This is a genomic window from Bacteroidota bacterium (assembly GCA_016711505.1).
In the GTDB taxonomy this organism is placed as follows: domain Bacteria; phylum Bacteroidota; class Bacteroidia; order AKYH767-A; family 2013-40CM-41-45; genus JADKIH01.
Genome location: JADJSV010000004.1, coordinates 173,015 through 282,557, shown reverse-complemented (window position 1 = coordinate 282,557; position 109,543 = coordinate 173,015). Strand labels below are relative to the sequence as shown.

Annotated in this window: 87 protein-coding genes, 3 tRNA genes and 4 pseudogenes (1 of these 94 only partly in view); 40 read left to right on the top strand and 54 right to left on the bottom strand. The window is 36.8% G+C overall.

The features are described 5' to 3' along the window. Positions 1-31: 31 nt before the first annotated feature. The 6 genes and pseudogenes from IPL24_09200 to IPL24_09175 all read right to left on the bottom strand — a co-directional run bounded on the left by IPL24_09200 (position 32) and on the right by IPL24_09175 (position 5,270). Positions 32-442, bottom strand: coding sequence for a hypothetical protein (locus IPL24_09200; GenBank protein MBK8363843.1), 411 nt, complete (start codon positions 440-442; stop codon positions 32-34). 736 nt (positions 443-1,178) lie between these two features. After that, positions 1,179-1,696 (bottom strand): annotated as a pseudogene (locus tag IPL24_09195) (ABC transporter ATP-binding protein). Positions 1,697-1,823: 127 nt separating this feature from the next. After that, positions 1,824-2,654: pseudogene (locus tag IPL24_09190) on the bottom strand (ABC transporter permease). Positions 2,655-2,726: 72 nt separating this feature from the next. Next, a pseudogene (gene rny, locus IPL24_09185) lies at positions 2,727-4,237 on the bottom strand (ribonuclease Y). Between the two features lie 471 nt (positions 4,238-4,708). Beyond that, on the bottom strand, positions 4,709-5,023 hold the full coding sequence (locus IPL24_09180) for a cell division protein ZapA (protein MBK8363842.1): 315 nt from the start codon (positions 5,021-5,023) through the stop codon (positions 4,709-4,711). Positions 5,024-5,033: 10 nt separating this feature from the next. Continuing rightward, positions 5,034-5,270, bottom strand: a complete 237-nt coding sequence (locus tag IPL24_09175; protein MBK8363841.1) for a hypothetical protein — start codon at positions 5,268-5,270, stop codon at positions 5,034-5,036. Between the two features lie 398 nt (positions 5,271-5,668). Between IPL24_09175 and IPL24_09170 the strand changes: the two genes are divergently transcribed. Next, positions 5,669-6,319 carry an ABC transporter ATP-binding protein gene (locus IPL24_09170; protein MBK8363840.1) on the top strand — a complete coding sequence of 217 codons (651 nt, stop codon included), beginning with the start codon at positions 5,669-5,671 and terminating at the stop codon, positions 6,317-6,319. A 130-nt stretch (positions 6,320-6,449) separates the two neighbouring features. Here the strand turns inward: IPL24_09170 and IPL24_09165 are convergent, their stop codons facing one another. The 6 genes from IPL24_09165 to mnmH form a co-directional block, all read right to left on the bottom strand. Next, positions 6,450-7,511 (bottom strand): T9SS type A sorting domain-containing protein, encoded by a 1,062-nt coding sequence (locus tag IPL24_09165; GenBank protein ID MBK8363839.1) that lies wholly within the window; start codon positions 7,509-7,511, stop codon positions 6,450-6,452. Next, the gene (locus tag IPL24_09160; GenBank protein ID MBK8363838.1) at positions 7,499-7,921 is read right to left on the bottom strand and encodes a hypothetical protein; all 423 of its coding nucleotides are present in this window, start codon (positions 7,919-7,921) and stop codon (positions 7,499-7,501) included. The genes IPL24_09165 and IPL24_09160 overlap by 13 nt, the downstream gene beginning before the upstream one ends. 236 nt (positions 7,922-8,157) lie before the next feature. Then, the gene (locus IPL24_09155; GenBank protein ID MBK8363837.1) at positions 8,158-8,643 is read right to left on the bottom strand and encodes a hypothetical protein; all 486 of its coding nucleotides are present in this window, start codon (positions 8,641-8,643) and stop codon (positions 8,158-8,160) included. Between the two features lie 83 nt (positions 8,644-8,726). Then, positions 8,727-9,074, bottom strand: coding sequence for a hypothetical protein (locus IPL24_09150; GenBank protein MBK8363836.1), 348 nt, complete (start codon positions 9,072-9,074; stop codon positions 8,727-8,729). Continuing rightward, the gene (gene selD, locus IPL24_09145; GenBank protein ID MBK8363835.1) at positions 9,067-10,122 is read right to left on the bottom strand and encodes a selenide, water dikinase SelD; all 1,056 of its coding nucleotides are present in this window, start codon (positions 10,120-10,122) and stop codon (positions 9,067-9,069) included. The genes IPL24_09150 and selD overlap by 8 nt, the downstream gene beginning before the upstream one ends. Further along, positions 10,119-11,156 (bottom strand): tRNA 2-selenouridine(34) synthase MnmH, encoded by a 1,038-nt coding sequence (gene mnmH / locus IPL24_09140; GenBank protein MBK8363834.1) that lies wholly within the window; start codon positions 11,154-11,156, stop codon positions 10,119-10,121. Before mnmH ends, selD begins: the two co-directional genes overlap by 4 nt. Positions 11,157-11,366: 210 nt before the next feature. On the opposite strand from mnmH, the gene IPL24_09135 reads away from it, so the two are divergent. After that, the gene (locus tag IPL24_09135; GenBank protein MBK8363833.1) at positions 11,367-13,301 is read left to right on the top strand and encodes a T9SS type A sorting domain-containing protein; all 1,935 of its coding nucleotides are present in this window, start codon (positions 11,367-11,369) and stop codon (positions 13,299-13,301) included. Positions 13,302-13,339: 38 nt separating this feature from the next. Next, the gene (locus IPL24_09130) at positions 13,340-16,168 is read left to right on the top strand and encodes a VCBS repeat-containing protein (protein MBK8363832.1); all 2,829 of its coding nucleotides are present in this window, start codon (positions 13,340-13,342) and stop codon (positions 16,166-16,168) included. A 288-nt stretch (positions 16,169-16,456) separates the two neighbouring features. Here IPL24_09130 and IPL24_09125 read toward each other — a convergent pair whose 3' ends face one another. Then, positions 16,457-16,870 (bottom strand): hypothetical protein, encoded by a 414-nt coding sequence (locus tag IPL24_09125; GenBank protein MBK8363831.1) that lies wholly within the window; start codon positions 16,868-16,870, stop codon positions 16,457-16,459. Between the two features lie 96 nt (positions 16,871-16,966). On the opposite strand from IPL24_09125, the gene IPL24_09120 reads away from it, so the two are divergent. Then, the gene (locus IPL24_09120; protein ID MBK8363830.1) at positions 16,967-17,944 is read left to right on the top strand and encodes a hypothetical protein; all 978 of its coding nucleotides are present in this window, start codon (positions 16,967-16,969) and stop codon (positions 17,942-17,944) included. Positions 17,945-18,161: 217 nt separating this feature from the next. Beyond that, on the top strand, positions 18,162-19,106 hold the full coding sequence (gene trxB, locus IPL24_09115; GenBank protein MBK8363829.1) for a thioredoxin-disulfide reductase: 945 nt from the start codon (positions 18,162-18,164) through the stop codon (positions 19,104-19,106). Between the two features lie 69 nt (positions 19,107-19,175). On the opposite strand, the gene IPL24_09110 is transcribed toward trxB, so the two are convergent. The 3 genes from IPL24_09110 to IPL24_09100 are packed head-to-tail and all read right to left on the bottom strand — an operon-like array spanning position 19,176 to position 22,577. Next, entirely contained in the window at positions 19,176-20,882 is a 1,707-nt protein-coding gene (locus tag IPL24_09110; GenBank protein MBK8363828.1) for a S8 family serine peptidase, read from the bottom strand. After that, positions 20,821-21,525: a hypothetical protein gene (locus IPL24_09105; GenBank protein MBK8363827.1), complete on the bottom strand. Its 705-nt coding sequence runs from the start codon at positions 21,523-21,525 to the stop codon at positions 20,821-20,823. Before IPL24_09105 ends, IPL24_09110 begins: the two co-directional genes overlap by 62 nt. Before the next feature lie 23 nt (positions 21,526-21,548). Then, positions 21,549-22,577, bottom strand: a complete 1,029-nt coding sequence (locus IPL24_09100) for an alkane 1-monooxygenase (protein MBK8363826.1) — start codon at positions 22,575-22,577, stop codon at positions 21,549-21,551. A gap of 138 nt (positions 22,578-22,715) precedes the next feature. On the opposite strand from IPL24_09100, the gene IPL24_09095 reads away from it, so the two are divergent. The 3 genes from IPL24_09095 to IPL24_09085 are packed head-to-tail and all read left to right on the top strand — an operon-like array spanning position 22,716 to position 26,297. After that, the gene (locus IPL24_09095; protein MBK8363825.1) at positions 22,716-23,363 is read left to right on the top strand and encodes a carboxypeptidase-like regulatory domain-containing protein; all 648 of its coding nucleotides are present in this window, start codon (positions 22,716-22,718) and stop codon (positions 23,361-23,363) included. Positions 23,364-23,391: 28 nt separating this feature from the next. Then, positions 23,392-25,905 (top strand): carboxypeptidase-like regulatory domain-containing protein, encoded by a 2,514-nt coding sequence (locus IPL24_09090; protein ID MBK8363824.1) that lies wholly within the window; start codon positions 23,392-23,394, stop codon positions 25,903-25,905. Continuing rightward, complete coding sequence (locus IPL24_09085; protein ID MBK8363823.1) at positions 25,905-26,297, top strand: hypothetical protein; 393 nt, start codon at positions 25,905-25,907, stop codon at positions 26,295-26,297. Before IPL24_09090 ends, IPL24_09085 begins: the two co-directional genes overlap by 1 nt. A 172-nt stretch (positions 26,298-26,469) precedes the next feature. Here the strand turns inward: IPL24_09085 and IPL24_09080 are convergent, their stop codons facing one another. The 3 genes from IPL24_09080 to IPL24_09070 form a co-directional block, all read right to left on the bottom strand. Next, positions 26,470-27,276 (bottom strand): SDR family oxidoreductase, encoded by an 807-nt coding sequence (locus tag IPL24_09080; protein ID MBK8363822.1) that lies wholly within the window; start codon positions 27,274-27,276, stop codon positions 26,470-26,472. 202 nt (positions 27,277-27,478) lie between these two features. Further along, positions 27,479-28,969, bottom strand: coding sequence for an FAD-binding protein (locus IPL24_09075; protein MBK8363821.1), 1,491 nt, complete (start codon positions 28,967-28,969; stop codon positions 27,479-27,481). Continuing rightward, complete coding sequence (locus tag IPL24_09070; GenBank protein ID MBK8363820.1) at positions 28,857-30,236, bottom strand: SBBP repeat-containing protein; 1,380 nt, start codon at positions 30,234-30,236, stop codon at positions 28,857-28,859. Before IPL24_09070 ends, IPL24_09075 begins: the two co-directional genes overlap by 113 nt. Positions 30,237-30,431: 195 nt before the next feature. Here IPL24_09070 and IPL24_09065 point away from each other — a divergent pair, with 195 nt between their 5' ends. Then, positions 30,432-30,797 carry a DUF3127 domain-containing protein gene (locus IPL24_09065; GenBank protein MBK8363819.1) on the top strand — a complete coding sequence of 122 codons (366 nt, stop codon included), beginning with the start codon at positions 30,432-30,434 and terminating at the stop codon, positions 30,795-30,797. A gap of 107 nt (positions 30,798-30,904) precedes the next feature. On the opposite strand, the gene IPL24_09060 is transcribed toward IPL24_09065, so the two are convergent. Beyond that, a complete protein-coding gene (locus tag IPL24_09060) occupies positions 30,905-31,417 on the bottom strand; it encodes a peptidylprolyl isomerase (GenBank protein ID MBK8363818.1) in 513 nt (170 codons plus the stop codon). Between the two features lie 82 nt (positions 31,418-31,499). Here IPL24_09060 and IPL24_09055 point away from each other — a divergent pair, with 82 nt between their 5' ends. Further along, complete coding sequence (locus tag IPL24_09055) at positions 31,500-32,510, top strand: metal-dependent hydrolase (protein ID MBK8363817.1); 1,011 nt, start codon at positions 31,500-31,502, stop codon at positions 32,508-32,510. 96 nt (positions 32,511-32,606) lie between these two features. Here the strand turns inward: IPL24_09055 and IPL24_09050 are convergent, their stop codons facing one another. The 5 genes and pseudogenes from IPL24_09050 to IPL24_09030 form a co-directional block, all read right to left on the bottom strand. Continuing rightward, entirely contained in the window at positions 32,607-39,425 is a 6,819-nt protein-coding gene (locus IPL24_09050; GenBank protein MBK8363816.1) for a PKD domain-containing protein, read from the bottom strand. 298 nt (positions 39,426-39,723) lie between these two features. Next, positions 39,724-40,488, bottom strand: a complete 765-nt coding sequence (locus IPL24_09045) for a (Fe-S)-binding protein (protein MBK8363815.1) — start codon at positions 40,486-40,488, stop codon at positions 39,724-39,726. A gap of 110 nt (positions 40,489-40,598) precedes the next feature. After that, a pseudogene (locus tag IPL24_09040) lies at positions 40,599-41,903 on the bottom strand ((Fe-S)-binding protein). An 88-nt stretch (positions 41,904-41,991) separates the two neighbouring features. Continuing rightward, entirely contained in the window at positions 41,992-42,942 is a 951-nt protein-coding gene (locus tag IPL24_09035; protein ID MBK8363814.1) for an MCE family protein, read from the bottom strand. Between the two features lie 167 nt (positions 42,943-43,109). After that, positions 43,110-44,321 carry an N-acetylmuramoyl-L-alanine amidase gene (locus tag IPL24_09030; GenBank protein ID MBK8363813.1) on the bottom strand — a complete coding sequence of 404 codons (1,212 nt, stop codon included), beginning with the start codon at positions 44,319-44,321 and terminating at the stop codon, positions 43,110-43,112. Positions 44,322-44,334: 13 nt separating this feature from the next. Between IPL24_09030 and IPL24_09025 the strand changes: the two genes are divergently transcribed. Beyond that, positions 44,335-46,878, top strand: coding sequence for an LPS-assembly protein LptD (locus IPL24_09025; GenBank protein ID MBK8363812.1), 2,544 nt, complete (start codon positions 44,335-44,337; stop codon positions 46,876-46,878). Positions 46,879-46,911: 33 nt separating this feature from the next. On the opposite strand, the gene IPL24_09020 is transcribed toward IPL24_09025, so the two are convergent. Then, the gene (locus IPL24_09020) at positions 46,912-47,430 is read right to left on the bottom strand and encodes a GNAT family N-acetyltransferase (protein ID MBK8363811.1); all 519 of its coding nucleotides are present in this window, start codon (positions 47,428-47,430) and stop codon (positions 46,912-46,914) included. 113 nt (positions 47,431-47,543) lie between these two features. On the opposite strand from IPL24_09020, the gene IPL24_09015 reads away from it, so the two are divergent. Continuing rightward, positions 47,544-48,302 carry a toxin-antitoxin system YwqK family antitoxin gene (locus IPL24_09015; GenBank protein ID MBK8363810.1) on the top strand — a complete coding sequence of 253 codons (759 nt, stop codon included), beginning with the start codon at positions 47,544-47,546 and terminating at the stop codon, positions 48,300-48,302. Positions 48,303-48,370: 68 nt separating this feature from the next. Next, the gene (locus IPL24_09010; GenBank protein ID MBK8363809.1) at positions 48,371-48,778 is read left to right on the top strand and encodes an ABC transporter ATPase; all 408 of its coding nucleotides are present in this window, start codon (positions 48,371-48,373) and stop codon (positions 48,776-48,778) included. Between the two features lie 113 nt (positions 48,779-48,891). Here IPL24_09010 and xth read toward each other — a convergent pair whose 3' ends face one another. Then, the gene (xth, locus tag IPL24_09005; protein ID MBK8363808.1) at positions 48,892-49,671 is read right to left on the bottom strand and encodes an exodeoxyribonuclease III; all 780 of its coding nucleotides are present in this window, start codon (positions 49,669-49,671) and stop codon (positions 48,892-48,894) included. A gap of 155 nt (positions 49,672-49,826) precedes the next feature. Here xth and IPL24_09000 point away from each other — a divergent pair, with 155 nt between their 5' ends. From IPL24_09000 to IPL24_08985, 4 genes are read left to right on the top strand one after another with little or no spacing between them, the layout of a single operon-like run. Next, positions 49,827-50,192, top strand: a complete 366-nt coding sequence (locus IPL24_09000; protein ID MBK8363807.1) for a hypothetical protein — start codon at positions 49,827-49,829, stop codon at positions 50,190-50,192. Between the two features lie 28 nt (positions 50,193-50,220). Continuing rightward, a complete protein-coding gene (locus tag IPL24_08995; GenBank protein MBK8363806.1) occupies positions 50,221-51,345 on the top strand; it encodes a hypothetical protein in 1,125 nt (374 codons plus the stop codon). Then, positions 51,332-51,835, top strand: a complete 504-nt coding sequence (locus tag IPL24_08990; protein MBK8363805.1) for a hypothetical protein — start codon at positions 51,332-51,334, stop codon at positions 51,833-51,835. Before IPL24_08995 ends, IPL24_08990 begins: the two co-directional genes overlap by 14 nt. Next, positions 51,832-52,716, top strand: a complete 885-nt coding sequence (locus tag IPL24_08985; GenBank protein MBK8363804.1) for a hypothetical protein — start codon at positions 51,832-51,834, stop codon at positions 52,714-52,716. The genes IPL24_08990 and IPL24_08985 overlap by 4 nt, the downstream gene beginning before the upstream one ends. Positions 52,717-52,747: 31 nt before the next feature. Here the strand turns inward: IPL24_08985 and IPL24_08980 are convergent, their stop codons facing one another. The 7 genes from IPL24_08980 to IPL24_08950 form a co-directional block, all read right to left on the bottom strand. Beyond that, entirely contained in the window at positions 52,748-54,016 is a 1,269-nt protein-coding gene (locus IPL24_08980; GenBank protein MBK8363803.1) for an MFS transporter, read from the bottom strand. A 96-nt stretch (positions 54,017-54,112) separates the two neighbouring features. Beyond that, positions 54,113-54,526 carry an SRPBCC domain-containing protein gene (locus tag IPL24_08975; protein ID MBK8363802.1) on the bottom strand — a complete coding sequence of 138 codons (414 nt, stop codon included), beginning with the start codon at positions 54,524-54,526 and terminating at the stop codon, positions 54,113-54,115. A gap of 15 nt (positions 54,527-54,541) precedes the next feature. Beyond that, positions 54,542-55,051, bottom strand: coding sequence for an SRPBCC domain-containing protein (locus IPL24_08970; GenBank protein ID MBK8363801.1), 510 nt, complete (start codon positions 55,049-55,051; stop codon positions 54,542-54,544). After that, positions 55,048-55,371 (bottom strand): winged helix-turn-helix transcriptional regulator, encoded by a 324-nt coding sequence (locus IPL24_08965; protein ID MBK8363800.1) that lies wholly within the window; start codon positions 55,369-55,371, stop codon positions 55,048-55,050. Before IPL24_08965 ends, IPL24_08970 begins: the two co-directional genes overlap by 4 nt. A 131-nt stretch (positions 55,372-55,502) precedes the next feature. Beyond that, positions 55,503-56,963 (bottom strand): ABC-F family ATP-binding cassette domain-containing protein, encoded by a 1,461-nt coding sequence (locus tag IPL24_08960; GenBank protein MBK8363799.1) that lies wholly within the window; start codon positions 56,961-56,963, stop codon positions 55,503-55,505. Next, a complete protein-coding gene (locus IPL24_08955) occupies positions 56,960-57,397 on the bottom strand; it encodes an ABC-F family ATP-binding cassette domain-containing protein (protein ID MBK8363798.1) in 438 nt (145 codons plus the stop codon). Before IPL24_08955 ends, IPL24_08960 begins: the two co-directional genes overlap by 4 nt. Before the next feature lie 100 nt (positions 57,398-57,497). Next, complete coding sequence (locus tag IPL24_08950) at positions 57,498-58,034, bottom strand: hypothetical protein (protein ID MBK8363797.1); 537 nt, start codon at positions 58,032-58,034, stop codon at positions 57,498-57,500. A gap of 109 nt (positions 58,035-58,143) precedes the next feature. On the opposite strand from IPL24_08950, the gene IPL24_08945 reads away from it, so the two are divergent. From IPL24_08945 to IPL24_08900, 10 genes are all read left to right on the top strand, one after another. Then, the gene (locus IPL24_08945) at positions 58,144-58,398 is read left to right on the top strand and encodes a SemiSWEET transporter (protein MBK8363796.1); all 255 of its coding nucleotides are present in this window, start codon (positions 58,144-58,146) and stop codon (positions 58,396-58,398) included. Positions 58,399-58,685: 287 nt separating this feature from the next. Beyond that, positions 58,686-58,979: a hypothetical protein gene (locus tag IPL24_08940; GenBank protein MBK8363795.1), complete on the top strand. Its 294-nt coding sequence runs from the start codon at positions 58,686-58,688 to the stop codon at positions 58,977-58,979. After that, on the top strand, positions 58,949-59,458 hold the full coding sequence (locus IPL24_08935; protein ID MBK8363794.1) for a M23 family metallopeptidase: 510 nt from the start codon (positions 58,949-58,951) through the stop codon (positions 59,456-59,458). The genes IPL24_08940 and IPL24_08935 overlap by 31 nt, the downstream gene beginning before the upstream one ends. Continuing rightward, a complete protein-coding gene (locus tag IPL24_08930) occupies positions 59,400-59,813 on the top strand; it encodes a hypothetical protein (GenBank protein MBK8363793.1) in 414 nt (137 codons plus the stop codon). The genes IPL24_08935 and IPL24_08930 overlap by 59 nt, the downstream gene beginning before the upstream one ends. A 55-nt stretch (positions 59,814-59,868) precedes the next feature. After that, positions 59,869-60,192, top strand: a complete 324-nt coding sequence (locus IPL24_08925; GenBank protein ID MBK8363792.1) for a hypothetical protein — start codon at positions 59,869-59,871, stop codon at positions 60,190-60,192. A 691-nt stretch (positions 60,193-60,883) separates the two neighbouring features. Beyond that, a tRNA-Ser gene (locus IPL24_08920) sits at positions 60,884-60,971 on the top strand. Between the two features lie 38 nt (positions 60,972-61,009). Next, positions 61,010-61,084 (top strand) — tRNA-Pro (locus IPL24_08915). 102 nt (positions 61,085-61,186) lie between these two features. Next, a tRNA-Arg gene (locus tag IPL24_08910) sits at positions 61,187-61,260 on the top strand. Between the two features lie 141 nt (positions 61,261-61,401). After that, positions 61,402-61,806, top strand: coding sequence for a hypothetical protein (locus IPL24_08905; GenBank protein ID MBK8363791.1), 405 nt, complete (start codon positions 61,402-61,404; stop codon positions 61,804-61,806). Beyond that, positions 61,803-62,138, top strand: a complete 336-nt coding sequence (locus IPL24_08900) for a hypothetical protein (protein MBK8363790.1) — start codon at positions 61,803-61,805, stop codon at positions 62,136-62,138. The genes IPL24_08905 and IPL24_08900 overlap by 4 nt, the downstream gene beginning before the upstream one ends. Before the next feature lie 163 nt (positions 62,139-62,301). Here IPL24_08900 and IPL24_08895 read toward each other — a convergent pair whose 3' ends face one another. The 8 genes from IPL24_08895 to IPL24_08860 form a co-directional block, all read right to left on the bottom strand. Further along, positions 62,302-62,748, bottom strand: coding sequence for a hypothetical protein (locus tag IPL24_08895; protein MBK8363789.1), 447 nt, complete (start codon positions 62,746-62,748; stop codon positions 62,302-62,304). A 1,704-nt stretch (positions 62,749-64,452) separates the two neighbouring features. After that, positions 64,453-64,725, bottom strand: a complete 273-nt coding sequence (locus IPL24_08890; GenBank protein ID MBK8363788.1) for a hypothetical protein — start codon at positions 64,723-64,725, stop codon at positions 64,453-64,455. Positions 64,726-65,048: 323 nt separating this feature from the next. Continuing rightward, positions 65,049-65,852 (bottom strand): hypothetical protein, encoded by an 804-nt coding sequence (locus IPL24_08885; GenBank protein MBK8363787.1) that lies wholly within the window; start codon positions 65,850-65,852, stop codon positions 65,049-65,051. A 1-nt stretch (position 65,853) separates the two neighbouring features. Continuing rightward, complete coding sequence (locus IPL24_08880; protein MBK8363786.1) at positions 65,854-68,106, bottom strand: TonB-dependent receptor plug domain-containing protein; 2,253 nt, start codon at positions 68,104-68,106, stop codon at positions 65,854-65,856. A 429-nt stretch (positions 68,107-68,535) separates the two neighbouring features. Further along, a complete protein-coding gene (locus IPL24_08875) occupies positions 68,536-68,865 on the bottom strand; it encodes a hypothetical protein (protein MBK8363785.1) in 330 nt (109 codons plus the stop codon). A 218-nt stretch (positions 68,866-69,083) separates the two neighbouring features. Next, positions 69,084-69,797 (bottom strand): response regulator transcription factor, encoded by a 714-nt coding sequence (locus IPL24_08870; protein MBK8363784.1) that lies wholly within the window; start codon positions 69,795-69,797, stop codon positions 69,084-69,086. A gap of 217 nt (positions 69,798-70,014) precedes the next feature. Beyond that, positions 70,015-70,836 carry a histidine kinase gene (locus IPL24_08865; GenBank protein MBK8363783.1) on the bottom strand — a complete coding sequence of 274 codons (822 nt, stop codon included), beginning with the start codon at positions 70,834-70,836 and terminating at the stop codon, positions 70,015-70,017. Positions 70,837-70,993: 157 nt separating this feature from the next. Beyond that, a complete protein-coding gene (locus IPL24_08860; GenBank protein MBK8363782.1) occupies positions 70,994-72,370 on the bottom strand; it encodes a T9SS type A sorting domain-containing protein in 1,377 nt (458 codons plus the stop codon). A gap of 174 nt (positions 72,371-72,544) precedes the next feature. On the opposite strand from IPL24_08860, the gene IPL24_08855 reads away from it, so the two are divergent. Both IPL24_08855 and IPL24_08850 read left to right on the top strand, forming a co-directional pair. Beyond that, positions 72,545-73,495, top strand: coding sequence for a hypothetical protein (locus IPL24_08855; GenBank protein MBK8363781.1), 951 nt, complete (start codon positions 72,545-72,547; stop codon positions 73,493-73,495). 173 nt (positions 73,496-73,668) lie between these two features. Further along, positions 73,669-74,139, top strand: a complete 471-nt coding sequence (locus IPL24_08850; protein MBK8363780.1) for a hypothetical protein — start codon at positions 73,669-73,671, stop codon at positions 74,137-74,139. Between the two features lie 99 nt (positions 74,140-74,238). Here IPL24_08850 and IPL24_08845 read toward each other — a convergent pair whose 3' ends face one another. From IPL24_08845 to IPL24_08790, 12 genes are all read right to left on the bottom strand, one after another. Then, a complete protein-coding gene (locus tag IPL24_08845; protein MBK8363779.1) occupies positions 74,239-78,270 on the bottom strand; it encodes a hypothetical protein in 4,032 nt (1,343 codons plus the stop codon). 372 nt (positions 78,271-78,642) lie between these two features. Continuing rightward, the gene (locus IPL24_08840; GenBank protein ID MBK8363778.1) at positions 78,643-81,051 is read right to left on the bottom strand and encodes an outer membrane beta-barrel protein; all 2,409 of its coding nucleotides are present in this window, start codon (positions 81,049-81,051) and stop codon (positions 78,643-78,645) included. 26 nt (positions 81,052-81,077) lie between these two features. After that, positions 81,078-81,512 carry a MarR family transcriptional regulator gene (locus tag IPL24_08835; GenBank protein ID MBK8363777.1) on the bottom strand — a complete coding sequence of 145 codons (435 nt, stop codon included), beginning with the start codon at positions 81,510-81,512 and terminating at the stop codon, positions 81,078-81,080. 149 nt (positions 81,513-81,661) lie between these two features. Beyond that, complete coding sequence (locus IPL24_08830) at positions 81,662-83,593, bottom strand: hypothetical protein (protein ID MBK8363776.1); 1,932 nt, start codon at positions 83,591-83,593, stop codon at positions 81,662-81,664. 30 nt (positions 83,594-83,623) lie between these two features. Next, on the bottom strand, positions 83,624-84,721 hold the full coding sequence (locus IPL24_08825) for an AI-2E family transporter (protein MBK8363775.1): 1,098 nt from the start codon (positions 84,719-84,721) through the stop codon (positions 83,624-83,626). Position 84,722: 1 nt separating this feature from the next. Then, a complete protein-coding gene (locus IPL24_08820) occupies positions 84,723-84,890 on the bottom strand; it encodes a DUF1328 domain-containing protein (protein MBK8363774.1) in 168 nt (55 codons plus the stop codon). A gap of 153 nt (positions 84,891-85,043) precedes the next feature. Then, entirely contained in the window at positions 85,044-90,710 is a 5,667-nt protein-coding gene (locus tag IPL24_08815) for a T9SS type A sorting domain-containing protein (GenBank protein MBK8363773.1), read from the bottom strand. Positions 90,711-90,979: 269 nt separating this feature from the next. Beyond that, complete coding sequence (locus IPL24_08810) at positions 90,980-91,672, bottom strand: response regulator transcription factor (protein ID MBK8363772.1); 693 nt, start codon at positions 91,670-91,672, stop codon at positions 90,980-90,982. Further along, entirely contained in the window at positions 91,669-92,502 is an 834-nt protein-coding gene (locus tag IPL24_08805; GenBank protein ID MBK8363771.1) for a sensor histidine kinase, read from the bottom strand. Before IPL24_08805 ends, IPL24_08810 begins: the two co-directional genes overlap by 4 nt. 595 nt (positions 92,503-93,097) lie before the next feature. After that, a complete protein-coding gene (locus IPL24_08800) occupies positions 93,098-94,471 on the bottom strand; it encodes a c-type cytochrome (GenBank protein MBK8363770.1) in 1,374 nt (457 codons plus the stop codon). 18 nt (positions 94,472-94,489) lie between these two features. Next, the gene (locus tag IPL24_08795) at positions 94,490-95,560 is read right to left on the bottom strand and encodes a hypothetical protein (protein MBK8363769.1); all 1,071 of its coding nucleotides are present in this window, start codon (positions 95,558-95,560) and stop codon (positions 94,490-94,492) included. Between the two features lie 32 nt (positions 95,561-95,592). After that, positions 95,593-96,807: a hypothetical protein gene (locus IPL24_08790; protein MBK8363768.1), complete on the bottom strand. Its 1,215-nt coding sequence runs from the start codon at positions 96,805-96,807 to the stop codon at positions 95,593-95,595. A 186-nt stretch (positions 96,808-96,993) separates the two neighbouring features. Between IPL24_08790 and IPL24_08785 the strand changes: the two genes are divergently transcribed. From IPL24_08785 to IPL24_08735, 11 genes are all read left to right on the top strand, one after another. Beyond that, positions 96,994-98,841: a hypothetical protein gene (locus IPL24_08785; protein MBK8363767.1), complete on the top strand. Its 1,848-nt coding sequence runs from the start codon at positions 96,994-96,996 to the stop codon at positions 98,839-98,841. Between the two features lie 41 nt (positions 98,842-98,882). Further along, positions 98,883-99,980 carry an ABC transporter permease gene (locus IPL24_08780; protein ID MBK8363766.1) on the top strand — a complete coding sequence of 366 codons (1,098 nt, stop codon included), beginning with the start codon at positions 98,883-98,885 and terminating at the stop codon, positions 99,978-99,980. Next, positions 99,977-101,242: an ABC transporter permease gene (locus tag IPL24_08775; GenBank protein ID MBK8363765.1), complete on the top strand. Its 1,266-nt coding sequence runs from the start codon at positions 99,977-99,979 to the stop codon at positions 101,240-101,242. Before IPL24_08780 ends, IPL24_08775 begins: the two co-directional genes overlap by 4 nt. Positions 101,243-101,462: 220 nt before the next feature. Further along, positions 101,463-102,446 carry an AAA family ATPase gene (locus IPL24_08770; protein ID MBK8363764.1) on the top strand — a complete coding sequence of 328 codons (984 nt, stop codon included), beginning with the start codon at positions 101,463-101,465 and terminating at the stop codon, positions 102,444-102,446. Positions 102,447-102,599: 153 nt separating this feature from the next. Further along, on the top strand, positions 102,600-103,478 hold the full coding sequence (locus tag IPL24_08765; GenBank protein MBK8363763.1) for a DUF58 domain-containing protein: 879 nt from the start codon (positions 102,600-102,602) through the stop codon (positions 103,476-103,478). 11 nt (positions 103,479-103,489) lie between these two features. After that, on the top strand, positions 103,490-104,473 hold the full coding sequence (locus IPL24_08760) for a hypothetical protein (protein MBK8363762.1): 984 nt from the start codon (positions 103,490-103,492) through the stop codon (positions 104,471-104,473). A gap of 8 nt (positions 104,474-104,481) precedes the next feature. After that, the gene (locus IPL24_08755; GenBank protein MBK8363761.1) at positions 104,482-105,465 is read left to right on the top strand and encodes a VWA domain-containing protein; all 984 of its coding nucleotides are present in this window, start codon (positions 104,482-104,484) and stop codon (positions 105,463-105,465) included. Between the two features lies 1 nt (position 105,466). Continuing rightward, on the top strand, positions 105,467-106,504 hold the full coding sequence (locus tag IPL24_08750) for a VWA domain-containing protein (protein MBK8363760.1): 1,038 nt from the start codon (positions 105,467-105,469) through the stop codon (positions 106,502-106,504). Positions 106,505-106,508: 4 nt separating this feature from the next. Further along, entirely contained in the window at positions 106,509-107,264 is a 756-nt protein-coding gene (locus IPL24_08745; GenBank protein ID MBK8363759.1) for a tetratricopeptide repeat protein, read from the top strand. A 3-nt stretch (positions 107,265-107,267) separates the two neighbouring features. Then, complete coding sequence (locus IPL24_08740) at positions 107,268-109,172, top strand: protein BatD (GenBank protein MBK8363758.1); 1,905 nt, start codon at positions 107,268-107,270, stop codon at positions 109,170-109,172. Between the two features lie 20 nt (positions 109,173-109,192). Next, positions 109,193-109,543, top strand: the start of a protein-coding gene (locus tag IPL24_08735) for a tetratricopeptide repeat protein (protein ID MBK8363757.1). Its footprint extends 384 nt past the window's final position; 351 of the gene's 735 nt are visible here — the first part of the coding sequence; it begins with the start codon at positions 109,193-109,195; its stop codon lies beyond the right edge, outside the window.

Genomic DNA, 109,543 nt, shown 5'->3' with positions numbered 1-109,543 from the left:
GTGATGAATACAAGAAGAACGCGACCGGCCATCAACTGAAACCGATCAAAGGTTCCGTCAGAAAACGATCGATATGAGTGACGTATTTTTTGTAATTGAAACCGAATGATGCTTTATCGCCGGAAGAATAATGTCCGGGATTTGATTTATCGACCGGTGAAAACAGATCGCCTTTTTCTCCGGAGATTAGATTTCCTTTCCAGTTATTAATTGCCTTTTTATTCATGACGTCAGACAAAATCGTAAACCATTCGGGATTGTGCTCCACTGTTTCAACTCTGGATGCACGTTTAACAAAAAACAATGTAGATCCACCGCCGCCATACTCAAATATGACTGATGCGTTATTGAGATTCTTTGATAAAAAATCTATTGCCTTAAAAGTGATCCATGGTTGTTCATCTTTTACAGAATTAGCATCAGGGGTGTAGAAGCTTGCCACCTGAAAACTCTATTTCAATGCAGGCAATCCAGCGCCAGACCTTATCATTTGCTTTACATAAAACTCGAACTTCATTTTCTATTTAAGATCAAATTTATTTAATAAGAACATTGCCTTGTCCTTCAGGAGGCAATTTACCGGTATGATAAAAGTCTCCGGATTCCACATGAAAAGAACCTGCATTTTGTATCCAGTCAGAAACTTCATTATTAACAGTAGAATAAATAACGAATGAATACAGACCGTGTTTTAAAGGAAGCTCATCAACAACTAAGTCGAATGAATTTGAACAGAACGTTATTGAAGATCAGATTTGTCACTTCTTTATTCTGTTATCAGTGTCAATCCATTGATGCACGGATCCTTGATCGAATATTTCCAATTGCAACATGAATATTATTTAAGCGATGTTCTTTCCTTTTCAAATTTATCAGAGAAATCGACCATGCTTTGCAGGTGCCTTTCCACTTTTATTCCAAGACACAAATATGGATTTTCAATTTTCCAGCGAATTAAGTTCAACCTTCAAAACGGATGCTTTGCAAGACCATTTTCACTGCTGTGCCTTTTCTTTCGGAAGAATGATTTATCTGATACTTTTCAGCTTAGGCTTTAGATAAGTTGAGATAACTTCTTCTGCTCCGCCCGAAATGGATTCGGCACTTCCATTTCCATTTTTGATACGACCTTGTCACGCAGATGATCTGCAGGAGCATTGATGGCCCCCATGTTATGACTAACAAAATAACTGTCCGGCCATGGATTTACTTACATCATTCATTTTTCCAAGGCATTTTTTCTGAAATTCGAATCACCGACTGCAAGAACTTCATCGACTATGAGGATTTCGGGTTCAAGATGAGCTGCGACAGCAAAAGCTAACCGGACATACATTCCTGAAGAATATCTTTTGACAGGAGTGTCCAGGAATCTTTCTACTTCTGCAAAGTCTACTATCTCGTCGAACTTCCTGCGAATTTCATGTTTTCTCATTCCGAGGATAGAACCATTTAGAAAAATATTTTCCCGTCCGGTAAGTTCAGGGTTGAAACCTGTTCCGACTTCAAGTAAACTGGCAACACGTCCTTTAAGTGAGACCGTCCCGAAAGTTGGTTCTGTAATCCTGCTAAGTACTTTCAGCAAAGTAGATTTACTGGCACCATTTCTTCCTATGATACCAACTCTTTCTCCTTTTTGTAATTCAAATGATACATTATTCAAAGCGTAAAATTCTTCTTTTGAAAGAAGTGTCATATCTCCTTTGATTGCTTTTTTACAGAACCTGTAAGTACATCACGCAAAGCAACATACTAATGACTTCCTTCATGGCGAAGGATATATTTCTTAGCAAGATTTTCTACGCGAATGACTACAGCCATGATCAGATGATATCAGCAAAGTTTCTTTCCATTTTACGGAAGTAAGTAAAACCGATTATAAATATGATTACGGAAATGAGAAATGAGATCGGGAAAGTACTTTTATCAAGACTAAAATTTCCTCCGAGTAGTCACCAACGAAAACCGTCGATAACTCCTACCATTGGATTCAAAGAATACCAGAAGCGGATTTGTTCGGGTAACAACACTTGTCTTGAATCCGACGGGAGAGATATAAAGTCCAAATTGAACAATGAAAGGTACGATGTATCTGAAGTCACGATACTTACATTCAACGCACTGACTAAAAATCCAAGTCCCATGCTTACAAAAGTTGCTTGTAAAATAAATAAAGGCAAAAAAATCATCTGCCACCCGGAACAAATTGATACCAGATCATCAATCCGATCATGATTGCAAATGAGATCAGAAAGTCGATGAATGAAACAATTACAGCACTGACAGGGATGATTATGCGTGGAAAATAAACTTTGCTCAGCATGGACGAATTTCTGATCAGAGAATTGCTGGCTTCACTAAAAGAGTTTGCAAAAACTGCCACGGAATCATTCCTGCAGAAACGAGTAAGCAGGTAAGGAACTCCATCTGATGGAAGTTTAGCAAGCCTTCCAAAGATAAATGTAAACACCAAGATGGTCATCAGAGGTCGGATAACAGTCCACAAAACTCCTACTACAGTTTGCTTATAACGTACAAGAATATCGCGCCATGACAAAAAAATAAAACAGTCCCCGGTAATTCCAAAGATCTTTTCTGAAATTGGACCTTCTCCTGTTCGGATCAATTATTATATCGAATTCGTCTGCTGACATTCTGTTTTTTAAAAAATGCTGATGCAATAAACTTACATCAGCATTTATAATTTAAAGAACTTATAAAATTAATTACTTAGCGTAATTCACCGATCTTGTTTCACGGATCACAGTGATCTTCACCTGACCCGGATAAGTCATCTCCGTCTGAATTCTGTTAGCAATGTCGAAAGAAAGTACTTCAGCTTGTTTGTCAGTCAGTTTTTCACTTTGAACAACTACACGCAATTCGCGGCCGGCCTGAATTGCAAAAGTTTTCTCAACACCAGGGTAGGAAAGCGCAAGAGCTTCCATGTCTTTCAGACGTTTGATGTATGATTCAACAACTTCACGACGGGCACCCGGACGTGCGCCTGAGATGGCATCACAAACCTGAACGATCGGTGAGATCATACTGTTCATTTCGATCTCATCGTGATGGGCACCGATAGCATTACATACTTCAGGATTCTCTTTGAATTTCTCAGCGAGTTTCATACCCAGGATAGCATGCGGTAATTCCGGTTCATCATCAGGAACTTTTCCGATATCGTGTAATAGTCCGGCACGTTTAGCTAGTTTTACATTCAGTCCAAGTTCAGCAGCCATGGTAGCACATAAGTTTGCCACTTCGCGCGAGTGCTGAAGTAAATTTTGTCCGTAAGAAGAACGGTATTTCATACGACCGACCATTCGGATCAGTTCAGGAGCAAGTCCGTGAATTCCTAAGTCGATAGTTGTACGTTTTCCAATTTCAACGATCTCATCATCGAGCTGACGTTTCACTTTTGCAACGACCTCTTCGATACGTGCTGGGTGAATCCGGCCATCGCTTACAAGTTGATGTAAAGCAAGACGAGCCATTTCACGGCGAACCGGATCGAATCCGGAAAGGATGATCGTTTCAGGAGTATCATCAACGATGATCTCTACTCCTGTTGCAGCTTCAAGGGCGCGGATATTACGGCCTTCACGACCGATGATCCGGCCTTTTACTTCATCGTTTTCGATATTGAAAATCGTTACGGCATTTTCAACAGCATGCTCAGTAGCGACACGTTGAATCGTCTGAATGATGATCTTTTCGCTTCTTTATTGGCAGTAAGTTTAGCTTCTTCCATGATGTCTTTGATATACGACATGGCATCTGTTTTCGCTTCTGCTTTCAATGCTTCAACAAGCTGACTCTTTGCCTGATCAACACTAAGTCCGCTGATCTTTTCCAACTGTTCAACCTGACGTTGATGTTGTTTTCCGAGTTCCTCTTTTTTCCCTTCAATTATATCCAACTGATTTTTCAGATTGGCCTGAAGAGTTTCGTATTCTTTTTCTTTTTTCTGAGTTTGTTCGATCTTCTGAGCTAAAGCAGTTTCTTTTTGTTTGATTCTGTTTTCAGCAGCATTGATATTCTTATCTTTTTCAGAGATCACTTTTTCGTGTTCTGATTTCAGTTGCAAGAATTTTTCTTTTGCTTCAAGAATTTTATTTTTCTTAAGCACTTCTGCCTCTGATTCCGCTTCTTTGATAATGATCTTTGCTTTGTCACCTGCGACCTGTTCTTTTTTGAAGAGCAGCCTTTTTAGCAAGTGAGTTCGCAAGGACATATCCGACGATCAGGGCAACTATTACTCCGATGAGTAGATATAATAATGATATTTCAGGCATAATTGGGGTATGGTATATTTGGGTTGTTCGTATTTGTTGTTGGTTGTTTTTTTTCTTTTTGTTTAGGTTTTAGGTTCAAGGTTTTTAGTCTTTAGCCTAAAAGCAAAAAGCAAAAAAAAACCCGCATTAATTCCGGGACTTGTTAAACCCCTAAGTCATGGGTGGAGCGGTCTGACCGTTCTGGTTTCTGCTGTCTTTTGAGGGAATCTTACCGAAGTAAGAGTGCAGCCTGCCATAGTAGTCATTGAACGAGTAGCTCCAATTGTATTGAAATGTTGAGTTTATGTAAGTGATCCGGAAGTAATGCGGGAATGCATTAAGTCAATGTGAAAGAGCAGACACAAACCGATTCAAGAAACCGAACCGGATCATCTGCAAATGCACAAAACTATATTTTCAAAGAACGGGCCTTATTTAGAAGAATTTTCCTGCGCAAGATATTCGTCGACAAGAAGCGTAAGGTATTCGATTTGTTCTATTGCTTCCTGATCTGAACTGGCTTTTTTTTCCTGCTTTGAGGCTCCCATTGCTTCACTTGCAAACTGAAGGGCGCTCATGGCTAAGAGATCCTGCTTGTCTTTGACAGCATAATTATCTTCGAAGTCCTTGATACGCTTATTGATATTTTCAGCGGCCTGCAATACTTTCTCCTGCTCTTCGTGAGTTATACGGAGCGGATAAGTGCGGTTCGCAATGGAAACTTTTATGGACAGTAATTCTCCCATTCGGGTGGATTCACTTATGGTTATCATCTATCATCGACATACTACGATCTATCTCGCCGATGATATCATTAATTTTTCTTTTCATGTTACTAATACTTTGTTTGGTTGAAGTGGATTCGATCTCTTTTAAATTTCGATAACCTTCTTCAAGACGTTGAACCTTTGCATGTTCGTCCGTCAACTCCGTCTTTAGTTTTTGGATCTCAGAAAGTAATTGTTGATTACGTTTCTTAGCATCCTCATGCAAATGTATCAATTTTTGAATGCGTAATTCGAGCGCAGAAAATTACTTTTCATGTCTTTTGCTCATTCATGATACACTTTTTTTTGTGGTGATTTTCTGGTGGTGAATAAATGCACCTGCAATTAACGAAAAAATTTAATACAAACACATTGGGGGTAAATCTCTTGAGAAGGGTTACTTGAGGTGATTGTGTAATGTAGGGTCACTTCAGCCTTTTCAGGTTAAAGGTCAGAGGTCAGAGGTCACTAAGCCGTACCATACTTTTATACTTTGAAAATCAGACATTTAATTAGAAAAGTGCATTGTGACCTATGACCTTTGACCTCTGACCTAAAAATAAATAACGCAATTTTCCCAAAAAACTACCTTTGAACTTTACCCTCTATAATTAACTTCGCACCATGATCCACGCCCAAGGCCTTTTTAAGAAATACGACTCACTTCAGGTACTTAAGGGTATTGATTTGGAAATCAAGCAAGGAGAGATTGTTTCCATCGTCGGGGCTTCAGGTGCCGGAAAGAGTACACTACTTCATATTCTCGGAACATTAGATAATGCCGATAGCGGAATTTTGACAATCGATGGAATCGAAGTCACACAACTGCGTGACAAAAAAATCGCTCAGTTCAGGAATCAGAAGATCGGTTTTGTTTTTCAGGCGCATCATTTATTACCAGAATTTACTGCTTTGGAAAATATCATGATGCCGGCTCTGATCGGCGGAAGTTCCAAATCAGATGCTACACAAAAAGCGAAAGCACTTTTAAATCAACTAGGGTTAAGTGACCGTGAAGAACATCGACCGTCTGAATTAAGTGGTGGCGAACAACAACGTGTTGCTGTTGCAAGGGCATTGATCAACTCCCCTGCTGTTGTCTTTGCTGATGAACCAAGTGGTAATCTGGATTCAGCTTCCGCAAAATCATTGCATCAACTTTTCTTTGATCTCCGTAAATCGATGAACCAGACTTTTGTGATCGTTACTCATAATAATGAGTTGGCGGATATGGCGGATAGGAAGTTGACTATTAAGGATGGGGTTTGTGTGTAATTCAAAGTTTAAAGTCAATGTATTCTCAGTTATTAGTTTCATTTTTTTTTCTGCAAAATAAATTTACAAAAAATTAAAGAGGTTCAATAATTATATTAAAAGCAGGAAAAGACTTGATGCATTAAACTATTTATTTCATCTTAATCATTTTTCGTCTAACTACAGTCTTTTCATAGATAAATTCCAGATAATATGTACCGGCAGAAAATTCGGAAAGATTAAGTTCGTTTTTTTCATTTAACCTTTTATCAAGAATAATTTGACCAAAACCGTTATAAACACTTACTTTTTTGAACTTTTCCGGGGAATTAAAATAAATTATATCAGAGAATGGATTCGGATAAATAATTAATTCATTCTCCAAAATTTTATCAATGTCATTCGTCAAAGAATCGCATGCACTACCCCATAAGGGTGCCATCTCATAGTCAGGATTATTTGGTAATCCCCAATAAGTTCTCTTCCCGCCAAGGTAAAAGCTAAATAGATTAAGATTACAACCGGCTCCAACAACATCTGGATTTTCAATTACACTCAAATTCATATTATACTGACTGTACATATGTGATTGATAAGGATAAGGAAAAGTTCCACCCGGATCCCATTCAATAGACCAGTAAATTTTATTATCCGGTGCTAGCCGTAAATTACCTCCGCCATATCGAGAAGTGGTAATAACAGCAAGAGTATCCCGGTTTAAAAAGGGATTTGATGAACTTAGATCAAGCTGAAAGAGTCGAGACACTTCCATTTCATCTGCAATGTAGAGCAGATTCGAATTAGGAGAAAAGCAAGCTCCAAAGAATTGTAAACTATTATTTTGAAATTGACGACGAATGATCCTTGAATTTGAAAACACTCCGGTGCAACGATCAAAATCAAATGTTTCTATCAGACCTGCAAAACTGACAAAAGCAATTTTATTTCCCTCTTTATTAAAACAAAGATTACCCAAACCTGCCCAAGAATTGCCACCTATATTTATAACTTTTTGAATCATTGTATCAGGTGTAATCAGATATTCATAAAAGGTTGAATCACCTAATGCAGAATATCCCTTAATAATTAACCACCAATCTCTTCCATTGCCATGCCTAACAGTTGTCATCCCTCCACATAATGAATCAATATCTACTGAATTGTTTTTACTAATAACCTCACCCAATCCACCATCGCCTGTCATATCGACCACTGAATAGAATGTTCCTGATGGACTGAAAGGCGTGATATGGACGGAAAAAGATAGTAAATCGAAGAGTTTCCAGGTTTTGGAATAATTATCATTTCATCATACATTCCAGCCCCATTTATAGAATCTCCATTCAACATAATCTGATGATTGGCATTATAGACTTTTCCATTGGGAGGCCATGTTCCATCGGGCGCAGCATACGCATAAAACAATAAACTCCCTAGTGAATCACTTATAGAAGCACACGTGCCTCGACTGTCCATCCCTGTCGAAATAGGAACAGGCATTGAAATATTTCTAAAATCAATGCCTGCGCTATCGCCAAAGCACCAGATGCTATTGCGATTCTGGGCTTCGGCAGAAAATGTGATCAAAATGATACCAAAGATTGTATTTAATAATTTGATCATTTAACTATAAGAGTTTTTTAACACTTATGAGCGCTTCAGAAGAATAAACTTGAACCAAATAGCTACCACTCTCAAATTCGGAACTATTCACATCTAAATTCTTTGCATTCTTAGGTATCATATTCAAATATACTACTCATCCGGGTAGATCTAAAATCTTTATTAACATCTTTCCAATTACCCAATACTAATCCTTGGTTCAGTGCCTTCTTTTTAAGCAATAAAACATTCACTTTTCATTCCTTTATTTTCACCGGCAATGAAGAAAGCTCTCCGATTAACATTGAAAGCTTTTTTCCTTCTTCACTGAATGGCCAGGAATAAAGTGTTCTGATATCAAAATCTTTCCGCATTGAAGTAATTGCTTCGAGGGTTATCTTTTTTGCAATCCCTTTTTTTCTGAATTCAGGAAGTACAATTGCAGAACACAAATAAATAGAATCAAAACCTCTGCCTTCCTTTTTTGCTGACATAGATTCTTTTAAAATATCAGATTCGGAAATTTTACCGGAAAGAAATTTTTCCATTGTTTCCTGAGTTGATGGAATAAGTAAGATCCAGCAAACAGGTCCATCGCCTATGACTTCTTCCGATAATGTTGCAATATGGAGTTCATTCAATTGTTCCATAACAATTGGCGTAACGTCTAATTGAGATGGATCATTCTTTACGGCAAAAAACTCGTCTACGAGTTGGAGCATTTGTTGGAGATGGGTGGGCATTTTTTTTAAGGTAATTTAAATTCAAAGTTTCTCGTTTTATTGTCAAATTTTTAGTTTGTCAGAGTCTACAAGCACTTTTTTTTTTATTCAATACATTTTTCAATTTCCCCCACCAATAAATCCGAATCAAGAATCTGAACAACCTTAATTCCGGAATCTAATTTAACATCATAGTGGTATGGCCCGGACTGAACAAACGAAATACTTTTTCTGAAAACAACTAACTTAAGAGTGTCGCCAGTTATAAACTCTTCGACTTTGCTGATGTATTGAGCTGATTCTCTTGAATCAAGAGTCAACTTTTGGTCAAGTTTGCAGATATTGATTTGATCAATGGAGGAAATCGGTTTAGCTCTTGTAACATATAAATAAGTCAATACTAAAATAAGAAGTGTGGAAAAACGGATTATTATTTGAAAAACTTTATTCATTGATTTGAGTATTTACAACAACTACTTTCTCGCCTGCTTCAGAAATCTCACCAATCGGGTCAGTAAATTCGCTAAACCTACTTTCTACTAAAAGTTGCTTTACCAAACTCACACTCCCACTCTCAACACTGATCAATAGTCCGCCGCTGGTTTGCGGATCACAAAGCGGAATAAACTCAGGACCATTTACACCTGAAACTTTTTTTTCATATGCATTCCAGTTTCTATAGGTATTATCAGGAAAAATAAATTTATCCATATACTCCTTTACACCGGGAAGCAATTTCAGATTCTGATAATTTACGTTTGCAGAAACATTACTTGCTTCACACATTTCAATCAGATGTCCGACCAGACCGAATCCTGTAACATCAGTCATTGCATTTACGCCATTTATCTTGGCCAACTCTGCTCCTATTTTATTCAACTTGCACATGCTTTCAACTGCTCCATTAACATGCTCTTTGCTTGCAACACCGCGTTTCAAAGCAGAAGCAATTACTCCACTGCCTATAGCTTTTGTGAGAAAAAGCTGATCCCCGATTTTTGCTCCTTTATTTTTTTTCAAATGTTCGGGCTTCACAAGTCCATTGACAACCAACCCAAAGACCGGCTCAGGAATATCAATGGAATGTCCGCCGGCAATCGGGATTCCAGCTTCTGTGCAAACCTCATTTGCTCCGCGCATGATCTCACCAACTACTTCAATCGGTAATTTGTCGATAGGAAATCCAAGAATAGCCAAAGCAAAGACGGGCTTTCCACCCATTGCATAAATATCACTTAGCGAATTTGCTGCAGCAATTTTTCCGAAGTAAAACGGATCATCAACAATCGGTGTAAAAAAATCTGTCGTCGATAAAAGATACTGTTCCTCAGAAATTTTCCAGACAGCGGCATCTTCATTGTTCTCATGGCCGGCAATAAGATCTGTAAATCCGCCAGGCGATTTCACATTCTTTAAAATCGTTTCCAGTACAGCAGGAGCAATTTTACAACCGCAACCACTGCCTTTAGAATATTGCGTAAGTTTTATTTCTGAATTCACTGAGTTATATTTTTAGAAAGGGAAAGCACTTTATTCATTACAGACTCAAAATCATTTTTGTCTTTCATTTCAATTTCAAATCTCGTATTTGTAGTTCTGCTTTCCAGACTGTGCGAATATGTTTTGTCATAATAGTCGAGTAAAATACTGATCCAGTCGCCTGTTCTGTTTTCTTCTAAAGCTTTCAGCGCTTCTTTCAAACCTAATCCACCTAAACGCTTACTTAGCTTTTTCATACATTCAGACAATTCTTCATTTGTAAAATGAGAATAGTCTTTTTTTATTCTTTCAACCCTTTCTTCACGCGATAAATTTACTTCGAAAAGAGGTGCGGCGATAAATTGAAAATAAAATTCATCGGGAAGTTTGATTCTACCTATGGATCTACTCTCTGCTTCCAACCAGATAACTTCATCACCATTCATATGATATAACTGGAGCGCCAGTTCATTCTCAAAGTATTCATTCCTTGGTTGCGGTTTCATTCCTAAAGAACCGAAAGCCGATCCGCGATGATTTGCAAGTCCTTCGAGATCGATGACCTGATGACCTGCTTCTTTCATAAGCATCAATAGATCAGTTTTGCCCGAACCTGTATGACCGCCAACGACTCTGAATTTTCTTTCGACTATAAATTGATCCAACACAAAACGACGGAAAGCTTTGTAACCACCCTTTAATGTATGAGTTCTATACCCGACCATGTTCAATACCCATGACATAATTCCGGAACGCATTCCACCACGCCAGCAATAAACTAAGATCTCTTTACCCTTTCCTAATTCATCAACTTTTTTCACGAATGAACTAAAAAGTGGTCCTACCAGTTCAAAGCCCAGTCGGACTGCTGCATCCCGGCCTTCTTTTTTAAAACATGTTCCGACTAAAATGCGGTGCTCATTATTAAGTAAAGGAATATTAATTGCCCCGGGAAAATGAGCGTGTTCGAACTCACCTTCACTCCTGGCATCTATCAGAAGATGATTATTATCATTAACATTTGAAATAAAATCGTGGACAGATAAAAGTGACATACGGCAAAGGTAAAACAATGAATGGCCTTTTCTATCATTTTTTGCGAATTCTATAGAAAAACAAAGAAAATACCTAACAGTTTGTTTAATCGGTTGTTCACTCAAAAGTTTAAAAAATTGAGGTAGAACAGGCATTCTGTCCTTTCAAAATACAATGATTTTAACTAATATTGTAAAAAGTATTCCCATACAAATTTATACAAATCAACAATGAAGAAGATATTCTTCGCAACCGCAGTTATTACATCTGTAATACTTCTGCTTAGCTTTGTTTCCGGCGAAAATCCTACTCCATATCAGCATACTTCAGAAGAACTAGCCTACTTTGCATCGCAACGTGTACAGACTCCATTGGTACCGGGTGAATGGTATTTAACGTCTGCAAGTTGCAGAGGGTGTCATGGTATCGATTCTTTAGGTCAATCGAATATTGATGAAGACGGACACGATGTAAATCTGGTTTCACACTGGGAAAGCACCATGATGGCGCTGAGTGCAAAAGATCCACTTTGGAAAGCAAAAGTTTCGCATGAAATATTGACTAATCCCGGACATGCAGGACCATTACAGGATAAATGTACTTCGTGTCATGCTCCTACTGGAAGATATAATCATTTCTTCCGTGGACTTGGAGATTACACATTAGCAAATCTTGCTACTGATTCACTTGGACAAGACGGAGTAAATTGCGCAAGCTGTCATACAATTTCACCAAGTGTTGGAAGTACATTCTCCGGAAATATTCCTTACGATACAACAAGAACTATTTACGGACCATTTCAAGGACCAATGTTCGGACCAATGCAATTGTATGAAGGTTACACACCTGTTTACAGTGCGCATATGGATGAATCACGTTTATGTTCTTCATGTCATACATTGATCACTGAAACAGTTGACTTAAGTGGTAATCCAACAGGACAACAGTTTGTTGAACAGGCAACGTATCATGAATACTTAAATTCATCTTTCCCGGCAAACAGTATAAAATGTCAGACATGCCATATGCCACAACTTGCTTCACCGATTGTGATTGCAAATGGATTTATTGCATTGACACCACGCACGCCTTTTAATCAGCATGAATTTGCCGGAGCGAATTATTTTATGCTTGATCTGATCAAGAACAATAAGTCAAGCCTGAATATTAATGTTGACGATGCACGATTTGATACCACTCTTGCAGCCACAGCGAATAATCTTCGTATGAATTCTATCAATCTGAATTTATTATTTGATAGTGCTCAGAGTGACACTGGATATTTCAGAGTGAGTATAGAAAATAAAGTCGGACATAAATTTCCATCAGGTTATCCATCGCGACGAGCAGTTTTGCAGTTTGTAGTGACTGATGTCGCAGGAGATACCTTGTTTGAATCCGGGCTCTTTGATGAAGACTATCGTATCATAGGAGAAACTCCTGCATTTGAACCTCATCATGCAATGATCAATCAATCTAACGTTCCACAGATCTACGAAATTGTAATGGGCGATGTAAATGGTGATTTCACTTCATTGCTTGAGCGTGCTGCACTTATACTTAAGGACAATCGTCTTCCACCAAACGGATTTACGAGTTCTCATTCAACATATGACACTTGCGTTATTTCACCGGATGCAATGGCAGATGCTGACTTTAATAAAAACAATTCAATCGAAGGATCGGCAACTGACTATGTACATTTTCATGTTCCGCTTGGTTCGTTCAGCGGTGACTTGAAAGTTACTACGAGAGTATTTTATCAGTCAGTTCCCCCGAAGTGGCTTGATGAGATGTTTGTTCTGAACAGTCCCGAAATAGATACCTTCAGAACGATGTATGCCAGTGCAGATAAGACACCATTTCTTGTTGCGACTGACAGTTTAAATCTGACGATTACCGGAATCAAGCAACAGAATCTTGAAAGTTCAATAAGCCTTTACCCTTCTATTTCCAGATCGGGAGAATTTACATTGATGACGAATTCAGAAATTAAGATTGAAAAAGTCGAAATTTTTGATGCAAACGGCAAAATTGTTCAATCACAAATTTTAAATGAAGATACGGTTAAGGCAAATTTTGTCATTTCCGGCAGAAGTGGAAATTATTACATTCGTATCGTTACCAATAAAGGTGTGACGATTAAAAAGGTATTGAAATTATAATTACCTTTCTTCTAAGCATATTCAACCTAAATCATAAAATGAAAACAACTACAAAGTTCAAAGCTATTGTACTTGCATTGGCCGGATTATCGTTTGGTTCAACTGCGAGTGCACAATTAGCTTTCACAAATGCTAACGCGAAGTTTGGCGGTAATTTTCACAGTGGCTGTGCAACAACAGTTACTGATGTGAATTTCGACGGACTTGATGACGTTTTCCACATGGATAACGGCTCAGATCTTTATCTTGAATTACAAAACAAAGATGGAAGTTTCACAACACAATTCATTATGAACCATGGTGGCGGAAGTTCATGGGCAATGACTTGTGCCGATGTAGATCACAATGGCTGGAAAGATGTTGCTTTTGATGGCGGCGCAGGAATTATGCTGATCAAAATATTCGGTGGTAGCGGAGGTGTTACGTTCACTTCAACTACACTTTTTAACTCAGGCTTCTTTCTTCAGAATGCAACATTTGCAGATATGAATAATGATGGATGGATCGATCTATTTTGTTGTGATGATAATGATGTCAGCAAACTTTATCTGAATGATGGAACTGGTAATCTTGACATTTCAACATTTGTAAACTTTGCAATCAATCCGGGAATTAATTACAGTGGTGATCCTGCAGATTCAGGAAACTACGGTAGTACATGGATCGATTTTGACAATGATGGAGATTTGGATCTTTATGTTGCTCATTGTCGTCAGAGTACAACTAGTCCAACTGATCTTCGTCGAATCAATCGTTTATTTGTAAACGATGGTTCTAACAATTATACAGAGATGGCAGATACATTTGGAATCGCTATCGGCTGGCAGACATGGACAGCAAGTTTCGGTGATCTGAATAATGATGGCGATCTTGATCTGGTACTTTTTAATCATGACCATACAAGTCAGATATTTGAAAATGATGGTACAGGACATTACACTGAATTAATGTCAACCGGATTCAATACAGACGCAATTACTCCTATCGAATCTGTTGTAGAAGATTTCGACAATGATGGTTATGCTGATATCCTTGTTACAGGATCTGATTGGATGTACTGGAAAAATAACGGTGACATGACTTTTACTCAAGTGAATGGTTTATTTGCTTCTAATGGAATGTTATCATTTGCATCAGGAGATCTTAACCACGATGGATTTATAGATATCTACTCATCATATGGAAATATTTACACTACTCCATCTTCTGTAGCAGATGTACTTTATCTGAATAATGGAAATACAAATAACTTTATAACTTTTGATATCAAAGGAACAACATCAAACATCAATGCAATCGGTGGACGTGCAACAATCTACGGTCCATGGGGTGTTCAGGTTCGTGAAGTTCGTGCCGGTGAAAGTTATGGTACTTGCAATTCTTCGCAATTACATTTTGGTTTAGGTTCAAATACAATTGTAGATTCAGCTGTTGTTCGTTTCCCTTCAGGTACAGAGCAACGTTTTTACGACCTTGAATCAAATCAATTTGTGTCTGTGGTAGAAAATACCTGTTCTGTAACAGGGAATATTGTTTCAGGTCCAACTGCAATTTGTTCTGGTCAGACTGCAACACTTACTGCATCAGCAGGATTTCTTACTTATGATTGGTCAAATGGCGGAGCAGCACAATCAATTACAGTTTCAGCAGCAGGCCAATACAATGTTACAGTTTCTGACAATGGATGTACGAATGTATCACCATCGATCATACTTCAGATGAATCCTGACGAAACTCCTACTGTAAGTGCAAACGGACAGCTGGTATTTTGTGAAGGTGGTTCTGTAACTTTAGAAAGTTCACAAGCTTCAGCTTACACATGGTCAAATGGCGGAACATCACAAACAGTTGACATCACTGCATCGGGACTTTATTCAGTAACTATTCAGGGTGTGTGTGGAAGCTTTACTTCAACTCCAATTTTAGTGGATGTGTTGAATGCACCAAATCCGGTTGCTAATGGAGTTAACATAGCGGTACCACAATCTGTTACTTTAAATGCAACAGGCGATTTAATAAAATGGTATGATTCACAGATTGGCGGAACATTACTTGCAACAGGACCTTCATATATAACACCAGTTATTAACGTATCCACTACTTTCTGGGCAGAGAATACAAAAACATATGCAGGTGCAACTGATTTTACAGGAATGCAATATCATGAAGGCACACCATATTCTGCAGGAACTACAAATGGTACAAACGACTTTACTGTATTATCTGCTTGTACTTTGCATTCAGTAAAAGTTTACACTGATACACCGGGATTAAGAGAGATCCAGTTACTTGATGCCTCTAACAATGTAATCAATAGTGTTCAGGTAAATGTTCCAATGGATTCTTCAAGAGTTACATTGAACTTTGCTTTGACACCGGGAAATTACCACCTTACTACAAATGCAACAGTAAACATGGCAACATTGGGAACAAATGCACCACGTTTGCAACGTTCAAGCTTGAATGTTCTTTATCCATATACGATCAACGATCTTATTAGCGTTACAGGCTCTAATCAAGGTGCATTCTACTACTATTATTTCTACGAATGGGAAGTACAGGCTGCTTCTTATGATTGCGTGAGTGAAAGAATTCCGGTATTAGTTGATGTTGCAACAGGAATCAAAGACATAGCATTTGCCGGAGTTTCTGTTTATCCGAATCCTGCAAACAATTATGTTTCGATTGACACAGATGGTCCGATAGCAGTAAGTGTATTTGATGCTTCAGCTCGTTTGGTAAAATCAGAACGCTTCACGAATGCTTCTAACAAACTGCACATCTCTGATCTTGCATCCGGAGTTTATCGGATTCAATTAACAAAAGATGGTAAAGTTGCTAATTACAAATTGGTAGTGAACAACTGATCAAATTAAAAGCATAGATTAAAAAATCCCGCTATATGGCGGGATTTTTTTTTGTGCAATTTGACCTGGATTTAATGGATTAATGGATTACAGGGAATAATGATTCAGATTTAATTACTTAAGGGATTACCTAGAAAAAATAACTGAGATTTAAAATAAACTGGATTACGAGGAATAAGGATTGAGATTTAATTAGTCGGATTATTAACGAAAATTGCTTTTCCTAAAATTTTGACAATACAAGTGACTCTCTTTTGAATTTTGAATTTACAACACATAGACAAATAATCACTCACTGACCGGAACAATCACCGTCTTCTCCCCGCTCGTCTCACTGAAATCAATTGGTAGTCCGCCGACAACTCTTGTATTCCAGACTGCGCTGGTATCGAATCCAACAACAAACACAAAGTACTGTCCGCATTTCAGACCATTTACTTTTACAAAATTTTCATTTGGATTACCGGCAACGATCAGATCGTAATTTGATGGTGATGGTCCGGGAAAATCTGTCTGATTGAATTTTATATAGACTGTATCAACATAAGATGAACTTCCATAGATAGGAATTGAATGATGTTCGGGTTTGAAGGTAATGCTAACTTCACCACCGCTTCCGGCCATACATGCTTTCTTACAGTTGGTAGCAGTCAGCAGGACAGCACATGAAATTAAAATCAGTAATCCGGAAATTTTCCGCATAGGGTCAGGAATTTCTGTAAAGTTAAGGTAAAAAAAGAGCTATATTTGATTTGCTTATTCGTATTTTTAACAGATAAATTTCAAAAAAGAGCCCGGTTGAAAAGTCCACTATTTTTAGCATCATTATTTCTGCTGCTGAGTTCCTTTTTATCTACCAAAATTACTGCTCAGGAATTATTTCCGCACAATGAAATTGCCAGTAGTGTTCCAAAGAATGTATTAGGCGTTCGATTATTTGGTGAATCATACGATGAATTTGGTACACAAAGAAATATGGCTGCAATGAGATTCATGTATGGAGTTACTTCCAGGTTGTCGGTATCAGCTACACCTACTCTTTCAAATCATCATTCCGGAAATCTTCCTCTAGGACTAGTAACACATACTCATAATAATAACGACACCATCTATCAAACCGGAACATTTGCGAGAGGGATTCATTATGATTATAGATTTAATGGTGTACACTTCCTGGCAAAATACAGAGTCATAACAAAAGATGGTGATCATGAACATTTCAGGGTAGCTGTATATGGTGAAGGGTCGCTTAACAATTCTGCGCATGATGAAAGCGAACCGAATTTAATGGACGATACTAAAGGTTATGGCGGGGGCCTATTAGTTACCTATCTGAAAAACCATTTTGCAGTTTCATTCAATTCAGGATTTGTTATTCCCGGAACTTATACAGAGACCACACCTGATTTTTATGGCGGCGAACAAACTACTTCACTGACTTATGGAAAGGCTTTGAATTATAATTTATCACTTGGATACTTAATCTATCCGTTTCATTACAAGAAATATTCTGATACGAATATCAATGTGTATTTGGAATTCATGGGCAAGAGTTATGATCAGGCCAGAGTCGTACAGAACAACACTGAAATAGAACCAAAGACAGATCTTTTACTTTCCGGAAATTATGTTGAAATGCATCCCGGTATTCAATTCATTATCGATTCAAATTTGCGAATTGATTTTACTGTAGGATTTCCTGTAATCAATAAATCGTTCGCAAGATTTTATCCGATTTACATGCTGGGAGTTCAGCGGTATTTTTATTTTAAGTGAAGTGAAGTGAAGTGAAGTGAAGTGAAGTGAAGTGAAGTGAAGTGAAGTGAAGTGAAGTGAAGTGAAGTGAAGTGAAGTGAAGTGAAGTGAAGTGAAGTGAAGTGAAGTGAAGCTTTAAAGAAAAAATTTAAACTTTTTATCCCGTTAAATCAATTAAAATTCTTCGTTATTAGATGTTAGTTAATTATGTACTTTTGCGTACAATTTCAAAACCACTATGAGTAACGAGACAGAACACATAAAATGTTTAATAATTGGTTCAGGACCAGCAGGATATACGGCAGCTATTTATGCAGCAAGAGCAGATCTGAAACCTGTTATGTACCAGGGGTTACAGCCGGGTGGACAGCTAACGATAACAACAGAAGTTGAAAATTATCCGGGTTATCCAAAAGGAACACAAGGTCCTGAAATGATGGAAGATTTCAAGGCACAGGCAGAACGTTTTGGTACTGATGTTCGATATGGGTATGCAACGTCTGTTGACTTCTCAGGATCAATTCATAAAGTTGTTATTGACGAAACAAAAACAATCACTGCAGACACTGTTATCATAGCCACTGGAGCTTCGGCAAAATGGCTTGGTCTGGAATCAGAACAACGCCTGAATGGTTTTGGTGTATCTGCATGTGCTGTTTGCGACGGTTATTTTTTCCGTCAGCAGGACGTTGCAATCATCGGTGCAGGCGATACGGCAGCGGAAGAAGCGACTTATCTGGCAAAGCTTTGTAAAAAAGTTTATATGATCGTCAGACGAGGTGAAATGCGTGCCAGTAAAGCCATGCAACACCGTGTTGAAAACACACCTAATATTGAAGTGCTTTGGAATACAGACACAGTTGAGATACTTGGAACAAAAACTGTAGAGGGAGTTCTGGTACAAAATAATAAGACAGGAGAAAAACGTACTCTGGATGTTACAGGATTTTTTGTCGCAATTGGTCACAAACCAAATTCAGATATTTTTAAAGACTTTATCAAAACAGATGATGTCGGATATATTCTGACCATTCCCGGTACCACAAAAACAAATATTGAAGGTGTATTTGCTGCCGGAGACATCTCAGATAAAACTTATCGTCAGGCTGTGACTGCTGCAGGTTCAGGATGCATGGCTGCTATTGACGCAGAGCGGTATCTTGCCGAAAAAGGCATTCACTAATTAATGAAAAATGGCATTCTGAAAGCATTAACTTTCCGGATGCCATTTTTCACTTTTCACTTTTCACTTTTAATTCTTTATAACTCTTCGTGTGTACTCAAATGATTCACTTTTTATATTGATCAGATAAATACCTTGCGAAAGATCTGAAGGAAGAGGGAAATCAATAATATTATATCCAACCATGAAAGTATTGAATTCGGATTTAGCGACAACTTTTCCCAATAGATCGATCATCTGAATCTTTACCGCTTCGTTAGAATATGTAAATATCTGCAAGTATAGATTTTCTAAAATCGGATTCGGATAAATTATTAATGGAATTATATTTTCTCTGTCTTCTATTCCACTCAAAATAAAATGCGCATTTCCAAAATTCGGGATTCCGTACCCCAGTGTATCCGTTGGTGTATTGAAATAATTCGCACTTCTTTCAATTGCATTTTTTACTTCCAGAACTGATTTCCCAGGATGCGCCTGCAATAAACATGTAGCAGCTCCGGCAAGGATAGGACAAGAAAACGAAGTTCCATTTGCACCACCGATCGTACCAAATGGATCTGCAACTGTAGCATTGGCTCCTTTAGCAGCAACATTCGGTTTGATATCGCCATCGCTTGAAGGTCCGTATGAACTGAATGAAACATAGTTTCCATCAGAATCAACTGCACCAACTGCAAGAACGCTGTCACCATCAGCAGGTGCACTGATATAATGCCAGAAATTATTTCCTGAATTGCCCGCACTTGTGACAACTAAAATACCTTTTGAAAAAGCAATATCAGCTGCTATGGAAGATGGACAAGTGTTTCCATCCATATCTGCATAAGTATGTGATGCTGTTGAGTCATCAAAATCAGAGTAGCCAAGCGATGATGAAATCACATCTGCACCTACACTATCAGCAAACTCTGCTCCTGCTGCCCAATTATACTCTTCAATAATATTTTCAGAAAAAACATCTTCAGTTCTCAGCAGCCAGAAATTTGCATCAGGTGCCGTTCCTACTAATTCACCGGGAACATTTCCCGCAATTGTTGAAAGCACTTCCATTCCATGTGTATCGTCTTCATAGACCGAAGAATTATTATCTACAAAATCCCAAGTACCTAAAATTCCATTTCTGTTTCTAAGACTATCAAAAGCTGATAAATTATCGACGCTGTAAAAACCGGCATCCAAAACTGCTATGACCATACCGGTACCGGTATATCCATTGTTATGTAAATACTCACCATTCATCAAATTGATCTGATTAAAGGAGGTACCATAATTTAATGGCGGTGTCATCAATTCAGATTTTCTTGCGAAAGGTATTCCCGTATCAAATTTTGAATCGCTTCGATTCTGAATGGGATGTATAACCTTAGTAATATTCACAACATATGGTAATGTTAGAATATTTGCTAAAACCGAAGAGTCACAAACAACAGTGATTCCATTAAACCATTTGCTTCTCGAAATTAATCCGGCACCTTGTGCTAAGACACCATCAATGTAATTCTGATTTACAGGCAGATCCTGTTCTGTTACCGGAATGGAATGTGCGGCTCTCCTTGCGATTGCTCTTGCAGAAAGAAAAGCGGCTGGATCTGATGTAGAATAAACTGAGTTCGCTTTATCTGTGAAACGAATAAAGAATTTTTGTGCAGACGTTTGATCTGCAAATAATGATGCGATAAGTATCAACATCAATCTGATCTGTGATTTCATCTTACTGTTTATAATCTGTAACGGTTTGCTCATACTCCAGTCCGCTAAGAATGACAATTCCATTCTGTGTATTTGCAACTCCAACACTATCTATCTGTTTATACAATAACCCAACGTGATTACCGTAAATTTCTTTTTTTATTATCCGGTTTATATTTGAAATAAATTCATTTTGATTTATGGTAACAGTTGAATCAAAATTCAATCCTGAAAATGTTGATGAAGAAAAAAGATCTTCATAAGTATAATCTTCCTGAGTCAGATTATTATATGCATTTCCATTCCATATGTAATCTGATTTAAAAGGAAAAGTCATGCGGATATATCTGCGATTATCCTCCACTCTTTCCAAGGAATTCTTTGTAAGCTTTGAAGTCCAGATAGCAGTGAATTCCCAAGGCAAAGTATCAGCAGTCCGCTTGTATCTGCTAATTACATAGGCTGTATCCCCCTCACCATCGATCATCGCACTGTCTATTTCCTCTCTGATATAAAAATGATATGCCACAATACTTGTATCCACAAGGTTAATGTCATCATTGCTCAGATGAATAATTGAATCTGCCTGATATTCGATCCAATATCCTATTTCCACAGGATAATAACTATTGTAATTGTTTGAAGAAACTTCAAGATATACATCTTTTTTACAAGCGTTCAGAAGCATCACCAGTGATACCAGTGAAATGAAAAAATATCCGGACAAAAAATTGTTTTTATAAATCATGATCAAGTGACACTCAAATTTACAACTGAAGTATTTTTATAATTATCAAGACATCGATTGACAACTTTGAACCAAAGGGGCGGAATTAATGCCAGATAAATTGCCGATGCATATCCTCCGGGCAATTTGGGACTTTGCTCATAGCTTTTCAATGTATGAAAAGGTTTTGAAGCATAATAATGATGGTCACTATGTCTGCTTAGATCGATCAGAAAAAATCTGCTTATAACTTTATCGGTTTGCCAGCTTAAATCTTCTTTCACTCTTTCATTTTCTTTTCTTGAAAGTCCGTAGTGTTCGATATAATTAGTGTATTCGAGTAGAAAGTTTGCAATTAGAATATGCAAGAGATAAACAGCAACGCCCATGAATCCAAAACCTAAGTATAGACCCGAAAGAAGAGTTATAAGTAAAAGTGAATTTTTCAGGACAGCATTGCCCAGAGGGTTTTTATTTTCAATTGTCAAACGTTCTTTTTCAAGTCTCCACGCATTTGTAATCTGACCAAACATCGACCGAACAAAAAATGCATAAAGAGACTCATTCCTTTTTGCCGTTGCCGGATCTTTGTCTGTTCCAACCCATTTATGATGAACTCGAAGATGCTCAATATAGAAGTAAATATTTCCAACAGTGAAAAGCAAAAACTTTCCCATGAACCGAAATATCCTACTTTTTCTGTGGATCAATTCATGCGCAACTACAATTGCAGAAGAGCCTGAGTGTATACCTGTTGAAAGCGTTGCACCGATCAAGGCTATTCCATTGAGTTGGCCAAGATGGACGGAATAAAACAAAGAAGACAGGCATAAGATCTGAAATGCAACATGCAAAATGAGGATCAGATCCGGAACAATTACATTTTCCGAATAGCTATTTGACTTATTCTCAGGCATGAACCATTCAATAATGCTGAGAAACCCAAGTGTAAAAATCAGATTTGCAAATGCCCAATAACCTCCATATAAGTTACCGTAAACAGTGACAATTCCCGGTAATAGGCTCCACAAATAACTCAGATTTCGTAACATTTTTAATTCAGAAGTTGACCAAATTTAACTAATTTCATCTAACCAATCATCATTGAAAAGTAACAATTTTTAACCTTATTTTATCGTTCATGGGTTGAAAATAAGTGAGTACTTTAGCCCATTATAAATCCTAAAGCAATGAAGAAATTAGTACTGTTAGCATTCGTATGTGTTCTTTCGGCAGTAAGTCAGGCCCAAAAGATAGATCATGAAGGCCTGGTTCAGTTTTCCGGCGTTATCGTGACCGCTGATAGTCTGGCACCTATACCTTTTACGAGTGTGATGATTAAGAATTCCAACCGCGGAACGATCAGTGATTACTTCGGTTTTTTCTCTTTCGTTGCCAAAATGCGAGATACAATTGAATTTGGTGCTATTGGATTTAAGAAAGCTATATTCGTAATTCCTGATACTTTAAGCGACATGCGTTGTTCTATGATTCAGATCCTAAAGCCTGATACAATTTTACTTCGTGAAGTGGTGATTTTTCCCTGGCCGACCAAAGAACAGTTTAAAGAAGCTTTTATTCAGTTGAGAATTCCTGATGACGATCTTGCACGTGCGGAGAAAAATCTGAGTGAAGGTAAACTTGCATTTCTTGCAAGCGGTATGGCTATGGATGGAAGTATGAATTTCAAATATGCCATGGAACAAAATTCGACACGTTTGTATTATGCCGGCCAACTTCCGCCAAACAATTTACTGAATCCAATTGCCTGGTCAAAGTTTATTCAAATGTGGCAGAATGGTGCATTCAAAAAGAAAGAAACACCATCTAAGGACTAACTTCATCAGACTAAACCCCTTCTCGCTTATGGCAAGCAAGCGCCTGCTTCTCTCCTTTTTCGCTTTCGTTTTTTTATCACTAACGATAAATGCTCAACAAGTTGGTACAATTTCCGGAAAAGTTAAGGACCCAGATGGGAAACCACTTTTTGGCGCCAGCATTGGTGTAATTGGCAAAGCAATTGGTGTATATTCAAAAGATGATGGATCATTTACTTTTCAGGTTCCTGCAAATGAAAATTTGCAAGTGATCATTTCATATACAGGTCTCAAACAAGATACTTTTAATATTCGTCTGATTCCGGGAGAGAAAAAAGAGATCATTTCAAAAATGACAGGTAAGATCTATCAGATAACTGAGTTTACTGTTTATGATAAATCGTTGAAGAGTGAAAATGCGACACCGATAGACCCGAAAATTGTCAAAATGATTCCGACACCAAATCAGTCTGTGGAAGATATTTTAAAAACGTTACCAGGTGTTTCTTCCGCAAATGAATTAAGTTCAACCTACAATGTTCGGGGCGGAAATTATGATGAGAATCTGGTTTACATTAATGACTTTGAAGTTTACCGACCAATGCTCGTGCGATCGGGACAACAGGAAGGATTAAGTGTTATTAATCCTGATATGGTTGACGGTATAAAATTTTCTGCCGGTGGCTTTGATGCAAAGTACGGAGATAAATTAAGTTCTGTTCTTGATATCCGTTATCGTCGTCCTAAAAAATTCGGCGGATCTGTCAGTGCATCTTTATTGGGAGCTTCGCTTGAACTTGAAAACCAAAGCAAGACGGGGAAATTTTATTACATGCTTGGTGGAAGACAAAAATCAAATCAATATTTACTAAACACATTTGAAACCGAAGGTGAATACAAACCATCATTCACAGATGTTCAGATATTGACCGGTGTCGACATTTCTAAAAAGTTAAATGTTGAAGTTTTCGGAAACTATGCACGCAACAGATATAATCTCGTACCACAATCAAGAGAAACGAATTTCGGAACGATAAACGATGCAAAACGGTTCACTGTTTACTTTGAAGGTCAGGAGCTTGACAAATACGAAACCTTTACAGGTTCTTTTTCCGCAACATTCAAACCTAAGCCAAAATTGTCACTGAAACTGATCGGATCTTATTATAAATCGCATGAAGAAGAAAACTTTGATATCCTCGGACAATATTTTTTAGATCAGTTAGAAAACGATCTTGGGAAAGATGATTTTGGGAACGTTGCTTTCAATCTCGGTGTCGGCTCCTTTTTGAATCATGCAAGAAATACACTTGATGGAGAAATTTTTTCTCTTGAACAAAAAGGTGAAATCATTAATGAAAGCAGCATATGGCAATGGGGAGTAAAAGTTCAGCAAGAGACTTTTTCCGATAAATTACATGAATGGTATTATAATGACTCTGCAGGATTTTCTATAAATTCATACAGAGATTCGATGAATCCGCAGATCATATTAAACGATGTTGTTATTGGAAAGAATAATCTGACTACACACCGGATAAATGGATACATCCAGAATACATGGCAAATCACAGATACCACGCGATTAGTACTGACAACAGGTATCAGAGCTAATTACTCCGATCTGAATGAAGAGCTGATCATCTCGCCACGTGTTTCCGTTACTTATAAACCTCGTGGTAAAAAAAATCTGAGTTTGCGTGCAGCCGGCGGTTTTTATTATCAGCCACCTTTCTATCGTGAACTCCGGGGTTCTGACGGAAAACTTTATCCGGATGTAAAGGCTCAAAAGTCTATACATGCAGTAATTGGTGGAGACATGACCTTTCTTGCATTAGGTCGCGAATTTAAATTGACAGCAGAAGTTTTTTATAAGTCGCTTGAAAATCTGATTCCATACAAAGTAGATAATCTACGGTTGCGGTACTTACCGCAATTTACATCCAAAGGTTATTCACAAGGAATCGATCTGCGGCTCTTTGGAGATTTTGTACCTGGAGCAGAATCGTGGTTAAGTGTTTCTTATTTGCAGACGGAAGAAGACCTCCGTGGCGATTTCTATTACAGATATTTCGACGAAGAAGGCAAAGAGATTTTTCCCGGTACATCAAATTCCAAACCGGTTGATTCAACAAAAGTGGAACCCGGTTATATCCCGCGTCCTGCTGATCAACGGTTGACATTTGGAGTATTTTTCCAGGATTACCTTCCAAAATTTCCAACATACAAAATGCAGTTAAGTCTGATCTTCGGAACAGCATTGCCATTTGGACCTCCTGGAAACAACAGGTATACTGATTTGTTAAGAACACCAACTTATCGTCGTGTAGATATCGGATTTTCGAAACAACTTATCGGCGACGAAGTAAAAAAGAAACCACAGGGAAAATTCATGAAGAATTTTGAATCAATGTGGGTTGGACTGGAAGTCTTCAATTTATTACAAGTGAGTAATGTTGCTTCATATACATGGATCACAGATGTTACAAATGCAAGAAAATATGCTGTTCCAAATTATCTGACAGGTCGTCAATTGAACATTCGATTAACTGCACAATTTTGATGAACATCCGTAAACTGCTTCTATTGTTTTTCTTCCTGTTGGCAGGAATTTCTCTCCACGCACAGGATGTTATCTTCTGTGAAAGAGTTGCAAAAGACGGATCGCCCGTTAATCCCAGTGGTTATTTTTCAATCAGCAAAAAAGGTGGATTCTTTAATGTGCTTGTGAAACATAAAAATCCAATAGCGTCTTCAGAAGTTACTTTTGATATTTATCTGATGATAGACAAGAAAGAAACCTTCATCAACTCAGTTAAGATGAAAGTAGATCCCGAAAGTAATTGGTTTTACAAAGAAATTACTTTCTACAAACAGGGAGTTTACAAAGTGTATGTTTACAATGAAAAGGATCGGTTTCTGGGAGTTAGGAAGATGCAGACGACGATCAAGTGATTCATTAATTGCCGGGAAATATCTGAAACAGAAAAAAATTAGCACTAAGATCACTTAGTTTTTATTACAAGAACACATAATTGAAAATTCACTTGTGCTCTTGTGCCAAAAACTTAGTGAACTTAGTGTTCAAGATATTTATTTAAATGATATTTGTTCGATGCAAGTTTACTTACTTAAATGGCGAATCCGGTTCTTTCGCCATATGATTATAAACCATTTTATCCATGAAGGCGGGGAAAAATTTATTCAGCCACACGGTTAGCTTTCCATTACCTGTAAGGATGAGGTCGCGTTTGCGTTTTACAACGGCATTATAAATATGTTTTGCAACTTCATCGGATGACATCATTGAGCTTTCATCACGTGGCGATTCGCCTTGTTGACTTCCATCTTTTGCCAAAGCAGACTGACGAATATTTGAAGCAGTAAATCCGGGACAAGCAACAAGAACATGCAGATCTTTTTTCAGATTTTCTGTACGAATGGTTTCCAGAAATCCTTCGAGGGCAAATTTTGAAGCTGAATATCCGGTTCGTCCGGGCAAACCTTTTTTTCCTGCAATAGACGAAATTCCTACGATACTTCCTTTTGATTTGAGCAAGTATGGAAAAGCAGATTTCGTGCAATATACTGCTCCCCAGAAATTCACATCCATAACTTTCCGGATCACATCAACATCCAGATCACTAAAGAGTGCACGCATAGAGATTCCTGCATTATTAATAAGTACATCGATGCGGCCATACATTCTGATGGTTTCATCGATAAGTAATTTACAATGCGCTTCATTACTTACATCACACGCCACTGCATGAACCTTTCCTCCGGAATTTTCGAGTGCTGTCTTCAACTGATTTAATTTTTCAAGTTGACGCGCAGCAATAACAACAACAGAACCTTCAGCAGAAAATTTCTTTGCCAACGACTCTCCTATTCCGCCGGATGCACCGGTTATTATGATGACTTTGTTTTTCACTTTTGTTGATGAGTGGTGAGTGGTAAGTGGTGAGTAGCACCAGTTACTTCAGGATATTGATTTCTTTACTGATAATTTATTATTGATTTTCTGCTTTAATTAATTAAGTGCAATTATCTGGCAATTGATATTATTTGGCGAATTATTTATCTTTGTGCACAAAAGAAAGCAGTGCTACTTACCACTTGCTACTCACTACTTACTACAAGAAAATTTTCCCCGGATTCAATATACCGTTCGGATCAAACAAATTTTTGATCCCTTTCATAAGATCCATTTGTGTTTTGTTAAAAGCAATATCCATGTATCCTTTTTGAACATATCCGATTCCATGTTCTCCGGAAATTGTTCCGCCTAATGAAACGCAAAGTTCAAAGATCTCTCTGATTCCAAGTGGAACTTTTGTATTCCAGTCTTCATCAGAAATTTCTTCCTTGATTATATTTACGTGTAAGTTTCCATCACCGGCATGACCATAACACACACTTCGGAAACCATACTTCGCTCCTATTGCTTTTACACCTTTCAAAAGTATTGGAAGTTCAGCACGGGGAACAACAGTATCTTCTTCCTTGTAAATTGAATGCGATTTTACTGCTTCGCCTGCAGATCGTCGGGCGCGCCAGAGATCAGCTTTTTGCTGCGCAGTATCTGCGAATAAAACTTCATCACATTCATATTGGTAAAGAATTTCCGAGATCCGTTCACATTCTTTGAATAAGACATCACGATCCGTACCATCGACTTCAATCAATAAGTGAGCATTGATTTCATCCTTCAGCGGAATTTTTACATCTACATATTTCATTACATAAAGCAAACAATCTCTTTCCATGAATTCCAATGCAGATGGTGTTAATCCTGCTCTGAAAATTGCAGAAACTGCTTCACATGCTTTTTCACTGCTGAAAAATGGTACTAACATCAGTAAATTTTCAGTCGGCAGCGGAAGTAATTTGAAAACGATCTTTGTAATTATTCCAAGTGTCCCTTCACTTCCAACCAACAACTGAGTCAGATTATAACCTGTAGAATTTTTTAAAACATTTGCACCTGTCCAGATGATCTCTCCTGTAGGAAGTACGACTTCACAATTTAGAACATAATCTTTAGTGACACCATACTTTACTGCCTTTGGTCCACCGGCGCTTTCGGCCAGATTTCCACCGAGAAAACAAGAACCTCTGCTGGCCGGATCAGGAGGATAAAACAAACCTTTCTCCATGACAGCATTTTGAAAAACCTGATTGATAACTCCCGGCTCTACTAAAGCCTGCAAATTTCTTTCATCAATTTTAATGATCTTATTAAACCGATCCATTGCAATGACTAATCCACCGAATACAGGAAGTGCACCACCACTCAGACCGGTGCCGGCTCCGCGAGGAGTAACGGGCACGCGAGCTTCATTGCATATCTTTAACAATAAAGAAATTTCTTCTGCATTGGAAGGACGAGCTACAACCTCGGGATAAAATCTCAGGTCTTCAGTATAGTCCCGTGAATTTTGTTCGAGAACTTCACGATTAGTATAAACGAATTCATCACCAACAATTGCTTTGAATTCAGCCAGCAATTGTTCACTTATTTTTTGGAATTCCACTCTTATTGGATTTATATATTGCGGGCTTTCTTTTTTGTTCAGCCTCGGTGTTAATTTTATATTTAAGTAAATTGATCGTACCGGTAGCATCACCGGCATCATCGCCAAGAAAATAAATATTGTCTTTATCAACTTCAACATCTACGAAATGCGAGATACCGTAAACTGTAGAATCAGAAAAAGTCCATTTGAATTGAGGCAATGTATCGATCTCAGCTATAAATGGAATCAATGTACTTTCGGGATGAGTAAGTTTTGTTCCGAATACAATTTCCCTGTTACCGAACCGATGTGTTGCATCGAAAAAAACATCCGTTGGAGTTTTCAGAAATAATTTCTCACTACCGGCTTTATTATATTTTAATAATACGCCGGAAGTTGTAGCAGTATTGTATTCGATCTTTTTGCCTGTAACAAATGCAAACTCATCCTCTATCCGGATTGATGTTGCCTGACAATCTGCAGAAACACCATTGTATAATGATTCTTTTAACAGAACACCTTGAGGACTGAATTTCAGAAGAGGCAGATCTGACCGATCATTCGTATGATTCACAAATCCGGAAACATAAACATTAAGAGAATCATCAATGCGAATAATGTTAGCTGCATCTCTTTCGCTGAAAATGCCATCATACACCTGAGACCATTGTTGATTTCCTGCGGAATCATATTTCATTACAATTATATCAGAACTTCTCTGAGAATTATTTGTGTTTCCACATACATAAACATTGCAGGAGTCATCAACTACGAGTGATGTTGCATTGTCAAGACTTAATGTCGCATATTTTTTCTTCCACGCTAAAGAACCATCAGCATAGAATCGCATCAAAAGCAGATCAAGTCCACTGTCACTGGAAGTAGTATATCCACCGACATAAACATTCCCCAGTTTATCTGCTGCTATACAATTTGCTTCATCATACATTTGATCGGGACCATCATATACATATTCAAATTGCGGTACGCCTTCATTAGAAAACTTGGTGACTAAAAAATCACATTTGTCAGGCGACAGTTTAGCAATTCCACAAACCCAGACATCGCCATAAAGATCGAGTGTCATGGCTCTGGGAAAATCATCGCCATTCGATTTATTATTGAAAAGCCGGTGCCATAATTCCGATCCATCCGTAGTATATTTCACAACAAGAATGTCTTTTGTGCTATCGGCCAAAGACGTTGTACCAAGCACATAACAGTTGCCAAAGCGATCCGACTTAACTGAAGTAGCTTTGTTAATTGAATTTAGTCCGTTTTTAAAGTCTTTTTTCCACAGAGGGACAATGTGATTCTGCGCAGAAACGAGAATAGAAGAAAAAGTAAGGATAAAAAAGAAGATAGATCGCGTCATAATAAGCTTGAGATTCCTGATTTTTTGTTTGAAAATGGATATAAACATACGGAAAGTTGCCCGAAGTGAAAATCGAAAATGAACAAAATCAAAAATCTCGTTTTCTCCGCAAATAATGAGATTGTTGATGATTTTTTGGATATTTTTAAAAATCACAGGCTATAAAGGCTTACTTTTACCGCAAAATTACTAAACATGCAAATCACAGGAATACTTAAAGTAAAAAAAGAAGAACAGGTTGTTAACGACCGTTTTAAGAAGAAAGAATTCGTATTGACTGATAATTCATCGCAATACCCACAACATATCAGCTTTCAGTTGACACAAGACCGTTGTGGATTGTTAGATGGAGTTCAGAATGGCGAAACGATCACTGTACATTTTAATCTACGTGGAAGAGAATGGACAAGTCCTCAAGGTGAAATAAAATATTTCAACACACTTGAAGCCTGGAAGATCGACCGTAATGGTGCATCTACAACAAGCGGCGGAAGTATGGATCAATCAGTTCCAGAATATTTTGATCAGGCTCCTTCAGGGAAGGATGATCTGCCGTTTTAAGTTTTAAGTTCAAAGTTCAAAGTTCAAAGTTCAAAGTTCAAAGTTTGCTTCGTAGTCACCTACGGAGCCAACTTTGAACTTTGAACTTTGAACATTAAACGTATTTATTAATGTCCATGCTCATCTCCATGATGCACATGTCCATGAGAGACTTCTTCTTCAGTAGCTTCGCGCACTTCGATAATTTCTCCTGTGAAATGTAGTTCATGTCCGGCAAGAGGATGATTGAAATCCATCTTTACAGCTTTGTCATCATAAGAAATAACTTTTCCATTCAGAACATTTCCGGAATTATCACTCATCGGTAAAACATTTCCGATCTTCAGTAAATTCAAATCAATCACATTATCCACTTTGAAGATATCAATTGGGAGATCAATGATTGCCGATGCATCATTTTCTCCATAACCGTCTTCCGGATTAATTGTGAAACCGAAAGAATCTCCGGTTGATTTACCTGAGAGGCCTTTTTCAAAACCCGGTATCATCATTCCTGCGCCATAAATAAAGCGTAGCGGATTGCTTTTATCAGCAGTTTCCACATGAGCTTTTTCAGTTGTTGGCAAATTCGAGTGAAGCTGATATGTCACAGTCACTACTTTGTTGTTTCCTACCTCCATTTGATAAATTTTCGGCGAAGTTACGTTTTAATGCTTTTCAAAACTCTACTTTTGCCAACAAATTAACACAGAAGGCAGAACAATGGATTCATTGACACACACGGTTATTGGGGCTTGTATCGGAGATGCAATTGCAGGTAAAAAAATCGGTAAAAAAGCAATGCTTTGGGGAGCAATTGCAAATAATATCCCTGATATTGATGTGATTACATCTCTTTACATGAACCAGGCCGACTCACTTTTAGCCCATAGAGGATTCACCCATTCCATATTGTTCGCCCTGCTTTTGAGTCCTCTGCTTGCCTTCCTGTTTTCAAGATACAACCGGAGTGCTACAATGCTTTTCAAAGACTGGCTATTGATTTTCGGATCAGGAAATTTCATACATATCATAATTGACTCCTTTACGTGCTACGGTACCGGCTGGCTTGAACCTTTCGATCATTTACGAGTAAGTTTCAATTTACTTTTCGTTGCTGATCCTTTCTTTACAATTGCATTACTGGTCTCTTCAATAGCTTTGTTGATCCTGAAAAATGATAATCCCGCCAGAGATAAATGGACGAAAGGAGCATTTATCATTTGTGGTATGTATCTGATAATGGCAGTATGTGATAAAATATATATTCATTCAAATACAGAAAAACAACTTGCAAAGCAGGGATTGAATACATCAGATTATTTCACTACACCTACTCCACTGAATAATTTTCTCTGGTATCTCGTTGCAAAAACAGACAGTGGATTTTACACAGGTTATAAATCTGTTTTTGATAAAACAGGTGATGTAAAATTTATTTTTCACGCACAGAATGAAGGTATATTAAAAAATCTTCCTGAAGATGAAAGTATAGAGAAATTAAAACGTTTTGCGAAAGGTTACTACGTTATCGATTCAATCAAGGGTGAGGTTTATTTCAGCGACATTCGTTTTGGTCAGACCTCCGGCTGGGACAATTACGAATCCAATTTTGTTTTCCGCTTCATGCTTGGTGAAGATGCTAACAATGATATGGTAATTCAACGTGGACGGATTGAAGGGTCCGGGAAGAAGGCTTTGAAGGCGCTTTGGGAAAGGATGTGGGGGGAATAGGTTTATTTAAGTGAAAAGTGAAAAGTGAAAAGTGAAAAATCGCTTCGTAGTCACCTACGAAGCAATTTTTCACTTTTCACTTTTCGTTTTTCACTTTTAATTTCCGGCTACCTTAACAACTTTCCTGGTAACCAAATCCTCTCCTATTAAAAGATGAACGAGGTAAACGCCTTCTGCATTTCCTTTGAAGGTATATTTATGAACTCCGGCAGTTTGGATTTCGTCGAGTACGAGATTACGAATTAATTTTCCGGTAATGTCTGTGATCTGAAGAGTAACTTTTTTTCCTCCGATGACTGAATAGTTAATCGATACTTCGTCACTGAAAGGATTCGGCGAAATGACAAGATTTTCTTCCGAAAGTAATTCTTCAACACCAATCACTCCAATTTCCAGAGTATCATACTTTGTAACAGTACATGAACCGTTTTGAACTGTCAATGCCACAATGTAAATTCCATTTGAAGCATATGCATGTGTTGGATTTTGCAATCCTGCAAAATAACCATCACCAAAGTCCCAGTTGAATGAAGTTGCACCTGCTGAAATACCATTGAATTGCAACATCTGGTTTGGCATTCTTGTTCCGGTGATGCTGATCGCAACAGGTGTTACCTGAACAGTTACACTTGAAACATAAGAATCAGTTCCATAAGGATTTGTTACAGTTAATGTGACGTTATAAGTTCCCGATGCTGAATAATAATGAACAGCATTTTGTGCTGTAGAAGTGTTGCCATCACCGAAGTCCCATGACCATGCTGTCGGATAATTCAACGAACTATCTGAAAAATGCACTTCACCTGAGCAAGATCCTATAACTGAGGCCACATAGTCTGCAATTGGCGGAACTGTATTCGGCAATAAAGTAATTGTGTAATCTTCGGTTTGTCCGTATTGTATATTTGTACATGGCACAGGTGTGGCATTTGTATAATAGTCAGACATAATTCGCATTCTTAATGGTGAATTAATTACAGCATTTGATGGTACGGTTACGAAACCAAAATGGTTTGTCAATACATTCAGAGATTCGAAGACTTTCTCTGTTGTCTGATTAAACGAACCGTCATTATTATAATCAATGAATGCAACCACATTTTCATTGTACGTTAATCCTGTTGTGATATAAATAGGATATGTACCTGACACATTCAAAGTCGTACCAATTGTACATGAGTAATCAACGTATCCATCAATAGCATCATTGGTTGAATTATTTATCGTATAGAATTCAAAATTTGTAATTCCCATATTGCAACAATAAGCAGTTGTTGCCGGCAAGCATACAGCGGGAAGAGGCCCCCCAACATTTGAGATCAGAACAGATATCGTTATTGAATCACAGCCATAAGAATTACAACTCACCAATTTTACATTATACATACCATTCGCAGTATACACATGTGAAGGATTCTGTAAAGAAGAATTGCCACCATCTCCGAAAGTCCAGCTCCATGAAGTTGGATTATTGAAAGACTCATCCGTGAAATTGACAACACCGGTACACGTACTTACATCGGTGTGTTCAAAATTAGCACAAGGATTAAATCCAACGTTTAAAATTACAGGTACTGAATCCAAAGGATGTAATGGATCATTTGAAGTAACATAGATATAATCTGAATAAGTCCCTCCTGCTAATGAAGAAGAATTCAACGTTACATAGATCAGAATAGAATCAGATGGTGTTACAGTTCCGTCGGCAAGATCGATAGAAAGCCAATCCGGCAGACCGTTTGTATTTGCGAATCTTATTGCATTAGAAATTATATAAGATGTTGCGCTGCTGGTATCATAAAAATCATAACCGACATACATAACTCTTCCACTTCCATAATCGCGATAAGAAACTACATCATATCCATTATAAGATACTAATTCCACTTTATCAGAATTAGTGATATCTAGAAAGAATGTTGAATTTGATACAGGGAAGGTCGCAGGTACATTATCCATATAACTATCTGAAGTATCATTAACGATGCAATTTCCTCCTGAGTTTACATTCCCGACATAAGTTCCGGAGAATAATCCCATGTCAAATACTCTTGTTTGAATACCCGTACCGATAGAACCACAAACAATTACAACCCCACCATTATCAGCAAAATCCTGAACAACTGTTGCAATGGATGAATAGTAACCTGCATTAGTTTCATGCTCCGGGAATAACAACACATCAAAATTTGTCAACAGACTTTGAAGTATTACCGGATCAGAAGTGAAAGTTGAATCAAAAGTATGTCCTGAAAAATGTGATTTGATTGCATTTATTGTATTTGGATATTCTCTTGTCACATCTACACCATACATCATTGACAATATTCTCTTTGAACCGGAACTGCTTCCTCCACCGATCTCGAAATCAAGATCACTTCCTCCGCGATTGATTACCCATAAAGGAATTGTGATCGAGCCACTGCATGCATTTAAATTTGAAGTTATGGTAGCAGGATAAAAATCAATAACAGGAGCTGCACCTGCTGCGCCTGTAAGGCAAATATTCTGAACACCGTCATTAGTATTTAACGTAAGGTTGCCGGAATAACTTCCAATTGATTGCGGATTAAATGTAACGATCAAAGGCGCTGAACCGCCATTTGGAATTGCGAAAGTAGATGGTGAAAATGTAAATGCCGGCTCTGAACTTGAGATCGAAGAAACATTAAGTGTATCACATCCTGTATTGAGAATAATAATTGTATCCCGATCCGTTCCGAATTGCATGATCGTACTGAAAAGTGCACATGAATCAGAAAAAATAACATTAGCAGTTCCCGAAACTGTGAATTGTACCGGATAACTTATTGTTGGATTTGCCGGATCATTTGAAATAATTGAGAACTGTGTATTGTATGTTCCTGCAGGCATTCCTGCTGTGTTAATTGTTACATAAACGATTGTTGATCCACCGACATTTACTGTTCCGGATGTAGGTGAAACGGAAAGGTAATCAGGAAGTCCGGAACTGGTGGTTGCATTTCTCACAGCATTTGACATGATCCTGTCTGCAACAGTATTTGATGAATAGAAATCAAATCCTACATAAATTACTTTTCCCGAGCCAACATTTCTATATGAAACAACATCGTAGCTGTTATAACTGATTAATTCAACCTTATCTGAATTAGTAAAATCATAATAATTCGCAAGATTAGGAGAAGTAAAACTTAATGGAACCTGATCGGTAATGGCATCAGTTGTATCATTCGTTATCAGATTTCCTGAAGTTGTAGATGAAATGTAAAGTCCGGTGAACAGATTCATATCTGATAATCTCAGGTACGAAGTATTCGATGATGATCCACATAAGATCACTGTATTTCCTGCGATTAGAAAATCGTTTACAACATTGGATAAGGCCGGATAGAAGTTGATCGATCCAGTTTCCTGTTCAGGAAATAAGAGTACATTTTTTCCAGTTAGTGCGGACCGTAAGCCTGCAGAATCTGTACCGGTAAATTGTGTAAGTGTATAATTGGAAAATGAACTTCCTATTGCTGCAATCGTATTCGGATATTCTGTTGACATATCAACACCATTGATAAATGCAAGTATGTTGACTGTATCTGTTGGTGAACCTAATCCATCAATTTCAAATTCCATTTGTCCACTACCGGAATTAGAGATCGTGACAGGAATAACGATAGAATCACCACAGGAAAGAGAAGTATTGATTGATCCGGGAGAAACATTTATGGCAGGCGGTAATTGTACATTGATAGTGCCGAACGTTGTATCAATTGTAGAACAGTTAGAAGCAATCAACCTTACCTGATAAGCACCTGAAGCAGTATAAGCATGAGATGGATTTTGTAAAATAGATGTTCCACCATCACCAAAATCCCATTGCCAGTTTGACGGGCCATTTGTTGAATTATCTGTGAATGTAACTGAAGAATTTAACGGTGGTGTAGTTGTGCTGGCCGAATATGATGCCACTACCTGAGCAGAGCTAACAATATTTGAAGCCCAGGAAGCAGAGAAACCCGGTTCAGTTACTGACCCATCTGAATCCCATACAATGTACATTTGTCCTGAAGTTGCAGTCACTGCCGGTGGCGAACTACTTCCACTCAAATTCATCAGCAAAGTACCTGATGTTGAAGAGCCATCATATACACGCAGATAATCATACCCACCTTCAGTAACAAAAGAAGAGAATGTAAGCGTTATACTTATTGCACAGCCCGGATCAATAAGCAATGTACAGAATTCATTATCCTGATACTCTGCTGTCGGACCGCCCGAATCATAAAGTTGTCCGTTGGGCGCGACAGTAGTAGTTATTCCACTGCATAAATTTATCTGACTTACGACATCAATATATGTAAGTTTGGTAATACTGTCATTTCCGAATCCATTTGCAACAACCAATGTTGCCTGATAAGTACCAACAGTACTATAAGTGACTACAGGATTTCTTAGCGTAGAGGAAGACGGCGTACCACCCGGAAAATACCATTGCCAGGAAGTTGGCGCATGAATGCTCATATCAAAAAATGTTGTTGAAGAGCCGGGATTGATCAGAGTATCCTGCGCATAAAAATCTACAACAGGTGCAAGTGTGTTTGGAACGAATGTTACAGTGTAATCTTCCGCTTGACCGTTTTGCAAAGTTGTACACGCTGTGTATGTAGTATTCGTAGAAATATCATCACTCACACGCATTCTTAGCGGTGTATTCAGTACAGCTGTAGTTGGCGTAGAAACAACACCATTATGGTTTCTTACTCTTGACAGAGAAGAAAACGCAAGTTCATTAGTTGCAAAAACACCATCATTATTATAATCGATCCAGGCTTTTACATTTTCAGATGTTGTAGTCGAAGTCAGAACACTTATTGGAACAGCATCACCGGCTGTTAAAGTTGTGTTGTAAGTACATGTAAAATCTTTGTAACCTTCAGTGGCATCATTTGAAGTTGAATTGATCGTACCGAAATGAAATTCGTTGATCCCAATATTACAACAATTAGTAGTGTTACCGGGAGTACAATTTGCAGTGATTGGTCCGCCCCCATTAGAAACATCAATATATGCAGTACGAATAAGTGTATCACTCGTTGAACAGGCAGTTGTGCCCGATGCATAAAGTGTGACCGTAAAACTACCGGCAGTTGTGTAAGTATGAGAAGGGTTAGCAGAAGTGGAAGTTCCACCATCGCCGAAATTCCATAGGTAAGTTGTAGAATTCAAACTTGTATTTACGAAATTCACGGTCGCCGGCATAACACAAAAATCAAGTTGCGGTGCAGAAAATTGAGCGATAACAGCATTTGAAAATACACCACCTACTCCAACTGCATGCCATGCATTTGTAACTTCAATGACTTGAGGAGAACAATTTCCGAAAAGGTCAATCGCAGATTGAATTGCATAAAATCTCGCGTCTGCAAAAGTTGAAGATGGAGTCAGATAAACAGTCAGATTTCTGTAAGCAACAGCACTTGCATCTGTCATACCAATACTGTTTACCGTATAAGCATCAGTATTATCATTCACTCCTGTTCCGCCATTACAAAGTAAGTAATACCAGAAATTCTGCACGCCGCTATCATAATGCACAACGTCTCCAAAATTCCAATAAAGTCCGCCATAAGTATCCGCACACTCATACTGATTCGGATCTCCCATATTCCTGAATGGTGTCAGCGTTACGCTGCATTGTTCACCTTCTAAAAAGTTAGCTGTTGTTGGATTCAAAGCGTGATCAATAGTAACACCCATAACATCACTGAAAGATTCATTCAATGCCCCAGACTCGCCTGAATAAATAAGTCCGGCTGTGAATTCCGTGAGACCGTGAGTGATCTCATGTCCGACAATATCCGTTGTTGTTAAAGGGTTGTAATCAATTCCATCTCCATCACCGTATGTCATCTGAGTTCCATCCCAGAAAGCATTGACAAAACTTGAACCGTAATGAACATAACTCCTGATCTGAAAACCTGCATTGTCAATTGAGTTTCTTCCGAACCTCGATAAATAAAAATCATACGTTGCTTCTGCGCCTGCATGTGCATCATAAGCATATTGATCAATGGTTACTGATTGCCAGTTATTATCTGTATCAGTAAAATCTGTAGCGCCCGGATAATTACTTCCATTATTAAGATTCAAAGTCTGAATACCATTTCCACGACCACTTTCCCTGAGTCTGTACAAATTTGCACTCTGTTGATCTGCTGTGATTGACTGAACTCCGCAGTAAGCCGTATTTGCTGTACCTACAACATCAGCTGTATGGATTCGGTTAACTTGTGAAAGTTCTTCGCCCGTATGTGCATCGATGTAGACCCAGGCACGTTTGTATTCCGGTTCGTAAGCATAGATGTCGAATTTGTAAGCAAGCCGAAAAGTATTTTTGTACGGATAGATCACAAGTTCTCCGCCTCTTTCCATCTCGCCTAGTCCATCATTCTGTTCATCCTTATATAAACTTGCAGGAAAAAAATCCAGAGCAAGATCAAAGGCATGAGACTTTGTTATTCCCGGACTTACATTTAAATTTTTTACGTCATATACTTCTCCATTTCCGGATTGTACCAGGCCGCCTTTAACATGAATATAAAATATTCCGTATTCAACAGGAACTGAATTGTAATATTGTTTGAAACGATTATGTTTCATCTGAATATTATCGTATTCAGATTTCAAAAGTGAAAAAGAATTTCCGGGAGATAATTTCAATACCTTCTCTTCCAGCCAGAATTGTTGTTCCGATTCAGAGAACCGGTCATTGACATTTAACCTTACAAATGAAATTGTTTTTCGATTCTCATCCAGCCGGACAAGATCAGCGCCATGAATTAATTCGGCAGCTTTTGTGTTTTCGAAGATCTGTGCTTTAACATTTAAAACAAAGCAAGTAAAAATAAAAACGAATAATCCTAAGGGAGACTTCTTCATTGAAAATTAGGTTAGTGTTAGTGAGTATTCAAATGTAAAACTATTTCCAAAAACTCAAAGAGATTAGGGTCAGGGTTTTGTAAAAAGGGGGAAATGAGGGTGAATATGGGTTTAATGAGTGTTGAAAATGGAGAATGAATGAAAAATATAACTGAAATTACCTGATCATGGAAATAGAAAGTGTTCAATAAGCATTTTTCGCATTGTTGGACAAACCGCATTGAAAAAATGACATGGAAGCTAATGAATGCAATGTAAGTCTAGAGTAAGAGTAAGTTTAAGAGTAAGCCAATAGCAACTACAAATCCCCCGCCTGCGCAATCAACTCCGCTATATCTAATACCTTAACAGAATCTTCTTTGTTAAAATTCTTCACCCCATCCGTCATCATCGTCATACAAAACGGACAACCAACTGCAATCACATCGGGATTCAAAGCAAGTGCTTCTTCTGTACGGTCGATGTTTACGTCTTTATTTCCTTTTTCAGGTTCTTTAAACATTTGTGCACCACCGGCACCGCAACAAAATCCTTTTGCGCGTGAACGTTTCATTTCAGAAAATGCACCGTCGAGTTTTTCTATTACATTTCGTGGAGCTTCGTAAACATCATTTCCTCTTCCTAAATAACAAGGATCGTGGAATGTAATTTTTTTACCAGCGAATGGTCCGCCACTTACTTTTAATTTCCCTTCGTCGAATAGCGCTTGTATAAGTTGCGAATGATGGACTACTTCATAATTTCCACCGAGATCAGGATATTCATTCTTCAATGTATTAAAACAATGCGGACAAGCAGTAACGATCTTTTTTATTCCATATCCATCGAGCACCTGAATGTTCATCATTGCCTGCATCTGAAAAAGGAATTCATTCCCTGCACGCTTAGCCGGATCACCCGTACAACTTTCTTCCGTTCCCAAAACAGCAAACTTCACTCCGCAATGATGCAATATCTTCGCAACAGCACGAGTGATCTTCTGTGCTCTCTCATCAAAACTGCCGGCACACCCCACCCAGAAAAGTATTTCAGGGCTTTCGTTTCGTGCGGCGTAATCGGCCATTGTTTGTATCTGCATTTTTCTTTCGTAAATAAAATTTGTATTTCAGCCGTACCTCTTTTTCACTTCACTTCACTTCATTTAACTTCATTTCACTTCATTCATTTCATTTTTCAGTTCCCTTCCGTCCACTTCGCCCTATCCGCCTGCGCAAACTGCCACGGCGCGCCATTATTCTCAACTCTTGTAAACATTCCCGCTAATTCAGATGGAACTTTACTTTCTTCCATCACTAAGTAGCGACGCATATCGATGATAATACTTAACGGATCGATGTTCACCGGACAAGCCTGTACGCATGCATTACAACTTGTACATGCCCACAATTCTTCTTCTGTAATGTAACTGAACAATGATTTTTCATCTTTGTGATCAGCGCCATTTTTATCAATTCCTTTTCCAACTTCTTCCAGACGATCACGGGTATCCATCATGATCTTTCGTGGTGATAATAATTTTCCTGTTTGATTCGCAGGACATTCAGCAGTGCATCGCCCGCATTCTGTACACGAATACGCATCCATCAGTTGTTTCCAGCTAAGATCATTAACATCCTTGGCACCAAATTTTTGTGGCATCGACGGAGATGGGTCAGGCAAAACAACAGCTGGATCCATCATTAGCTTCACTTCTCTGGAAACATTTTCCATATCCGTAAACTTGCCTTTCTTTTCCAAGTTACTGTAATACGTATTTGGAAAAGCAAGTAGTATGTGTAAGTGTTTTGAGTATGGCAGATAATTCAGGAATGCTAAAATTCCGATGATATGAAACCACCAGCAAATTCTTTCTATCAGTTCAAGTTAATGATCAGAAAATCCGGCGAAATATCCTGACAAAAAATAACTCACAGGAAATGCTCCTGCCTGAACATAATGTCCTATTCCCCTACCCTGCAAAGCATAATCAGTTGCATTCATAGTAAGAAAAGCAGACATCAATAATATTTCGGTGATAAGGATCAGATTTGCATCCGTGCGCGGCCATGAAGTCAGTTCACGCATTGTAAATCTTTTTATTCTGATAATATTTCTTCTGATCAGAAAAACAACACAAGCAAGTAATACTAACAATGCAAGTATTTCAAAACTGCCTATGAGAAAATCATACAACGGTCCGACGAAACTTAAGATCCTGTGTGTACCGAATAATCCGTCAATAAGAATTTCAAGAACTTCAATATTTATAATTACAAATCCGGCGTAAACAATGATATGTAAAAATCCGGCAATAGGTTTAGTCACCATTTTCGATTGACCCAATGCCACACGGATCATTGTCATCCATCTTTCCCCACTCCGATCAGAGCGATCTATATTCCGCCCCAATCTGATATTGCGGATCAACTTCCTGATATTTTTCGTGAACAGGTAGACTGCTGCAGCGAGGATGAGGGTGAAGAGGAGTTGTGAGAGCATGATTTTGATGTTTGAACGTTCAAGGTTCAAAGTTCAAAGTTGATGCTTCGTAGGATGCCACTTTGAACCTTGAACTTTGAACTTTGAACTACTTTCCAAATGAAATAACCGACACCTTCAAATACTTCCTCGGATTCGCCTGGAAATCTTTAAGCAATGCATCGAGATTGTGGGCTGATGAATTGAGATTATTGTAGAGACTATCGTTGTTTGCAAGCATACCGAGCGAACCTTCGCCTTTGTTTACTTTTTCCAGTAATGCAGAAGTTTGTTCCAGTGTTCTTGAAGTATGATCAACTGCTTCAGCTAATTTTGATTTTGCAAGTGTATCGGAAATAGAACTGAAGTTCGTGATGATCTTTGTAAGACTCTCATTATTGTTTTTCAGATTTGTTGTGATCGACTCAATGTTATCGAAGATAACACGCAGTCGACCTTGCTTGGCAAGAACTGTGTCCATGCTTCCGGCAACATGTTCGATAGAGATCAGAGAGTTGCTGATACTTTCGAACGATCGTCTCAAATTATTTTTTGTATTCTCATTAAAGACAGCCCGAACTGTAAGTAAGATTGAATCGATAGACGAAAGAAGACTTTCTGCTTTTGCTTTTATGGGTGCTACCTGTGCATTTACCTGATCAGAGAGACTAAGTTGAACACCGGCAGATAATGTATCGCCATCTACCATGTCTTCTTTGCTGTCGCCAAATACAAGTCTGACTCCTTTCGAACCTAACAGATCAGTACTGAAAATTTCTGCCTTTGAATTTCTCGGAACGAATACTTTGTTGGTCACATGCATACTAACAATGATCTGACCGTTTGGTTGCAGATCGAGCTGATAGATCATGCCCACTTTCATTCCATTTACCATTACGGGATTTGTGGAAGTAAGTCCTTCAACCTGGTTGTAAACAGCAAAGACTGAACGCTGACGTGTAAAGAAATCAATACCTTTCAGATAATTGACTCCCCAAAACAGGACAGCAATTCCTACAGTCATAATCAATCCTATTCTTACTTCTCTTGAAAACTTCATAAATTTTACCGGCTCTCTATTTATTTTTGATGGCTAAAACAGTGTCTAAAAGTAACTAAAATCCTTTAGTCACGCTCCATTGATGGCATTTACTTCTTTTTGAAATCTCGAATGCTTCTTTGTAACTGATTTTTTTACCATTATAAAAACCAATTACAAAGGCATCTTTAAAGCCTTTTTCTGACGTTCTCTTGTAGTGTAACCGCATCATCAAGTTCCTGAACTTCTCCTGTCGTATATTTGTACGTCTTTCCTTCTTTGGTTTCCCGTATCTCTTTGAGTCCTTTGAATTTAGAACTTGTCTTTGAAATTTTCACAGGGGAAGCATAAAACTGAACTGCCCAGAAAAAATCATTTTCCATTTCAGGGTTTTTAACCTCTATCGGGTCCTGATGAAGAACTGTCTTATCTATTTCTTTCTCAGGCAAAACTTCTGCAGTATCATCAGGAGCTTTAACACTTCCTTCATTTCCTGTTCGGCCTTGTTCTACAGAATTTTTATATGCTTTAAAAGCTTTAAAAATTGCTGTTGCTGTTTCCTCCTGGCCTTTTGCTGAAGCCAGATATTTTTCCTCTTCAGCATTTGACAAGAAACCTGTCTCGATCAAAACGCTGGGCATGGTTGTCTTATACAAAACTAGAAATCCGGCTTGCTTTACTCCGCGACTGGTCCGACCTTTCGCTTTCATTTCCTGCTGAACATGTGATGCCATTTTCAGACTCTGGTCAAGAAATGTATTTTGATATAGTGAAAAAATAATATTTGCTTCCGGGCTATTCGGATCGAAGCCATCGTACTTTTTTGTGTAATCTTTTTCCAGGAGAACAACCTCGTTCTCACGTTTTGCCACTTCCAGGTTCGCTTCCGTCATATGCAATCCCATTACCCATGTTTCAACACCTGAAGTTGCCTGATTACATTCTTCCTTTTTCTTCTTTTTATTGTAGTAACATGCTGAATTGCAATGGATACAAATAAACAGATCTGCTTTTGCGTTGTTGGCGATTGCAGAACGTTCATTTAATTCGATGAAAACATCTGTTTTCCGGGTATAGATGACCTTAACATCCGGAAATTTCTCGGAAATATATTCTCCTAACTTCAAAGCAACCTTTAAGGCTATGTCCTTCTCTTTCGACTTTTTACCCAAACAGCCTGAATCATGTCCACCATGACCGGCATCTATCACGACTTTTGTAATTCCGAAAGGCTTTGTTTTAGGCGGATTGAAGGAACTCAATAGCAGAACCGCAGAAGATAAAACGACGATTCGTAAAAGATAAAAAGGCAGTAGTTTTTTTTTGTTTAGTTTTGGCACCGAAACGCGAGAAAATTGACAGGATTTGTTTTCACAAGTATCTAAAATATCACTCTTCATATTGCTTATTTTAATGCTTCTTTTTCAACAACTTGTTGTTGGTTCAGAGACAGATAATTTAGGTACATCAATTGTGCCCGATAGTACGGTTCAAACCGATACACTTAAGCTCAATGTCAACGATTCAACGGTGATTGCTGTTGATTCATTGCAAACGGATACGACTGCAGAATCTGATGAGGTTATTAAGTCTAAAATCAAATACCATGCGAAAGATTCCATTAGAGTAAACCTTGAAAATGAGATCGTTTACTTGTATGGAGAGGCAACTGTGGATTATGAGGACTTACATCTTGAAGCTGATTATATCGTTATCGATATGCAGAATAAGGAACTATTTGCTGAAGGAACAAAAGACAGTTCCGGAGTTTTAAAGGGCTCTCCAAATTTCTCTCAGGCGGAACAAAAGTTCAGGTCAAATTCCATTCGATATAACTTTCAGACCAAGAAAGGACGGATCAATTATGTAATTACACAGGAAGGCGATGGCTTTATTCATGGAGAAGTTGTGAAAAAAGATCCGGAAAATAATTTTTACATCAAGAATGGTCAGTATACAACTTGTAATCTCGACACACCGCATTTTGCCATTACATCCCGGCGACTGAAGGTGATCAGCAAAAACAAAATCGTAACCGGTCCGGCTTACCTTACAATTGAACAGATCCCTACTCCAATACTTATTCCTTTCGGTTTTTTTCCTAATAAAGTTGGACGAAGTTCAGGAATAATTTTTCCTGCATTCGGTGAATCTGCGCAGCGTGGATTTTATTTTCAGCATCTTGGATATTATTTCGGATTCAGTGATCATTTTGATCTTGCATTGACAAGTGATATTTATACAAAAGGAAGTTACACTCTTGAGGCCACTTCGTCATATAAAAAAAGATACAGATATTCCGGACGGCTGCAATTAACATATGCTTATACAGTTAACAGTGAAGAAGAATTACCTGATTATTCATTGACGAAAGATTATCATGTTAACTGGACTCATATCAAGGATAACAAATCGAGTCCAAACAGTACGTTTTCTGCATCAGTGAATGCCGGAACTTCAAATTATTATAAGAATACGATCAGTAGTGTAAATAATTATTTGTCGAATACACTTCAGTCATCAATTTCCTATTCATATAATTTTCCTGACAAGCCAATGAACCTGAGTGCAGGAATTCAACATTCACAAAATACAATTACAAGAGATATCCGCATCTCTGCTCCTGATTTCAGTTTTAATATTTCCAGAATTTCTCCTTTCAAAAGGAAGAATGCATTCGGTGTTCAGCGCTGGTATGAAAAGATCGGAACGAGTTTATCTTTGAATACGATCAATTACATAGAAACAAAGGACACCTTACTTTTTGCTGAAAATTCATTGACGAATCTGAAGAACGGATTGAGAGCAAGTATTCCACTTTCAACTTCATTCAATGTATTAAAATATATCAACTTCTCACCATCAGTGAATTTTACTGAACGATTATACCTAAAGACAACTCAGTACCGATGGAATACTGAAACAAATTCAGTTGATACTTTCACAGTTGAAAAACCGCAGCATGCTTACGAATACAATGTAAGTGCAGGAATCTCGACGCGGATCTATGGAATGTATCAACTTAGTAAGGGACCGATCACAGCCATCAGACATGTTATGACACCTGCTGCTTCAATAACATATCGCCCTGATTTTGGAGAAGAAAGATATGGTTACTATAAAACAATTCAGACTGATACGGATGGAAATACCAGAACGTATAGTATTTTCCAGAATTCTGTTTATGGCGGTCCTTCGAATGGAAAATTTGCCAACCTCGGATTTTCTCTCGACAATAATCTTGAGATGAAAGTGAAAACGAATTCAGATACCGGTGCAGTAACAAAAAAAGTAAAACTACTTGAAAGTCTACGTTTAGCAGGTGGCTATAATCTTATTGCCGATTCAATGAAACTAAGTGTTTTCAATTTATCAGCCCGTACTACTCTCTTTGACAAAGTTGGAATTAATTTTAACAGCACACTTGATCCATATGCCTACGATTCTGAAAGCAATGACTATGATAAATTTCAATATGAAGTGGATGGTCGTTTGGTGCGATTAACAAGTTCAACCGTGTCAATGAATTTTTCACTTAACAGATCGAAGAAAAAAGAAAACTCAGGAAAATATTCACAGGAAGAAATTGATTACATCAATCAGCATCCTGATGAATTTGTAGATTTCGATATCCCATATAATCTGAGTGTAAGTTACAGTATGAATTATTCTAAACGTGGCGGACTAAATAAAACACTCACACAAAGTGCAAGTTTTAATGGTGACCTCAGTATAACAAGTCAGTGGAAAGTTGGCTTCAATTCCTGGTACGATTTATCTGATGGGCGTTTCACAAACATGAGTCTGAATATCTACCGCGACCTTCACTGCTGGGAAATGCGTATGAACTGGATCCCATTCGGCGGACAAGAGAGTTACAACTTTCAGATCAATGTGAAATCTTCTATTCTTCAGGATTTGAAGTTGCTGAAGAAGAAGGATTTTTATGACAGGTGAGTTAACCAGAACTCTGTCCTGGTTGACGAAATATTAACCAATTTTCTTCTTCATCAAATAGTCCGTATCCACCGCATCTCCCAACTGAAACCCCTTTTCTCCAAAAATAACAAATTCATATTTTTTATAAAAGTTGATTGCTTTGTGGTTATCAATATTTACTCCGAGCCAAAGCCAGGTAAAATTTTCTTCGTTTGAGATTCGCAGACATTCATCCATCAATAATTGTCCGGCTTTCTGTCGTTGATATTTATTGAAAACGTAGATCCGTTCAATTTCAATTGCCGGTTCTCCTTTGAACTCATCATAGGTTCTGTCGCGGCGAATTTTTGCATAACCTATAACTTCATTGCCTATACTTGCAATGAGAAAAGTATTTGCCGGATTTTCAAGATCTGATAAAATAACTTTTGGGTCAAAAGCTTTTTTCAGATACACTGCCATATCCGCAGGAGTATTGACATCCTTCCAGGTTTCGTAGAACGTATCATGTCCAACTTTAGTAATTAGTTTATAGTCTGCGGGCAATGCAATTCTGATGTCAACTTTCATGTTCCAAAGATAGAAATAGTATAAAATCACACCACATTTTTCATATAAACATCATTTTTACACTTGTATTTTTTGCGTCAATAAACCTTATCTTTACACTTCAAAATAATATGATGAAAAGCTATAAAATAGTTTTATTGCTGCTGTTTCCTTTCACAGCATTCGCCCAGATTCCAAAGAGTGATCAGGTAAAGCCATTCAAGGTTGAAGACAACTTTTTGAATGATACTACTTTCGAAAAAGACAATAACGATCCGCAACTAGTTCATATGACGATTAAAAATCCTAAGGGTACTATTGTATCACAAGGCAGTATGAAATCCAACGTTAAAGAAGGTGTCTGGCGGAATTACAGTTCAACCGGATTGATCACTTCTCTCGAAGAATTCAAAAACGGAAAAAAGAATGGTTCGTTATTAAAATTTGGTCCCGGAACAATGATCTCTGTTGATGCAACTTATAAGGATGATTCTCTCCATGGACAAAAAACGACTTATGGTACTAACAATAAAATAAAGTCAGTTGAGAATTACGTGAATGGAATCCTACATGGTAACAGAAAAGCCTATTATGATGATGGAAAACTTCAGGAAGAAGCAACATTTAAGAATGGAAAAAAGGATGGTAAAGCAATCTGGTATTTACAAAACGGACAACCATCAGTTGAATACACTTATTCCGATGGCGTTCTGAACGGTTCAGCAAAAGAATATAATCCGAAAGGTGCAATACTTCGCGAAGGAAAATTTGTCAATGATTCAGAAGAAGGTGAATGGATCCTTCATGAAGACTCAAACGTTACAAAAAAAGTAATTTATAAAAACGGCGAGATCACCAAATCCACCATCATCGCAACACCTAAAATTAAATAAAAAAAACAGTCCATCTTAAGAATGGGCAGTAGTTATCGATTATTAGTTAATAGTTATTAGTTAAAAAAATGTATTTACCCTCAACAGCACTCTCCGAAAATTCAAGAATCTGGATCTATCAATCAGATCGTGAATTAACAACAGAGGAGCAAAGTAATTTAAGATCAGAATTAGAGAAATTTGTTTCCGAGTGGACAGCACATAATGTTGCATTGTCAGGAAGCTTTGAAGTCTTACACGATCGCTTTATTGTAATTATGATCGATGAAAGTAAAACATCAGCATCTGGATGTTCTATAGACAAATGTTTCAACTTTTTGAAAAAAATGGAAAGTCAAATGAATGTGAATTTCATGAACAGACTCTTGCTGGCATATAAAGATCAGGATGCAATAAAATTGTTGCCTAAAAATAAATTCGAAGAATTGTTAAAAGCCGGACAATTACGGAAGAGACAATTGTTTTTAATAATCTGATCGAGAAAAAATCAGAATTAAAAACAAAGTGGCAAATACCTGTAAAAGAAAGCTGGCATAAAATAATGCTATCATAAAAATAGAAAAGCCGGTTTATCGACCGGCTTTTTTATTTATAACTTAATTTCAAGTTCAATCGGACAATGATCACTTCCCATAACTAATGGATGAATGGTTGCATTCACAGCCATTTTTTTCATTTCTTCAGAGATCATAAAATAATCTATTCGCCAGCCTGTATTTCTTTCTCGTGCACGCGTGATCACATCCCAGTAGGTATATTGTCCGGGTTCGCTATTGAATTCTCTGAAAATATCAACATAACCCATTTCAATAATTTTATCGACCCAAGCCCTTTCCTCGGGAAGAAAACCGCTTGTTTTCATATTCGGTCCCGGACGAGCTAGATCAATTTCTTTATGCGCAGTATTATAATCTCCGACTACAACAATGTTCTTTTTCTTTTTACGCATCTCTTCTGCTCTTTTGAAAAGTTGCTCATAAAAATCGAGTTTATACTTTACTCTTTCCGGACCGCGGCCACCGTTTGGAAAGTAAACATTATACAAAACAAAGTTTTCAAATTCTACCTCCAAAACTCTTCCTTCACTATCAAATTCAGGACTGTTGAATCCGGATCTCACAGCAATTGGTTCAACTTTTGAATAAACTGCTACTCCACTATATCCTTTTTTTTCTGCAGAAAAGAAAAATGATTTGTAATTATTGACGCTACGGATCTCCTCACCTAACTGATCTATCTGAGCTTTAGTTTCCTGAAGACACAAAACATCCGGATCGTCTTTTTGAAGCCATTCCAAAAAACCTTTTTTCCAGACGGCACGAATACCATTTACATTCCAGCTTAATATTCTAAAATTTTTCTTTGGCATAATTCCGATTTTCCGGCAAGATAAGAATTCGTCAGTAATTAAAAAAAGCAGGGTCTTTAATCATCCTTATTTTATGCGGTTGTAATCTGCTTCACTATACCCGAGATTTGTTCCATCAAAATTAATTAATCACATAATTCAAAAAAATCAAAACTATGACAAAAAAATTCTTAATGATTTTTGCGCTAGTCGCATCGATGATCTCGTCAGCATCAGCTTACACGATCGTCATTCAAGGTGGAGGAGCTAACCACATGTACAATTATGTAATGGTAAATAACCGCCGTTGTGAATGCAAAGGAAACGGACACAACAAATGTCCTGTAAGCTTCGGTGTAACTGCGGGCTTTAAAACTATTATCATGCAAGATGTAGTTAATGAAGTTCAGGCGCGTTATGCTAAAGGCGAGCGGGAAGGTTCAATCAAATTTCAGGATGTATTGCCTGTTTCATGGAAAACAACAGACAAAGACGAATTAGTAATTACAACTGTGGAAGATGAAGTACTTTTGGAGAAGTAATAAATTTGTTAAAAACAGCAGGGTCTATATGACCCTCTGTTTCTTTTTCATTACAACCCTGTTTTGCAGGGCGAATGAGAAAAATGATACGATCATATTCACGGGAGAATTATCCATTGACCCTCTTTGCCGGACTTCCATTTCAACAAATCTATTCTCATTCGTGACTTCCCGGTCGTGGAATCTTGAAAAGCGGCAATTAACGATTCATACGTTAGACTTGAAAACAAACAAGCGTGCAGACATAATTGTAATGGCGCCTACAATCATGAAGGTCCTTCAATGTCCGGCAATTGCACTAAATGATTCCTTCCTGTTAATGCAGGATGATTACGATTTAAAATGGTTCCTCTTTAAACCGGTCCAAGGTGAATTTAAATTTGTAGAAGAAGTCCAATTCCCTCAAAGGATGATGGCCTTTAACGCAAAAGTTATTAATTCTAACTTGTTTTTATTCAAGGATAGTGTTCACAATACCAGTCTGGCAATTTATAATGCACGCCAAAGAAAATTTCTTACAGTTATCCATCCGGAAGTACCTTGTATTGGATTAAGTCATTTTCCTCAAAACTGGATCACCAATAATAGAAGGAGAATTGCAGTGGCGGAGCCGTGTGGAAACCGAATTCACATTTATGACCTGAACTTGAATCTAATACATACAATTGAATTGCCACAAACAGATGATTGGATCAATCTTCCCAATAATAAGATTCCCGTCGAAACTTCACCGGCTATTATAAATCCCAAAGAATTTATAGCAAACTTTGAACCCGGTCTGATCACGTTTTCAAGAATTCAAAGCATTCATTTTGCCGATGATTCGCTACTTCTGATTTCCGTAAGTATGCCCGGTTCAAAGGTTTCTTCAACTAAAAATTTTGTCTACAACGTAAATAATAACATATACCTGGATCCGGAAAGAATTTTGATTCCAAAATCAGGCTACCATTTAGATTGTAAAGATGAACTTACATTTCACATAGATCCATATCTATTATTCACTGATGGATATTCAATTTCACTTGAAGAAGACAATTATTTACCTGATCCAAAACTTACCGATGAAGAAAATGAAAACAGAAAAAATATTTTCTATGAAAATAACGATCCGGAATTTATTATCAGGATCTCAAAGATTGAAATTCATTAGTTTTCTTTTCTTCATTATTTTCTTCAATTCAGGAATTACGATATCAAAAAACATTGATGATGGTTATGTAACAGGCTGGAAATTCTATTCAAAACAAAATACATCTCAATTTTTTTCAAATGACAGTATTTATTTTCTCATTGTGAAAAATAATAAGAGTTGCCAAAATTGTTTTCAGACTCTAACTGATTACCTCTTGGTATTACAAAAAGAATATCCATTCCAATTACATGCTGTTTCACATTCTGATTCAACATCACTTGAAAGAAAAAGAAACATTTACGAATTGACCATTCTTTTTCCCGGTTTTCAGGCATACAGTGTTACCTATTCTGAAAAATGGAATGACAATACACCTACACCGGAATTAGTGATCATTAAGAAAAATCAATTCTATCTGTTTTCCTATCAGGACTTATTTTCGGAAGGATTTGGTTTCATTTCTACTACAGTTCAAACAAAGATCAATGCTATACTAAATTCCGAATGAACAAAATTGCCCGCCTGCTGTTCTTAATTTTGTTACACTTAGCAACATATTCAGCATTTGGCCAGGGTGATTCAATTTCGATCAGTAAGATAGATTCTTGTAAAATTTCAAAGAGTGGTCAATTCTATTTTGCATCAAATTTTCAGCAACTTGTCAATTTCCACAACGATAATAATTTCAATCTTGATATTACTACCAGGGCAAGTCTGGTAAGAAATAAATCAACCCGGAGCTACCGTTCAAAACAGGAAACAAACATTGAATTGTCTTTTACCAAATATATCGACAGCATAATAGATGTCAGAGATGATGAAATTGAATTAAAAGGTAATTGGGAGTTTCAGTTCATCAATGTTGTCAATTCTATCAACATCAATATTAAAACGCAAATGACGAATGCGTATGAATACACATTTTTAAAGGATGAATTCATAAAAGTACTATCCAAACAACCTCTTCTTCCGATAATTTTCAACATTGGAACCGGATTTAATTTCGATTTCAGGAAAGGCAATCTGGTAAATTTTTCACCTGTTGATTTAAAAACAACATTTCTGTCTGATAAAATTTCCTCTTTTTACCCTCAACATAAAAATATAAGCTCAAACTTTTCTTATATGACAGAAATTGGTTCAAGCATAACAGTATCGATCAACAAGTCGTGGGCAAAAGATCTTTTCAATTGGCGCAACAGTTCCCGGATATTTATAAAAGGTCTGACGAAAGAAGATGCAACATTATACACAAAAAACAGAATTATGTATGAACTCTTTAAATCGATAAATATTAGTTTCGAAAACCAGATGGTTTACGATCCGCCTTACAATTACAAACTTCAGGTAAAAAATGAAATTGTTTTGGGGGTTTGTTTTAAAAAATAATGAATGAAAAATGATTTTTTTAGAAAATAATTTAATTTTTATCCATCATATCCTGCAGATCCAACCTTCTTAATTTAGGAAGCCAGGCGAATGCGCCACCGACTGACAGGATCGCTACGCTTCCACCGATCACTACGGATGGAACAAGGCCTAAAAGTTTTGCAGCAAAGCCGGATTCAAAGGCACCGATCTCATTAGATGAACTGATAAACATTGTGCTTACCGATGAAACGCGGCCACGCATTTCATCGGGCGTGAAAAATTGGACGATCATGGAACGGATCACAACACTGACATTATCGAATGCTCCGCTGAGAACAAGAATCGCAAAAGACAAATAGAAATTTTTGCTTAGCGCAAAGAATATCATGCAGAGTGAAAATCCTGCCACACAGGCCAACAACTTTTTACCCGAATTTTTCAAAGGCGGATGCTTTGTCATGTATAAAGCCATCGCTACTGATCCGACAAAGGGTGCTGCACGAAGGATTCCAAAACCGGTTTCACCAACATGTAAAACTTCACTGGCGAAGACCGGCAACATCGCTGTTGCGCCTCCAAACAAAACTGCGATGAGATCCAGTAGCATTGCACCGAAGATCATCTGATTATTAAAAACAAAACTCAAACCTTGCTTGATGCTGTCTTTCACACTCTCACCCTGCTTAACTGCTTGTGGTGGTTGCGGCGGAATTCTGTAGATCTGAATCACACCTAAAAGCAAACACAAAACAACAATTATATAGACAACATTTGCTCCAAAGAAAGCCAGCAGCAATCCTCCAATTGAAGATCCAACTACAACTGCTATATGCCAGAAAGTAGAATTCCATGCAGACGAATTTGCATAAGCTTCACGTGGAACAAGCTGTGTCATCAAGGGAAACTGTGCAGGACTGTAAAAACCGCGCAGCAATCCGACAAAAAACATGATTACATAGTATGGAAATACTGTTACAACTTCATTCGGATTACTTGTATAATGGTAGGAAATAAAAACCAATGCTACACTGCAAAGCATTTGCATCATCATTACAATGAAAACAATTTTTTGCCTGTCGTTTCGGTCGGAAATGTATCCGCCGAAAAGTGCCAGAGTAACAGCAGGAATTGCTTCAAACAAACCTAACAGTCCAAGTGCAAGAAAATCATGTGTCAGTTGATAAACCTGCCAGCTGATAACTACAAACTGTATTTGCAGTGCAAGCGTTAACATGAACTTGGAAAAGATAAATCTCCGGTAATCAATGTAGCGAAAGGCTAAAAATGACTCTTTGTCTTTAATAAACCGGTTTATCATTGGTGCAAAATACGGTAAAACAATTGGATTGAACCGCTATCTTAAAACAAATTAAAGTGGTGAGATTCTAAGTAATTAAAATCACACCACAATAATTTAATTTTTCTCAGCATACTTTTTATAATTATCCAGAATTGTTTGCCACCCACCTTTTTGAAGCTCCAGAGAATTAACCGATTCCGCATCAAATAACACTTTAACATTGGTGCTATTACCGTTCTTTTCGAATTCAACATTTACCAATCTGCCATCCGGCATTGTATATTGAAATTTCTCTCCAGGAACGATTTGATCATATACAGCTTCGAAATCAAATCCAAAACTTCCGTCCTTCGCTTCCATCCGTGCACTATACTTTCCCCCAACACGCATATCATTTGTTGCGCGGGGACATTGCCAGTCGTCGGATGCAAAATTCCATTTCACGATGTGTTCGGGTTTTGTATAAAAATCCCATGCTTTTTGTTTGTCGGCTGCCGTTTGCCTGAACCTGAATTTTGTTGCTTCCATTTTCAGTGATTTTTTTTAGGTTTTTTTTTTTAGTGTTAATAACAGTTCATCCAGACTTTCAAATGTCGATGTGATACCTTCCTTCATACCCATCTTAATAATTGTTTCAAGATCTGAAAGTGATTCATATTGAATAAGCGTTTCTACAATTGTGTTCTCAGAATGTTCTTTGAAATATACATTCCACTTTGCACGAGGAAGATCAGGATTTCGGTTACCGTTTTCATCGCAAAAGGCATCCAGACCTGAATAGAATTCTATCGGCTTGATCTTTTCGTAATCCATACGACCCCAATATTCTTTTCCCTTAGGTTCTACCATTGCATAGACCCAACTCCCACCTTCTTTGAAATCCATTACCTTGGTTTTCGTTGTTAATGGTTTTGGCGCAAACCACTGATTAAGCAGTTCACTTTTAGTATGTGCATCCCAGACGAGCTGACGATTTGCAAGAAACTCTCTTCTCATCGTCAACGTATTTTTTTCTTTATCAACTATAAAGTCGAACAGCAAATTGTTTTTCATTTTTTAGTTTTGTTTTTTATGTTGAGTAATAGATCATCGAGTTGACTGTACCGGTCTTCCCAGATCTTTCTGAATTGTTCCAGCCACTTATCAATTTCTTTCATTTGTTTAATATCAAGTTGATAATAAATTTCTCTGCCCTGTTGTTCTTTTTTCAAGAGTTGACATTCTGTTAAAATCCGCAAATGCTTTGAAACTGATTGTCTGGTAATATCAAAACGCTCCGATATTGCATTTGGTGTCATAGCATGAATTGCAATCAATGCAATGATTGCCCGACGCGTTGGATCTGCTATTGCCTGAAATATATCTCTTCTCATTTTCTTTTTATAATTACGAAGCCAATCGGTTGCAAATATATGTGCAACTAATCGGCTTCGCAAATAAAATATTAAAAATTTCCGTATTTAATTGAATTGCAATAGATTAAATGAAAAACTGTAGCTTTCTTTTAACCGGCTATTTCTGAAAGTTCAAGCCAACGAAGTGATTTCTCGTCAATTTCCTTAAGTATAACTTCCATCCTGTTGGCCCATTCCACCAATTCAGTATGACTTCCTCCACCACTACTTAGTTTTTTTGTCAACTCATCCTTTTCTGTTTCGAGATGTGACAATTGCTTTTCAATAGTTTCAAGTTCAAATTTCTCTTTGAACGTCATCTTCTTCTTATTTGAAACTTCAGTTTTCTTAGTTTCATCAAATGATGGTTCCTGATTTTTCGGTTTAGGTTTTAGCGAGATTTTTTCTTTCTCATCTTCAGCCATTCTGTATTCTGAATAGCAGCCATTGTAATCACGGATCTTTCCTTCGCCTTCAAAAATAAAAAGATGGTCAACAAGCTTATCCATAAAATACCGGTCATGGGAAACAACTAATAAACATCCGGTGTAATTCATCAGAAACTCTTCAAGAATTCCCAATGTTAAAAGATCAAGATCATTTGTAGGTTCATCAAGAATTAAAAAGTTAGGATTCTTGATCAACACAGTAAGCAAATGCAAACGTCTTCTTTCGCCACCACTGAGTTTACTGACATATGTGTATTGAACTTCAGGTGGAAACTGAAACAACTGCAAAAATTGTCCGGCAGAAACTTTTGATCCGTCACTCAACTGAATGACTTCTGCATGTTCCTTTACAACTTCAATCACACGCTTATCTTCTTTCACTTCCAGGCCTTGCTGCGAATAATATCCGAACACGATCGTTTCCCCGACATTGATCTTTCCTGAATCAGGTTGTTCAAGTCCGACGAGCAAATTCAAAAAAGTTGACTTCCCTGCACCATTCTTTCCGACTATCCCAATTCGTTCTCCGGTTTTAAAAGTATAATCGAAACCTTGTAAGATCGGAAGATTATCAAATCCTTTATAAACTTTTTTCAGTTCAATAACTTTACCTCCGATGCGATTCATTTTCACATCGAGTTCCATTTTACCTTCTGCTTTTTTTCCTGCTGCTTTATTCTTCAATTCATAAAATGAATCGATACGTGCTTTTGATTTTGTGCCTCTTGCCTTTGGCATTCTGCGCATCCATTCCAATTCTGTGCGCATAATGTTGCGTGCCTTATCACGTTCACGAGTCTCATTGAATTCACGTTCTTCTTTCTTTTCTAAGAAATAAGAATAATTTCCTTCGTATGAATAAATGTTTCCATTCTCCATCTCAATGATCTTATCCGTAATGTTCTCAAGAAAATATCTGTCGTGAGTTACAAGTATAAGCGACAACTGCGAACGCGTCAGAAAATCTTCAAGCCATTCCACCATTTCAACGTCCAGGTGATTCGTTGGCTCATCCATGATGAGTATATCAGCCGGATCGATCAATGCCTTTGCAAGAGCAATTCTTTTTTTCTGTCCACCCGACAACTGTCGGATCGGTTGATCGAGGTTATGAATATTCAATCGCGACAATACCTGTCGCACACGCACTCATAATCCCATGCATTTGCATCACTGATCAATCCCGACAATCTTTCAAGTTCACGTGCAGTTTCTGGAGTATGATTCAACTGATCTTTTTCAAGCATCAGTTCATAATCACGCATCAGTTGCACCGATGGATTATCAACATCAAAAATAACTTCAAGAACAGTTTTTGTATTATCCATATATGGTTCCTGCTCGAGGAATTCCACATTGATGTCTTTTCTAAAAGTAACAAGTCCGCTATCCGGAGTTTCTTTTCCTGCAATAATTTTTAGCAACGTACTTTTTCCCGCGCCGTTTCTTGCAATCAAAGCAACCTTTTCGCCCTTCGATATTCCAAAACTAATATTATCAAACAGTATTTTATCTCCATATGACTTTGAGAGATTCTCGATTGAGAGGAGATTCATGATTTTCTTGAATGAAAGGAATGAAGGGTATGAAAGGAATGAAGTAAAATGAAGTGGAATGAAGTGAAATGAAGTATAATTAGCGTTTTTTTTTACTTACTTATTTACTTGCTTCTCCGGTGAAATGATCAGTTTGGAAACGGAACAATACATTGAAAGTTGTCAATGAACCATAACAACGGGTGATATATTGCTGCATATTGACTTTATCTTCGTCGGTAAGTTTTTCGTGACTGTTCACTCTTTGTTCTAATACTCTGAGTCGGTCACGAAGCATGACTATCTTACTGAAGAAGGTTTCGATCGGAACTTCTTTGGATTTCAGTGATGAATCTCCCGGTTTAAGGATCATCGTTCCGCCGGTCCATTTCTGTCCCATTTCTACTCTTTCCTGGAGGTCTGAGTACTTTCGAAGAGTGTTTACAAGCAACACTTCTATATCGGCCAGACTTACCAGATCATTATCGGCATCATTTGCATCGATAATTTCAAACTGATCAAATGTCCGGTCAATTTCACGCATACCATGTTGCATGAAAGTAACCATATACTCTTCCGGTTTGATCTGAATAATTACACCTTCACCAAATTGTGGATGGCGTACTCTGGACCCGATCCCTAATGAAATTGTTGACATAGTTTTTTATTGTTGCGCGAAGGTAGAAATTTTCGTTGGATTGTTGAATTCCTGTTACAATCCGTCTCTTCTATTCACCTAAAAGGAATGATATTTTATTGAGCAGAGCATGCAAAACACAATAGGTCTGCTTGCAGGTATTCTAACTGCAATCGCTTCCTTGCCTCAATTGATCAAAATCATAAAAGAAAAGAAACCCACAGATCTTTCTGCATTCATGCTGATCATATTGATAGCAGGATTTTGCTTCTGGATCTGGTATGGAATACTCAAAGACGACCTCCCTATTCTGATAACCAATAGCTTCTCGCTCATCGTAAATTCATCTATTCTGGGTCTGAAGTTCTACTACGGTAAAAGATAAAAAAATCTAAATGTGCCTTTAAGAATCGAAAACAGTAGTAAAACAGAATATTGAAATTCCATATGTAAGAGCTTTTGTTAATCACTGTTAAACTTTGTCAAACCAAAGTAATTCTCCAATTAAAAGAAAGAATATACCTGAACTTAAAATCGTTCATTTATATAGTTTTTGTGTTCATGTTTTTCGTGTGGTGGGCCGTCGGGGTAAAAGCCGGCGGTCCTTTCTTTTTGGGGTTTAATTAGCCTCTTCACGGGAATTTATTTTCTTTGCATGTAAATCCACGAAAAATGAGAAAAAGTCAGTTATTGCCCGTTTTCCTGTTATTGTTCTTTTTTGCCACTTCACAAGCGCAGAATTACCCGCAAAATTATTTCCACTGGCCAATTGATACCCCGGTCACTATTGTGGGAACTTTTGGAGAGATCCGTGATAATCACTTTCACTCCGGACTGGATCTGGGAACTGAAGAAATGGAAGGCCGTCCGGTTTCGGCATCGGCTGCAGGATATATTTCACGAATCAAAATTTCGGCTGACGGATATGGAAAGCATTGTACATCACACATCCGAATGGATATGTAACGGTATATGGTCATTTGCAAAAATTCACTCAACCTGTTAATGAATACATCCGGAAAATTCAATATGAGAAACAAGTTTTCGAACTGGATGTAAATCTAAAACCTAAAGACTTTGTTGTAAAACAGGACGAAGTGATTGCATATAGTGGTGCATCAGGAAGTGCTGAAGGTCCGCATTTACATTTTGAAATTCGTGATGAGCAGACTGAAGAGCCGATTAATCCGTTTTTATTTGGCTTACATGTTTTCGATGGACTGGCACCTGAATTAAAATGTATCCGCATCTATCCGACGATGGAAGCAGGAATTGTAAATAAGACAGACAGTTCAGTTGTATATGAAACACAAAATGTAGATGGAATTTTAATGTTGAATACTACTGATATTGTTCAGGCATTTGGTTACGTTAGTTTCGGAGTTGGTGCAACAGACCGTATCGATAATTCACAGGCTGTATTGGGAATTTATTCATGGCAATAAATCGCAGATAGAATTTCCTGTAGTCGTTTATCCGACATTGAATCAATATCAGTACCAGGCACACCCTGCTGATGCAATGTTAGTGACCAATGCCAAAGGAGTTGCCATTCACAAATCGAAACTCGATGTTGCTATTCCGGCGAATGCAGTATATCAGGATTTGTATTATACAGACATGGAAATTAAAAGTCCGCAGTACTTGTCGAATACATATCGTGTCGGTAACTGGTATGAAGCATTGAATGTTCCGATCACTGTAGGAATAAAACCGGAAACAGTTTTAGCAGATTCACTGATGTCGAAAGCAGTTGTCGCAGAGATCCAGAGAGACGGAACATTAAAAGGTCGGCGGTAACTGGAATAATAAATTTGTTTCCACTCAGGTTTCAGTTTTCGGAGACTATACAACTGTGCTTGACACTACTCCACCTGTAGTTGTAAAAGATTATGTTCCTGCAGATATGAATTCCTATCGCGGCGCAGTAATTCAATTCATAGCGAAAGACAATTTATCAAAGATCAAATCCTATTCAGGAAAAGTTGATGGCAAATGGATGTTGTTTGAGTTCGACAGAAAGACAGGAATGTTGCAGTGCGATGTTTCACCGTTTATGGAAAACAAAGAACATCAGGTTGAACTGACAGTGACTGATGAGCGAAATAATGTGACGAATTATAAGATCGGGTTTTATTTTAATTATCAGTCCACCTGGCAGATTAGCGGAACAATGTGACGAAATATAAGATCGGGTTTTATTTTTAATTATCAGTCCACGTGGCAGATGATCGGAACAAAGCGCGATTATAAATTTTTAAAATTGCCATGTGGCACAATAATGTGAATTATAAGATTTTATTATCAGTCCACGTTGTATGCAAGCGCCTTTACCTTTGTAAACATGAAAACCAGCGCCTGAAAATTTAACAGCTAATCGAGAAACCAAAGCAGTCTAAAATTTCCCGGACTGCCGACCCTGAAGGGGTCGCACATTTGTAGAAAACAATATCCCCCACGGCACCCGACCTCGAAGAGGTCGCACATGATTACGTAATATCATTAGTTCATTTGTAATTCGAGATTCTAGTTGATTTAGAGGTTGAAAGTATTGCAACGGGATTTTATTTCCCGCAGAGTTGCGCAGAATACGCAGAATAGCCGCAGAATTTTTTTTATGAAGTCGTTCCGATATCTATTTTCGATCTCGCAGAGATCTCTGCGGATTTTCTGCGCAATCTGCGCAATCTGCGGGAATATTAATCCATAAACTTTCCCTCAAGTAAAAAGACAAAAACGGCGTTTTAGGAGGCCCATACTAAAAGGAAACAAATTAAAATATTCGTATATAACTGAAACAAACGCACTTAAATAAGTTCTTTTTATTTGCAGAAAAAGGACAATATTCTATCTTTGCCGCCCTTGCATTACGGTGAGGTGCCTGAGTGGCCGAAAGGAACAGTTTGCTAAACTGTCGTACTGGAAACGGTACTGAGGGTTCGAATCCCTCCTCACCGCGCTTCAGTTCAAATGTTGCAAGCAGTAAAAATTAGTTTCGGGGTGTAGCGTAGTCCGGTTATCGCGCATGGTTTGGGACTATGAGGTCGCAGGTTCGAATCCTGCCACCCCGACTTATTCAGAGTGACCAGAGTGAGAGTCTGTATATGTTTTAGCATTTCGTTGAAAGCTCGCCAACACACTCCAACTCCACACTCACACTTTCAACTTCTTCTGATTCCGTAGCTCAATTGGATAGAGCAACTGCCTTCTAAGCAGTAGGTTATGAGTTCGATCCTCGTCGGGATCACTTAATTTTCAATAAGTTATACTATTTTCAGAACATGCCAATTTTTAACGTGCATACAATGTGCATACATACCCCAATCCAAATCAAACTTAATTTAAGCATAAAGTTATAGTTGATATATTTGAAATTAAGTAAAATTTTATGAAAGCAGGATTACAAATATGTTTTAAAAGTGGTAGCTTAAATGGAAGCGATTTCATTAAATTTTATAATGATTTCGTCGAATTCGACCCGCTTTTTTTTATTAAATCTTCAAAATGTTTAAATTGGAATGAAACTAAGCATAAAAAACAAATTGAAAAGGCGTCTTCAAATGATGATATAATTTTAAGCAATAAGAATTTTGATTTGTGTAGCATTATGAATACAGGTGGAGTTCAGATTTCTCACAGATCAATACAAATTGTAGAAAACTATGATTTATTAGAAAATGATATTAACAAGATAGAAAGTTTTATTTTTCACCCATCTTTGTATCTGCGTTTTATTTTGATGAGGACTACAGATATTCTCAATCAGAACAATTTGAAAGCATACTTCAAATGAGAGGTTTGTTTAACGCTGAACCAAGACATTTTATAATAGATAAATACGGACAAAGGAAAATCGATATTTCGAATAATCCGGGTAGATCGTCTTTAGTGAACTCTACTTGGGTTATGCCAGCATTTAAAATGTGGTTTGGCCCTTCATTTTATAAAATAATTAGTAAAGATAAAATTTTATCATTTAAGGAGGCATTCCTTGTAAAAGAGTTATCAGAAGAAGTTATTTTTATTCAACTATTTGAAAAAATTGAGGAGTCTGGTAGTCCAAAGAATCGGGAGATTCAAAAAAAAATCAGAGATTGGCTAGGATTTGATCAATTAAGTTGGTAGTAATTATATTTCTTTTGTCAGCTCTTAAAAGTTTCCATCAAACTATTTTGTCTCATTTCATTTTTCTTTTTAAGGGTCATTACTTTCTTTTTTTCTTTATATAGAAGTATTCAGGGATAATTGACTATTCAAATGTTTGAATTATGATTTGTTTGAAAAAGAGTTATTCCATTTTAATAATAAAATCATAACTAGATAGCCATTTTATGGCTTTTCCAGAAGCTAATAAATTATCGTGGTCATTATAGCAATAAAGAAATTCAGCTTCTATATTTGAAATATAAAATGTAAATCGATAAGAATTATTTATTAATTTAATTAAATCAACTGCATTGTCTATTAAAATAAAGTTTTTGTCGTCTTCCGGTTCAAAAAACAATATTAAATCATTAGTTTCAATAATTTGATTGAACCATTCCCAAGAATATCGATAATCAACGCCGCACCAATTAGACAGGTTTTCCCATAAAGGATATTTATAAACCTCTTTCCTAGCATACTCATTTATTATCGTATTAAAAAATAAAAGTGACTCATCATTCTCTAAAATTTTAAATGGAATAGAAAAAGTTTTCAATACTGAAACTATCTCCTTAATATGTTGATTCATTTGTTTGTGCTTTAATATTGATATAGATCTTCTTTATCCGTCTCCCTCCTTTTTCTTATTCAGGTAATTGAAAGAATGAACGGATAGTTTAAAAGTTGTACTGGCAAACAAAATAACGATTATTTTAAAAAGGATAAGTTAGATTACTGTATTTATATATCTCTTCAACTTCTTTAGCAAATTTATATCCTATATTTAGTCTATAAAAAACATTCTTATTGATTTTAAGTATTGTGTCTTGAATTTGAAATTTGTCCGCAGTAGCGCCTAAATAAATTTCAGACGTACTTTGAAATGGAACTTGTTAATATCAGCTTTTGTCTCATTTAAAAATAAGCTATCCAAATATTGGATTTTGTAAGAAAATAAGATTCCATCTAAAAAGTAATAATTTTCTTCGTAATGTAGAACTTGATTTTGAATCTTGACATTCCTGCATTTTCATAAATTTTATAGTTAAGACACCTGATTGGAATTGATTCCTCTTCAGAGCAAAACTTACAAACATGTAAAAGATCTGATATCGACATTCCGAGTTTAGCGCTTCCATCATGAATCTGAAACCTTATTTCAGGGTAAGTTTGGATACTCTCTGATATCTTACATTCGTTTTTGCATGATATCAGAAGTAAAACTAAAATACAACTAAATACTAGTTTCTTTTTCATAACAATTTATAGATTCTTTCTTTATCAAAAATTACAAGTTATTCCCTGAACTTTATTTTCAGGTATTACTTAATTTTCTTCTGTACATAAAGGTATTTGCTGATAGTAAAGTAGAAACTAATATTCCACATATCGACACTCCCATAGAATTAGTTTTCAAAAAATATCAAAATCGTCCATGGTACACTCCATGTAAATTAGCATAAACAAAGGCAATACCAGTGGAAAGACAAGTGATTGACCATAAAAGACACAGTAATTTATATCTTAAAATTAATCTATTAAATTTTTTGTCAATAAACTTTATTTTATTTGAATATCCCATGATATCTCTTTGTGCTAATGTATCGAAATATCAATACTCATCGTTTATTCCAGCTTTATAAAACTTATTCCAGTTATTTTATTCGTTTCAAATTTATTTTTTAATTCTTCATTAATCACAATAATTACATTAAACCCTTTTACCCTGAATAGTTCCTTCCCTATAACAGAGGCTCTGTTTATCACAAGTTTCGAAATAAATTTGAATTGACCTTCTTTGTCAGGACGGATTGAACTTCCAATTTGCCATTTATCAAAAACAGATTTTTCTTCGTCAACACAGTCTAAAGCATCTTTATAACCAAAATATAGTATTGTAAATTGTTTTCCTTTCCTTCAATTCTAACAGGAATAGACATAACTTCATCCTTTTTAAATAATTGCAAAGTTTTCTCATCAACTATCAATAGTTCGAAGTCAGCCATTGTAAAAATTAAGTGGAATCCCTTTTTCACGAATGTTTATAATTAACCCTTTTTGGAATTTCGACATCTCCGGTAGACACATATTTCCTAAAAATCAAATTCTTTGTCAAAATTTACAGAACCTAAAACCATCCTCGTGATGGTATATAAAGTTCATCAATTAATCGATAGTAATTCATTAATTGCGCTTTAATATGTAATTTATTGGAGACAGGAACTTGATTTAACTTTTTTGAATAATTCTTGTGAAGTTTGAATTGTCCTAATCCCACTTAACCCGGAATTTCCTAACTATCAAATATTTCTTTCAAAATTTTTTTTCCTTCTTCGGTTTTACCAGAGATTCTGTTACCATAATTGTCATTAATCAAAAACAATGTAGCATTAGAGTATATGAACTCCCACATTTTGCTCCACGGACTTTCTGACCTACCCATGCTTTTAACCCTGTATCTCTTAATTAGTATTTCAATAATTTTTTCAAAGTCTTCCTCACTTTCCAGTCTACAAAAGTCCAGAATTAGGGTGTGATCAGATTCGAAGAGTATAATATTTTTCATGTTTTGGAAGTTTGGAAAGTTAAATATTATTCCAACAAAATATCAATTTTATTTGCCAAAATATTGACCAATTCCGGCGGAGGCGAATATCCTGTTAAAGTCAATTCGCCTTCTACTTCCACCCAATCCGTAAAAGTGGAGGAATAAAACCACTCTTTAAATTCGACGATCACCTATAAATTTCTTTGCAGCATTTACCTTCTAGTTAGGTTGAAGCCGCATCTTTCAGAAGAAGTTTTCTTGAAAAACATAATATGGTATTAAAAATGAATAGCATGCTTGAAGAATTTTAGAATTTTTTTCAGAATACATTTAAACATCCTCTACTGCTCATTCACATCCAACCACAAAGTATCCGAATTCAGCCCTGTAAATATCCCATATCCATTTTGAATACTCGTCGATGGATTAGTCAGATTCTGTGAGCTCGTACTACTCTGATCATAGAGCGATGCGTAATCAGGCAGTACATGATAGATGATGATTCGATGCCGGCCGAAGTATTGGAATTCCATTGTGCGGATTTCGTCAGATGATGAATTGGTGGGTTGCTTGCGGAAAATGTTTGAAGGAGGTGTTACATCGCCAAAGTCACGGATGGGATCAAGGGTTGATTCCACATTTTCTACAAGGATCAAATAGTATGATGCATCGGGATTATCCCAGGTGATCTCTACCGGATCGGGCATGCTTCCGAAAGATGGGAACGATGTTGAATCGGTTCTTTCCAGATAAATAGCTGTTACAGATTGTGACGCATTTGCAGGCTTGGATGGAACATAGGTAAATGCTGAAACATCTTTTGCATTGTACACAAACGACAGATTGTAATTGTCACCTTCGGTAACGAGATAAGAACTGTCTACGTATTCGCCATTACCGACAGGCAGGAGAAAGTGATCGGTGTTATTAAATGTGATTTTCATAGACAAATTATTTAAATCATCGGATGAATATTCTACATCAGATGAAAAAGGAATCTGTCTGGAAATTTTTACACTCAGATAATTTCCCGGTTGCAAATATGTTTCGATGATCGGTGTATCTGTAAATTCAGCAACCTCATCTTTCTTACATGAAAAGAACGCAAATAAAATAATAAGCAATAATAATTTTCTATAAAGCATTTTACCTGAGTTTTAATGATAATGTTATGTTCGGTGTAAGGCCGGAATAATTCACATTTGTTTCGATGACTGACCCTTCCTCAATTGAATATGTTTTGTACCAAACGTTTGTTCTGTTGTACAAATTGAAAATGGAAAATCCAATGTATCCGAATTCTCTTCTCTTCTTATCAGCTTTAGATCCCTTCAGCAATTTATAGTTGGCAGATATATCTGCTCGATGGTAATCAGGAAGCCTTAAACCGTTTTTAGTTGTTACCGTAAAATAGTCCTGAGTATTTCCATCCAGCAAAGTCACGCTATACGCACCTGATGGAGCGGTATACGGACGACCTGTTGCAAAGACCCATGTCGCTGAAAAATCCCAACGCTTCCAGTTGTAGAGAAAAACCGATTTGAATTCGTGAGTTACATCCTGGTTGGCGGAATAATATCCATCAGAATAAATATCAAAATGATTTTTCGCTTCACCCAGAGTATAGCTGACCCATCCATTGAACTTTCCTGTTTTCTTCTGTAAAAGAAATTCAACACCTTTTGCATAACCGTTACCCGTGAAAAAATTCTCGTTAAATGTAGTCCCGGTTGGACTGGGATTAAAACGAAGGGAGTATTCTGTGAGGTTGCTTATACGTTTATAATAACCTTCCACACTTAACAGATAATCTGTAGTCTCATAGGATAAGCCAACGATATTGTGAATCGAAGAACTCACCGTAAAAGAGTTTCCATCAGCCAGAAGCCAGAATTCTTTACTTCCTGATAAAATATCTTCCCGCGTTACTCTATTAGCAAATTGATAGAATTTACCTGCACTTCCTTTTACTGATAACCTATCTGACAAATTGTAAGTTGCAGAAACTCTTGGTTCATAGTACTGTTGTTGTGTAGTCTCAAAATTGTTAATTCTTATTCCCGGAAGAATTACAAATTTGTTTTTAAAAAACCTGAATTTGCTTTGCAGATAGGCACCGGATAAAAGTGCTTTATTCCTTTTATCCAAAAGCGTTGCTGTATCGCTCTGAGCATACGTATATTTTATATCAAAACTGGTCCCAAATACGCCGAATTGAAGTTGACTGAAATCGAACAAATCCCATTGGTAGTCAGATTTGAAACTATAGTCCTTTAAATTATTATTTTCAAATACTCCGCTTTTAGTTGTTGACTCATTTCCGCTTGCATCTGTTGATGTTCTTTCCATAGAACGATCTCTATCGCTATAAAAATTCGAATAACTTATCAAAGTATTACCATAAAACTTGTCTGTCCATTTACGCGACCATTTCAAGCTACTTCCAACATTGCCGTATTTCGTAAGATCGGTCGAGCTAAAATTAAAGCCACCTATAGCCCCACCACCCGGTAGAGATGATGACGAATTATCAATACTGTTATCAAGTTTGTCATTTCCATTAAAGATACTTAGTGTGACAATGTCCTTTAAAGAAGGTCGGTAAGTGAATTTTCCATTCAGATCATGAAAGTATGAAGTAGCTTCTGTATCCTGCATATACCTTCCGCCACCGGGACCGGTTTGTTGCGTTGTCTGTGTACTTGAGCTCTTACTGTATTTATCAAAAAGTGCATTATAGATCGGACCTTTGTATGATCTCCGATAAGCAATGATTGAAGAAAATTTATCACCAACCGGTATTTCAGCCCAGGCATTTATACTAAGCAAACTAATATCTCCACCAATATTAAATTTTTTCTGATTCCCGTCCTTTCCTGTTATTTCGGTTACACTTGAAAGTCTTCCACCAAAACGAGATTCAAAACCGCCTTTGTAAAGTTGAATGTCCTTCACAACGTTCGAATTAAATGCACTGAAATAGCCATACAAATGATCCACATGATAAACTGTAAATCCATCATACAAAACTAAATTCTGATCAGGTGTGCCTCCCCTTACATAAAGTCCGGAAGAAGATTCTTGCGATGCACTTACGCCGGGCATCAGCTGAAAAGATCTCATAACATCCTTCTCGCCTACATTAGGAAGTTTTTCAATTTGCCGGGGAGTCAATTTAATTACACTTACATCTTCTTTTTTTTGCAGCATGGCATCTTCTCTAACTGAAGTAACAGTAATCGTTTTAAGAAGGTTAGAAGAAGGAGTAAGTTCAATAATGAAATTTGATTTCGGTAAAGCCGGAGTCAGATAAACTTCACTTTTGTTATAACCGATATACGATACAACAAGCACACAAGTATCAGACGGAACTTTTGATAATGTGAAATATCCATCCACGTTAGAAGAGGACCTGACAAGAGATCTGGTAACCTGTACGCTGGCAAAAGGAAGACCTTCGCCTGTTGATTTATCTTTTATGATTCCGGAGAGTGTATAGTTGGTAGATTGTGGCGGACCAAAATATGTTTTCTTCGATAGATAAGGTACTGCACCATCCTTCTCATCTTCCTTTTTTTCTTCTTCATAATAAAATGTACCCAGATTTTCATTTCCATCTGCATCGTCATTTTCATATGCCGTTTCTTTAAACCCTTCTGTTGCATTGGTTAGATTCAGAATTTCCGGTTTTATGAATTGTATGGATCCAAAAGTGTTTTTAACACCAGCATTAATAATATCAGCTTCTGTTAATGTAGTATCATATACAGAAAGGAAAATGTTCTTGTTCCCATAACTGATATTCCAGCTTAATAAGAAACCAGTCCATTAACACAAAAGTAATTTATTACCGGCCGAACCACCTTTGTTCAGCATGTATACAAACAAGTAATTACTAAACTCAGGTAATGAATTTAGTTTATCACTCTTGTATGCTTCTAAGGAAGTTTGCCCTGGTTTACCAAGTACAAATACAAAAGGTCTTTTCAGATTTGTATGATCGCTAGTTTGTGAATAACAACTATAAACAAAGTGACATGCACTACCGGGTGTACTGAAAGTATATTCTTTATACTTAAAATCCTGTGCTGAAACAGTTTTTTCGAATCCTAAAGCAATCATTAAAAAGATAAAAACATATACGCACCTGTTCTTCATATATTCCATTAATGATTAATACTTGATTTGAAAGAAATCCGGACGAAGTCCTGATTCAGTCTTACGGATAATGAAAACCGAAGGCGTAGTATATCCTATACTCCATCCTTCGATTTAGCACTTACCTTGCAAATTTGACTTTATAAAAAGGATAAAAAAAATTAAATATACTTTTAGGGTTTATGTATCGACGAAACGGGCTATTGATTCTATGTAAATTATGAAAGAATAATTTTAGGGCCAACTAACTTGAAAAAATGTTCTTTATAGTGATCACTTAAAGGAACCTCTATAGTATCGAGTTTGATCCTGCTATTGCGGAGTGACTGAATTCTGTCAATAGCAACTACAAAAGACTTATGTGTTCGTACAAATTTATTGGATGGCAGTTTTTCCTCCATTGTTTTGATGCTAAGACGGGTAATTATAGGTTTATCAGAATTACTGAGATATATTTTTATGTAATCCTTCATGCCTTCAATATATTTAATTTCACTGACAAAAATTTTAACAAGATTATATTCAGAGTAAACAAATAAATATTCACTTGTAAAATTGGCCAATTGACTATTCTTCAAATTAGAATATTCTACGGCCTTGTTGACTGCTTTCATAAACCGTTCAAATGAGATCGGTTTAAGCAGGTAATCTATAACGCCAAGTTCAAAACCTTCCAAAGCATAGTTTTTGTATGCCGTTATAAAAATTATCATTGGCGAAGAAGGCAATGTCTTTAAAAACTGCAAACCTGTAAGGCCCGGCATTTGAATATCCAAAAAAATCAAATCAACACTTTCATTTTGCAATACCTCAGCGGCTTCAAATGCATTTTTACATCTTTTCACCAAATGCAAAAATGGTATCTGTCTGATATTATCTTCAAGCAAATCGAGAGCAAGGGGCTCATCTTCCACAGCAATACATGTAAGCATTAAATTATTATTGTTAGGTTAACATTATGCCAGTCTTCTTCCCGGCTTATTTCAAGTCTTGATTCCGGGTAGAGTAAGTTTAATCTTCTTATCACGTTGGTCAGACCAATTCCGGAATTATAGTTCTTTTCTTCAGTTAACGGATTGAATTTGTTCCTTGCGTTAAATGTTAATAAGTCACAAATTAATACAATACGAATACTAATTGATGGGTTATTCAAAAACCTGTTCCATGTTTAAATGCATTTTCAATAAAAGGAATCAAGATCATTGGTACAATTTCTTTTGTTGAATCAGCCGGAGCATCTTTAAAAAAATATAATGTAACATCATCACCAAAACGAAGTTTTTGTAAATCAATATAGTTACTCAGATATTCAATCTCTTTATTAATATTTATCTTTTCATGATCTGATTCGTAAAGCATATAATGAAGAAGTCCTGAAAGCTTAAGCAGAACAGGTTCGAGCAAGTCTGATTTTTTCCTCGCAAGCGAAACAAGATTGTTTAAAGTATTAAATAAAAAATGAGGACTAACCTGCGAACGAAGAAAGGAAAGTTCCGTTTTCAGATTGACGGCCTCTTTCTCTTTTCTGATCTTTTCATTTTTGAAATTTTGTCTTATAAAACTGAAAGCTGTACTTGCCAGGAGCATAAATATTGCAACAGGAATTACTATACGAATTGGAAAGGGAATCGATGGTCCAATAAATAAATATCTGAATAAAATATTAAGTCCAATGATAACAATGACCGTAAGAATAGCAAGTAAAAGATAAACGAGCCAATTCTTTTTATTGAAAAATTTCGGAACAAAGAAAAATGCATTCAAATAAAATAAAGGAATAAAAGACAGATTCAGTATTGATGTGAGAAGTCTGAAGTTTTCGTAATTAGGAAGTTTGCCCGGACGCGAATTCATCATCGGTGGCGGGAAATTGCTTTCAAGGTAAAGAGGCAATATGAAAATGATTGCCCATACACAAATATGCAAAATCACAACAAACAGTCTGGAACGGAAAATATTCTCGAAATTCATAAGTTTCAAAGGTAGAACTTATCATCAGTAATTGATCGTAGAATATACCAAACGCTATTATGTGTAGATGAAAGTTGGATATTTCACCAATTAAGTGCTGAGCAAAGATCAATTAAGGCACATAATTCCTGATTATCTGATTCTTTGGCAGATCAGATCAGACGATTATTAATTTTACTCTCCCGAAATATTTCCCATCCGAAACTTCAAATATATAAACCCCCGGACTTAAATCACCGATATCAACTTTTGAAAAATTGCTGACATGAAAACTCTGTATCATTTTTCCATCCAATGAAAACAATCTACAAGATTTAATTTGATCAAAGTCAGTAGAAATACTGAACACGCCATTAGAAGGATTGGGATATACTGATAAGTTCGTGAAGGAAGAAATTCCTGAAATTCCAGTTACTAATTCATTCCTGAAAATATTCGAATTACTGATCCCAAAAAAAGACAACATAAAAATATCAGCATCACCATCCAAATCGTAATCCATGAACATTGCCGGTATTGCATAGTAGTTATGAGGAGCCCAGGGAGATATGTCATTGAATAACCCATTGCCATCGTTACGGAATAAATATTCTGACAACAGAACATCCAGATCGCCATCGTTGTCGATATCTGCCCAGTCAACTGAGCCTGGTTCGCCGGTACCGGGAAGATTTGTCGATTGTTCGATAAAATTTCCAGAACCATCATTCAGATAGATCAATGTGTAAGCTGAATTATCGATGAGTATGCCATCGTAAAGCAGATCCATATCGCCATCATTTTCTGCATCGCCCCACTTTACAGCGCCGGCAAAGATCTGCATGAACGATGTTGTGTCCATCGTGAAATTTCCATTACCATTATTTGTAAACAATGCAGATACCGGCATTCCTCCGGGAGCTGTGGCTACAATAAAAATATCGGGCAGACTGTCATTGTTACAATCTGCTATTTCCATTCCTGTTGTTGTTAGAGGTGGCAGATTCGAAGGGAAATAAGAAAAAGTCGAATTCCCATTATTGCGATAGATGATTGTGGTATCGACCCACAATGAATCCATTACTCCGGAAAAAACAACATCCTGAAAACCGTCATTGTCGACATCAAGCCATTTCTGAATCCCAAGAACTCTTACAAAGCCGGGATTCATAGCAACAAACGTCTGATTGTCGTTTCGATATAACTCACAAAGTAACGACCCGTTATTTTGCCCATTCAAAATCAGATCCTGATCACCATCATTATCGAAATCTGCCCAGTTAACTGAACCATTTGCAACTTTAATAATTGAAGAATCAACAGCAGTCATAATACCATTGTCATTACGATAAATGAATGAACGTTCTGCAACCAGACTACTGAACCCTGTAAACGCCAGATCCAGATCACCGTCGTTGTCATAATCAGCCCAGGCAGCACTTCCGCTTTCCAGTCCGGGAAGCTGTGCATTCATGTCCGTGAAGGTTTGAGCAAAAGTATATTTGCCGAATAAAGAAAATGCAATACATAAAATTGCCCGAAAAGTAAATCTCATTTGTGTGTTTTTGAGTGATTGTGAATACATATTGCAAATCAAATATAAAAGAATAAATCACTTCTAAAAAACTTTCTGAAAAGGAATAAATTGATGCTGAACAAGCCAAAATCCATATGAAATTATGTCGAAATTGTGATTACTTTTGGCAATGCACCCATCACAGTTCCATTTATGATCCTGCCATTACCAAAGAGAAAATCAATTTCTGTCAAATTATTTATTTTCGTATTCTATTCATTGATTACAACGACCGTTTCAGCGCAGGAAGATTTCTACTGGTGGGGAGTAAAACATAACTGGGATGGTATTACACCCTGGAATCAATACATGACCATCTCATCCGCTTTTCTTGGTCCGAATGCTTTACCTGTTCCGGAAATAAAAAATGGATTGGTCGATAGTGCAGCATCTGTAAACATTTCCTTTGATCATTTTATTCATAAAGGCGACAAGACTCAGGACTTTTTTGTCAAAGGTACCCTCCCACTTTTCAATAATAAGATTTCGATTGACCTTGCAGCAGTACCATTGGAATGGTATGAAATGGATACGATCACCAGAGACATTCGCGCAGTAAGAACGAAAAGTGGAAAAGGTTCTGCCGGAGGTGATATTTATTTTTCAACTTGCGTGCAGATCATAAAAAACAAAACCAGTCTGCCGGATCTGCTTCTAAGAGTAAGTCTAAGAACTGCATCAGGAACTCACTTAAGAGATGCACGCTATACAGATGCACCCGGATATTTTATTGATTTGAGTTTTGGAAAAAGTATTTACAACGATAATAAGTTTATCAAAGAAATAAGATTTTTTGCTGATGCCGGGCTCTATACTTATCAGACCTATGATATACAGAATTTGCAGAATGATTGTTTACTCTTTGGCGGCGGTATCACTCTGAACACAAACAAATTTTCGTGGACAAATGTAATTGGAGGATATTCGGGTTATCTGAATAATGGTGACAAACCTTTAGTTGACAGAAGTGAATTCAGAATTCTAAATAAAACGAATGACTTTGCAATTGCTTATGAGAATGGGTTGCAGGATTATGGGTATCAGAAAATCAGGGTTTCGTATATTTTTCATATTGGATCAGAGAAAATTTTTAGAAGAAAATAATTTAAACACTAAGATCACTAAGATTTATCACAAGAACACATGATGAAGCTTAGTTTCACTTGTGCTCTTGTGATAAATTTTAGTGATCTTAGTGTTAAACTAATTTATAGACATTTGTCCTTCCTCAAAAAAAAGAAAATTTCTATCATTGCATTTTCAAAAAGATAAACAAAATGCTAACCAAGATCCTCTCATTCACAACAATTATCGCTTTCAGCTTTATTGTAAGCCAGTCACTGATGTATATTCTTGCATTGAAGAACGTACAATCCAATTTAGACTTCAATTCTTATACTGAATTCAGGAAACTGATCGATACCAGTATGAGAGCAAATTTCAAATACGCAATTTACATCGCATTGCTTTGCAATCTAGCCCTGGTAATTTCAACTGCTAAAAATCCGGGAAGTCTGATTTTTATTACGTCGGCCATTGCATTGGTCGGATTGATCATTGATATTCTGATAACAGTAAAAGGCAATTTGCCAATCAACGACATCATCAATAGTTGGTCGCCACAAAATAAACCCGCGAACTGGACTGAGTATCGGTCAAAGTGGTTTGAGCTTTTTCAATACAGGCAGATTGCAAATATTATTGCTTATCTGAGTCTGTTGGTTGGGGGGATCTTTGGAGGGAAATAATTTTTTAACACAAGATCACAAGATCACAAGATCACAAAAAGATCACGGAATTTTTCCGTGTTCTTATTGTGATCTTGTGTTCTCAGTGTTTATTTTTTTTTACTTCTGCAGATACAGTTTCCCTCTCACCTCTTCCCCCTCACAAATCACCTTATAAAAATATATCCCGCCTGCAAAATCACTTGCATCAAATTCAGCAGTATACTTTATTCCCGCATCGATATAATCATCAAAGATAGTTTGAATCTTTTCTCCAAAGAGCGAATAAATTTCAATATAAACTCTTCCGGAAAGATCTACACGACCGAAATCTATATTTGTTTTGGAATTAAATGGGTTCGGATATGCATTTACCAATAAAGTTGAACCATTTTCGAGTTCATCAAAACCTGCTAATCTTAACGGACTACATATGTCAGGAGTTGAACACGGAATTCGAGTCACAATAGAAGTGTATGTTCCAACAAAATCTGGTGCGCCGATGCTTAAAGCTCCCGGAATACAAAACGGTTTATAATTTTCAGGAGTACCGGCAAGATCACTGCTTCCATAAGGCGATGCAGACGCATCATCTACCGGTTGGACGTTAATCGATGAATTCAAAGTAGTGAAATTTGAATAAGTTGCTGCAGACCATTTCCATCGTACACTTGTAACACAACTTGAAGATGAAGTCCAGATACCACGCCACTTAACAGAACTAAGACTTGGTGCTATAGCTGTTGGAGTCTGATATGCAAATCCGCTGACAAAATAATTCCCCGATAAATCAGGTGGCGCTGTTGTCACCCATTCTCCACCTGTAAAAACGGTTGATGCTTGCGAAACAGCATTCGTTATGATCAATTTTGCATTCGCAGGAACCAGATTTAATCCGACAGTATTTATGTTTTGGTTAATGAATGTAATCGTCACCGGATAATTTCCTGTATGCGTAATGTTCGCCACAGCGCTAAACCAGATGTATGAATTTTGTGAAATCGGAGTGCTATTGAAATTTTTTGTGCTATAAGAATAATCATTCGTCGTTTTATTCGAATTAATCGTGATAGCAGAAGTTAGTCCACAACCACCGGCATCAGTAACTCTGACAGAATAATTACCACCCGGCAAACCTGTTGCAGAAGCTGTCGTATTTCCATTATTCCATAAATACGTATAAGGAAGAATACCTGCACTCGCAGAAACATTCGCTGAACCTTTGAATTCATTGGAACATTTTGCATCGGTCTTTGTAGATGTTACACGCATTGGACTATTTACGGTATATGAACAAGTGCTGGCACAGCCATCAGTATTTTTTATAGTAACAGTATAAGTTCCTGCACTTCTTACTCCTGCAGTTGACGTTCTGATTCCATTGCTCCACAAATATGAAGAATAACCAAGAGGTGCTCTTAAGACAAGTACTGAATTCAGGCACAATGCTCCACCTGTGATTGAACAAACCGGAGGTACACTATTTCGTGTGACAACACTTTTTATACCTGAACAACCATTGGTATCAGTTACTGTAACATAAATTGAATCTGCATCAGTAGTTGTTATACATTGAGTATTTTCTCCTGTACTCCATTGGTAAGTAGCAAAGCCTGCAGTTGCACATAATGTAACAGATCCACCCGGACAAATTCCTGTTGAGCCGGTAATATTAACCTGAATCGGATTTGAGTTTCCTACAATTGCGGTTCTGAAAACTGAACAGCCACGGCTATCAGTAACATTTACAGTATAGATGCCTGTAGGAAGTCCGTTTATTGAAGCAGTCGTTCTCACAGGAATTGTATTCCACTCATAAGTGTAAGGTGTGCTTCCACCGGATGCCGTAACAGTTGCAACGCCACTTGATGCACCACATGGTGTATTCAATACTGTTGTTGCAGCGTTTAATACAGAAGGAGCTGTATTGATAACAGCTGAAGCATATGCATTACAACCGTTGTCATCAGTTACCTGATAATTATATGTTCCTGCAGTAAGCAATGTGACCGGTGTACTATTCAAAGTATATCCGGGTGTCCCTCCGGAAGGAACTAAATCGACACTGCCTGTTCCACCATTACATGCAATTTGTGTAGGAGTAGCAGTCAATAATAATTGAGCTGGTTGAGGATCTATTGTTATTGCTGAACTATCTGTACAGCTATTCGCGTCTGTCACTGAAAAAGTATAAGTGCCTGCAATCAGATTTGAAGTCTGTTGAGGACCGTATGTATAAGGTGCTGTTCCGGAATTTGCATCAAGTGTTACACTTCCTCTTCCACCATAGCAATCGATCTGAACAGGTGTTACTGAAATAACAGGAACAGGATAGAAAAGCAAGGTTGTTGTTATAAGACTATCACAACCTGTTGCATTATCTATCGTTGAGAAATAAATTCCCTGTGAACTTTGCGTTGAACCATCAGGAAGAACATAAGTTGTACCCTGACAAAAATAAACAGTTTCGCTTCTGGTTAAATTTGGCACAACTGTCAGATTAGTTATGATCGTACTATCACATCCTGATGTGGATGGAATTGTTGAACTATAAGTTCCATCAGTATTTTCAAATGAGCCATCCGGCAATTGATATGATTCGCCCTGACAAATTGAAATGTTTTGAGAACTCGTACTGTTGATATCTAAGATTATTGGAGCTGAAGAACCTGTTCCGGGAATGAAGACAGAAATTTCATAGACACCGGCAGTCGCAATATCTGAAGCTGTGATTGTAGCGCTAAGCACACTGGAAGAACTAAATATTGTAGTCCTGTTTACACCGTTGAATCTGACGACTGAAGTAGGTGTAAAATTTGTTCCTAAAACAGTAAGAGTAAATTGCGGATCTCCGGGGGTTACGCAAGCAGGAATGAGTCCTGTTAAAGAAGCTCCCGGATAATTTACCTGAAATGAATTACTGCTACCGGTTTCAGTGCTGCCGGTTTTAGTAGCAGATATAGTAAATGTACCGCCATTAGAAATCGACATTGTTCTTGATGAAAGAACACCTGCAGTAAATGCCGGAGTTGTTCCACTTCCTGAAGTCAGAGTTCCTGTCGAAGAAATATCAGCTGTTCCTGTAAATGCATTCAATCCTGAATTACATGGATTGTTATTAGCATCAGTTGCTGTTATCCTGATATTAAAATTATTGCCTGTAGTCTGAGTCCCTATATTTCCACCTGTTGCAGCTTCAACTACAAATTTAGTATGAATACCTGAACCAACAGTCAATGGAGATGATGCCGGACCGGAATAGATTCCATCAGAAACAGATATGGTTGTCGTTTCTGCTCTCTTTAATGTAGTTGCAAGAACAGTTGAAGAAACACCACTTGCAAAACTGACACTTGTTGTATAAGTTGGTGCTGTAACACCATTTGAAGGGCCGCTAAACGTTAGATTTTTGACACCGAAATAATTTGTTACAACATTGAAGAACTGATCACATGCCCGTATCTTCATTGTAGAAAATGCAATACCTGCAGTTTGATTTGTAGGAGTTCCTGAATTTCCACTTGTTACAAATAAACCGGCATCAGAAAATGATTGTCCCGGTAAAGTGATTACGAGCTTCTCAATTGATCCTGCAGTGGAAGATAAATTTCCCAACACCGCTCCTGCTCCACAACCTGAAATTATTGCTGAACCTCCTCTTACTATATTAGCTGAACATGGAATATTTCCGCCCTCATTTGCACGAACCTGAATCCCTGATATAACTAATCCGTCTGAGTTGCTTACTCCTGCAATAGTTGTCTGAATGGTGATCAGTGTTGAAGTAACTGATGTTATACTTGCCGCGCTTATGTCACCTCCCGGAGAAGGATTAACTGAAACCATTCCGGCCGGATTAAATTTCCAACCACTGGGAGCAATTAAAGTAATTGTGACATTCGTACCTAATGAGAAATCTGTTATTGCACCTTCGGTGATAACAACATTACCCAAGGAAGTATACATTGGTGTAATTGAGTTCTCTGCCCTGTCTGCCGATATCAAAGTTCCACCGGTTGCCTTGGTAATAGTAACAACGGCGTTGGATTCGCTATAAATAAAAAGGCAAAGAGTAAGTAAGATCAATTGTCTTACTGAATGCTGAACAAAAGTAAAAGCATTCCCGATACGGAAAGATTGTGTGTGTGTCATAATCAGGTGGTACTAATGATGAAATAATAATATGTGTACTCATTTCAACCTGAAAATGCTTTGATAAGATTAACAAAAACAAAGGAAATAATACAATACTCGAATTAAAAGTCTCTTGAAATTCTTGATAAAATTGAATAATTCTGTAAAAAGGTTTGTTAGAATATGCGGATATGAAGTATTCCTTACAATATACAAGATTAAACAGTATTCACAATTTAGTTCTAAATCTTACAAAATAAGGATTATAAAAATAAAACACTAAGGTCAAAAGGTTAAGTATGCTCACATAAGTTTCCATAGCAATCAGGATTGCAACAAATTTTAGTGAACTTAGTGTTTTATTTTTCAAACATATGAGATCACTATGTTTTAAATTCTCTGTTTCTCTTCATCTGCTCCGGTATTTCTTCGCATTCTGCCGGTTTTTCCTTTACCGAAGTTGTATGTAATTCCGAGATTGACTACACGCGTATCCCTGATAGAAGTCCAGTCTTCCGTTACATCACCAAATTGAGTCAGACCGCTTGGATATGATTTCCAGAAAGCATCAGTTACATTCAGTGTTATTGAACCACGCTTTTGAAATACAAATTGCTTAACACCGGCAGATAAATTCCAGCTATTACGCATCAATGTAACACCATACAAATTTTTATAATTGAACCTGATTCCTAATTCAGCAGAAGTATTTTGTGTAATGGTCAGAGAATTATCACAATTAAAAGCGAAGGTTGGTTCACCCTGGTCAATCGTAAAATTATTCACTGTTCCCGCAAAATTAAAATCAAAGCCCTGGAAATTAATATTTGTTTTCCATAATTTTGAAATTCGTTTTGAATATGTCAAATCAATTCCAAAATAATTGACCTCATATAAGTTAACAACAGATTGTATTGTTGTTCTGCTGGCTGCATCCTGTATGAGGACATCAGTAATATTATCCGTTGTACGGTTGTAATTAAAAACTACAAAATAAGTATTATCATATGAGTAAGACAATTCACTTACATACGTCAGTTCAGGTGATAAGTAAGGATTCCCTTCAGAATAGGTAGTGAAATCTATAAGTCGTTTGAAAGGATTCATTTGTTCATATGCCGGTCGGTTAATTCTTCTGCCTAAATTCATATTAATGTTATGCTTACCTGTTGTATAATCTAGATATACAGTTGGGAAAATCTGAAAGTAATCTCTGTCAAAAGAAACATTGTTCAATTTTTGAATTCCTGTTGCCAGAGTTTGTTCTGCTCTTAAACCAACTTGCACGATCAATGATTTGAATTTTCGTTTAATACTTAAATAAGCAGCATTAATATTTTCATCATAAATAAAATGACTACTCCTCGATGAATCAAATAATTCAGAATTATTTCCCTGATTAAAGAATTTCATATCCTTGTCAGATTTAACAAGACTGCTTTTTATCCCGGCTTCCAGATTAAAATCATTTTTCAAAGGTTTCGAATAATCGACTTTTGCAGAATACAATTCCAGTTCTCCTTTCTGATCACTGTATAATCTGATTATTTCACTCGTATTACTTGTAAAATCTGTTCTTAAAGTTGAGAAGTTCTGAATAGAATTATTATTGTAAGATCCAAAATCCAGATTAATAATTAAATTCTGGCCAAGTGTATCTATGTTATGATTTATCTGACTATTAATTTCATAGTTCTTACTTTCAAATTCAGATTGCTGTGAGAATTGAAGATTACTAACGATAGTATTGGCAGAATCAAAAATATTGGTATGATTGTCTGTTTCCGATTTAAAAATATTATTGAGTCCACTAACAAGAAATGAAACCGTTGTCTTTTTCGAAATGGAATAATCTAGTCCGATCCTCGGATTATGAGTTGAAAACTTCATCAGGATATAGTTATTTGTCAAAAAGGTTTCATTAAGCATTCCGTCAGTATAAAATTTTCGGTTAATCAACAGATTATTGAATCCTTTTCTGTCAGAATAACTATAATTAAAAAACAGATTCAGTTTATCTTTTTTATAATTCAGGGAAAGCGAAGGTGTTATTTTAGGGTATCTGCCTTGGCCATAATTGAAAGAAAGACTTCCATTGTAACCATTAAGTTTATTCTTCTTCATAATAATATTCAGCACACCCGAACTGCCCGATGCATCCCACTTTGCTGATGGATTGGTTATGATTTCTATCTTCTGAACATTTGACGATGACATGCCTCTCAACATATTCAAAAGGTCTTGCCCTGATAAAGCAGAAGGTTTTCCATCAATAACTACAATTACACCTTGCTTACCTCTGATTCTGATATTCCCATCCTGATCAACTAATACACCAGGTAATTTTTCAAAAACTTCCAGCACACTTGAGCCTGTATTAATGATACTGTTTTCAACATTTACAACAAGCTTATCCGCTTCCCGCTCAATGAATGGTCGCTCTGCATCTATAGTTACAGCTTTTAAATCTTTTACAGAATTTTTCAGAATAATATTTCCTGCGTCATTCTTATTTACTCCTGACAACACAATAGATTCACTTTCAAAGGGCAAATATCCGGGGCTTTTTATAACAATAAAAAAAGATCCCGCAGTCAGATTTTGAAAAACAAATTCACCTGATTCATTTGTTAATTCACCTTTCAATAAGATTGAATCCGTCAGATTCTTTAGTAGAACAGAAACATATGGAACCGGTGAATTATTTTCGTCTAACACTCTCCCGGAGATCTGGCTATTCTGAGCAGAAACTATCAATTGCAGAAAGCAAAAGATGCAAATTAGGAAACTGGTTTTCATTTTACCTTGATTAAATGATTATATGACTATCTCTTTTTGCAATTCAAAGCAATTCTTTTGAGTACCTTTTCAGCAATGATAATTTCTTCATTAGAAATATTTTTAAGCGCGGTTCTCCTGTTCTGTAATACCAATGGTCTGATTGCTACAAGTAAAGAATTCGCCTTTTTAGTGACTGTTAACTTGCGTTTTCTTCCACTGTCAGGGTGAACTTCACTTTTCAAATACCGGCCTTTTACTAAAAGTTCAATTATTCTTGTAACAGAAGCTTTATCTTTGAATACTGCATCCGCAAGATCATTATGGTTGATATCCTGATTTTCACTTACAGCTTTCAGTACCAGCCATTGATCAATAGTTATATCAAAGCCGTTTTCCTTCAGCTTTTCCTGGGCAAATTGTCTGTAGGTTTTAATTGCTTTATCTAAATGATAAAAGAATATCAGATCAAGATTTTCCATGCTTCTTCTCTTTGAAACAAATATAAAAAGAGATGACCACGAAATAGTTGATATATCAATTATTTAACTATGTTTAACCAACATTAACTCATTTTAATATTAAGAAAGATTAAAAGCGAAACGAAATAAAAATCAAATAAAAATATTTATCAATACTCTCCACCTATCTTCCTCCGATTTAATCCACTTTGATCAGGGAAAGAAGGTAATTTATCAGGCAAAGTTGTGGTTCCAATTGTATCGGTAAGTGTTTTCATAAATGATATCAGTGCTTTTTTCTCAACATCAGTCAAATTTAATTTATCACTACCTAAAGTTTGATTTGGCACATTCAATCCTAATCCTGCTCCCCCTCCTTCATTATAAAATTCTACAACTTCTTCCAGAGTATTAAAACCTCCATTGTGCATGTAGGGTCCGGTGAGTTCAATATTCCGAAGGGTCGGAGTTTTAATGGAACCCATAAACATTTCAACATTAAAATTAGCTCCTCTGCCTTTATCAGGATCAAGTACAGGATTTTTAAGATCACCGTTTAAGGTAGTCCCAATATTTTCAAACTCGCTTTTTGTATAATCAGGTGGAACAAGTCCGCTGAACATAGGCAAGTAATGACAAGCACCACAATTTCCTTTATGCATAAAAACATTGAAGCCCAGATTTTCTTCAGCAGTGAAATCATTTATTTCTCCTCTTACGTTTTTGTCAAACCTGCTGTTTAAAGAAATTAATTTGCGCTCATATTCTGCTATGGCATTGGATATAGAAATATGAGAAATAACTGTGTCATCAGTTCCTTTAAAACTATTTCTGAATAGCCTGACATATTCCGGCGATGAATTAAGTTTTAATACTACTTCCTCGAAACTACTCATCATCTCATTCTTATTGAGCAATACATGGTTGATCTGATCCTCAAGATCAGTCGACCGGCTATCATAAAAATAATTCCTTTGCAGAGCAACATTTAAAATTGTGGGTGCATTTCTGGAGAGCGACATCCCTGCATGAAATCCGCTACTTGTCTTCACGCCATCAGTAAAGGCAAGTTCAGGTCTGTGGCAAGATGCACATGCCCGTTTATTGTTTGAAGAAAGAACAGGATCGAAGAATAAAATTTTTCCCAGCTCAGCAACCAGCGGTGAATATTTTTTATCAAATCCTCTCGGATTATAAAAGAAAGCATTGAAGCCTTCTTTGTCAAATATCGATTTCTGATCTATGCGCAATGCAGTTGTCTGAGAAAAAACCGGCCTGACCATCAATCCTAAATATGCTGCAACGGCCGAACTTAATGGAACATAACATTCACGCAAACATTCAAGTTGTTCAAGTTTACTGATGTCCGGAACTTTTTCAAGATATGCAATTGTTTTATCCAGCTGATTTCGCACTTCAAGTATTTCCGACTCCATTTCATTACTATAGATCAAACGAATCATCGATTGAACAACAATAAGAGAACTTTTGATCTCCATTATTGAATTTCCTGATAATGGAGTATCAAATTGAGAAATGCCTAAAGTAAAATGCCGGTTTATTTCTGATTGAATAGCTTCTATGAATTGCCGTTCATTCATTTTGACAGAACACAGTGCTTTACTCACAGAGCTATAAACACTGATCATGTTATTTAATTGAACAACAATTTCCTGATGGTTTTTACTTACATCGTCAGAATAAAGCAAAGATTCAATGACCTGAAATCCGGTTGGTTCTACTATTAATAGCTTTCTTCTTCGTTCCTCTTCATATTCAACTTCCGAAATAACCGGCCCATTCATATTAAGATCACTGGCAGGAAAAAAGTACGCTGAAAATGCTTCATTTTTCTTGTAAAGAATGCGGGCTTCTTTGAATAGTGATTTTAATTTATTCAAAGATATCTCATCAAATTTACCTGCATTTAATCCGGTTTTAAGGTCGTTCAATTTTATAGTTAGTTCATTCAAATGAACTTCATAAATACCATGAACGACCTCATTAATTATTGCATTTTTTTCATCCTCCTCTGAAGGCTGAAAAAGTGAAAAAGAACAACTGAATAATACTATAAGAACAAAAATAATTTTTTGCTTCATCCTAGCCGGGTTAGATGAAAGCAAAGATAATTATTTCTTCTTCTTTCCGAAATGAAAGATGGTCCGACTGGAATCATGCATATCATCACCCAGAAGATATCCAAACGGTTTCAGACTTTCGATCCGATCAAAAATTACCTTCAGGATTGCAACGAGAGGAATCGACAAGAACATTCCTGAAATTCCCCATAAGGCACCTCCTATCAATACAACTATAATCGATACGAAAGCATTCACTTTTACTTTACTTGCAACTATAGCAGGAACTATAAAATTATTATCTACAAATTGTACGACAATGTAAGCCATAAATACCCACAAAGCATCGATCGGAGTATCAGTAGCAATTGCCACCAACATTGGCAATGCAATAGCAACAAGTCCGCCGATATAAGGAATGAAATTTAAAAGTGCACCGATAATTCCAATTAATATCGCATACTGAATTCCAATGATCAACAAACTAACAGAGTTTAAGACTGCTACGATTAGTGCTTCAAATAATAATCCGACAAGATAACTTTGTATTAATCCTTTTGATTCGAACAAAACATCTTCAGCAACTTTATGCTGGCTACCTTTGAATAATCTGGAAATGAATTCAAGTAGTAGTGATTTATAAAACAAGATCATGAAAATATAAACAGGTAATAAGAAGACGATCACAAGTACGCCACTTACTGTACCGAGAGTCTGTCCGATGACATTTGTACTCATCTTCATTCCTTCGCCTTTGGTCTTTTCAATCCAGGCGTCTATCTTTTTCTCGCTGACATTAAAAGTTTGCGAAACCCATTTTAATGTTTCATCAAACATTGCCGAAAACTTTTCCTTGAAAACAGGAAAACTTTCAGTAAACATTGAGATTTGTGCAACTAAAAAATAGAATAAGCCGGCCACCAGGCCCATCGCCAGTAACAAGGTTATGACAATAGCCAAAACCCTGTTGATTTTTTTTTTGCAAAAATAATTTACAACAGGATTTAATAATATTGCAATGATAAAAGAAAACACAATTGGAACTATTATATCTTGTCCAATGACCAGGATATAAAAGAAAATAATAATTCCTAAAAGAATTAACGACAGCTTCGCGTAGGTAGGCAACTTAGTTACATTGGCTTCCATACTATTTCTTGAAAATTGTAACCCCTAAAATTGCGGTGATTACAACAAGAACCAGAAATATAAAGAAAAGAACTTTTGCTACAGAGGCAGCTCCTTCAGCTATTCCTGTAAATCCAAAAATTGCTGCGATTACTGCGATCATAAAAAATATGGCTGTCCACTTTAGCATAACATTTGATTTTTTTAAATAAGAGTTAGAATTAATTATCTACACGGTAGAGTATTCAAAATAAGTACCTCTTAAAAAAGCGATATAAATCAAATAGATTTGTAAAATCAATTACCCATATTGAGTATTTATATCTACACTATTCATGCAGATTTAGTTCTTTATTACCCTTTCAGAGTGTAAAATCTTACCATTGCCTGAAATTTTTAAAATATAGATCCCTTGAGGAAGATCTGCGACCTGATCAAATTCGACTTCTGAATTTCCTGAAGAAGCCGGAATTTCCCGGTTAGTTATAAGATTTCCCGACAAACTGTACAATTCAAAACTCAGATTGATATCGGTATCGACATTGAACTGAACTTTCAAATTATCTATGAATGGATTCGGAACAATTGCCATTACCCTGAATCCACTACCCGACTTTGAATTTTTAACAGTTACAGGATCAAAAATTTCATACTTCCCATCATAGTCAGTTTGAATTAAACGATAGTAAGATACATCTGATAAAGGACTAATATCATCAAATGAATAGGATTGTTTCACAGTTGTATTACCACTTCCCTGAACAATTCCAATTTTTGAAAACGAAGTTCCATCCGAACTTCTTTCAATAGTAAAGTAATCGTTGTTTACCTCACTCATTGTTTCCCAGTGAACATGAACAATATCATTTTGCAATTGAGCATCAAAATCTGTGAGTTCAATAGGAAGAACATTCGAAGTGGTTGTTGATCCAATAGAATAAATCCCATAGACCGACGAATTTAAGGAGGCCAAAACAGAGCCGACAGTTACAGTTCCTGAAGTAGAAGAACTTCCCATATCACGCCACTTCGACATCACAGCATCCCATCGTACAACCCTTAGATCAGCAACGGAGCTGACTCCACAGCTATTTGTATTCCAGCTACCAGCCACAAATGGATTTGCTGCACCACCGGATTTAATCAAGGACCAGTATTCACATCTGGAAACATTTGTCAGAGATAAATCTTTATTGTTAGTGTTATAAAGAGTATGAGGATCAGAATAGAAATATTCTGCTGTATACTGATCAGAAGCCGATCCGGGTGCACTGATTCCTATAGGCCTGTATCGATTATTTTTTCCAACAGGAAAAGTAAAAGCCTGATTACCGATTTTTCGTACCGGACCATTAACAAAACTCTGATCAGAAACAGAACTGATTGAAGAGATTCCATTCTCCAGAATTAATAATGCGGAATTTGAAGTATGAACAACTCCATTTACCAGCGCTAATGAGCCATAAATATTAATCCGGACATTCAATGTTAACCCGGTTGAAGAATTGTTCATACTCATTCTGCGAATGCGTGGTGCACGAATTGAATCTCCATAAATATTCTGAGAATTAAACCCTGCGAAATTTACAGTTCCCGAACCAGCAGCAAAGGTAATGAGAGTATCAGAACCGACAGTTGAGATATCGCCTCTGAAATTGTTCATTCCATTATATGCCGGGAAAAGAATTCCGCTACTATCCTGATTGAAATTGACATTAGAATTAAAATTATCGGGTGATGTGTTTGCCAGATAAAAATTACCTGTACCAGTTGTCCTGATAGATGTAATTCCCTGAAAAGTATTGCCACCAATACAATAATTATTGACGGATCCGTTTTTTGTAAATGAAGCTGTGTCATTAAACACAGATCCATTTAAATATAGCTGCGGTGAATTCACATTCAATGTGCCGTTAAATACCGATCCTGTTTGAAGATAAATGGTTGTACTACCGGAAGGAATAATAAGATTCTGAGCCTGATTTCCAACTTGCGAAAAATTTCTCAAATACAAAATTCCATTGGTAAAACCCGATGCACCAATGGAAATCACTTTCCCATCAGCAAGAATAGATGTCCCGGTACCTTGTCCAAACCTGATTGTACCGGATGATAAATTTTCTATTGTTAAGTTTCCATTGTAACGGGTTCCGCTTGCATCATTATGTGCGGAATAAATTGATCCGGTTGAAATATTTTTCAGAGTCAGATCGCCGTTATATATATCCTTCGTAATATTTGAAAAGACCCAATTTCCGCTACCGGAATTTACTAAAGACGAATTTCCTCCAAATACATTTCCACCATTACAACTGATATTGTTATTTCCGGTCTTCTCAAAATTTACAGTGTCATTAAAAGTAGTACCGTTTAAATAAATGTCAGGAGATACTGCATTCACCTTACCATTAAATGTTGAATTACTTCCAAATGTGATTATACCCGTTCCTGAAAGATTAAATGAGTGCGGAATTGAACCATGTTGCGTGAAATTCTGAAACAACAAAGTTCCCTTTGAAAATCCAGTCGAGCCTATCGTTATTGTTTTATCAGACGCAATCGAAGCAGTACCACTATAGCCGGGCCATCCAAAAGCAACTCCGTTATTCAATCCGGTTCCAAGGGTAGAATTTACAAAAACATTACCTGAAAACGTAGTTGTTCCTCTCAGGTTAAACCGCACAAAACCATCCGTTGACGTAGACACATTATTCACAACAACGTCGCCGGAAAAAGTATTTGTTGCAGCAGCATTACCTTCACCTATCATTATTCTGGTATCAGTACCTGTGCCTGAATTATTGAACACTGTAGAACCATTAAATTGATTGCCTGCTGAATTATGTCCAATGTAAATATAACTTGTTCCATTATTATTCAGATTGAGATCAGATGAAAATATATCAGGCAGAGAATTGCCAAGTAATAAATAACCTGTTCCGGAATTTGTAATGACAGAATTTCCGGAAAAAGTATTTCCTCCTGTTCCATTATCATTGGTAGTTCCTGTTTTTTTTAGATCAGCAGTCCCATCGAAAGTACATCCATTCAAATTCAGAGATCCTGAAGTCGAATAAACATTGCCTCCTAGCCTGCTGAGCGGTCCAAGCGTAAGTACGCTGTTAGGACTTAACACAAGTGAATCCGGTTCATTTCCATTTTGTGTAAATCGAACGAGATGTAAACTACCACTTGCAAAACCTGAACTTCCGATTCTGATATTTTTACCCGCATCCTGATTTGCTGATCCGGTATATCCTGCAAGTCCGAAAAAGATCCCGCAACTACCGGTTCCAGCACCTGCAGTGTTATTCAACTCAATATTTCCTTTAAATGCAGACGTCCCGCGTAAGTTGAAACGGATTATTCCCACTGTTGCAGTTGAAACATTGTTTACAAAAACATCATTATTAAATACAATACTTGCCAGGGCACTGCCTTCTGCAAGGAGTATTCTATTATCTGAACCACTTCCCGAATTATTCAATGTAACTGTTCCATTGAAAATATTTCCTGCCGAACCATTGGCAATTTGCATGTATGAAGTTCCGGCATTAGTAAAAATTGCATCACCCGAAAAAATATCCGGTGAAGTATTTCCAAGTACAAGATTTCCTGTACCTCTATTGATAAGAGAAAACTGACCACCAAATGTATTTCCTCCTGTACCCGTTTCAGAAAGCGTTCCCGTTTTAATAATGTAAACATCACCTGAAAATATTCCTCCATTCAGATTTACACCACCAGTAGTGACTGACAAATCACCATTCCAGATCAGGTTCGGACCTAACACTAAAGCAGAACCACTCCCCATCAGAAGACTGTCACTCTCCACACCGAGTTTATTAAAACGAATTAAACTTAAAACTCCTCTTGTATAACCTGAATTTCCCAAAGACAAATGTTTGCCTGCTGCAAGAGTTGAAGAACCTGTATAACCGGGCCATCCAAAATAAACTCCATTACTTCCACCACCGGTTCCGCCTGTACTTGAAAGAATGACTTCCTCATTAAAGAGTGTTGTACCTCTAAGATTAAATCTGATATATGCAGATGATGCCGTTGAAATATTATTTACAAAAACGGTATCATTGAATATTGCAGAAGCGTTAGCATTGCCTTCACAGATGAACATCCTGTTATTTGCTCCTGAACCATTATTATCCAGTGTCACCTTTCCATTGAATAAATTTCCCGCAGCATTTTGTGCTAATTGTAAAGTACCTGTTCCTGAATTAATGAAACTTACATCGCTGTAAAAAGTATCGGGGTTTGTGTTTGCCATTGTAAAACTTCCGGCACCATTGTTAATGATTTCTGTGTTCCGGTAAAAAATATTTCTTCCTGATCCAAGATCATTTGAACTTCCTGTCTTTATAATATTAGTAAGACCATAAAAATTACATCCATTTAAGGTAATTGCAGAAGAAGTCGATTTGAATGAACCACCAATTGTTGTTCCTGGACCTAAGGTAATTCCTGAACTGCCGCTAGTTTCAAGTTGTAAACTATCGGTCCCCGGCTTATAAAAATTTACAAGCGATAACGTACCGCCAGAAAAACCATCCGGTCCAAAATGAATTGTATGTAAAGAATCCAGTTCAGCTGAACCCGCATATCCGGAACCGCCAAATGATACTCCGCTTGACAAGGCACCAACAGAACTATTAATATAAAGATCACCTTTGAATAAAGACCGTCCACGTAAATTGAATCGAATTATTGCACCGTTTCCCGAACTTGTATTGAATAGATTCAGATCATTGTTAAAGGTGGCAGTTGCAGCAGCGCTACCTTCACAAATAAATACTCTGTTAGTTGAACCGCTTCCTGAATTACTGATCGTAACAACATTATTAAATATATTACCTGCTGAATTGTGTGCAAGGTATATATCACCGGTCCCTGGGTTAGAAATAGAAAGCGCAGCATTAAAATTATCAGGCAGTGTATTCCCGGATAAAAGAAATCCCGTACCTGAATTAATAATTTGTGTTGAATCATTAAAAATATTTCCACCTGCGCCGGAATTATTACCTGTCCCTGTTTTTGTAAGAGATGCTTTTGAGCTAAACACTGCACCATTCAGTAAAATTCCCGGAGCTTCAACTTTTAATTCATTTCCGAATGTAGTTGCCGGTCCAAATGAAGCAATTGCAGTTCCGGTTAATAAAAGATTTTGATCTATTGAAGTCGATGTAGTAAAATGTCTGAGTGAAAGTGTCCCTGCAGAAAATCTGTTCAAACCGATATTTATTCGCTTACTCTCTGCTAAAATCGAATTCCCTGAACCGGCGCTAAAATAAATTCCCGCACCTGCAGAACAATTTACATAAACGCTATCATTGAATAAAGTACCGGTTGCATCATTGTACCCGGGATAAATTCCTGCACTACCGTTATTACTGAATGTTACAATCTGATTAAAAACATCACGGACATTATTTGATAAAACTAAATTGCCTGTTCCATTATTTATAATTTCAGTTATACCGTTATATGTATTTCCACCAAACGAATTGTCATTTCCCGAACCACGTTTGGAAATAATAACACCTCTGTTAAATGTTGTAGAACGCAGAGTAACATTTCCTGCATTCACATTTACCATAGCATTCATGGTTGGACCGCCGCTTGAATTACCAAAAACACAGCTTGAACCTGTTGTCATAACAAATCCTGATGAATCAGAATCGGAAACTATTCCACCATTAAAATTAGCATTACCTGAAATAATAATTACACCTCCATTTAATTCAATGAGTGAACCGGCGTTAGAAATAAAATTACCTGATAGACTTAAGACAAATCCACTCAGATCAATGTTAGATGAATTATTACATGTGAGGCTTGCAATTTTCCTGTCGCCATCCATCAACAATGGATTTACACTTCCGGAAATAGAAATCATATCTGTAGAATCCGGAATACCATTTGGTGTCCAATTTAACGGTTCAGTCCATAAAGAATTGACAGACCCATTCCATGTATACAAAGTGCTTGCAAACATGGTTTTGACATTTAAAAATGTCAATAGATAAAATACTAGACCGGAAAGAAAGAGAAAACAAGACGCAAAAATCACCACCCATTTAAGTTTCAATTTTTGAACCACACGAGGCCGCATTCCAATACGACCTTTACCTCTCCTTCCTCTAACAATGTCCCTTTTTGTCATAGAAAGTTGAAATTATCACCACAAACGATAATTACTTCTATCCAAAAGGCAACTTAAGGTTCTCTAAAAAGCGAGGCAGAACTTACACCGCTGAATTAATATTATGACTTAAATACGTTAAAAAAGGCTTCTTCATAATTTCCACCAATTGGAATTTCCTTTCCGGAGATAGAGATTATTTTATTTCTGACATGGTTAATCCTGCTGAGAGGTATAATAAAAGATCTGTGAACACGAATAAATTCTGTTGCAGGAAGTTTTTCTACCATTGACTTCATTGTCATTCTGGCAACTATGATCTTATCGTTAGAAAGATAGATCTTCAGATAATCGTCGAGACTTTCAATTAAAACAATATCCTCATAATTGATCTTTATCAGACTATAATCTGCTCTAATATAAAGTGACTGGTTTATAGTTCCCGGAACCTGACGGCTATAAGAATAGAAATCATTCGCCTTTTTTATAGCTTGTTGAAAACGTTCCTGTGTAAATGGTTTTAAAAGATAATCGACAGCATTCAGGTTGAATCCTTCAACTGCATATTCACTATATGCAGTTGTAAAGATCACCATCGTTTCTCTCTCCAGTGATTTATAAAAATCAATACCTGTTATGGAAGGCATATTAATATCCAGGAATATCAGGTCAACGGGAAATTTCCGTAAGTACTTCAGGGCTTCATTAGGACTGGTAAAAGTTTTCTCCAATTCGATATTTTCTGCCTGCGAACAAAAACTTTCAATCACTTTTAATGCAGGTGGTTCATCGTCAATTGCAATTGCTTTGATCATATCAGCTCAAGAATTAATTCAACTCTGTACTCATTGTCTTTATCTCTGAAATGAAGTGTGTATTTGGAAGGATAGATAAGATCCAAACGATTGATTGTATTTTCCAGACCAACCTGATTACTCAAATCAGAATTTAAATTTACTTTATTATTTTTAACAATCAAATGTAATTTTTTACCGGTAACAACCAATCTAATTACAATAACTGATTTCTCTTCAGGGTTTACACCATGTTTAAATGCATTTTCAATAAATGCAATCAATATCAGGGGTGCAATTCTGTTTCCTATAAAATCTCCTGAAACGTCAAATTGAACATCAGCAGTATCTCCGGCTCTTAATTTCTGGAGATCTACAAAATCTCTGATGTAATTGATCTCCTTTTCAAGAGAAACGTATTGAGCTGAAGATTCCGTTAGCACATACCGCATCATTCCGGAAAGCTTTACAACAGCGGTTGGAGTGTAATCTGACTTCTCAATTGCAAGTGAATAAATACTATTTAATGTATTAAACAGAAAATGCGGATTAATCTGAGCCTTTAAATATGATAATTCCGCATTTAATTTTTCTTTTTCCGCGCTTCGGAGTTTATTTCTGGTTTTGATGACCAATGAGAACAGGATCACAAAAATAAAAAGTATAAAACTTTGTGTAGCTTCAAAAGCTAAATGATGTAAATCAAAACCATAAAATTCAGAATGTCTTCTTCTTCCCGGAGGAGGCATTGGATGATTGTGTTCTGAGTCAGCATTAACTTCATGACTTGGATCTGATCCATCTTTATTCACCGGAAATTTATCATGATGAAACTTTTCTTCCGCTCTCATTTCCGACGGCGGTCCCGGGAACCGTTGATGTCTTTCAATGTGATGCCTTTCACTGAAGAAAATAAGACGTGGAACGATTATTACCAATGCGAATGAAAAGAGGACAGAAAATATATACCTGAAATGTTTTTTCTTGAAATAATATTTTGGCAATAAAAAATAAAAATTCAGATAGAAAAAAAGAAAGATCAAAAAATATGAAATGATATCTCTTAATGTATGAGGATTTGTTATGGTTTGGGAGTTAATTTCAGGACCGGGTGCAAGTAAAACCGCAAAGGCTAAAAAAGCAAAGCAAGCAAGGACGTGAAGGAAAATCTGAATGTACTTTCGGGACATTTTTAGGGTTTAATGTGTCGAAACACAGGTGCAAAAATGACCTAAAATGTCAAGAAATCAAACCTTTTGCGATGATAAAGTTATTTATAGAGGCAGATAACATGAATATCAAAAGAAAAAACTCGTATGATTGAAAAATAAAACACTAAGTCCACTAAAATTTGTCACAAGAACACTTATGAAAAAACCATCACTTGTGCTCTTGTGACAAATTTTAGTGATCTTAGTGTTAATTTTTTTTCAATAAGCCCCTACACTAAAGAGACTTCAAAAATGCAAAAAGTGCTTTTCTGTCTGAAGTAGATAATTGTTTTACAAAATCAACAGAAGAACGCGCTTCACCGTCATGCCACATTACTGCTTCAACCAATGTTCTTGCGCGACCGTCATGCAGATAATATGCCGGGTAATTTACTGTCTCATATAATCCAATTCCCCAAAGAGGGGCTGTTCGCCATTCGTTTCCATCAGCACGATAGTCAGAGCGGTTATCTGCAAGACCAGATCCCATATCGTGTACCAACAAATCAGTGTAAGGATGAATCAACTGATTTGACATAGCAGGAAAAGCAACATTTACAGATGTTCTGAAAGTTGGTGTATGACAAACGCCACACTTTGCCTGATCGAATAATTGTTTTCCACGAATAACTTCTGCTGAATTTACATTTCTTCTGGCAGGTACTTGTAATGTCTGAACATAAAATTTTACTGCATGCAAAATACTATCCGGCACTTCCGGATCATCAGCCAGAAGATCCGTTTGCGACTGACCATGTGTAGTTTCATTTTGAAAGACACTACTCGTAATTCCCATGTCATTGTTGTAAGCTGCGGCAACTTGTGTGAGGATAGTAGCAGTATTCGATTTATGTCCGAACCGACCTAACATCATCTTACTTTGAACAGGATCCCATACATAGTTAGGCTTGCCACTGATTCCATCGTTGTTACTATCTGAGAGATCAGCATTGGCAATTATATCCATTTCAGAAATGTTCTCAAGCAAGCCCAGACCAAAGACAGGCGGTGCAAGTCTTGGCGATAAAGTATAAGGAACACTAATAGGAATATGCAGATCAGTCAATGTATAAACAGGAGTGCGTAGTTCATATGCCTCTCCATCAGGAAAAGTAAATGTCTGATAAGAATAATTAATATTTACTGTAGCTTCCTTAAATTTCCCCAGAACAGACTTATCCTGAATTTGTGTCCCGTATCCTGGAACAGCAATGCTTCCACCGTGTTCATCAGTTCCATCAGTGCTGATTCTCATCAACAGTGATGATTCAGCAAAACCTGCATTCGGTACACCTTTACCGTCGTTATGGTGACAAGAGACACAAGAAGTATTATTATACGCAGGTCCTAACCCACCAAAAAACATTGCAGGTGCAGTTACAAACGATTGCTCGAAGTGTGCATCACCAAGATCGTGTATTCCCTCATCGTATCCTGAAAGACCTGCAAAGGCATGACTGAATGCCTGAGCAGTGAAATCAAATGTTGTCTGTGAACCACCACTTAATCTTTCATCAAAATCATCTTCAGGAAAAAGTTCAGCTTTCCGGCATCTGCTTAATCCAAAAATAAATGAAAATATCACTGCACCGAAAAAAAACTTTTTCATCATTTCACTTGATCTAAATTAATCTTTTACGTTTGTTTGGATGAAATCGATCAGGTCTGTTTCAAGCGTTGATTTCAGATCGTTGATCAGACTTTGTGTATTCATAATCTGAACTTGCTGATAATAGATCGCTCTGCCATAATTCGGGTCAATTGCAGAAAACGAATTTATCGCAGCTTCAATTTTCGATCTGATAGAATTATCCAGTGAAATGTTCATTGAAGCAACGAGCTCATTTAATCCCTTACCATCAGTTGTAAAAGTACATAAATAACTATTTCTGACACCACGAATATTATTCGTGAAATCTTCCAGTGAATTATGTGAAAATTGAGATTCTTCAAGTAATGAGTCTTGCGCTACTAAAGGATCTTCCATTTTTCCATTCGCCACCTCATCACAAATTCCTGCCATTGCATTCACAATGGTAATAAAGGCATCCTTTCTTGAAGCAAAACGATTACTACCATTTCCGGCAGTTTTCAATTGAACAGAGAAATTCCCCGGCTGAGCAGGATCCCAGCTATTTTTCAAACTCAAAGTAATAGAATTTAAATCTGTACTTAATGATGACAGGTATTCCAGTTCCCGGGCAGTAAAATCACCTGCACTTCGTGTGCCTGACAAACCAAAAATCAAATACTCTATCGGATGAAATCCTTTTAAAGAAGTCGGAAGAGTTGCTATATATGCAGGTGTTAATGCATCTGTTGTTGATAACAATGAATCAAGATCGACATGGTTGATTGGCCATGTATCCATCATTGGATCATAACTGAAATCATCAACCGGTCCGAATAAATAACTTTCAGATAATTCCCACTGACTTCTTGTCGATTTCCATGCCTGACGAATAAGTTCAAGTGTTGGTTCATCAGGATTAGTAACGAACGATTGAACAAGAGCATTCATAGAATTTGACCGGGTGTATATTTCAGAATAATTCGGATACACTAAAACACTTGCAAAATCATTTAATATGTCTTGTTCAAGTTGTGAGTTATTGGGTTCAGTAACAACTTCTTCTTTTTTACAACCTGATGAAAAAAGAATACTGATGATGGCCAGGGTCAGGAAGGTATGTTTCATGGAAATAATTAGTAGTTAATAATGAATAATGATTAGAAGCTATATCCGATTCCAAGATTTACAAACGAATTTTTTGTTTCGTAAGCAGGAGCCGTTGGACTAGGATTAATAATGAGTGCGGGATTCTGATCACCTGTAGTTTGCATTCTGACATCGGCTTTGAATACCACATTATTAATTGGTAAATATGTTAATCCAATAACAATATGCTGTTGATCTAAAGTTGGATCGATAATTCCATTTGTAGGAATGTCTGAATTCAAATCCAGTTTTTCATAGCGTGCGAAAGCCATCAGATTTGCTTTGCTATCTGAACTTTTAGATTTATAAACTGAGTAAGCAACTTCAGCATAACCACCAAAAGCCATTGCAGGAGTATTGCTTGCATAAGCACGGTTTATTGATGCTGCTTTGGGAATTGAAACTGTTGCCGCCAGTATTTTGAAAGAAAATCTACCACTGTTATATCTTACATTGGCTTCAGCGATACCAACCGGAGAACCAAAGATCCCGGATTCAAGTTCCAGACTGTCTGCTTCACGTGGAGAAAGTCCTACTGATCCGCCATAATATCCGCTGATCTGGAATTTTAATTTTTTGTATGAATAATCTACAGCACCTGTAAGTGCAAGATTGTTAGCTGATGCATTCCTACCCTCAAATCTTCCACCGCGAATCAGATTTCCATGTTCAAAGCCGGCGGAGTTCAATCCGTTTACAAGCGCTATTGAATATGAAACAGGAAGTTTCGATAAACTTCCGTTGAAACTAACTCCAAGTTCGCGCCATGTTGAAGGTATTACTAATGTTTCTATTCTGTTTCTTTCATTTCCGTTGTACGTTTCCGGCAAATGATTCTGATTTAAAATTCCAATCTGAGGAATAAATAATCCAAACTTCCAGAAATGAGTTGGGTTTACATTATACTGTATATAACATTGTTCAAGTGCAACTTCTCCTCCTTCTTCTCCACCTTCAACTTTAGCATCTTCAACTTCCAGTTCACTGAAAAAAGAAAATTTGCTGTTAAATTTATGTCCAACGAATAAAACAAATCGCTCAAGATTTACTGTCGAAGTTTCCAGGTTATTGTCACGCTGATAAAAAGCATTGCCGTATCCGCCGATTGAAGTTTCATGACTTGTTGTGTCTTTCAGCATTGAATCCTCAGCAGTTACTGAAGTCTGGGCGTGCGATATTTGAATTAGTGCACATGCAGATATTACTAATAATAAACATTTTTTCATACTATTTAGATTGATTCTAATTATTCGGTGGCAAAAGTGCATCTTATTTAGATTAATTCCAAATAAGAGTTCATATTATTTATTAACAGGTATATTTCTGGAATTCAATATAATATATTGTAATCATAGAATAAATTTTAAGTATAACTTAAAAATTACTGATATTTCAGTCCAAAATACAACGATTTGAAAAAAATTCTGACCGGCATTTTAGCGATTATATGTTTGACGCATTGTAAGGATAAAAAAGAGTCTGCACTGACTCCAATTTCCGGAATTTCTTCAAGGATCGAAGATGAGCGTGAAATGCATGCAGATTGGTCAAATGAAAATACTGTTATAGTCCATTCCATTTCTGACCCTGATAATTTGCATCCTACAAATGGAAATTCAGCACCGAGAAGTGAGATCATGCTACTTACACAGCGATCGATCCTATATACAGATTTCGAGAACCAAAGCATGATCGCAGGCCTTGTTAAAACTTCACCTGTTGCATCAGCTGATGGCCTTACATATATATATCAACTGAAACCGGGCCCTGAGTGGGACGATAAAACTCCTTTCACCTTCGAAGATGTACTCTTTACAGCAAAAGCATATTTGTGTCCACTGGTAAATGATCCGGCAGTGAAAACTTACTGGCGGAATCTGAAAAATATTATTCAGGATGAAAATGACAAAAACAAATTTCAGGTAATTATGAAAGCAAGGAACATTCAAAACCAATATTGGTTTGGTTCATTTCCTGTTTTGCAAAGAAAATTTCATGATCCGGGAAATATTCTTGCCAACTATTCTCTGGAACAGTTTAATGATACTTCATTCCGGGCAGAAAATGAAAAAGAGTTAAGCGATTGGGCAAACGAATTTAATTCTGATAAAAATGGTCGTGATCCGAAATATCTTAACGGACTAGGTATGTATAAAGTTGAGCGTTGGGAATCAGGACAATTTATTACGCTTTTAAAAAAGAAGAATCACTGGACAGAAAACTCTCTGGACTATCACGAACATTCTTTTCCTGAAAAAATTATTTACAAGATCAACAAGGACGATAATTCACAACAGCTTGAATTTAAGAATCAGAATTTCGATGTAACAAATAATATTTCTATGAGCGGTTTTCTTGCATTGAATGAAAATGCAACATTCAAAAACAATTACAGCTCATTTGTTTCGCCTACTTACAACTACACTTACATTGGGTTAAATCAACGACCAAAGCAAGCAAACAGAAACCCGCTTTTCACAGATAAAAATACGAGAAGAGCAATTGCTCTGAGTATTTCTATTGAGAAGATCACAAAACTTATTTATGCTCAGTACAGCAGTCAATGCCGGCAAATGATTGCGAATGTTTCACCATTAAAAAAAGAATTCAATTCAGAGCTACAACCATTGAAAGTTGACCTGAAGCAGGCCGCAAAACTTTTAAAGGATTCAAAGTGGACAGATAGTGATAACGATGGAATTCTTGACCGCGTGATCGACGGCAGAAAAATAAATTTTGAAGCTGATCTGAATTATCTGAATACCTCTCCCGATTGGCGCGATATGGCATTATTGATAAGCGAAGAGCTAAAACAAATAGGCGTAAAGATCAATCCTGTTCCAATGGAATTAAAACTATTTATTGAACGCGCAAGATCACATAATTTTGATATGATGCTCGGGAGCTGGGCGGCAGGATCTTTTTCAGAAGACTTCACTCAATTATGGCATACATCAAACTGGAGCAATCATGGATCTAATTATTCCGGATTTGGAAATTATCTGTCAGATGCTCTTATCGATTCTATCCGAACAGAAATAAACATGACGAAAAGAGATTCTCTTTCAAAAGAATTACAGAAAATTATTTACGAAGATCAGCCATATGTATTTTTATATACTTCCATGCGCAGAAATATTATTCACAAGCGTTTTGCGAACAGAATGATCTTTGCTGACAGGCCTGGCACTTTGATAAATCCTTTGAGATTATTGTCAATAAATCCTGTTATAACTCTGCAGAACGGAACTACACCCTGACCTTTGTAAAGAGTACTTTAGAGGTTCAGTAGATTTGACAAATGCAGAAATACCTCTTGAGAAGAATTTTGATATTTATACCCGGATTGTTTATCCTGGTACTTCTCTCATTTTTTTTGCTGAAGAATGCTCCGGGAGATCCGGTTGATCAGATTCTGGCCGGGCAACATCCCGAGATGAATTCTTCTTCTCCTTCAGAAAACGATAATAAAGTCAGAACAGAAATAGAGCACCGGTTAGGATTAGATCTTCCGGTCTTTTACTTTACTTTTTCCGACAAGCATTCGATCATTCCTCCTGTTGAGTTTCACTACCATAATCAATTCTCAAAATGGTTGTTTGGTGATGATCGTTCAAGAGGAATTTTTAGTGGAAATTTTGGAAACTCTTATCTGACCAACGAACCTGTTATCAATATTATTCAATCGAAAGTAGGATGGTCGTTATTCTTTACTTTTATTTCAATATTCTTTGCCTATCTCATCAGTATTCCGCTAGGATTAAAACTGGCATTGATACCGGGATCTAAAAAAGACCGGTTTTACACATTATTATTTACGGTATTATTTTCTATTCCTGCCTTCTGGGTAGCCATGTTTCTTATGTTTTTATTTTGCAATCCGGAGATGATGAATTTATTTCCATCAAGTGGTGTAATGCCCGCAGGTGGATTTGATTCAGGATCATCTGCCACTGAGATTTTCTTTAGTACGCTACCCTATCTCATCATTCCAACTATTACCTATACGTATAGTTCATTTGCATTTCTTACAGGAAATGTAAAAAGCACAATTGGTGATATTTTAAAACAGGATTATATAAGAACAGCAAGAGCAAAAGGACTCAATGAAAAGCGAATTTTATACAAGCATGCTTTACCAAATGCTTTACTTCCATTGATAACAATTTTCAGTCATGTTTTTCCTTATGCAATCGGTGGTTCAGTTGTACTTGAAACGATCTTCAATATTCCGGGAATGGGCCTCACGATATTTCAGAGTATTAGTTCTCAGGATTATCCTGTTGTAATAACTATATTTTTGTTTACCGGTATTATTACAATGCTTGGTTTTCTTTTAAGTGATATACTTTATGCAGTTGCCGATCCAAGAATTTCATTTCAAAATAAGATGAAATGAAAAACAAAACGGCTAGATTTATTTCTCAATTTAATTTTAAACGTCTTCCGGGCATTTTAAAATTCTATTTATTGATAGCCTTATTAGCTCCGGTACTTGCCAATGAAAAGCCTCTGATCATAAAATACAATGGCAATTTACATTTTCCTGCTTTCACTTCAGATCCATATTTTGAAATAATAACCAAGGATGGTCAAAAAGAAAAAATAAGAACCGAAACTATTGACTGGAAAAATCTGAGATCTGATTTCAGCATTTTTACTTTCGTTCAATGGTCACCCGGTCAGTCAGATCTCGAGAATGGAAATTACGCATCGCCCTTTTCCAAACAGTTCTTTATAAATGATCAGGGAGAAAAAGTTGTTCTTCCCTTTTTTCAAAGACATCATCTGGGAACAACCAGAAGCGGTGAAGATGTATTAGCAGGATTGATTCATGGTACAAGGATATCCTTATGGATAGGATTTGCATCAATGTTCATCGCTGGATTTTTTGGAGTTATCATTGGAGGATTAGCAGGATATCTGGGTGATTATAATTTAAAAACACAACGGATCTTTTCAGTTTATTTTTTGCTTGCGGTAATACCTGCATATTATTATTCCTTCATACTTCCATCAGATTTTGTTTCAACCAGCTTCTCACTTTCTATCCTTACAGGAATCATTAGTCTGCTGCTAACCATCTTATTATTCTTTTCAATAATTTTATGGCCTTTATTTTTGAAGATCAGATTTCCGGGGAAAAATTATTTTTCAGAAAGTATTTCTATTCCCGTTGATTTTATAATCATGCGCATCATTGAAATATTCCTTTCACTCCCAAGAATGGTATTAATTCTCACAATTGCTGCAATCAGCAGACCTTCCATCAGTACCTTGATCCTGATCATCGGATTTACTTCATGGACAGATATAGCACGAATCACCAGAGCTGAAGTATTGAAACTAAGAGAAGTAGATTTTATTCTTGCTGAAAAGTCGATTGGTACAAGAATAAAAGACATACTATTTAAGCATATATTACCGAACATTTCACCGGTAATTATAACTGTATTGATATTCGGTGTTGCATCAGCAATTCTGCTTGAAACAGGACTTTCATTCCTTGGTGTTGGACTTCCTGCAGGTACAGTAACATGGGGAACACTGATGTTTGCTGCGAAAGAGAATTTTATGGCTTGGTGGCTCGTTGTATTCCCCGGACTGGCAATTACAGTGTTATTGGTTACGCTCAATAAATATGGAAAGAAACTCTATTGAATAGTAAAACTGTATACGGCTTGTTAACATTTTTTAACGAGTCGATTCATATTGCATTCATTGATTTTTTAATAAAATTGCATTCTGAATCAACACAGAATTTATTTATTCAGACAATCGGGGGGATCACTTTTACTTTTACAAATCATGGCATATTGCGTGACAAAGGCACACAAAATGTAATAAACAATTAACCGAAAAAAAAATAAGTCTCAGTATCATGGATATTAAAGAAATCAACGAAAAAATTCATCGCGAGTCAGCATTTGTCGAGCTATTGATGATGGAATTAGGAAAAGTCATTGTTGGACAAAAGTACATGACCGAGCGATTGATGATTGGCATGCTTGCGAATGGCCACATCCTGCTTGAAGGTGTTCCCGGATTAGCAAAGACACTTGCGATCAAATCACTTTCATCGGCTATCCATGCCAGATTCAGTCGTATCCAGTTTACTCCGGATCTTTTACCGGCAGATTTAATTGGGACAATGATCTATAATCAAAAACAGGAATCATTCACAGTTCGTAAAGGACCAATATTCGCAAACTTCATTCTAGCAGATGAGATCAACCGTGCTCCCGCTAAAGTGCAAAGTGCTTTACTGGAAGCTATGCAGGAACGACAAGTAACAATTGGTGACAGTACTTTCAAACTTGATGAACCGTTTTTAGTTCTTGCAACACAGAACCCAATCGAACAAGAAGGAACGTATCCATTACCTGAAGCTCAGGTCGATCGTTTCATGTTGAAAATTGTGATCGGCTATCCGACAAAAGAAGATGAAAAGCTTATCATTCGTCAGAATATCAGCAACGATTTTCCAAAAGTATCACCGATGGTGAATATTGAAGAGATCACAAAAGCAAGAAGCGTAGTCCGTGAAGTTTATATGGATGAAAAAATTGAAAAGTATATTGTAGACATTGTTTTTGCATCACGCTCACCGCAAGATTACAATTTAGGAAGCCTTAAACAACTGATCAGTTATGGTGGCTCACCCCGTGCAAGTATCAGCTTAGCTCTTGCAGCCAAAGCCTATGCATTCATTAAACGTCGTGGTTATGTAATCCCTGAAGACGTAAGAGCGATCTGTCATGATGTAATGCGCCACAGAATCGGAGTTACATACGAAGCAGAAGCAGAAAATGTAACCAGTGAATCGATCATTAATGAGATATTGAATGCTGTAGAGGTTCCTTAGTGTTTCGTTTCTCGTTTTTGTCTTTCGCAATTCGTAATCTTTCGAGGAAAGACAAAAAAACAAAAAGAAAAAAGCAAAAAAAACAAAAAGAAGTCATAAGTAGAAATAAAAAAGCACTATTTAAATAGTCATTTTTAGTTATTAATTAAAAAAGTGGAAACAACCGAGTTATTAAAAAAAGTTCGCAAGATCGAGATCAAGACGAGGGGATTATCTTCTCAGATCTTCTCCGGTGAATATCATAGTGCTTTCAAAGGCCGTGGAATGGCTTTTAGTGAGGTGCGTGAATATACAGCGGGTGATGATATAAGAATGATCGACTGGAACGTAACTGCCCGGTTTGGTCATCCATTCGTGAAAGTTTTTGAAGAAGAAAGAGAACTGACGGTAATGCTTGTTGTTGATGTCAGCGGCTCTGAGTCATTTGGAACACATAATCAATTCAAGAAAGATCTTATTACCGAATTATGTGCGGTTCTCTCCTTCTCTGCAATTCAGAACAACGATAAAATCGGAATTATTTTCTTTAGTGATGTTATAGAAAAGTTCATTCCGCCTAAAAAAGGAAAGTCTCATATTTTAAGGATCATAAGAGAGCTGATAGAATTTAAACCACTTCATAAAAAAACAAATATTTCAGAAGCACTTCGATACATGGTAAATGTAATCAAGAAGAAATGCATTTGTTTTGTTATCTCTGATTTCCGTGATTCAAAGTTTGAAGATGCATTAAAGCTTGCAAATAAAAAACATGATGTAGTCGCTCTTCAGATCTACGATAAACGGGAAACAGAATTGCCGGATATCGGCTTGATGGAGTTACAGGATTCTGAATCCGAAAAAAGACTGGTAGTAGATACATCTGATGCAAAAGTCAGAGCTTTATACAAGAGAAACTGGGAGATGAATGACAAAAGACTGAAAGAGGTTTTTGCAAAGAGCGGTGTTGATCAGGCTAAAGTAAGAACGGATCAATCATATGTACAACCATTGATGTATCTGTTCAAAAAACGCGGGCGATTAGGTAAATAGAGAATTTAAGTATGTTTAAGAAAATAAAAAATTTCATTATAGTAAATTTCCTTTTTCTGATTTGCATCGGTATAAAAACAAATGCAAGTAGTTCAGAAGGAATCGTAAAGGCATTGGTCGATACAAATCAGATCCGTATCGGAGAACAATTCCATCTGGAGTTGAATGCTATTGCGTATCCAAATACAGAAGTACTTTTTCCTGTTTTGCCTGACACTTTTAATCATTTTGAGATTGTGAACAGAGGGAAAATAGATACTGTCCCTGCATCCAATCCACTTAAATTAAGACAGCAATTTACAGTTACTTCTTTCGACTCCGGTTTTTTTGTTTTACCACCTTTTCCATTTTTAGTCAGAAATTTAAAAAACAGCGTAGCAGATACTTTAACTACTGAAGCTTTGCTGATGGGAGTAAGAACAATTTCTGTTGATACTACAAAAGAAATTAAAGACATCAAACCGTTGATGAATGTTCCTTATCCATGGAAAGAGAAACTTCCATATCTGATCGGCGGACTTTTACTTATAGCAGGATTGATCTATCTCGCAATCCGTTACTCCAAACGGAAAAAAGTTGTAATAATAGCACCACCAAAACCAAAGACACCTGCTCATATCAGAACAATTCAGAAACTTAAATCAATTGAAGAGCAAAAGTTATGGCAGAATGGTTTCGTGAAAAAGTATCATATTGAAGTTTCAGATTCGATAAGGGAATATATTGAAGAACGATTCGGGATTCATGCAATGGAACAAACCAGTGATGAGACTTTGAAATTATTCGGACCAAAACAAATAAGCGCCGGTGAAAAAGAAAAACTGCAGTATATTCTTCAATTGGCCGACATGGTGAAATTTGCGAAAGTAGAACCGATCGCTTTGGAAAACGAACAGACAATTGCCTATGCATATGATTTTGTAAATTCAACTATTCCGGCAGTACAGGTTACAAATGTAAATGATCCGCAAAAAAGTGAGGGGGCTAAATCATGATGTACGGAATTAAATTTGCAAATCCATACTTCTTCCTGTTATTCCTGTTAATTCCGGTAATGATAGCGTTTTATTTTTTCTACCTCAATAAAAAACGTACGCAGATCCAGTTTTCCGGATTTGAAAATTTCGATGGTATGCGGCCATCATTCCGGCAACGATTTCATTATCTCCCATTTGTATTAAAGCTGCTAGCATTTTCATTAGCCATTGTTGCGCTTGCTCGTCCACAATCAAGTTTGAGTGGACGTGATATTAAGACAGAAGGAATTGACATCATGATGGCACTTGACATTTCGTCAAGTATGCTTGCAGAAGATCTGAAACCAAACAGAATTGAAGCAGCCAAAAAAGTTGCAGAGGAATTTATTGATAGTCGTCCTAACGACAGGATCGGATTAGTTGTTTTTGGAGGAGAAAGTTTTACTCAATGTCCACTCACAACAGATCATTCAGTGTTGAAAAACCTTTTCGCCGGAATTCAATCCGGAATTCTTGCAGATGGAACTGCAATTGGTGAAGGATTAGGTACAGCAGTCAACCGGATCAGAAACAGTAGGGCCAAAAGTAAAGTTGTGATATTGCTTACGGATGGTGTCAATAACATCGGATCAATTGCACCTGAAACAGCTGGTGAAATTGCAAAGACATTCGGAATCCGGGTTTATACAATTGGAGTTGGAACCCGCGGAATGGCTCCTTATCCGGTCAAGTCACCTTTTGGAATTCAATATCAGAATGTAGAAGTTCAGATCGACGAACCTGTATTAAAAAAGATAGCTGGTGAAACAGATGGGAAATACTTCCGTGCTACGAATACAGGAAAGTTAAAAGAGATCTATTCAGAGATCGACAAACTGGAAAAGACAAAAATTGATGTAACGGAATTTCATAATTACACAGAAGAATTTTATCCACTTGCTTTAGGTGCCCTCCTATTGCTTGTACTTGACATACTATTAAGATTCACATTATTTAAAAAACTGCCATAAAATGTTTCGATTCGCACATCCGGAATATCTGTATGCTTTGGCAGTCTTGCCTGTCATACTTATTGTCTATTTCTACAATCTTCGATGGAAGAAAAAAGCAAGAAAGAAATTCGGCGATTTATTGTTAGTTGAAAAACTTTCACCGAATGTCTCCAAAACAAAACCTGTCACTAAGCTTGTTTTAATTCTATTTGCAATTGCATTGATTGTAATTGCTTGTGCAAATCCGCAGATAGGAACCAGACTTGAAGAAGTAAAGCGTGAAGGAGTTGATATCATCATTGCATTGGATGTAAGTAATTCAATGAAAGCGCAGGATATTAAACCCAGTCGTCTGGAGAGATCCAAACAATCGATCAGCAGATTAATTGATAAACTAGAGAACGACAGAATAGGAATGATCGTTTTTGCAGGACAGGCTTATGTGCAGTTACCGATCACATCTGACTATGCTGCCGCTAAATTGTTTCTTTCGAATATTGACACTGATCTGATACCTACACAAGGAACATGTATTGGTTGTGCAATAGATCTTGCTACTGAATCGTTTGTTGGAGAAGACAATAAACACAAAGCTCTGATCATTATCACAGATGGAGAAAACCACGAGGACGATGCAATAGAAGCGGCAAAGCAGGCCCATGCAAAAGGAGTAGTCATTCATACAATTGGAATGGGTTCACCCGATGGTGCACCAATTCCTGTTTTCAAGAATGGTATACAAACAGACTTCATGCGGGATAATGCCGGCAACACAGTTATCACAAAACTTGAAACCTTAACTTTAGAACAAATTGCTAATGAAGGCAAAGGTCAGTTTATTCAAGCTTCCAATAGTGATGATGGCCTGGAGACAATTTTAGGTCAGGTAAAGAAAATGGATAAGAAGAGTTTTGGCACAAAACAATTCACAGATTACGAAGATCGTTTTCAGTATTTCCTTGCAGCAGGACTGTTATTACTCCTGATCGAATTTACGATCACAAATAAACGCAGTAAAGTGATTCAACAAATGGATCTTTTCAATGAAAAAAAATAATCAGATGAAAAAGCTCGTGATAAAATATACATCGTCGTTCATTTTGACTTTCGGCATTCTGATGATTGCTTTCAGTCAAAATGGAATTGCACAAAGTAGTTATGACCTGATCAAAAAAGGAAATCAGCAATTCGAGCAAAAAAAATATACTGATGCTGAGGTAAACTATAGAAAGACGATTACATCAGGTAAAAATGTGAAGGAAGGAAGTTATAATCTTGGCAACGCCTATTTCAAACAAGGCAAATTTGACGAAGCAGCGAAGCAATATGAAAGTGCAGGAGCGTTAAAATCGTTAAGTAAGGAAGATGTTTCAAAAATATATCATAATTTAGGTAATGCTTTCCTCAAAGAACAGAAATACCAGGAAAGTATTAATTCGTATAAAAATGCTCTGAAAGCAAATCCGAAAGATAACGATACCAGGTACAACCTCGCTTATGCTCAATCGCGTTTGCAACAGCAGCAACAACAACAGAACAAAGACGACAAGAAGGATCAGAATAAAGAGCAGAAGCAAGATCAACAAAAACAAAATCAGGATCAGCAGAAAAAAGACCAGCAGAAGCAAGAGCAACAGAAAGATCAAGAACAGAAACCAAAAGAAGAAAAGGGCGAACAAAATCAAGCAAAGAAAGATAAGATCTCAAAAGAAGATGCAGATAAAATTCTTCAGGCATTAAATAATGACGAGAAGAAGACGCAGAAAAAAATAAATACGAAAGCAGGAACCAAAATTTCTATTGAGAAACAATGGTAAGTAATAAAGATAAATCAGAATGAACTTAAATATATCAAATATGACAAATCTGTTTGGAAGAATTACTCTTTCTTATCTTGTCATATTCATGTTAGTTTTCATACCGCAATAAAAGCGCAGAATGAAAAACTTACTGCCAGTGCTTCCGCTACAACAATCGCAACCGGTGAACAGGTACAAATTACTTATTCATTGAATGCTTCCGGTAAAGGCTTTAAGGCTCCTACGTTTCAGGATTTTAATGTTGTAATGGGGCCGAGTCAAAGTCAGCAGATGCAGATCATTAATGGGTCCGTTTCTCAAACAATTTCATTTACATATGTTCTGCAAGCTACAAAAGAAGGAGTGTTTAAATTTGGAGCTGCAGAGATCACTGTTGGGTCCAGTAAAATTTATAGTAATCCATTAACTATTACAGTAACTAAAGGCAATCCGCAAGCTAAAAGCCAGGGTAACCAAGGACAGAATAATAACTCTCAAGAAAATACAATTGAAGGTGGAGGTAAAAATGTTTTTATAAAAGCATTTGTCGACAAAACAAATTCTTATCAGGGAGAAGGCATTGTTGTAACGTATAAACTATACTTTACTAAAATGTCGATACTTGACTACGCACCTTCAAAATTCCCTTCATTCACAGGTTTCTGGCAACAGGAAATTGTTTTGCCACAACAAATCGAATTTCATCCTGAGACATATGATGGAGTAAGTTACAATGTCGCTGAGATAAAAAAAATTGTTCTTTTTCCACAACGCGCCGGAACTCTTATTGTTGACCCAATGGAAGCACAGGTAATTGCCCGTGTTCAAATTAAAAAACAACAGCAACAAAAGAGTAATGATCCATTCAGCCAGTTTTTCAATGACCCATTCTTCAATAATCCATTTTTCAATAATAGCGTAAGGGACGTAAAAGTAAATTTGAAAAGTGATCCCATTAAAATTGCTGTAAAGTCGCTTCCAGCAGGAGCACCGGTAGACTTTTCAGGAGCAGTTGGACGACTATCTTGCGAAGTTTCGCTGGACAAAAAAGAAACCAAAGCAAATGAAGCTGTAACGCTGAAAGTAAAAATATCAGGAAAAGGGAATATCAAATTGGTTGAATCTCCAAAAATCACCTTCCCTCCTGATTTCGAAAGTTATGACCCGAAAGAGAATTCAAACATCAATGCAAATAATTCAGGTGTTTCCGGTACAAAGACGTTTGAATATCTGATCATCCCTCGCAATGCCGGAGATTTTAAAATTCCTATCAGTTCATTTATTTATTTTGATCTTGAGAAGAAACAGTATGTAGGAATTGATTTTCCGGACATGATGCTGAAAGTTACAAAAGGTGATGGCAATTCGGTTACAGTTTCAGGCAACGTTCAGAGAAGCGATGTTCAGCTACTTGGAAAAGATATCCGGTTTATTAAAACACAAACTCCGGATTTTAGCAGATCAATGGATCCGATCTTTGGCAGTCCTCTTTTCTATAGTCTGATCGGAGCTCCTGCTCTACTCTTCTTTGTATTACTTGGAGTAAGAAGAAGAAATGAGAAATTAATGGGAAATGTTTCTTTAGTAAAGAGTCAGCGTGCAAATAAAGCAGCAATGAAAAGACTCAGTGCTGCAAAAAAATATCTCAGTTCTAACGAAAAAGATAAATTCCTTGACGAAATGTTCCGCGCGCTATGGGGCTTTATCGGTGACAAACTTCAGATCCCTGTTGCCGATCTGTCAAAAGAAAAAGTTGCGACGGAATTGACGGCTAAAAATGTTGATGAGTCGATCATAAAACAATTTATCGATACAATTGATAGTTGTGAATTTGCAAGATTCGCCGGTGGCATTGCTGACAGCAATGAATCGATCTATCAAAAAGGAATCGATATCATCACCAAATTAGAAGGATCAATTAAATAAAAGAGGCAAACAAAACAAAAATGAAAAAACTCAGCACACTTCTTCTTTTATTCACATTGAGCGCCATTCTATTTGCGCAGAAAAAGGATGCATTAACTTTATTTCATGAAGCTAATATGGCTTATCAGAAGCAGGATTATGCAAAATCAATTTCGCTTTACGAAGAACTGACTAAGAACGGAAATATTTCTGCAGAAGTATACTTCAATCTAGGCAACAGTTATTTCAAAGAAGGCAATGTTCCAAAAGCAATCATCAATTATGAACGTGCAAAAAAACTTGCACCTGACGATGAAGATATCACCTTCAATCTGAAGATAGCTTCATTAAAAGTTGTAGACAGAATCGACAATGTTCCGGAAGTATTTTAC

Bases quoted from the DNA above. Each gene is read 5' to 3' on its own strand.
- IPL24_09180 (MBK8363842.1), bottom strand. From the start codon at position 5,023: ATGGGAGAATTACTGTCCATAAAAGTTTCCATTGCGAACCGCACTTAT.
- IPL24_09170 (MBK8363840.1), top strand. From the start codon at position 5,669: ATGATCCACGCCCAAGGCCTTTTTAAGAAATACGACTCACTTCAGGTA.
- IPL24_09160 (MBK8363838.1), bottom strand. From the start codon at position 7,921: ATGATCAAATTATTAAATACAATCTTTGGTATCATTTTGATCACATTT.
- IPL24_09155 (MBK8363837.1), bottom strand. From the start codon at position 8,643: ATGCCCACCCATCTCCAACAAATGCTCCAACTCGTAGACGAGTTTTTT.
- IPL24_09150 (MBK8363836.1), bottom strand. From the start codon at position 9,074: ATGAATAAAGTTTTTCAAATAATAATCCGTTTTTCCACACTTCTTATT.
- mnmH (MBK8363834.1), bottom strand. From the start codon at position 11,156: ATGTCACTTTTATCTGTCCACGATTTTATTTCAAATGTTAATGATAAT.
- IPL24_09135 (MBK8363833.1), top strand. From the start codon at position 11,367: ATGAAGAAGATATTCTTCGCAACCGCAGTTATTACATCTGTAATACTT.
- IPL24_09130 (MBK8363832.1), top strand. From the start codon at position 13,340: ATGAAAACAACTACAAAGTTCAAAGCTATTGTACTTGCATTGGCCGGA.
- IPL24_09125 (MBK8363831.1), bottom strand. From the start codon at position 16,870: ATGCGGAAAATTTCCGGATTACTGATTTTAATTTCATGTGCTGTCCTG.
- trxB (MBK8363829.1), top strand. From the start codon at position 18,162: ATGAGTAACGAGACAGAACACATAAAATGTTTAATAATTGGTTCAGGA.
- IPL24_09110 (MBK8363828.1), bottom strand. From the start codon at position 20,882: ATGGAATTGTCATTCTTAGCGGACTGGAGTATGAGCAAACCGTTACAG.
- IPL24_09100 (MBK8363826.1), bottom strand. From the start codon at position 22,577: ATGTTACGAAATCTGAGTTATTTGTGGAGCCTATTACCGGGAATTGTC.
- IPL24_09095 (MBK8363825.1), top strand. From the start codon at position 22,716: ATGAAGAAATTAGTACTGTTAGCATTCGTATGTGTTCTTTCGGCAGTA.
- IPL24_09090 (MBK8363824.1), top strand. From the start codon at position 23,392: ATGGCAAGCAAGCGCCTGCTTCTCTCCTTTTTCGCTTTCGTTTTTTTA.
- IPL24_09085 (MBK8363823.1), top strand. From the start codon at position 25,905: ATGAACATCCGTAAACTGCTTCTATTGTTTTTCTTCCTGTTGGCAGGA.
- IPL24_09075 (MBK8363821.1), bottom strand. From the start codon at position 28,969: ATGCTACCGGTACGATCAATTTACTTAAATATAAAATTAACACCGAGG.
- IPL24_09070 (MBK8363820.1), bottom strand. From the start codon at position 30,236: ATGACGCGATCTATCTTCTTTTTTATCCTTACTTTTTCTTCTATTCTC.
- IPL24_09065 (MBK8363819.1), top strand. From the start codon at position 30,432: ATGCAAATCACAGGAATACTTAAAGTAAAAAAAGAAGAACAGGTTGTT.
- IPL24_09060 (MBK8363818.1), bottom strand. From the start codon at position 31,417: ATGGAGGTAGGAAACAACAAAGTAGTGACTGTGACATATCAGCTTCAC.
- IPL24_09055 (MBK8363817.1), top strand. From the start codon at position 31,500: ATGGATTCATTGACACACACGGTTATTGGGGCTTGTATCGGAGATGCA.
- IPL24_09050 (MBK8363816.1), bottom strand. From the start codon at position 39,425: ATGAAGAAGTCTCCCTTAGGATTATTCGTTTTTATTTTTACTTGCTTT.
- IPL24_09045 (MBK8363815.1), bottom strand. From the start codon at position 40,488: ATGGCCGATTACGCCGCACGAAACGAAAGCCCTGAAATACTTTTCTGG.
- IPL24_09035 (MBK8363814.1), bottom strand. From the start codon at position 42,942: ATGAAGTTTTCAAGAGAAGTAAGAATAGGATTGATTATGACTGTAGGA.
- IPL24_09030 (MBK8363813.1), bottom strand. From the start codon at position 44,321: ATGAAGAGTGATATTTTAGATACTTGTGAAAACAAATCCTGTCAATTT.
- IPL24_09025 (MBK8363812.1), top strand. From the start codon at position 44,335: ATGCTTCTTTTTCAACAACTTGTTGTTGGTTCAGAGACAGATAATTTA.
- IPL24_09020 (MBK8363811.1), bottom strand. From the start codon at position 47,430: ATGAAAGTTGACATCAGAATTGCATTGCCCGCAGACTATAAACTAATT.
- IPL24_09015 (MBK8363810.1), top strand. From the start codon at position 47,544: ATGAAAAGCTATAAAATAGTTTTATTGCTGCTGTTTCCTTTCACAGCA.
- IPL24_09010 (MBK8363809.1), top strand. From the start codon at position 48,371: ATGTATTTACCCTCAACAGCACTCTCCGAAAATTCAAGAATCTGGATC.
- xth (MBK8363808.1), bottom strand. From the start codon at position 49,671: ATGCCAAAGAAAAATTTTAGAATATTAAGCTGGAATGTAAATGGTATT.
- IPL24_09000 (MBK8363807.1), top strand. From the start codon at position 49,827: ATGACAAAAAAATTCTTAATGATTTTTGCGCTAGTCGCATCGATGATC.
- IPL24_08995 (MBK8363806.1), top strand. From the start codon at position 50,221: ATGACCCTCTGTTTCTTTTTCATTACAACCCTGTTTTGCAGGGCGAAT.
- IPL24_08985 (MBK8363804.1), top strand. From the start codon at position 51,832: ATGAACAAAATTGCCCGCCTGCTGTTCTTAATTTTGTTACACTTAGCA.
- IPL24_08980 (MBK8363803.1), bottom strand. From the start codon at position 54,016: ATGATAAACCGGTTTATTAAAGACAAAGAGTCATTTTTAGCCTTTCGC.
- IPL24_08975 (MBK8363802.1), bottom strand. From the start codon at position 54,526: ATGGAAGCAACAAAATTCAGGTTCAGGCAAACGGCAGCCGACAAACAA.
- IPL24_08970 (MBK8363801.1), bottom strand. From the start codon at position 55,051: ATGAAAAACAATTTGCTGTTCGACTTTATAGTTGATAAAGAAAAAAAT.
- IPL24_08965 (MBK8363800.1), bottom strand. From the start codon at position 55,371: ATGAGAAGAGATATATTTCAGGCAATAGCAGATCCAACGCGTCGGGCA.
- IPL24_08955 (MBK8363798.1), bottom strand. From the start codon at position 57,397: ATGAATCTCCTCTCAATCGAGAATCTCTCAAAGTCATATGGAGATAAA.
- IPL24_08950 (MBK8363797.1), bottom strand. From the start codon at position 58,034: ATGTCAACAATTTCATTAGGGATCGGGTCCAGAGTACGCCATCCACAA.
- IPL24_08945 (MBK8363796.1), top strand. From the start codon at position 58,144: ATGCAAAACACAATAGGTCTGCTTGCAGGTATTCTAACTGCAATCGCT.
- IPL24_08940 (MBK8363795.1), top strand. From the start codon at position 58,686: ATGAGAAAAAGTCAGTTATTGCCCGTTTTCCTGTTATTGTTCTTTTTT.
- IPL24_08905 (MBK8363791.1), top strand. From the start codon at position 61,402: ATGAAAGCAGGATTACAAATATGTTTTAAAAGTGGTAGCTTAAATGGA.
- IPL24_08900 (MBK8363790.1), top strand. From the start codon at position 61,803: ATGAGAGGTTTGTTTAACGCTGAACCAAGACATTTTATAATAGATAAA.
- IPL24_08895 (MBK8363789.1), bottom strand. From the start codon at position 62,748: ATGAATCAACATATTAAGGAGATAGTTTCAGTATTGAAAACTTTTTCT.
- IPL24_08890 (MBK8363788.1), bottom strand. From the start codon at position 64,725: ATGAAAAATATTATACTCTTCGAATCTGATCACACCCTAATTCTGGAC.
- IPL24_08885 (MBK8363787.1), bottom strand. From the start codon at position 65,852: ATGCTTTATAGAAAATTATTATTGCTTATTATTTTATTTGCGTTCTTT.
- IPL24_08875 (MBK8363785.1), bottom strand. From the start codon at position 68,865: ATGAAGAACAGGTGCGTATATGTTTTTATCTTTTTAATGATTGCTTTA.
- IPL24_08870 (MBK8363784.1), bottom strand. From the start codon at position 69,797: ATGCTTACATGTATTGCTGTGGAAGATGAGCCCCTTGCTCTCGATTTG.
- IPL24_08865 (MBK8363783.1), bottom strand. From the start codon at position 70,836: ATGAATTTCGAGAATATTTTCCGTTCCAGACTGTTTGTTGTGATTTTG.
- IPL24_08860 (MBK8363782.1), bottom strand. From the start codon at position 72,370: ATGAGATTTACTTTTCGGGCAATTTTATGTATTGCATTTTCTTTATTC.
- IPL24_08855 (MBK8363781.1), top strand. From the start codon at position 72,545: ATGATCCTGCCATTACCAAAGAGAAAATCAATTTCTGTCAAATTATTT.
- IPL24_08850 (MBK8363780.1), top strand. From the start codon at position 73,669: ATGCTAACCAAGATCCTCTCATTCACAACAATTATCGCTTTCAGCTTT.
- IPL24_08845 (MBK8363779.1), bottom strand. From the start codon at position 78,270: ATGACACACACACAATCTTTCCGTATCGGGAATGCTTTTACTTTTGTT.
- IPL24_08840 (MBK8363778.1), bottom strand. From the start codon at position 81,051: ATGAAAACCAGTTTCCTAATTTGCATCTTTTGCTTTCTGCAATTGATA.
- IPL24_08835 (MBK8363777.1), bottom strand. From the start codon at position 81,512: ATGGAAAATCTTGATCTGATATTCTTTTATCATTTAGATAAAGCAATT.
- IPL24_08830 (MBK8363776.1), bottom strand. From the start codon at position 83,593: ATGAAGCAAAAAATTATTTTTGTTCTTATAGTATTATTCAGTTGTTCT.
- IPL24_08825 (MBK8363775.1), bottom strand. From the start codon at position 84,721: ATGGAAGCCAATGTAACTAAGTTGCCTACCTACGCGAAGCTGTCGTTA.
- IPL24_08820 (MBK8363774.1), bottom strand. From the start codon at position 84,890: ATGCTAAAGTGGACAGCCATATTTTTTATGATCGCAGTAATCGCAGCA.
- IPL24_08815 (MBK8363773.1), bottom strand. From the start codon at position 90,710: ATGTTTGCAAGCACTTTGTATACATGGAATGGGTCTGTCAATTCTTTA.
- IPL24_08810 (MBK8363772.1), bottom strand. From the start codon at position 91,672: ATGATCAAAGCAATTGCAATTGACGATGAACCACCTGCATTAAAAGTG.
- IPL24_08805 (MBK8363771.1), bottom strand. From the start codon at position 92,502: ATGAGAGCGGAAGAAAAGTTTCATCATGATAAATTTCCGGTGAATAAA.
- IPL24_08800 (MBK8363770.1), bottom strand. From the start codon at position 94,471: ATGAAAAAGTTTTTTTTCGGTGCAGTGATATTTTCATTTATTTTTGGA.
- IPL24_08795 (MBK8363769.1), bottom strand. From the start codon at position 95,560: ATGAAACATACCTTCCTGACCCTGGCCATCATCAGTATTCTTTTTTCA.
- IPL24_08790 (MBK8363768.1), bottom strand. From the start codon at position 96,807: ATGAAAAAATGTTTATTATTAGTAATATCTGCATGTGCACTAATTCAA.
- IPL24_08780 (MBK8363766.1), top strand. From the start codon at position 98,883: ATGCAGAAATACCTCTTGAGAAGAATTTTGATATTTATACCCGGATTG.
- IPL24_08775 (MBK8363765.1), top strand. From the start codon at position 99,977: ATGAAAAACAAAACGGCTAGATTTATTTCTCAATTTAATTTTAAACGT.
- IPL24_08770 (MBK8363764.1), top strand. From the start codon at position 101,463: ATGGATATTAAAGAAATCAACGAAAAAATTCATCGCGAGTCAGCATTT.
- IPL24_08760 (MBK8363762.1), top strand. From the start codon at position 103,490: ATGTTTAAGAAAATAAAAAATTTCATTATAGTAAATTTCCTTTTTCTG.
- IPL24_08750 (MBK8363760.1), top strand. From the start codon at position 105,467: ATGTTTCGATTCGCACATCCGGAATATCTGTATGCTTTGGCAGTCTTG.
- IPL24_08745 (MBK8363759.1), top strand. From the start codon at position 106,509: ATGAAAAAGCTCGTGATAAAATATACATCGTCGTTCATTTTGACTTTC.